Origin of the sequence: uncultured Shewanella sp., from assembly GCF_947501665.1 — a bacterium.
GTDB lineage: Bacteria > Pseudomonadota > Gammaproteobacteria > Enterobacterales > Shewanellaceae > Shewanella.
In genome coordinates, this window is record NZ_CANMWS010000002.1 from 115,344 (window position 1) to 230,686 (window position 115,343).

At 39.1% G+C, this 115,343-nt stretch carries 79 protein-coding genes, 6 tRNA genes and 1 other RNA gene (1 of these 86 only partly in view); 27 read left to right on the plus strand and 59 right to left on the minus strand.

Annotated elements, in window-relative coordinates; translation table 11 throughout:
* Positions 1 to 886, plus strand: partial view of a radical SAM family heme chaperone HemW gene (gene hemW / locus Q0976_RS02005; protein WP_299490406.1) — the 3' portion only. 251 nt of this gene lie to the left of the window's left edge; 886 of the gene's 1,137 nt are visible here — the last part of the coding sequence; its start codon lies off the left edge, out of view; the stop codon is at positions 884 to 886.
* A 93-nt stretch (positions 887 to 979) separates the two neighbouring features.
* A complete protein-coding gene (locus Q0976_RS02010; RefSeq protein WP_299490408.1) occupies positions 980 to 2,851 on the plus strand; it encodes a DUF885 family protein in 1,872 nt (623 codons plus the stop codon).
* 39 nt (positions 2,852 to 2,890) lie between these two features.
* Here the strand turns inward: Q0976_RS02010 and Q0976_RS02015 are convergent, their stop codons facing one another.
* From Q0976_RS02015 to trmB, 4 genes are all read right to left on the minus strand, one after another.
* On the minus strand, positions 2,891 to 3,835 hold the full coding sequence (locus Q0976_RS02015; protein WP_299490409.1) for a LysR family transcriptional regulator: 945 nt from the start codon (positions 3,833 to 3,835) through the stop codon (positions 2,891 to 2,893).
* Positions 3,836 to 4,178: 343 nt separating this feature from the next.
* Positions 4,179 to 5,093 carry a glutaminase B gene (glsB, locus tag Q0976_RS02020; protein ID WP_299490410.1) on the minus strand — a complete coding sequence of 305 codons (915 nt, stop codon included), beginning with the start codon at positions 5,091 to 5,093 and terminating at the stop codon, positions 4,179 to 4,181.
* On the minus strand, positions 5,093 to 5,419 hold the full coding sequence (locus Q0976_RS02025; RefSeq protein WP_299490411.1) for a 50S ribosome-binding protein YggL: 327 nt from the start codon (positions 5,417 to 5,419) through the stop codon (positions 5,093 to 5,095). Before Q0976_RS02025 ends, glsB begins: the two co-directional genes overlap by 1 nt.
* Positions 5,420 to 5,441: 22 nt before the next feature.
* Positions 5,442 to 6,158 (minus strand): tRNA (guanosine(46)-N7)-methyltransferase TrmB, encoded by a 717-nt coding sequence (gene trmB, locus Q0976_RS02030; protein ID WP_299490412.1) that lies wholly within the window; start codon positions 6,156 to 6,158, stop codon positions 5,442 to 5,444.
* A 439-nt stretch (positions 6,159 to 6,597) separates the two neighbouring features.
* Between trmB and mutY the strand changes: the two genes are divergently transcribed.
* The 3 genes from mutY (at position 6,598) to Q0976_RS02045 (ending at position 9,014) form a co-directional block, all read left to right on the plus strand.
* A complete protein-coding gene (gene mutY / locus Q0976_RS02035) occupies positions 6,598 to 7,662 on the plus strand; it encodes an A/G-specific adenine glycosylase (RefSeq protein WP_299490413.1) in 1,065 nt (354 codons plus the stop codon).
* Positions 7,663 to 7,664: 2 nt separating this feature from the next.
* Positions 7,665 to 7,943 carry an oxidative damage protection protein gene (locus tag Q0976_RS02040; protein ID WP_299490414.1) on the plus strand — a complete coding sequence of 93 codons (279 nt, stop codon included), beginning with the start codon at positions 7,665 to 7,667 and terminating at the stop codon, positions 7,941 to 7,943.
* A 237-nt stretch (positions 7,944 to 8,180) separates the two neighbouring features.
* Positions 8,181 to 9,014 (plus strand): phytanoyl-CoA dioxygenase family protein, encoded by an 834-nt coding sequence (locus Q0976_RS02045; RefSeq protein WP_299490415.1) that lies wholly within the window; start codon positions 8,181 to 8,183, stop codon positions 9,012 to 9,014.
* On the opposite strand, the gene Q0976_RS02050 is transcribed toward Q0976_RS02045, so the two are convergent.
* Positions 9,003 to 9,452 carry a GNAT family N-acetyltransferase gene (locus Q0976_RS02050; RefSeq protein WP_299490416.1) on the minus strand — a complete coding sequence of 150 codons (450 nt, stop codon included), beginning with the start codon at positions 9,450 to 9,452 and terminating at the stop codon, positions 9,003 to 9,005. The two genes, Q0976_RS02045 and Q0976_RS02050, sit on opposite strands and share 12 nt — an antisense overlap.
* A 371-nt stretch (positions 9,453 to 9,823) precedes the next feature.
* On the opposite strand from Q0976_RS02050, the gene Q0976_RS02055 reads away from it, so the two are divergent.
* Together Q0976_RS02055 and Q0976_RS02060 are read left to right on the plus strand one after the other, a co-directional pair.
* The gene (locus tag Q0976_RS02055; protein WP_299490417.1) at positions 9,824 to 11,623 is read left to right on the plus strand and encodes a prolyl oligopeptidase family serine peptidase; all 1,800 of its coding nucleotides are present in this window, start codon (positions 9,824 to 9,826) and stop codon (positions 11,621 to 11,623) included.
* A gap of 231 nt (positions 11,624 to 11,854) precedes the next feature.
* Positions 11,855 to 13,144: a DUF1566 domain-containing protein gene (locus tag Q0976_RS02060; protein ID WP_299490428.1), complete on the plus strand. Its 1,290-nt coding sequence runs from the start codon at positions 11,855 to 11,857 to the stop codon at positions 13,142 to 13,144.
* Positions 13,145 to 13,271: 127 nt separating this feature from the next.
* On the opposite strand, the gene Q0976_RS02065 is transcribed toward Q0976_RS02060, so the two are convergent.
* The 6 genes from Q0976_RS02065 to Q0976_RS02090 all read right to left on the minus strand — a co-directional run bounded on the left by Q0976_RS02065 (position 13,272) and on the right by Q0976_RS02090 (position 26,564).
* Positions 13,272 to 17,252: a hypothetical protein gene (locus Q0976_RS02065; protein WP_299490430.1), complete on the minus strand. Its 3,981-nt coding sequence runs from the start codon at positions 17,250 to 17,252 to the stop codon at positions 13,272 to 13,274.
* 920 nt (positions 17,253 to 18,172) lie between these two features.
* A complete protein-coding gene (locus Q0976_RS02070; protein ID WP_299490432.1) occupies positions 18,173 to 19,144 on the minus strand; it encodes an IS1595 family transposase in 972 nt (323 codons plus the stop codon).
* Positions 19,145 to 19,254: 110 nt separating this feature from the next.
* The gene (locus tag Q0976_RS02075; RefSeq protein WP_299490434.1) at positions 19,255 to 20,337 is read right to left on the minus strand and encodes an HlyD family secretion protein; all 1,083 of its coding nucleotides are present in this window, start codon (positions 20,335 to 20,337) and stop codon (positions 19,255 to 19,257) included.
* Between the two features lie 10 nt (positions 20,338 to 20,347).
* Positions 20,348 to 22,579, minus strand: a complete 2,232-nt coding sequence (locus tag Q0976_RS02080) for a hypothetical protein (protein ID WP_299490436.1) — start codon at positions 22,577 to 22,579, stop codon at positions 20,348 to 20,350.
* A 189-nt stretch (positions 22,580 to 22,768) separates the two neighbouring features.
* A complete protein-coding gene (locus Q0976_RS02085; RefSeq protein ID WP_299490438.1) occupies positions 22,769 to 24,739 on the minus strand; it encodes a methyl-accepting chemotaxis protein in 1,971 nt (656 codons plus the stop codon).
* A gap of 724 nt (positions 24,740 to 25,463) precedes the next feature.
* Positions 25,464 to 26,564, minus strand: a complete 1,101-nt coding sequence (locus Q0976_RS02090) for a methyl-accepting chemotaxis protein (protein ID WP_299490440.1) — start codon at positions 26,562 to 26,564, stop codon at positions 25,464 to 25,466.
* 1,305 nt (positions 26,565 to 27,869) lie between these two features.
* Between Q0976_RS02090 and Q0976_RS02095 the strand changes: the two genes are divergently transcribed.
* From Q0976_RS02095 to Q0976_RS02115, 5 genes are read left to right on the plus strand one after another with little or no spacing between them, the layout of a single operon-like run.
* A complete protein-coding gene (locus tag Q0976_RS02095) occupies positions 27,870 to 28,745 on the plus strand; it encodes a helix-turn-helix domain-containing protein (RefSeq protein ID WP_299490442.1) in 876 nt (291 codons plus the stop codon).
* Entirely contained in the window at positions 28,742 to 37,285 is an 8,544-nt protein-coding gene (locus Q0976_RS02100; RefSeq protein ID WP_299490444.1) for a type I polyketide synthase, read from the plus strand. The genes Q0976_RS02095 and Q0976_RS02100 overlap by 4 nt, the downstream gene beginning before the upstream one ends.
* Complete coding sequence (locus tag Q0976_RS02105; protein WP_299490446.1) at positions 37,209 to 39,572, plus strand: PfaB family protein; 2,364 nt, start codon at positions 37,209 to 37,211, stop codon at positions 39,570 to 39,572. Before Q0976_RS02100 ends, Q0976_RS02105 begins: the two co-directional genes overlap by 77 nt.
* Complete coding sequence (locus Q0976_RS02110; protein ID WP_299490448.1) at positions 39,559 to 45,408, plus strand: beta-ketoacyl synthase N-terminal-like domain-containing protein; 5,850 nt, start codon at positions 39,559 to 39,561, stop codon at positions 45,406 to 45,408. Before Q0976_RS02105 ends, Q0976_RS02110 begins: the two co-directional genes overlap by 14 nt.
* A 34-nt stretch (positions 45,409 to 45,442) precedes the next feature.
* The gene (locus Q0976_RS02115; protein ID WP_299490450.1) at positions 45,443 to 47,098 is read left to right on the plus strand and encodes a PfaD family polyunsaturated fatty acid/polyketide biosynthesis protein; all 1,656 of its coding nucleotides are present in this window, start codon (positions 45,443 to 45,445) and stop codon (positions 47,096 to 47,098) included.
* 560 nt (positions 47,099 to 47,658) lie between these two features.
* Here Q0976_RS02115 and Q0976_RS02120 read toward each other — a convergent pair.
* The 3 genes from Q0976_RS02120 to Q0976_RS02130 all read right to left on the minus strand — a co-directional run bounded on the left by Q0976_RS02120 (position 47,659) and on the right by Q0976_RS02130 (position 50,052).
* Positions 47,659 to 48,348 carry a sulfotransferase gene (locus Q0976_RS02120; protein WP_299490452.1) on the minus strand — a complete coding sequence of 230 codons (690 nt, stop codon included), beginning with the start codon at positions 48,346 to 48,348 and terminating at the stop codon, positions 47,659 to 47,661.
* 197 nt (positions 48,349 to 48,545) lie between these two features.
* On the minus strand, positions 48,546 to 49,019 hold the full coding sequence (locus Q0976_RS02125) for a GyrI-like domain-containing protein (RefSeq protein ID WP_299490455.1): 474 nt from the start codon (positions 49,017 to 49,019) through the stop codon (positions 48,546 to 48,548).
* 244 nt (positions 49,020 to 49,263) lie between these two features.
* The gene (locus Q0976_RS02130; RefSeq protein ID WP_299490457.1) at positions 49,264 to 50,052 is read right to left on the minus strand and encodes a sporulation protein; all 789 of its coding nucleotides are present in this window, start codon (positions 50,050 to 50,052) and stop codon (positions 49,264 to 49,266) included.
* 181 nt (positions 50,053 to 50,233) lie between these two features.
* On the opposite strand from Q0976_RS02130, the gene Q0976_RS02135 reads away from it, so the two are divergent.
* Positions 50,234 to 50,467, plus strand: a complete 234-nt coding sequence (locus Q0976_RS02135; RefSeq protein ID WP_299490459.1) for a DUF2789 domain-containing protein — start codon at positions 50,234 to 50,236, stop codon at positions 50,465 to 50,467.
* Between the two features lie 153 nt (positions 50,468 to 50,620).
* Here Q0976_RS02135 and Q0976_RS02140 read toward each other — a convergent pair whose 3' ends face one another.
* From Q0976_RS02140 to Q0976_RS02175, 8 genes are all read right to left on the minus strand, one after another.
* A complete protein-coding gene (locus Q0976_RS02140) occupies positions 50,621 to 52,981 on the minus strand; it encodes a penicillin acylase family protein (RefSeq protein WP_299490462.1) in 2,361 nt (786 codons plus the stop codon).
* Between the two features lie 30 nt (positions 52,982 to 53,011).
* Complete coding sequence (locus Q0976_RS02145; protein ID WP_299490463.1) at positions 53,012 to 54,352, minus strand: amidohydrolase; 1,341 nt, start codon at positions 54,350 to 54,352, stop codon at positions 53,012 to 53,014.
* Between the two features lie 107 nt (positions 54,353 to 54,459).
* A complete protein-coding gene (locus Q0976_RS02150) occupies positions 54,460 to 54,903 on the minus strand; it encodes a hypothetical protein (protein ID WP_299490465.1) in 444 nt (147 codons plus the stop codon).
* Between the two features lie 290 nt (positions 54,904 to 55,193).
* Positions 55,194 to 57,101, minus strand: coding sequence for a tetratricopeptide repeat-containing diguanylate cyclase (locus Q0976_RS02155; RefSeq protein WP_299490468.1), 1,908 nt, complete (start codon positions 57,099 to 57,101; stop codon positions 55,194 to 55,196).
* Between the two features lie 32 nt (positions 57,102 to 57,133).
* Positions 57,134 to 59,104 carry a GGDEF domain-containing protein gene (locus Q0976_RS02160; protein WP_299490470.1) on the minus strand — a complete coding sequence of 657 codons (1,971 nt, stop codon included), beginning with the start codon at positions 59,102 to 59,104 and terminating at the stop codon, positions 57,134 to 57,136.
* Between the two features lie 136 nt (positions 59,105 to 59,240).
* On the minus strand, positions 59,241 to 61,091 hold the full coding sequence (locus Q0976_RS02165) for a GGDEF domain-containing protein (protein ID WP_299490472.1): 1,851 nt from the start codon (positions 61,089 to 61,091) through the stop codon (positions 59,241 to 59,243).
* Between the two features lie 57 nt (positions 61,092 to 61,148).
* The gene (locus Q0976_RS02170) at positions 61,149 to 61,355 is read right to left on the minus strand and encodes a hypothetical protein (RefSeq protein WP_299490475.1); all 207 of its coding nucleotides are present in this window, start codon (positions 61,353 to 61,355) and stop codon (positions 61,149 to 61,151) included.
* 160 nt (positions 61,356 to 61,515) lie between these two features.
* Positions 61,516 to 62,337: an SAM-dependent methyltransferase gene (locus Q0976_RS02175; protein WP_299490650.1), complete on the minus strand. Its 822-nt coding sequence runs from the start codon at positions 62,335 to 62,337 to the stop codon at positions 61,516 to 61,518.
* 774 nt (positions 62,338 to 63,111) lie between these two features.
* Here Q0976_RS02175 and bamE point away from each other — a divergent pair.
* The gene (gene bamE / locus Q0976_RS02180; RefSeq protein WP_299490652.1) at positions 63,112 to 63,564 is read left to right on the plus strand and encodes an outer membrane protein assembly factor BamE; all 453 of its coding nucleotides are present in this window, start codon (positions 63,112 to 63,114) and stop codon (positions 63,562 to 63,564) included.
* Positions 63,565 to 63,634: 70 nt separating this feature from the next.
* Here the strand turns inward: bamE and Q0976_RS02185 are convergent, their stop codons facing one another.
* Together Q0976_RS02185 and Q0976_RS02190 are read right to left on the minus strand one after the other, a co-directional pair.
* Complete coding sequence (locus Q0976_RS02185) at positions 63,635 to 63,982, minus strand: RnfH family protein (RefSeq protein ID WP_299490477.1); 348 nt, start codon at positions 63,980 to 63,982, stop codon at positions 63,635 to 63,637.
* Positions 63,979 to 64,413: a type II toxin-antitoxin system RatA family toxin gene (locus Q0976_RS02190; protein WP_299490479.1), complete on the minus strand. Its 435-nt coding sequence runs from the start codon at positions 64,411 to 64,413 to the stop codon at positions 63,979 to 63,981. The genes Q0976_RS02185 and Q0976_RS02190 overlap by 4 nt, the downstream gene beginning before the upstream one ends.
* A 197-nt stretch (positions 64,414 to 64,610) precedes the next feature.
* Between Q0976_RS02190 and smpB the strand changes: the two genes are divergently transcribed.
* From smpB to Q0976_RS02210, 4 genes are all read left to right on the plus strand, one after another.
* Positions 64,611 to 65,096, plus strand: a complete 486-nt coding sequence (smpB, locus tag Q0976_RS02195; RefSeq protein ID WP_299007332.1) for an SsrA-binding protein SmpB — start codon at positions 64,611 to 64,613, stop codon at positions 65,094 to 65,096.
* Between the two features lie 165 nt (positions 65,097 to 65,261).
* Positions 65,262 to 65,617, plus strand: a transfer-messenger RNA (tmRNA) gene (ssrA, locus tag Q0976_RS02200).
* A 728-nt stretch (positions 65,618 to 66,345) separates the two neighbouring features.
* Positions 66,346 to 66,906: a CBS domain-containing protein gene (locus Q0976_RS02205; RefSeq protein ID WP_299490483.1), complete on the plus strand. Its 561-nt coding sequence runs from the start codon at positions 66,346 to 66,348 to the stop codon at positions 66,904 to 66,906.
* A gap of 432 nt (positions 66,907 to 67,338) precedes the next feature.
* Entirely contained in the window at positions 67,339 to 68,019 is a 681-nt protein-coding gene (locus Q0976_RS02210) for a response regulator transcription factor (RefSeq protein ID WP_299490486.1), read from the plus strand.
* 30 nt (positions 68,020 to 68,049) lie between these two features.
* On the opposite strand, the gene Q0976_RS02215 is transcribed toward Q0976_RS02210, so the two are convergent.
* The 3 genes from Q0976_RS02215 to purE form a co-directional block, all read right to left on the minus strand.
* On the minus strand, positions 68,050 to 69,294 hold the full coding sequence (locus tag Q0976_RS02215; protein ID WP_299490489.1) for an MFS transporter: 1,245 nt from the start codon (positions 69,292 to 69,294) through the stop codon (positions 68,050 to 68,052).
* A 153-nt stretch (positions 69,295 to 69,447) separates the two neighbouring features.
* Positions 69,448 to 69,804, minus strand: coding sequence for a ribosome-associated translation inhibitor RaiA (gene raiA / locus Q0976_RS02220; protein ID WP_299490493.1), 357 nt, complete (start codon positions 69,802 to 69,804; stop codon positions 69,448 to 69,450).
* Between the two features lie 480 nt (positions 69,805 to 70,284).
* On the minus strand, positions 70,285 to 70,788 hold the full coding sequence (gene purE, locus Q0976_RS02225; protein WP_299490495.1) for a 5-(carboxyamino)imidazole ribonucleotide mutase: 504 nt from the start codon (positions 70,786 to 70,788) through the stop codon (positions 70,285 to 70,287).
* A 320-nt stretch (positions 70,789 to 71,108) separates the two neighbouring features.
* Between purE and Q0976_RS02230 the strand changes: the two genes are divergently transcribed.
* The gene (locus Q0976_RS02230; RefSeq protein ID WP_299490497.1) at positions 71,109 to 72,326 is read left to right on the plus strand and encodes a diguanylate cyclase; all 1,218 of its coding nucleotides are present in this window, start codon (positions 71,109 to 71,111) and stop codon (positions 72,324 to 72,326) included.
* A 53-nt stretch (positions 72,327 to 72,379) separates the two neighbouring features.
* Here Q0976_RS02230 and Q0976_RS02235 read toward each other — a convergent pair whose 3' ends face one another.
* From Q0976_RS02235 to Q0976_RS02255, 5 genes are all read right to left on the minus strand, one after another.
* Positions 72,380 to 72,997: a hypothetical protein gene (locus Q0976_RS02235; RefSeq protein WP_299490654.1), complete on the minus strand. Its 618-nt coding sequence runs from the start codon at positions 72,995 to 72,997 to the stop codon at positions 72,380 to 72,382.
* Between the two features lie 75 nt (positions 72,998 to 73,072).
* The gene (locus tag Q0976_RS02240) at positions 73,073 to 73,507 is read right to left on the minus strand and encodes a hypothetical protein (RefSeq protein ID WP_299490499.1); all 435 of its coding nucleotides are present in this window, start codon (positions 73,505 to 73,507) and stop codon (positions 73,073 to 73,075) included.
* Positions 73,497 to 75,074, minus strand: coding sequence for a glutamate--cysteine ligase (gene gshA, locus Q0976_RS02245; protein WP_299490502.1), 1,578 nt, complete (start codon positions 75,072 to 75,074; stop codon positions 73,497 to 73,499). Before gshA ends, Q0976_RS02240 begins: the two co-directional genes overlap by 11 nt.
* 272 nt (positions 75,075 to 75,346) lie before the next feature.
* A complete protein-coding gene (locus tag Q0976_RS02250) occupies positions 75,347 to 78,181 on the minus strand; it encodes a pitrilysin family protein (RefSeq protein WP_299490504.1) in 2,835 nt (944 codons plus the stop codon).
* A gap of 88 nt (positions 78,182 to 78,269) precedes the next feature.
* Positions 78,270 to 78,689 carry a YqaA family protein gene (locus Q0976_RS02255; protein ID WP_299490507.1) on the minus strand — a complete coding sequence of 140 codons (420 nt, stop codon included), beginning with the start codon at positions 78,687 to 78,689 and terminating at the stop codon, positions 78,270 to 78,272.
* A gap of 403 nt (positions 78,690 to 79,092) precedes the next feature.
* Between Q0976_RS02255 and Q0976_RS02260 the strand changes: the two genes are divergently transcribed.
* Positions 79,093 to 79,278: a hypothetical protein gene (locus tag Q0976_RS02260; protein ID WP_299490656.1), complete on the plus strand. Its 186-nt coding sequence runs from the start codon at positions 79,093 to 79,095 to the stop codon at positions 79,276 to 79,278.
* Between the two features lie 119 nt (positions 79,279 to 79,397).
* On the opposite strand, the gene Q0976_RS02265 is transcribed toward Q0976_RS02260, so the two are convergent.
* The 10 genes from Q0976_RS02265 to recA all read right to left on the minus strand — a co-directional run bounded on the left by Q0976_RS02265 (position 79,398) and on the right by recA (position 86,470).
* A tRNA-Ser gene (locus Q0976_RS02265) sits at positions 79,398 to 79,489 on the minus strand.
* Positions 79,490 to 79,498: 9 nt separating this feature from the next.
* A tRNA-Arg gene (locus Q0976_RS02270) sits at positions 79,499 to 79,575 on the minus strand.
* A gap of 27 nt (positions 79,576 to 79,602) precedes the next feature.
* Positions 79,603 to 79,679, minus strand: a tRNA-Arg gene (locus Q0976_RS02275).
* Positions 79,680 to 79,699: 20 nt separating this feature from the next.
* A tRNA-Arg gene (locus Q0976_RS02280) sits at positions 79,700 to 79,776 on the minus strand.
* Positions 79,777 to 79,803: 27 nt separating this feature from the next.
* Positions 79,804 to 79,880: transfer RNA gene (locus tag Q0976_RS02285), tRNA-Arg, on the minus strand.
* A 20-nt stretch (positions 79,881 to 79,900) separates the two neighbouring features.
* A tRNA-Ser gene (locus tag Q0976_RS02290) sits at positions 79,901 to 79,992 on the minus strand.
* Positions 79,993 to 81,296: 1,304 nt separating this feature from the next.
* On the minus strand, positions 81,297 to 81,494 hold the full coding sequence (csrA, locus tag Q0976_RS02295; RefSeq protein WP_248939279.1) for a carbon storage regulator CsrA: 198 nt from the start codon (positions 81,492 to 81,494) through the stop codon (positions 81,297 to 81,299).
* Between the two features lie 466 nt (positions 81,495 to 81,960).
* Positions 81,961 to 84,585, minus strand: a complete 2,625-nt coding sequence (gene alaS, locus Q0976_RS02300) for an alanine--tRNA ligase (protein ID WP_299490658.1) — start codon at positions 84,583 to 84,585, stop codon at positions 81,961 to 81,963.
* A gap of 362 nt (positions 84,586 to 84,947) precedes the next feature.
* Positions 84,948 to 85,403, minus strand: coding sequence for a regulatory protein RecX (locus Q0976_RS02305; RefSeq protein WP_366525051.1), 456 nt, complete (start codon positions 85,401 to 85,403; stop codon positions 84,948 to 84,950).
* Entirely contained in the window at positions 85,400 to 86,470 is a 1,071-nt protein-coding gene (gene recA / locus Q0976_RS02310; RefSeq protein WP_299490511.1) for a recombinase RecA, read from the minus strand. The genes Q0976_RS02305 and recA overlap by 4 nt, the downstream gene beginning before the upstream one ends.
* A gap of 441 nt (positions 86,471 to 86,911) precedes the next feature.
* On the opposite strand from recA, the gene mutS reads away from it, so the two are divergent.
* Positions 86,912 to 89,482 (plus strand): DNA mismatch repair protein MutS, encoded by a 2,571-nt coding sequence (gene mutS / locus Q0976_RS02315; protein ID WP_299490514.1) that lies wholly within the window; start codon positions 86,912 to 86,914, stop codon positions 89,480 to 89,482.
* Positions 89,483 to 89,570: 88 nt separating this feature from the next.
* On the opposite strand, the gene rpoS is transcribed toward mutS, so the two are convergent.
* The 13 genes from rpoS to rlmD all read right to left on the minus strand — a co-directional run bounded on the left by rpoS (position 89,571) and on the right by rlmD (position 103,769).
* The gene (rpoS, locus tag Q0976_RS02320) at positions 89,571 to 90,545 is read right to left on the minus strand and encodes an RNA polymerase sigma factor RpoS (RefSeq protein WP_299490517.1); all 975 of its coding nucleotides are present in this window, start codon (positions 90,543 to 90,545) and stop codon (positions 89,571 to 89,573) included.
* A 78-nt stretch (positions 90,546 to 90,623) separates the two neighbouring features.
* The gene (locus tag Q0976_RS02325) at positions 90,624 to 91,508 is read right to left on the minus strand and encodes a peptidoglycan DD-metalloendopeptidase family protein (RefSeq protein ID WP_299490661.1); all 885 of its coding nucleotides are present in this window, start codon (positions 91,506 to 91,508) and stop codon (positions 90,624 to 90,626) included.
* A gap of 373 nt (positions 91,509 to 91,881) precedes the next feature.
* The gene (locus tag Q0976_RS02330; RefSeq protein ID WP_299490519.1) at positions 91,882 to 92,517 is read right to left on the minus strand and encodes a protein-L-isoaspartate(D-aspartate) O-methyltransferase; all 636 of its coding nucleotides are present in this window, start codon (positions 92,515 to 92,517) and stop codon (positions 91,882 to 91,884) included.
* Positions 92,514 to 93,260, minus strand: a complete 747-nt coding sequence (gene surE / locus Q0976_RS02335; RefSeq protein WP_299490521.1) for a 5'/3'-nucleotidase SurE — start codon at positions 93,258 to 93,260, stop codon at positions 92,514 to 92,516. Before surE ends, Q0976_RS02330 begins: the two co-directional genes overlap by 4 nt.
* Before the next feature lies 1 nt (position 93,261).
* Complete coding sequence (locus tag Q0976_RS02340; protein WP_299490523.1) at positions 93,262 to 94,338, minus strand: tRNA pseudouridine(13) synthase TruD; 1,077 nt, start codon at positions 94,336 to 94,338, stop codon at positions 93,262 to 93,264.
* 4 nt (positions 94,339 to 94,342) lie between these two features.
* Positions 94,343 to 94,834, minus strand: a complete 492-nt coding sequence (ispF, locus tag Q0976_RS02345) for a 2-C-methyl-D-erythritol 2,4-cyclodiphosphate synthase (RefSeq protein ID WP_299490526.1) — start codon at positions 94,832 to 94,834, stop codon at positions 94,343 to 94,345.
* 55 nt (positions 94,835 to 94,889) lie between these two features.
* On the minus strand, positions 94,890 to 95,579 hold the full coding sequence (gene ispD / locus Q0976_RS02350; RefSeq protein ID WP_299490529.1) for a 2-C-methyl-D-erythritol 4-phosphate cytidylyltransferase: 690 nt from the start codon (positions 95,577 to 95,579) through the stop codon (positions 94,890 to 94,892).
* A gap of 38 nt (positions 95,580 to 95,617) precedes the next feature.
* Positions 95,618 to 95,893, minus strand: a complete 276-nt coding sequence (ftsB, locus tag Q0976_RS02355; RefSeq protein ID WP_299490531.1) for a cell division protein FtsB — start codon at positions 95,891 to 95,893, stop codon at positions 95,618 to 95,620.
* Positions 95,894 to 95,982: 89 nt separating this feature from the next.
* Positions 95,983 to 97,278 (minus strand): phosphopyruvate hydratase, encoded by a 1,296-nt coding sequence (gene eno, locus Q0976_RS02360; protein ID WP_299490533.1) that lies wholly within the window; start codon positions 97,276 to 97,278, stop codon positions 95,983 to 95,985.
* Positions 97,279 to 97,429: 151 nt separating this feature from the next.
* Positions 97,430 to 99,067, minus strand: a complete 1,638-nt coding sequence (locus Q0976_RS02365) for a CTP synthase (RefSeq protein ID WP_299490535.1) — start codon at positions 99,065 to 99,067, stop codon at positions 97,430 to 97,432.
* Between the two features lie 149 nt (positions 99,068 to 99,216).
* Positions 99,217 to 100,017, minus strand: coding sequence for a nucleoside triphosphate pyrophosphohydrolase (gene mazG / locus Q0976_RS02370; RefSeq protein ID WP_299490663.1), 801 nt, complete (start codon positions 100,015 to 100,017; stop codon positions 99,217 to 99,219).
* A 56-nt stretch (positions 100,018 to 100,073) separates the two neighbouring features.
* Entirely contained in the window at positions 100,074 to 102,290 is a 2,217-nt protein-coding gene (gene relA, locus Q0976_RS02375; RefSeq protein ID WP_299490538.1) for a GTP diphosphokinase, read from the minus strand.
* 117 nt (positions 102,291 to 102,407) lie between these two features.
* Entirely contained in the window at positions 102,408 to 103,769 is a 1,362-nt protein-coding gene (gene rlmD / locus Q0976_RS02380; protein ID WP_299490540.1) for a 23S rRNA (uracil(1939)-C(5))-methyltransferase RlmD, read from the minus strand.
* Positions 103,770 to 103,863: 94 nt separating this feature from the next.
* Here rlmD and barA point away from each other — a divergent pair, with 94 nt between their 5' ends.
* The 6 genes from barA (at position 103,864) to Q0976_RS02410 (ending at position 112,741) form a co-directional block, all read left to right on the plus strand.
* On the plus strand, positions 103,864 to 106,653 hold the full coding sequence (gene barA, locus Q0976_RS02385; RefSeq protein ID WP_299490542.1) for a two-component sensor histidine kinase BarA: 2,790 nt from the start codon (positions 103,864 to 103,866) through the stop codon (positions 106,651 to 106,653).
* Between the two features lies 1 nt (position 106,654).
* Positions 106,655 to 107,257: a YjaG family protein gene (locus Q0976_RS02390; RefSeq protein WP_299490544.1), complete on the plus strand. Its 603-nt coding sequence runs from the start codon at positions 106,655 to 106,657 to the stop codon at positions 107,255 to 107,257.
* 163 nt (positions 107,258 to 107,420) lie between these two features.
* Positions 107,421 to 108,377, plus strand: a complete 957-nt coding sequence (locus Q0976_RS02395) for an AEC family transporter (protein WP_299490547.1) — start codon at positions 107,421 to 107,423, stop codon at positions 108,375 to 108,377.
* A 186-nt stretch (positions 108,378 to 108,563) separates the two neighbouring features.
* The gene (gene recN / locus Q0976_RS02400; protein ID WP_299490549.1) at positions 108,564 to 110,222 is read left to right on the plus strand and encodes a DNA repair protein RecN; all 1,659 of its coding nucleotides are present in this window, start codon (positions 108,564 to 108,566) and stop codon (positions 110,220 to 110,222) included.
* Between the two features lie 442 nt (positions 110,223 to 110,664).
* Complete coding sequence (locus Q0976_RS02405) at positions 110,665 to 112,170, plus strand: catalase (RefSeq protein ID WP_299490551.1); 1,506 nt, start codon at positions 110,665 to 110,667, stop codon at positions 112,168 to 112,170.
* 79 nt (positions 112,171 to 112,249) lie between these two features.
* Complete coding sequence (locus Q0976_RS02410) at positions 112,250 to 112,741, plus strand: ankyrin repeat domain-containing protein (protein ID WP_299490553.1); 492 nt, start codon at positions 112,250 to 112,252, stop codon at positions 112,739 to 112,741.
* A gap of 88 nt (positions 112,742 to 112,829) precedes the next feature.
* On the opposite strand, the gene Q0976_RS02415 is transcribed toward Q0976_RS02410, so the two are convergent.
* From Q0976_RS02415 to ribE, 4 genes are all read right to left on the minus strand, one after another.
* Positions 112,830 to 113,324 carry a phosphatidylglycerophosphatase A gene (locus Q0976_RS02415; protein ID WP_299490555.1) on the minus strand — a complete coding sequence of 165 codons (495 nt, stop codon included), beginning with the start codon at positions 113,322 to 113,324 and terminating at the stop codon, positions 112,830 to 112,832.
* A complete protein-coding gene (gene thiL, locus Q0976_RS02420) occupies positions 113,325 to 114,281 on the minus strand; it encodes a thiamine-phosphate kinase (protein WP_299490557.1) in 957 nt (318 codons plus the stop codon).
* A gap of 64 nt (positions 114,282 to 114,345) precedes the next feature.
* A complete protein-coding gene (gene nusB / locus Q0976_RS02425) occupies positions 114,346 to 114,753 on the minus strand; it encodes a transcription antitermination factor NusB (RefSeq protein ID WP_299490559.1) in 408 nt (135 codons plus the stop codon).
* Positions 114,754 to 114,768: 15 nt separating this feature from the next.
* Positions 114,769 to 115,245 carry a 6,7-dimethyl-8-ribityllumazine synthase gene (gene ribE, locus Q0976_RS02430; RefSeq protein ID WP_299006414.1) on the minus strand — a complete coding sequence of 159 codons (477 nt, stop codon included), beginning with the start codon at positions 115,243 to 115,245 and terminating at the stop codon, positions 114,769 to 114,771.
* Positions 115,246 to 115,343 lie beyond the last annotated feature (98 nt).

Genomic DNA, 115,343 nt, shown 5'->3' on the forward strand with positions numbered 1-115,343 from the left:
CAATCAACTCATTCCTTTTAAACAGAATATTGAAATCACCATGGAAGCCAATCCTGGCACATTAGAACATGACGATTTTACTGCTTATCAGCAAGCAGGTATTACACGTTTATCCATTGGAGTTCAAAGCTTTGCTAAAGAAAAGCTCAACCTTTTAGGACGGATCCATGGTGAAGAAGAGGCCAGAAATGCCGCCAGTAAAGCGGCACAAGCAGGATATAAGAGTTTTAATATTGATTTGATGCACGGTCTACCCAATCAAAGCTTTGATGAAGCTATGTCAGATATTGATACTGCAGCAAAACTGAACCCGCCTCACTTATCTTGGTATCAGTTAACCATAGAACCGAATACCTTATTCCATTCCAAGCCACCACAACTGCCCGATGACGAGGCTCTGTGGACAATTTACGAGCAAGGACAAAAGAAATTAGCGGCATTAGGATATGAGCAATATGAAATATCCGCCTACGCAAAACCAGGATTTCAATGCCAACATAATATTAATTATTGGCAATTTGGTGATTATCTTGGAATAGGCTGTGGCGCACACGGTAAAATAACTGATCTCACGAATAATACCTTACTACGCACTGTAAAAATTAAGCACCCCAAAGGCTATCTTGCCGCTGAAGATTATACTTTTAACACCCATATTATTGAAGAAGAAGACAGAGCACTGGAATATTTAATGAATCGCCTCAGGCTGATGCACCCTATTCCTAAAGATGAGTTTGAGCAACGAACGGGCCTTTGTCGAAACAGCATTCAAACCGGTATTGAAAAAGCCGCCACCAAAGGTTTATTAATCGATGAGCCAACACAATGGACCTTAACCCCAAAAGGCCATATGTTTGTTAATGAGTTACTGGCACAATTCTGTTAAAAGTAACATTTAGAAACATTTAATAACAAATAAAGCTCAACATTAAGCTTGAGCTTTATTATCATGTGGTCATTAAACATTACAAGGTCCATCATGAAGACATCGACTAATTTAAGCATTCTAGCTCTGTCTATTTCGCTTACCTTTATGGCCGCTGGGGTTTCCAGTCAAGATAGCGTTACTCCTCCCCATAAACAAAGTGTTACCAATAACGCGCTGAATAACAGTGCTGTTAATGAGATGACAAACGAAACAGAAAAAGCCAACGCGCTTTTTGAAACTATTTTCATGGAAGAATTGATGACCGATCCCATGGAACAAACTCGATTAGGAATGAAAACCCATTACGGAGAATGGGGGAATGTGGGAGAGGCAGCAGATAACGAAAAATTAAAACGAGCTAAACAATATCAGCTGCAATTAAATAAAATAGAGACTCAACAGCTCGATAGTCAAACTCTACTCAGCTACCAATTATTAAGCCAAAAGCTAAAACAGCAAATTGCCAATGATAAGTGGCGTTATCATAACTATCCCGTTAGCCAAATGCGTGGCTCTCATGCAGGTATGGTCTCTTTCCTTATCAATCATCATGCCATAGATAACCTTGATGATGCTAAAGCCTATATTAGCCGTTTAAATGCCATGCCAAAACGGTTAAATCAAGTTGAAAGTCAACTGAGAGTAAGAGCAAATAAAGGGATTATTGCACCCAGATTCATTTTCCCTTATGTCATTTCTGATAGTCAAAATATCATCACAGGCTTTCCATATGATAAAAAGGAGCCCAATGTTCTGTGGCAAGATTTTAATAAAAAAGTCAAAGCACTAAAGCTACCCCATAGAACAGAACAAGCCTTACTTGATTCGGCAAAAAAAGCATTGATAGAAAAAGTACAACCCGCTTATAGCCAATTTATTAACTATATCAATCAACTCAGTAAACGCAGTAATAATGAAGCGGGTGTATGGAAGTTTCCACAAGGGAATAACTTTTATGATGCCGCACTGAACAAAACGACGACAACGCAATTAAGCGCTGATGAGATCTACCGTATTGGCTTAGCTGAAGTTGAACGTATTCATGATGAAATGCGCGTCATAATGAAAAAAGTTGGCTTTAAAGGTACATTACAAGACTTCTTTGTTCACATGCGAAACAGTAAAGAATTTTACTACCCAGATACAGAACAAGGTAAAAATGATTATTTAAATGATGCAACTGCCCTCATCGATAATATGGCATTAAGACTTGATGATAGCTTTAAAATTAAGCCCAAGGCACCATTAACGGTAAAAAGAGTCGAAGCCTTTAGAGAAAAATCAGCAGGTAAAGCATTTTATAATGCACCTTCAGCCGATGGCACCCGCCCAGGTATTTATTACGCTAATTTGTATAAAATGGAAGCCATGCCGAAATATCAAATGGAAGCCTTGGCCTACCATGAAGGTATTCCAGGTCATCACATGCAACTTGCGATATCCCAAGAATTGGAAGGCATTCCAAAATTTAGAAAATTTGGTGGCTATACCGCATATATTGAAGGCTGGGGGCTCTACAGTGAGTATTTCCCAAAAGAAATGGGGCTTTATGCCGATCCCTACTCTGATTTTGGCCGTTTATCCATGGAATTATGGCGAGCTTGTCGACTGGTTGTTGACACTGGGATCCATCAAAAGAAGTGGACTCGAGAACAAGGTATTCAATATTATGTCACCAATACACCTAATGCAGAATCCGATGCAATAAAGATGGTTGAACGCCATATCGTCATGCCTTCACAAGCCACAGCTTATAAAATAGGCATGTTGAAAATTCTTGAATTACGCCAAAAAGCAAAACAAGCCTTAGGTGATCAATTTGATATTCGCGACTTCCATACTTTAATATTATCTAATGGTGCACTGCCATTGAATATATTGGAAGACCAAGTGAATAATTGGATTCAGGCAAGCAAAAGTTAAAAGCTAAAAAAGGGGGCTTTAAAAAGCCCCTTTTTCATTTTATGGTTTTCTTCTTGCGTACAGCTCTTTATATTTTTCATCCCAATAAGGCGGGCTACCGATATGGCCTTTAATAAACTCAATAAAAGCACTGACCTTAGGCGCTAAATGCTTACGCCTAGGATACACCGCTTGAAGCGGTAAGTGTTGAGTCAATTGCCAATCGGTCAACAAAGGGACTAAAGTCCCTTTCTCAATCTCATCTTCAAGTAAATAACTGGCTAAATAAACCACGCCTAAACCATTTATGGCGGCAGACTTTAACGCAGGAGCATTATCAATTCTAAAGTTGCCTGATACCCCTATTTCACAATAATCATCACCTTGTTTAAACTGCCATGTACTATGCTCATGCCATTCACCTTGATAAACAAGACAATTATGATCAACTAACTGTTCAGGCCTTGCTGGTCGACCATGTTTAGCAAGATACTCAGGCGATGCCACTAATAAGAATTGACACTTCATTAATGGACGCGCCACCATACCTAAAGGCAATTGCTCAGATAGAGTCAATAATAAATCAAGCCCCTCACTGACAATATCAACTTTATGATCTAATAGGCTCACTTGTAATTCTAACTCAGGATGCATTTCCATAAATTTAGGAATAGCGGGAATGATATGCATAGAGCCAAAAGATTGTGAAATACCCACCTTTAATAAACCGCGTGTTGCGTCATTTAAATTATGAACACTTGCGATTGCTTGATCTGCATCCCTTAATAATTCTTCTCCTTGAGAATATAACAGCTCACCCGCTTCTGTTAGACTTAAACTCCGAGTCGTACGCTGAATAAGCTGAACACCAAGTTTATGCTCAAGATCGGCAACTTGTGTACTCACTTTAGATTTAGATATACCCAACTTTCTTGCCGCAGCACTAAAACTGCCAGCTCGGGCTACATGGGTAAAAATAGCGATAGGTTCCAACAGTTCTAACATGTAAATTGCCTTAAAGTATTTACAGCACTAAAGATGCATTAATTCTTATGTATACTCATACCATATTATGATAACCCATTGACGTATCGTCAAAGTGACAGCTTGCTTTAAAAATCCTCTTTCTAAAAGTAAACTCAATATGAATAAGCAGTGACAACAATTTTTAGTATACCAAACTATTTCATTAACACATAAATAAGTGTAAAAACAAACTAATATACTCTACTATATGTAAACATTACATGATTATTAAGTGGGGATAAAGTCAAAACAAAGTAATAATAAAGGAGAGGTAAAGCCCAAAATAATTGAGCTTTACACGGTATGACCGTTTACAATCAGTTTAAAAAATAGAGCGACCTAATGCTTGGCACAAGGCTTCTAACGCTGCAGTCCCAGCCAACGAATTACCATTTTTATCGAGCTCAGGAGACCAAACACAAACTGATAGATCACCAGGAATAACAGCAATAATCCCGCCCCCAACACCACTTTTACCTGGCATTCCAACACGGTAGGCGAACTCTCCAGCCCCGTCATAGAGTCCCGAAGTTGCCAGTAATGCATTAAGTTGACGAGTTTGTACTTTCGTAATTAACTGCTCACCTGAAGCACTCTTACCACCATTAGCAAGATATAACATGGCTCGAGATAAATCAGCGCAGCTCATTCGCAATGAACAATAATGAAAATAACTTTGTAAAACAGTATCAACATCATTATTAAAATTACCAAAAGACTTCATTAAATAAGCAATTGCCGCATTTCGAGCACTATGTTGATATTCAGAAGTCGCCACTTTTTTATCGTAACTAATGCTAGAATTGCCACATAAACCTCTGACCACCTCTAACATTCTATGTTTTGGTGCGCCAAGACGAGATTGCAATAAATCCGCAATGACTAACGCACCTGCATTAATAAAAGGATTACGTGGTAACCCTCTTTCTAGTTCGACTTGCACTAAAGAGTTAAAGGATTGACCAGAAGGTTCTTTACCCACTCTAGACCAAATTTCATCTTCACTATAGTGACATAATGCTAAGGTTAAACTAAATACTTTGGAAATACTTTGTATAGAAAAAGGCTCAAGGTAATCACCTGCACCTACTGTCGTACCATCGATTGATGTGACAGCAATACCTAACTTATTGGCATTCACATTTGCTAAAGCCGGAATATAATCAGCAACTTTTCCTTGTCCAAGTAGCGGCCGAACAGTATCCATAACCTGCTCTAACAAGGCCAACTCAGGCATTAACTCCACCAAATATCATAAAGCGGACTCACTTCAACGTTCTTCACCGCCTTATCATCCCAAAAAGCTGCCACCGCAGCTCTATCATCTTCAGTACATTTACCAATAGTTTGCGTGGCAATAATGCCTTCCCACTCCTTATGACCGCCGCCATGAAATCCTAAATTCCTAGGTTCAATAACATCATCAACAAATTGATCCACAATAATGTCTATTTGTTCTTCAGGCACTGAATCATTAAAGGTCCAAGTGATATCAAACCCAAATTCTTGAAACTCATCAACACGCAATTTCTTGCGTAACCGACGACTGCGATTTGCGGCCATATTCTGACTCCTTATAAAAATTTTAGTTTATACGCTCAAACATTAAATCCCATACACCATGCCCTAAACGATGACCTCTAGCCTCAAATTTAGTCAGTGGTCTATGTTCAGGTCTAACAACACAATCACCTGTCGTAGACTGATTTTTATACCCAGGTGCATTATTCATGACTTCTAACATATGCTCGCTGTAATTTTCCCAATCAGTGGCAAGATGAAAAACACCACCAATTTTTAATTTACGCCGAATAAGTTCCGCAAATTCAGCTTGAACAATACGGCGCTTATGATGACGCTTCTTATGCCAAGGGTCGGGAAAGAAAAGTTGGACACCAGCCAGTGAGCCATCTTCAATGCTATGTTCTAATACTTCAATGGCATCATGATGATATACGCGTAAATTAGAGACTTCAGCAGTTGCCGCATCGGCTAAACAAGCACCCACTCCAGGTTTATGTACTTCAATACCAATAAAGTTCTTATGGGGCGAAGCGTTCGCCATTTCAACCAAAGACGCTCCCATACCAAAACCTATTTCAAGTATGGTATCAGCCTCTCTTTTAAAAACATCAACGAGTGAAATGGGCTTAGGCGTATAACTTAATCCCATAATAGGCCATTGCTGCTCCATCGCTTGAGCTTGACCTTTTGTCAGCCTACCCTCACGTAAAACAAAACTTCTCACTTTTCGAAGGTATTTACCTTCTTCATTAAACTCAGCGGTAGTCACATCGCTCATTAGCGTCCTCGGCCTAAATAACAATAGGATTAAAAAAGGGCATTATCCAAAGTTAATCGAACAGTGCAAGTAATATATCCCCGTGATCTTGAAGATGCAGGGTTCAGCTGGAATTAAAAGGCTTTCCTCTTTACTAATAAAAGTCAGCCCCTTGGGAGTCTGTAAAATCACCCGCATCTAAGAAGTATCAGATTAAAAGGCAATAAGCATTTCTGCAGCTTTTCTTTTACGATAGAGTACGCCTTGAATTAGAACCTTTTACAGACTCTGAAAACACGCATCTTCAAGTATCACTTATCGACAGACGGATCCCCAGCGTTTTAAACGGGCCATTATAAATGAAACATGATAAAAATTATACTCAATAACCTGCGTCAGAATTAATCTGTCCTATCATTTGCCCCTTGTTAAAGCCAACAGTGAAAGTTACACTGCGCGGATGAAAACAACTCCCCTTTTCTCCCAGCGAATTATCGACTGGTATGACTTACATGGCCGAAAACAATTGCCATGGCAATCCAATAAAACCCCGTATAAAGTCTGGATCTCAGAAATAATGCTACAACAAACCCAAGTAGCCACTGTTATTCCATATTTTAATCAATTCTTAACCCGCTTTCCTGACGTGCTTAGTCTAGCGAATGCAGAGCAAGATGAAGTGTTACATTTTTGGACCGGTTTAGGATATTACGCCAGAGCCAGAAACCTACACAAAGCAGCGCAACAGATCAGAGACAAATTCAACGGTCATTTTCCAACACAATATCCACAAGTACTGGATTTACCAGGAATCGGTCCTTCAACTGCCGGCGCTATCTTATCGTTATCACTCGGTCAACATCACGCTATTCTCGATGGTAACGTCAAAAGAGTATTGGCGCGTCATGGTATTATTGAAGGTTGGCCAGGGAAAAAGCCCGTAGAACAAGCATTATGGTCTCTCAGCCATCAATATACTCCTTCCATAGGTGTGCAAAAGTACAACCAAGCTATGATGGATATCGGTGCTACAATTTGCACTCGCTCTAAACCTAACTGTCCAGCTTGCCCTGTTGCTATAGACTGTAAAGCACAATTAAGTGGCAGGCAAAATGAGTTTCCAGGTAAAAAACCCAAAAAAACGATCCCTGAGAAAGCCGCATGGCTATTGGTAATGGTCGACCATGATAAAGTACTGCTTCATAAAAGACCACCAGCGGGTATTTGGGGCGGACTCTGGTGTTTTCCTGAATTTAAAACTCAAAAAGCGCTCGATGAGTACCTAATACAAGAAGGCATTAGCCTCACAACTAAAACTGAATTACCCGGATTTAGACATACATTTAGTCATTTTCATCTCGATATTCAACCCATTTTCGCCTCGATTTCAATGCAAAAAGATCATCGAGTAATGGAACAAAGCACCTCACTCTGGTATAACTTACCCAATCCACAAAAAGTTGGTTTGGCTCAAGCTACTGAAAGAGTTTTAGCCAGCTTACGTTCTATTTTAAATAAGGAATAATCATGGCTCGCACTGTCAATTGCGTCTATTTGAAAAAAGAAGCTGAAGGTCTTGGTTTTCAGCTTTATCCCGGTGAGCTGGGTAAACGTATCTTCGATAATGTGAGTAAAGAAGCTTGGGCCTTATGGCAGGCAAAGCAAACTATGCTTATCAATGAAAAAAAGCTAAACATGATGAACGTAGATGATAGAAAACTACTTGAAGAGCAAATGATCCGCTTTTTATTTGAAGGAAAAGATGTCGAAATAGAAGGCTTTGTACCTGAAGATAAAAAAGACTAATCTTACTTTTCTTTTAAAACAGCGTCGTTAGGCGCTGTTTTAAAAGAAAAATTAAACCTTAAATATTATTTCAACTTCCGTTTAACCATACTACAAGCAACTTAATCAATAATAATTCGTTACACTTTTATACAATTTTTTACTATACCAACGCTTTAGTATAATAACGAAAATCGCTATATTACCCTTTTAATTAGTAAGGACTTTGACTTCACTCTATCTTCAAAGAGATTTAAAATGGTTGCAAAAAATCACATTCGAATTGATGATAAATATTACATTAGCCCATGTGATATTCAGTTTTTTCATGAGTTTGGTTATCTAGTACTCCCCCAGATACTACTCACAAATGAAGTGAATGAACTTGAATACTGGTTTGATCATTTCATATCGGGTAACGAAAGCCATCAAATGGGGCGTGATTTTGCTGGTTTATCACAACCCTTTAATACTCCAATATCTCAGCTAGAGCTCATTACTGCTCTTTTTCCATCTCAATACCGGCCAGAATTAAAAAACAATATCTTTTTTAAAGTTGCTCAATGTATTGCCGATCAACTCTACTCTTCAGGCAAAACAGATCTCGACCTTGAATATTTCTCTGCCAAAAAACCCAATAAGATGCAAACCAAATATGCCATGCATCAAGACTTAACATCATGGCCTAAAACCGAAAAGCCTTGGACTGCTACCTTTTCTTTAGCTATCACTGATTCCACATTAGAAAATGGTTGCTTGGAAGTTATCTCTAATTCAAATTACGAATCGAGATTACGTAAATACCAATTGAAACAAAAGCATAATGAGTGTTGCCAAGCCCAAGAATCTCGTAGTCTTCCCCATGACAAAGTTATCCATTTACCCATTAAAAAAGGCGACGTGACAATCCATAATGAGCGTATTGTTCATGGCTCACAAGCCAATACAAGCCCTCACTGGCGTAAAATGTACTTCATGAGCTTTAGAGATAAAGAAACAATCAAACAACAGCAAGGAATGGGCTTTTCCCACTCAAGAAATAACCATAATAGTCAACATATTAAAAACAAAACACAACAATTAAAGCTGTAATTTAAATCCTTCATGGCTCGCTTCAAAACCTAAATTTTGATAAAAACGTAATGCATCGACTCGCTCTTTATTTGAAGTAAGTTGCACCATATGACATTGCCTTTGCTTCGCTCGAGCAATCGCCCACTTAAAAAACTGCGTTCCAAGTCCTTTTCCTCGATGCGCTTTATGTACTCTCACTCCTTCAATTAAACAGCGCCAACTACCAATATGGGTTAAATAAGGAATAAAAGTCAGTTGTAACATCCCCAAAATATCGCCTTTATCCTCAACAATAATTAATTCATTATTTTTATCTTCTAAAATTGCTTCAAAAGCCAATAAATAGGCAGGATTTATTGGAACATGGCCATCTTCCCGTAATTGACCCAAAGGATCATCAAATAACATCTGAACTAAGTCACTTAAATCTTCGTATTCTGCTTCTCTAAATAACACCCACCCCCTCCAAAAAATCGTTTAAAATACCATATAAAAATAATTAAAACAAAACCTTATAATTAACACCTTACTATTAAATCAATCATCAATACATAAAAAATAACACCATCATTACACAAACTAATAACGATACCATGATTAAGTCAAAATAGTCTGTTCTGGATCAAACACAAAAAAAATCCAATTATTCACCTTAACAATACACTAAATAGACCACCCCGTTGCATAAATAACCATATACAAAATTTACAAAACATCATTAACATTAAGTATTCAAAAGTAATTTTATTAACAATCTATTTTACATAAGATTCATTGAAATAGGATCTTTGTTTTATCAGTCACCCGTCATACTGAATGGAGAAAAAATGAATTTTTTAATTAATTACCCAAAGACCAGTTTAAAACTGCCAGTAATAATGTTGTGCACGACTTTCGCCAGCTCTATTATGGCTGAAGATATTGATACAAGTATCACAATCATATCTCCCACCCAAGATCAGTTTGTTGAACAAGGAACCATTACCGTGGTTGGCTCATACCTAAACGCAACGTCTGTAACGGTATCGGTGGATAATACCAATACTGTTACAGCCAATTTAATTGGTCAAAACTGGAACTCAATAATTGAAACCAGTGCATTAACAATAGGCGAACATACCATCACAGCTAATGCGACAGGTAATAATAGTGATGCAAGTAGCAGTGTAACCATTAATGTTATCGAACCTGCTGATAAAAAAACCACGGATATTACCTACTATTCCTCTATCGATGCTGAGCCAATAGAGGCTGTGCTATATGTCCCCGAGAGTATAAGCTCAAGTGAAACCACTGAAGATAAAATCCCCTTAGTTGTCCATTTACACGGTGGTGGAGGTTTTGGTGAACTAGATGATACTTTAGTCAGTGAATTAGAAAATCGAAATTGGATTGGAATTTCCCCAGATGGACGCCATTGGGGCTTAGCTAAACAAGGGTGTTTTCCAGGAGCCCCATCTTGGGCCTACGTCGACAGTAACGATCCTAATGTCGGCCCTGGAGAACAAGATATTCTTGATGCTATTATCTGGGCCCAAGAAAACTATAATATAGATGCAGATCGTATCTACCTAACTGGGTTTTCTATGGGAGGTAGAGGCACTTACAGTATCGGCCTAAAAAACCCTGATAAATTTGCCGCAATTGCCCCAATGTCTGGTCCCATGGACATGTTTGATGGCTATGCCACTCGTCCAGAGCCCGCAGCATGTAAAGAAGGGATCACGGGTGGTATTCCAGGTGACAGTCCACTTGTTGATACCATGTATAGGATCACCAGCGGCCGATTCTTAATCGAGAATGCTTACAATCTTCCCATTTTTATCGGCCATGGATTAGCAGATCCTATTGCACTTAACATTCAAGATACACCTAACGCATTATTACAAGGCTGGCATATCACAGTCGATAATACTTGGGCAGATTGCTCGGGTGCTCCTAGTTTAGGGCTTTGCTTTGGCCATACTCCGACCTTAACCGAACTAGCAGAAGAATACCCAAATGCCTATCAATGGGGTTACCATTTTGCTGCAAATGTTGCTCATGCTCAAGACGCCAGTTTACTCATAGGCAATAGCATAGACTCAGGCAGTGTTGGTACTATTGATCCAAACAATCCTCAACACATTTTAGGTGTCATGGACTTTTTTGCTCAACATGAAAGAGAAGCGTCCCCCAAGAGTGTTTTCTTTAAAACCTATACCGATACTCATAAGAAAAACCATTGGATAGAACTAACGTCTAGTACACCTTGGACCGATACACCCGCAGCCATTGAGGCAGAAAAAACAACAATATTGAATGCCATCAATGTTAATGCCTCTAGAGCCGCTAATATTGGAATTGATCTTGATGCAGCTAAACTTCAGGCTCATTTACCTATCACAATCAATCTGAATAAATTAGAGAATGATGTACTCGATCCCGCATTAAGAATGAATGAAGAAGAAATATTAAATCCTTCTTTGACACTCACAAGCAGTAACATATCCTTCAATGATGATGTAACCGTCATGGTACAAGGTAAGTTTTTAGCAGAAGATCAAATCACTATCAGTGAAGAGGAAATTCATATTAATAATATTGAAGTCCATTCCAACACCATGATTGGAATAAGAATTAAATAAATCGTTTTCTAAAGCTCAAGCGTATTGTAACAAGCAAATCGCCACCCACTTTTAAGAGATATAAAAAGTGGGTGAACAACCCCCGTTTATATTCAATAACCCCAATGATCACCAATTGATAATAATATTCTCATAGCTTTACACTCATCATACACAAATTTAATTGTATACGTTTTATCATAATGGGTAGACCACAGTTCTTCTTCTTTTCAAAAAGGCCTATTTATGCAAATGACTTTTATAAGATCTGTTATTTATTCCAGTATCGTCATCTTAACGAGCACTCGGCTTGCTCATGCAAGGCCTCAGCCGCCCAAGCAACCTAAATTTGACTTTATTACCATCCCAATGGAAGCATCAAATACAGATTCTGTTAATCAATTTCCTCTGGTTGATACAGGACAAATCACAACCTTTAATAATTTTAATGCCATTAAAGCCCCCCAGAAAGAGGAGAGTTTTTATGGTCAAGACGCACAACACTTAAAAAATATCCCCTCTTATACCAATAATCATGATGGAACAGTTACCGATAATGTCACTGGCCTGCAGTGGCAACAATCTTTTGAAGTAATGAGCTATCAGCAAGCCATCGATAAATTAAAGCACTTTAAGTTTGCTAATCACACAGACTGGCGCTTACCTTCAATTAAAGAGGCCTACTCATTAATGCTCTTTAATGGCATTGATATAAGTGCTAGAAATATGTCTCGCTCTGGTCAACACCGTAAACCTTTTATTGATATTAATTATTTTGATTTTGAATATGGCGCAAATGGTAGACGCCCTATCGATGTACAAATGCTCACTTCAACTGCTTATCAAGGTACAACAATGGGAGGTAATCAAACACTATTTGGCGTCAACCTTGCCGATGGACGGATCAAAGGTTACCCCTTGATGGATCCTCGCACTCGTTCAGGAAAAATGTATAGCGTACGTTTTGTTCGCGGCAGCACAGAATACGGTAAAAACCATTTTAAAAATAACCAAGATGGGACAGTTTCAGACTTAGCCACCCAACTCATGTGGCAACAAGATGACAATCAACAAGCTATTTCTTGGCAAAATGCATTACTACTGGCTCAAACACGTAATAAAGAAAACTATTTAGGCCATAACGATTGGCGTCTACCCAACGCAAAAGAATTACAAAGTATTGTCGATTATAACCGCTCACCCAGTGCAACACATTCAGCAGCAATTAACCCACTTTTTAATGTCACCTCCATTATAGATGAAGGTGGTCAGATAAATTATCCCTTTTATTGGACATCGACTACCCATAAAAATCAACAAGGCGGCGGTTCAGCTGTATATGTTTGTTTTGGAGAAGCATTGGGATTCTTTAAACCTCCAATGTCAAAAGGAGTGGCAAAACTCGAAGATGTACATGGTGCGGGTGCCCAGCGCAGCGATCCCAAAGTCGGAAAGGCCAGTGATTTCCCCCAAGGCTTTGGCCCTCAAGGCGATGTGAGACGTATGAAACACTATGTTCGCTTAGTTCGAGATATCAATTAAACACTAAAAAAACAAAAGGGCTTTTTTAAGGCCCTTTGTCATTTATAGTCATGATGAGTTAAAAACAATCAAGAAGATAGAGAAGCCACCCAAAAATGGGTGGCTGTAAACTCAAGGTTTCAATCCATTAATGGCATTGCAAATTGGCTGAAAACGCGTAACTGGCTATTGCCTCATTATTCGGTGAACCAACACGAACAGTCAATGCATTTTGCCCACACTCTTTCAAAGTGAAAGGAATATTGACATTTTTATGTTTGTATATTCGACCTACCCGCTGAAAACCAACAATGTTATCTTTATCATCTGTGATATAAACTAATTGTGATTGCGTGTTATGTGGCGTGCTGAGTCCAATATTCACACTCCTTTCATCTTGGTCATTCAATGATATTGTCATTGGATTTAACAACATTCCCTCTACAGCAGGAAGATCACCATCATTAATAAACGATGTATGATTTAATGCTGATGTTGCCATCAATGCAGGGCTATTTTTAGGTACCACAGTGAACTCTTGAGGGTGCATGCCCACATTATTGGTAAATGTCATCTCTATCTGGCCTAAAGTGGGCGAATTCAATGTTGCATATTGCAATGGCACATCACTGATGTCCCTAAATAAAGGGGAAGTATGACTACTGGCTAATCCCTTGCCGGGTAACTCTTCTAACATATTACCTTGCTTATCTTCAGCCCAAGCCACCACCCAAAAATGATATTGCCCTGCTAGGCCTGCAGTATTCCAGTCCACACTAGCCACTGACCAGTTATCCTGTCCAGCAGAAGTATAATTTGCACCACGCAAGGCAGGTATCCAAGTTTCACCAATCAATACTGCACTATTTGGTGCTAAATTCCCATTTTCAACCAAAGACTGACGATAAAATTGCACATGCACTTCACTGTTCACTGGCATATCAGTCAAACTGTAATTATAAATACGCGCACTTAAGGTCAATGTTTCACCCTCTTTTGCTTCATGGCGAGTTGTACTGCTCCCTTTTGGCGTCACAAATAACCCTCTCATATTATAAAAAGCGTTAAAGTGTTCATGCCCGGCGATTGTTGGCTGAAACGGTACCGCGCAGACAAAACGGTTTAAACAATTGGAGCCCGCTTCGTCTAAGTGCGTACTTTCATCTTTATTCCATCGGGTGGGGTTATTGAGTCCAATATCGATTTTTGATAACCCTTTTTTACCCCGCCACCAATTACCAGCCCAAGAGAGATCAGTAAAATTAACATAATGACCCAGTTTTAAGAACCCTGCGGATAAAGCCCCTGTCTCACTGTTATTTATGGTTTGTTTTACTGCCTCTGGCAAAAAAGGATCGTCCATGTCTATCTCAGCTAGATTGAACTTATCACCAAAAACGAGTGGCGTAAAACCGTAACTATATTCAATAGTTGAAGCAAAGGTATTAGGCTTGTCTATAGTGACTGTAGTACCGGCTGCATACTCACTGACGTTTGTCACCACCCCGGTTTTTGTTACTGATCCTTCATAGTTAACTTCAAATGAATTTTCATAACTTATTCCGGTTAATTTACTGAATAAATCATTGGTGCCATAAGTTGCACTAAAGCCTGCATTCCACATCCCCTTATTGATAATCGTATTGGTATCAGACAAAGTAGTACCATTCTTCCAGGACAATTTTAAAAATTGAGATCCTGTTCCCGTATAGAACATATTTTCGTGAGAAAATGCTGTTATCGGGTTACCATAATTTGCCTCTAATTGTGCAAAAGAGCGGGGGTAAGACAACACATTATTCACTTCATGAACTGGCTGATACCAGGCAACCTGCCCACCATCAATATAACTTTGCTGAGGTTGTGTCGCCTGAGAATACATCACATATTGCTGCCCTTTTTCACTATCAGTACAGTCATCAGATTCAGGGCAAACCCTGCCGCCTAATACCGGATAAATGAAATGTTCAGTGTATTGACTATTAATCCCAAGTCTGTCCTGAAAGCCAGTTTCAAACCCAACCACAACAGAATGAGATTCCGTTTCGGCGTTCACAGTATCAGCCGTTTTTTCATTTAAATACCCGCCACCGGCAGTGGCTTTAAAAGTGGCTTTAGCAGGTGACAACACTCCCCCCGTGCTTCCCCCTTCAGCTGAGGCTTGTGTTGTCACAGAGTTTTGTAAAGAAGTGATATTTTGCTCGGTATAACCATGAGAAACCGTTGCGCTTTTCTCAAATCTAGCCATATAGCTATCTGGATCCATACTCAGGTTAACCACCCGATTATCCTCAATATTCGGCGATGGATTCGTATTATCAAAAGGCAACATAAAATCCACATGAGCAGGCGGTGCCCCTATCACCACAAAAGGCTGTTGCATCACAGGTGTTTTATAGTAAAGCGGCGCCCCTAACCTCACAGACTGCCCGGTAAAATCACTGGTAGTGAGCATATTTTTAGCGAGGTAGAGCCTAGGTGCTCTTTGTGTATCCCTTAATGAAAAATAAGGGCGAAATGGCACACCAATTTCATGATTATCTTTACTTGTATCTAAATCATATCGTGTTATCTGTTCATTGGTATTTGCCTGAGGAAAAATATGTGCTCTTTTATCGCCATCAGTAGACTGATTAGATTGCAGCAGTACGATTTTATAGCGATTTGAATCGGTATCGACATTACTGCTGAGTAACAGCGCCAGGGAGTTAATGAGATCTGCGTCTTCTAATTTCCTGTCGGTAGGAAAGGTCATAGGATAATAAGGCGTCATACCTCTTAAGCGCCAATGATCGACACCAAAAGGCGTGGATGTTGACAAAACATTAAATCGCCCCCTATCCTGCTCATCTTTATAAAACTCCAGCTGTAACAGTGTCACTCTCGAGCCATTATTGCTATTGACCCCATCAGTCTCTGACTGGCAAGCCAGCCAAAGCTCATCTCTTGTTTGATTAACGAATTTTTTTCCTGCTTGAGCAAAACAATAGCCACCGTTATTTCTATACCCACCCACTATGTGAGGAAGAAAATCATTATCGAACGATTCACGAATTACCTCTAAACCTGATGAAGAAGAATTCAAGCTAAAAAGATCAAGACGCGCATACCAAGTTCTTTTAATAGAATCTCGTTCACTGGCAGTTATGGCAATCACATTCCCATTACCATAAAAATTACCAATACTGAGATCATAAGCAGCCTCATTACGTGGAGTATGATTACCAATCTGATCTAATCGAAAATTATTAGTATCATGTTTTATTACTTTAAATGCAGGTTTACTGGTTCCGTCATTATTATTACAAACAGAGTAAGTTCTATTTGAATACTTACCCGAACAAATTGTATAAACCCTAACATGTTTCGAAACGGCAAAGGCAATTTCCTGATTACCGTCCCCAGTTAGATCTCCTACAACAGGTTGACCGTACTGTATTGTTTCATTTATTGCCGCACCTAAAGGAGCAGGCTTGTATATTTCTGATACACTAATACCTTCGGATGGCTTTGTGTTATCCTTAGCCTGGATTAAAACAAAATGACTATAAAAATCATTAATTGATGTGACGCCAAATGACTCTGTATCACCAATCGCAATCACTTGATCAGTTCCCGCACCAACAAAGTCTGCTTTAACAGCATAATAATGATTTACAGATTTATTATTTTTAACCTTCAAATCTGGTAACACCTCCTTGATCAAAGGAGCGTGATTGCTATTTCTTTCAAATCTTTGATTATATACTTCAACTGAAAAAGAACTTCCATTAGCATCAGGAGTAAAGGAAACTGTCGAATCAGTTCCAATAGCAAACAATCTCGCGGACAACACTTCTGAATTACGTAACCCATTAATAGGAGTGGATTTAATATCAAACCCCTGCTCTACACCAACTCCTTCTTTGCTCAAGACTTCATGTTGAGCGATTCTTGGATGTAGGGTATTTTCTGTAAAATTAAAAAAAGTGGTATTGGACAATAAATCATCATGAGGAGAGATATGATGAAGTCCTTTTAAGGGATCTTCAATGGCCATGGCTCCCATAGATAAAAAAAATGATGATAATATGGCAATTTTATTTTTACACTTATTAACTGTTCCTTCCCCTATAAATCTATCCCTCATATTCTTTTCTCCTATAATGAATAACAAAAAACCCAAAATATTTAAAAGTGTTATTTATTATTAAGAGTCATTTCAATTTTATGAAATAACACACTAATAAATTGATAAGAATGCTAATGGGTAGACATGACTGGAAATACTCGAAAAAATCGACAATTAACAACGGAAAAAATATTAACTAAATAAAAAACAATGGATTAACACAAAACAATAAAGCAAGAAGGCTGGTTAATAATAATTAACATAACCTATTTCAAACTTTAAACCCCTACATTATTTCACTTAATTAACATTTACACTAATTTACAAATTATTATTTATCATTAGATTTTTAAATACGATACCTTGTTATTAAACATAGTAATAAGTAAATATAAGTAAACATGAATTTTCTATAAATAGATATTTATTGAAAATAAAATACGATATCAAATACACCTTTACCTTAAAATCATAGTATTAAATACCAATATAAACAAAATCCAAGTAAATCACCAAGAATAAAATAAAAAACACAATAATTCATAAATAATAAAAATAAAACAATATTACGTCACATTACGTCACATCATATCAAGTGTAACTACCTAACTTATCTGGCAACAAGATGACGACTCATCAGTGTTTTTTTAGGAAAACTTTAGGCTCCTTTAACCCTCCATTGTCAAAAGAGTTACAAAAACTCAAAAATATTGAGCAGTACCTGCACAACGCTTCCAAAGTTGAAAAGGCCAGTGATTGCCGCAAGGTTTTTATTCTCAAATAATATAAGGCGTATTAAGCACAAGCCATATTCGGCTCTTTATAGCGTTGGATAGGGGTTTTATTAGAAACACACCAAGGTCTATTGCCTGCTTGGGGTCCATCCTCAACCGGTAGCCATCGCCTTCATTCACGAACTTTATAGTGTTAAGTAAAGGCTATGTTCCAGAATACTGTTGTCTACCATAAGCCAATTGTAATATTTGTCGACTATCTCGCTTTTGACTGTTTTCTTTAAACCAACCAAGATAATTGGGCAAATACTTAGTCGCGATGCCTTTCATTTTTCCATTTACCCAAGCCTTGAAGTTCGCTATCTCACCATTGACTGTTTGGATATGGTAGATACCATCTATGACTCTTTGTGTATTATTTATTAGCCGCTTATGATCACATTGTCTCTCTTTGGCTATACCTGTATATACCCATGAACCATCACTACAAAGCACTGAATTAACTTCAATATTCTTGGATAAATTTGTCGCTATTTCTGATGCGGTATCCGCTAATAGTATAGGTGCTATCATATGTTTGCTTCGGTCTATTGATAGTAATATTGCCACTTGTCCTTCTTTCGTTCTTTTATCAATATCACTTCCTCGTTTTCTACTTACACGTGGCTGACTAATGGTTCTAGAGCCTTTTTCTGAATAAGCGAGAAAGAATTCATCTGCTTCAATAATCCCAGATAGCTTGTCATCATTTCTACCAGCTTGAGCACTGAGAAATCGATGTCGCCACAAAAATGCCGTTTTAAGGTTAATGCCGCATATTTTAGCAGCCTCTCTTAACGTTAACTTCAACTCCATACAGTGGGCGTATTTCTCCCATAGATGACTTTTATGAAGTTTCGCAAGTGGAGTATTTGTTTTATTATTAAAGGTCTTATGACATTTGTTACAACGATATCTTTGTATCATCCTTGCTTTTCCCCACTTCTTGAACTTAGCAGAGTGACAATGTGGGCATTGTGCTGAGACATCAAAAAGGGGTTGAATGAGCTCATCGATAGGAATTTCAGTGTCTAATGCTTGAATTGACTGGTGAACCACTTCTCTTTGGCCTGGCGTCATAGAGATAAGTGATTTTGTTATCTGGTTAAGTTTACTCACCAATAATTTTGTTTTCATTGCTATTATCTTCAATCAGTTAGCTCCACCTATTAAGTATAGACAACATTTTTATACAACAGCGCCTAAGTAAAACAATACTAACAATTCTAGATTTGGGTTTGTTTTGGTTAATAAATGTAATCAAAAAAACTCACCACCTTCAAATAGAAATTCCCAATTCCTCCCATAATACCCGCTTGTTCGGGTACAATGAGCACTCTTGCTGATGCACCAACCCGTTGAATTTTACCATTCAGATTTTGCTCAATTTTAATGCGTACTTGAAAACGTTTTGAGCGTGTTATCCAAGTCATTGGATTCTTAATTTCAGGCAGCAGCCCCGATGGATAGCCTTGCCCAATAACATTCCCTAATCCTAGATTATCAACACGGCTATAAAATACCTGATTAGGATACATAAAAAGACTAAATGAGACTGGCTGCTCTTCTTTAATTATCGATAGCGCATTTTCTTTAAAATTAGCAACTAGCCACCAATTAGCTGTATCGATTACAGTCATAACCTTATCATCCGCTTCAATATAACTACCAATACTTAACTGGAGGTTATCAATAACGCCATCAAACGGCACAATAAAAGTTGTTTTATCAAGTTCATATTGAGCACTAGCAAGCTCAGCTTCAGCCAATTTAACACTTGCATTTTCATCACCGATCATCGCACTTAACTGACTATTCAGTATTTGTATTTCATCAGTAGTGGAAAGGACCTGAGCTTGCGCTTGCTGGTAATTATTATACGCCTGATCTCTATCATCTTTAGAAGAGAGTTGTTGTTCAGCAAGTTTCTCATATCTCAAGTACTCTTTCTTTGTATAAACTAATTCAGCTTCTTGCCCAGCTAATATATGTTGCTGTTGTTCTAATTGATCTTGTAATTGTTGAATGTTAGCTTTAATCAGCACTAAATTTGCAGTATAACGATCAACTTGATATTGATAAGGTTCTGGATCCAGTTGAAATATTTTATCACCTTTTTTAACTTTACTGCCATTTTTCACAAAAACTGAAATGACTCTCCCATCCACTTGAGGTGAAACTTGTAATACAGTAGCTTGAATATAAGCATCAGATGTATATGGCGTATATCTATCAGCTAAAACAAAAAATATAACCAAAAAAACGAATAATAATAGTAATAATGCCAACCAAGCATTAATCGAATAAAAAAGTAATCGAAACCGTTTCATCGTTTATCCTTTAAGTTAAACAATTGTACTTTGTACTTTGTACTTTATCAACAACCTCACCAAACTCATCATAGTCTATTGTTTTTAAAATAGTATCAATAATGATGCTCAATTCACTCACAACCCCCAATAACACAAAACCTCCATAATAAACCTTACTATGATGGTGTTCCTCTTTAATATCATTCAACATCATTGAAGAACTAGTTTCTATATTAGAAAGTAAAACATTTATTACCAATTGCAAGTCTACTACGTGTTCCCTTACTCTTTTATTAATATCAAAAACCACTTCAGAGACTGATCCCATAACACTACTTAATTCTTTTTCATATTTAACAAAAAGTTTTATATAATATTTTTTTTCCTGAAAACTATCAAAACGATTAAAAACATCATAAGCAGTAATAAGTTGTAAAGATAATCGACTACATGACAAATTAATCTCATGCATGTATTCTTCAATCATGTTACTTTTATGAAATGTATAACTGTAATCATTAATCAGAATAAAATTAGATTGCAAACTATGACTTACTTGATAAAATTGATCATTCAATTTTATCATATTTTTATTATTAACGTTTATTAAAGTAAGTAATAAATATTTTGCTTCATCTAAAATATTAGCAGAAGAACGCCTAAATTGTTGACGGGGATGTTCAGGCCAAAGAAAATGAGCCACTAAAAATGAAATAGAAAAGCCAATTAATGCTCCAGTGAGTTTACCTAATATTTCGTCTGAAGAACTTAATGGAAAAGCTTGACTACCAAAAGTCATCGTCATCCCAATACAAAATTGCACACCTGCATAGGCTATTTTAGCTGAGCCAGCGGCTAAATAAGTACCAAACAAAAATCCTGTAGCCATCCACACAATCAGCAGAATTAGATGATCTTGTGCATCGATAACCAGTATACCAACACTACTATAAATAACCCCTGAAATAATCCCAAATATCCACAAGGGTAACCGTAAATGGATCCCTCCAAGATTCACTTGGGCCAACATCACAACAATGCAAATAACAAGATAATCACTCGCAGGCACATTAGGTAAAGCAATATGAATAAGCAGCGCTATCGTTAAAGCTAACATCATCTTAATCGCACTTTTCGCACTATCTAAATGCAGCGTATTGTAATCTCTTTTCAAGCCAGATTTTATTATGTTTTTACTCTTCATAATCTCAATATCTTTGGTATTGAGATTATTAAAACTATTCATCAAGGCGGATATACTTTTATTTGCAGTATAAATGTGTACATAAATACCACTTAATATATGTGAGTTATATTTTTTACTCACGATTTCATTCTGAAAATAATCAATAATACTTTGCGATGATTCATGTCCTGAAAAGTACAATACTAAAATATCTAACCGACGTATTAAAGACATAATTTCACATTCAATATAACGGCGTGAATCAGTATCAATATCTTTATCATTCACTTGGATCAGTACAGACTCAATTAACCTAAAAGTGACAAATAAATGTAATAAAGCATCCAGTTGAACGAGTAATACTTGAAAATGAGGTGTATCATTACTCAATGGGGTTTTACGTGTTTTAATTAACTTTTCAATATTATAAAGCTCATTTAAGCTTATATTCAAATCAATACGATCAAATTTTTCTTTTTTTATAAAAGAATCTGAACTACTTTTTAATAAAAAAATATATTCCTCAATTATTCCATGATACACTTTTAATACATCTTTACTTTTTGGCAATGGCCAAACTAATTGCGTTATAAAACTCAATATCACTAAACCAATGACAAACTGCATAAACCATTGAATAACAAGTATTTCAGTTGTTTCAGAGGCTGAGCTAGCAGTAAAAGCTATCGTTACTGTCACAATAATAGAAAAAATAGCTGTAATTTGATAAGGCCAACGATTGCGCATTGTCTCGGCAACCCAATATGCTTGAGCAAATGAAACAATGACAGAAAAAAGAAGGAATAGATAAGGTTGTTGTGAGAAAAAATGAATACAAATACTCATTAATAAAGCACTCAATACCACCCCACAAATAAGTGATATTCCAGCAGTATAAGATTCATCTTTAGAGTAAAACATCAAAAATAAAGCTGGATAAATTGCAAATAACGTCAAAGGAAGTTGAAAAAAAGTAGCAAATACAATGATAAGTATAAAAATGAATGTAGCTCTGAAAGCATTAAACAACCTCATTTTTAACATATAAAGATGTAGGCTTCGAAATTTATCCAATGGGTAATCCATCAATTCATATCACTACTTAAACAATAACATAATTTTCAAATAGCACATGTGCTTCTACTTAGTATTCATTGCAATTGCTTTGAAGCTAAGTATTTTCTAAAGGTTTAGAAAATACTTAACTAACATTAAATTCAAAAATCAACCTATTGATATATTATTACATGTTGAAGTTGTAATTTACTCTGTTTTAAAATTCGACACTCTATCAGCCAAAGTTCCTCCAAGTGTAGCCTGCTCCTTGGCAGTAACTTCAACCTCTTTAGACAGCCGCGACATTTCAGATGCGGCGTCACTAATAGACGCAATATTACTACCAATATCCTCGGTCACTAAATGTTGCTCTTCTGCAGCACTGGCAATTTGTGTTGTCATGTCACGAATTTTTTCAACCGATATTTCGATATTATCAAACACAGTACTCACTAGCTCTGATAACTCAAGCGCCTGATTTGATTGAGTTAAGTTAACATCCATATTCTTTGACACTAACTTTGTTCGCTCTGTTAGCATGCCAAGTATATGATTAATTTCACCCGTTGAATCTTGAGTACGTTTTGCAAGATTCCGCACCTCATCAGCAACAACAGCAAACCCTCTTCCCTGCTCTCCCGCACGAGCAGCCTCAATAGCAGCATTAAGTGCTAATAAATTTGTTTGCTCAGCAATCCCCTGAATCGTTAACAAAATATTATTAATATTCTCTGTTTCCTGTTCCAGCTCCTGAATAACTTGATTAGATGTTTGAATACTGATCCCTAATTCTTGCACGCTCTTGATACTGGTCTTAATGACATCCTTACCATTTTGAGAAGCCTTTAAGCCTTCTTGAGAAACATCAGCAGTATCAGCACAATTTTTAGCCACATCATTCGCAGTAGCAGCCATTTGAGTCACAGCAGTGACAACCTGCTCAATGGCGATAAGCTGCTGATTTGAAGATTCAGCAACCTGCATAGCACTGTCACTTGCACGACTAGAAACACGATGAATACTTCCAGCATTATTTTTTATCCCCTGAATCATTGCCTGTGTCGTAGAAATAAATTGATTAAACCAATTAGCCAATTCACTGGTTTCATCTTTACTCTTAATATTTAATCGAGCAGTCAAATCACCTTCACCTTCAGCTAAGGTTTTGAGCTCACTTTTAACTTCATTAATAGGATCCACAATATGCTTAGCAAAAATAATCCCTAAAAAGACAAAAAGTGTAATCAATAAACCACTCACAATCACAGTAACCCAAATTAATTGAGTAGCAGAAGAAAATATTTCATCACTTTGCTTAAAACCGATGATTTTCCAGCCTAACGCTGTCGAGTCGACAATATTGGCCAAGTAACGAGTACCATTAATATCTAAATCTACTAAGCCAGAATCTGTCTCTGCAATTGTTTTAAAATAAGGTGCTTCAAGTGTTTTCAAAGCTTTAAAGTTATTATCGGGGTTGTTGGCATCGACCAGAATATTACCGTTACCTTCAACGATCATTAAGAAGCCTGTATGACCAAATTTAATTTTTTGTACCATTTCAGTCAGCGCCTTTACCGACACGTCTATGGCAACAACGCCTTCAAATTCATCTTGTTTATTCTTAAATGCTTTTAAGACAGAAACATAAACAGCATCATCAGGTTCCCAATAATAACCATCGATACGTTGTACTTGATAATTACCCTTTTCTCCTAAAGCAAACCAAGGTTCGTTGCGAGGATCCCAATTTTCATAATCTGCAGTACCGGGCCATTCCAGATACTGGCCCTCTTTATTACCCATATAGACAAAGCCTAAAGTAGGATTATTCTTTCCCACAGCACTGAATAATTCAAAGATTTCTTGTTCACGACCACCGTTAGCCATAGCCACTTGAGCTGGTTGACGTTTCTCACTGAAATAAGTACTGATCTCTCCTTTAGCAGTATCACGCACGATATTACTGTCGGCTAAAAAAGATACATTGTAGCTCAGTGAATCAAAGAAATGACTAAAAGATTGATCAACAATCGCAATGTCAACACTACTGGTTTGAATAAAATTAGTTTTAGCTTGTTCAATCACATTCTGTGATGTGATCACTGAAACAATGAATACAGGTAATAGTGCAATTGTTAAAAAGGCAAATATAAGTTTACTACGGATCGTTAGCATTCAGCTCTCCTGCAATAGCTAAGTAAATGACACACCAAACTTTAACATATCCTTATACAGTAAAACTCAATATCGCTAAAGTATTAAACAACTTAATCTTATAAAACATTAAAATAATGCCAAAGTGATCAGGCGTATTTACTATAACGTCAAAATATTTCATAAACTGCAATTTTGCCCACAATAAATAAAGCCCTAACGATCTAGGGCTGATTAACGGAGAGATGATGAAAAACGAGGCTTAACTTTCTTTTTTGTTTTCTATGTTTTCTTTATTTTCAGCATTTGCAGCCACTTTTTCTCATCCTCTTCAGCACGCTTGAGATCCCTCACGCCAAAAATGGCAAACCAGATAAAAAGGAGTCCAAAAACTCATTTTTTACCTAAAAATGAAAAATAACCAAAGTACTCCCCTTGAGCGAACACATATACAGATTTCCACCTAGATCTAAGCAATAAGCACTTCCCGCTGCTTATGACGCCTATGGTGTCATAAAAAAGGTGGTTGATAAACCAATAACATAATAACCCTAAAGGCTAAAATATAGCGTTTAGGTGAATAAAATCTTGCGGGCGTGGTTTTTTTCATTATTTAACGCTTCCTTGGATCGACCAATTAACGCAATATTGAGCAGTCACTCAACATTATTAAACCCGTGATCCTTCAAAAGTGGCCAGCAAAACTGACCACTTTTATTAAAGCAACTTTTAGTGCTCGTTCATCCTACGCCTCTGTATCCATCGCACCGCCTAAAGCCGATAAATGGCTTAATACATCAGCACTGGCTTTTTCCATTAAGTCTAAATATTGTACCGCTTTTGATTCATCACCTTGTTCAAGTGCATCTAAGGCAGAAATACCATTTTGATGTACGGCCACATGGGGTTTTTCTAACGCTCTGAAATAAGATAACGAAGCATATTTTTCAGCTCCTTCGCCTTGATAGTACCACTTACCTAAACGGCACATCGTATGATCGGCAAAATCACTCATGGTTTTATTCGACATGCCTAACATGACTTTATAGACTTCTAGCTTCCAAACAATATGATCCATCTTTACCGTTTGAATAAAACTTTTTGCCGTGGTGTTACTGATCACTGCATACATTTGCTGAGAAACTGATACGACTTCTTGGGTCGTACTTTGAATTGACTCAGAATTTTCTCTCACACTTAAACTATTGATACCCACATGCCCTATACCTTCTACGACACTATCCATCCCTTGATTGATTTGAGTTATCAAAGAAGCAATTTCGTTTGTCGCATCTGCCGAACGTTTTGCCAGCGCACGGACTTCATCAGCAACCACAGCAAATCCCCGCCCTTGTTCACCCGCTCTAGCGGCTTCAATGGCAGCATTTAATGCAAGTAAATTAGTTTGCTCTGTGATCCCCTGAATTAAGGTAATAAACCCATTTATCCCTTCTGTCACCGTTTTTAAATCAGCAATAGAACCAGAGACTTTATCTGTATCCGTATTAATCACTGATGTCGCATCGACAGTGGTATGCAGCAAGTCTATTATATTATCAAATAATGAGATTGAACCTTTAAAATCATCACGGTTCACCACTAAAGAGTTTGCAGAGTCTGCAATTTCTTCACGAATGCCAATAATCATATCTGCAGAATTCAACCAAAGCTCATTTAACCCTTGTTGATGAGTTAAAGCTTGTTTACCTTCTGATATTTTTTGAGCAAGCACATCGCTATTATCAGCTCTATTGGCTAGCTCTTCTTTTAAGAATGCAATCTCTTTGACTTGCTCTTTATTGATACGCTCAAGATCTGCAATTTTTTTTGTACTTCTGAAAAACATTTCAATATTATCTCTATAGGGTTAAAGCCATCCATCAAACTCAGCAGCCCCAGTTAAACAATAACATACCGTATAGTTTGATGACGTTGAGTGCTAAAAAAGTAAAGCCCTATTACCAAATAAGCTCCTTTTTGCCACTCCCAACCAAGTCAGGTTGAAAATCTAATGTTATTTAAGTGCAACAAGGGTTTGTTGACCTTTCGTGGTTAAATGATGTTCGAACTAAAAGTGTTTAAATCGCGGTGTAGTAGAGCGCACCTTAGTCTTCTAAGCCCCCTTTCCTTTTAATTAAAAGGTCTACAACAAAGAGTAAAACACCTTTAAACGGCTCCTCTTGACAGCATTTGTGGTATCTTTTTACTGCGTTATCGCTTACTTAGTCACGACTCCAAGAATGAAGGAGGTAGCACGACGTTTGAACCCAAGCCGACGACTCCAAAGATGGAGAAGATAGAGCGACATCTGGAATCAAAGCCGAAAATAACGACACAGCATAAACTCTTACTTGCTTAAAGCCCAATAAACTGCTGCAGAAATCATCACCAAAGATCTGCAGCCCCTAGCACTTAATATTTTTCATAGCATATAATCCTTTAAAATATTCGCCCAATGGCCAGTAATAAGCGGATAAAACACACTCAAAACGGTATCATGATTTAAAGCAAAAAATAGAAATCTCGACTTTAGTCCAACTCCATAAGAAGTATAAGCGACCCAAAAAAACCAGAACTCGAACAAAAAAGTATCAAATTTGACAATAAAATCTTTGTTGATACGAAAAATCAGCTTATTTTAAATCTAGCCTATTATTATTTAAGATATTTTTTCATAAAAAACAAAAATAATTAAGGCAAATATATTGATATTAGAATCAAAGTCACACAATTATCGATTCAACTTTAGTTTACCAACCTTCACCCCCTTATGACATCCAAACTGGAAAATACAACGAGACTGCAACAAAGTCTCCCCTAAAGTTAAAAAACTCACATTAGCCTCTTTAAATCTAAGTAAAAAATAACACTCAATTTAATGATAAACACAAGCAATTTAAAAGATAAAAAACTTCTAGTCCCAGATCATTGTATTGCTCTCAAAGCTATTGTACTCTTCGCACCACAAAAACAAATAAAGAGTAAAAAATAGCTGAAACGGGAACTTAATACTTTTGTATATTCGATAATTTGAAATCCACTACAGCAGTCCCAGTAGATTGTTAACTCTATTTATAGAAGTATTTGCTATCGTTTTCTAAAACAACTATAAGCCATAAAAAATCAAAAACGGTCCATGATATGATCTCCAATGAAAGCTAAGCACCCTAACGCCACGACAACGCCAGAAATGAGAGCCTTCATTCAAGTTTCTCAATTAAGCGTAAAACAACTCGCTAAAGTACTGAACATCAGTGAAGCCACTGTTCGTAAATGGCGTAAACGAGATTCAACTGATGATGGCTCAGCAACGCCTCATCACCTCAATACAACACTGACGCCGCTACAAGAATTTGTTGTGGTGGGGCTGCGTGGACAATTAAAAATACCGCTAGACAAGTTACTCAATGCCACACAGACCTTTATTAACCCCAATGTGTCACGTTCAGGGCTCGCTCGTTGCCTTAAACGTCATGGCGTTTCCCAACTAAAAACAGTCTCTAAAAGTGCATTACCTGACGATTACTTCAATCAACTTCCTTTGATGAAAAACAGTCATTTAACCACTTATATCCTTAACTCTGAAACCTTGGCTCAAACGTTAGATTTACCCAGTGCCAGTGCCAAAGATGTGGTTCAAATTGTATCTATCACAATCCCAGCTCAATTAGGTCATATTCCCTCTCTAAATGAGCAAGCTAATGGCACCACAAAAGGTGCCACAATAAACACTCAAAATATAATTGATACCGATAAACCCAGTAACGTTTTTGTCAGTACAGATCCTAAAAGTGACTGGTTATATTTAGATATTTATCAAGGTTGTCATAAGCAAGCAGCGGAACGTTATATGGCCTACGTACTTAAATACGGCCCTTTTTCTTTACGACGTTTATTATCACGAAATTATCGTATTTTTTTAAAGCATTTTCCTGATATGGCCAATGCACGACAAACGCAACTCTCTCACACGCCTTATATTAACATCGACGCAGACACCTCTGCGATCACTGGAGACTCAGTATGAGCTCAATCAAAAATAACACATCTAATGAGAAGCACATGGATCCCCGTTTAAACAAACGATTAAAAGATACACCCATTGCGATTGTCGGCATGGCCAGCCTATTTGCTCATTCACGTTATTTAGATCAATTTTGGGATCTTATCAGTGATCAAATTGATGGCATCACGGATGTCCCTGCAAGCCACTGGCAAGCACAAGACTATTTCGATGCTAACAAATCGACGCCAGATAAAACCTATTGCAAACGTGGAGGTTTTTTACCTGAAGTCGATTTCAACCCTATGGAGTTTGGTCTGCCGCCCAATCTGTTAGAACTCACAGATACTTCGCAATTACTCTCTTTATTAGTAGCAAAAGATGTATTAGCCGATGCAGGGATCACCGATAATACAGATAAAAATAACATTGGTATCACCTTAGGTGTGGGCGGAGGGCAAAAAATCAGCCATAGCTTAGCAACCCGCTTGCAATATCCAGTATTAAAGAAAGTCTTTAAAGAAAGTGGCATCACTGACAACGACAGTGAAATGCTGATCAAGAAGTTTCAAGATCAATATGTTCACTGGGAAGAAAACTCCTTTCCAGGTTCACTCGGCAATGTCATTGCAGGTAGAATTGCTAATCGATTTGACTTAGGTGGCATGAATTGTGTCGTAGATGCCGCTTGTGCAGGTTCTTTAGCTGCTATGCGCATGGCCATTAGCGAACTGGTTGATGGCCGCAGTGATATGATGATCACTGGAGGAGTCTGTACAGATAACTCACCTTACATGTACATGAGTTTTTCTAAAACACCAGCATTTACTACTCAAGAAGTCATCCAACCTTTTGATATTGACTCCAAAGGCATGATGATTGGTGAAGGAATAGGTATGGTGGCCCTCAAGCGTTTAGAAGATGCTGAACGCGATGGCGATAGAATATATTCTGTTATCAAAGGCGTCGGCTCTTCATCTGATGGTAAATTTAAAAGTATTTATGCACCAAGACCTGAAGGTCAAGCAAAAGCACTGAAACGCGCCTATGATGATGCAGGCTTTGCGCCACACACATTAGGTTTAATCGAAGCACATGGCACTGGCACGGCTGCGGGTGATGTAGCTGAATTTAATGGCCTAAAAAGTGTCTTCAGTGAAGGTTGTGATAAAAAACAACATATTGCCTTAGGCTCCGTTAAATCACAAATTGGCCACACTAAATCTACGGCAGGCACTGCTGGGCTCATAAAAGCCGCATTAGCACTGCACCATAAAGTCCTGCCTGCCACCATTAATGTATCCCAGCCTAATCCAAAACTGAATATTGAAGACTCACCCTTTTATCTCAATACTCAAACCCGCCCTTGGTTACCCAGAATCGATGGTACGCCAAGGCGTGCAGGTATTAGCTCTTTTGGATTTGGGGGAACAAACTTCCACTTTGTACTTGAAGAATATCAACCAGAACATCAACGACCACAGCAAACAGAAGCATCTAACGCCAGTCCTATTCCCAATGGATATCGTCAGCGTCAAGTTGCACAAACATTTTTATTCAGTCAAACCACTCTCGCAGCGCTATTATCTCAATTAACACAAGTATTGACTGAGGCTAAACGCACTGATGAGCCTATCAACCTGATTGCACAAACCTACCCCCTAAGGGCATTGGTCCCTACCGCACCACGAATAGGCTTTGTGGCAAATAACACCCAAGAATTGATTGTAAAATTAAACTTCGCAATTAATGAGTTAAACCAAAATAAAGCCGCACATTGGACATTAGCAAATGGCACGAGTTTTCGCGCTGAAGCGTTAATTCACAGCAACAATAACGCCACAGGCCCTGATGCCAAGGTTGCTGCACTTTTTGCAGGACAAGGCAGCCAATATGTCAACATGGGAATAGAGTTAGGCTGCCATTTCCCTGAAATCCGCACACAATTTTCCTTAGCGGATCAGGTTTTTGCCCGTCATCTGGGTGAAACAGTCTCTGAGCAAGTGTATCCTCAACCCGTTTTTAATAAACACGATGAAAAAGCCCAAGCGGTAAATCTGACTCAAACACGCTATGCCCAGAGCGCCATAGGCGCACTCTCAATGGGGCAATATGAATTATTCACTCAAGCAGGCTTTCACGCAGACATGGTCGCAGGCCATAGTTTTGGTGAGCTCACAGCCTTATGCGCTGCAGGCGTGATTAAACAAGAAGATTATTATCAGTTAGCTTTTGCTCGAGGCCAAGCCATGTCTCAAGTACCTGACGGAACGGATGCCGGTGGTATGGCAGCAGTAATGACTTCGCAAGCCGATGATTTAGAAAAAATACAACATTGCCTAGACAATATCAAAGGCGTCAAGATTGCTAATTATAACTCTCCAACTCAATTTGTGATTGCCGGAGAAAATCAAGCATTAACACTCGCCAGTAATGAGCTTAAAAGCCTAGGCTTAAAAGTCATTTCTTTGCCTGTGTCAGGGGCATTTCATACCTCTTTGGTTGCCCACGCACAAACACCTTTTGCTAAAGCCATTGATAAAGTGAGTTTCACAAAACCTAAACGCACACTTTATAGCAATAGTACAGCAAAAGCCTATGCCAATAACGCCAATAGTATAAAAGCTGGCTTTAAACAACATATGCTGCAATCAGTCCATTTTAGCCAACAAATTGAAGCCATGTATCATGCTGGCGCCCGTATATTTGTTGAATTTGGCCCCAAAAGTACCCTACAAAAACTCATATTAGACACTTTAAATGATAAACAAGATGAGCTCTGTGTCGTCAGCATTAATCCCAAAGCAAGCTTTAATCATCAGCAAAACAGTGATCAACAATTGCGTCAAGCGGCGCTTGAAATCGCTGTCGCAGGCGTTACTTTAACGACACTCGATCCTTACCAAGCTGCGACTCGCTTACCTGAAAAACTCACTCCCATGACGATTAAGCTCTCGGCGACCAATCACATCAGTCAAGTCACGAAAAATAAAATGGTAAGCTCCTTGGCTTCGGGTAAAATTTCTCCCGTTATTCAAGATAAGATCATTGAAAAAGAAAAAATCGTTGAAGTTGAAAAGGTCATTGAAAAAGTTGTTGAAGTTGAAAAAGCCGTTGAAAGCATAGCCCAAAACAGTATTGAAACAAAAACAGCTATTCACTCTCCTGTACACACAAGTACAGTGACGCAAACTGTCACACCGCAAATCAATATCACTCCTCAACCAGAGAACCCAAGTGCCGTGTCTAATGATAATTCCGCATTAAGCCAATTTTTTGCAGCCCAACAACAAACAGCCCAATTACACCAAGAGTTTTTGAATATTCCACAGCAATATAATGACACTGTGACCCACATGATGGTTGAGCAAACTAAAATAGTCAATGCTGGTATCACTATCCCCACAGCACTTGAAAAATCGATGTCACAATTCCATCAACATCAAGCCGATACATTAAAAAGTCATGCTCAATATTTGACATTACAAAATCAAAGTAACCATGCTGTGCTGGCACTGCTTGAGCAAACTAAAAGTGAACACAGCACACAAATACCAACGGTTCTTCAGCCTATAGAAGCAGGGCAGCTTGAGTCTAAACATCATCAAGCAGCAGCAACTGACTTGACCCATGCCGCTCAAGCACAAACAAGCACAGTGACTATCCCTCAAGAGTCGATACCAAGTACAAAACACACACCACGGCAAACACAAACGACGCCTGTCTCTACTCCAAACAAATCAGCTAAAAGCTTAGCAACACAGTCTCGCCCACAACAGGCATTACAATCAAATAACATTGAGATAAACCTGATAAAAACGAGCATGCTCAGCGTTGTCAGTGAGAAGACGGGTTACCCCACAGATATGCTTAATCTTGATATGGACATGGAAGCAGATTTGGGTATCGACTCCATCAAGCGAGTGGAAATTCTTGCCTCTGTGCAAGATAAGCTGCCCAACCTGCCTGAATTAAGCCCAGATGATTTAAGTGAATGCCGCACCTTAGGTGACATTGTCACTTACTTAAATAGTCAAAGCTCAGACAATCAAAATCCTGAGCCCCAACATCTAGGCAGCCAAGATTTAGGTCACCAAAACTTAAATACTCATTACACAAACAATCAAAGCTCATCCATTGACAGTCGTCAAGCAGTGGCACCTCATGCTAGCAATACAATCAGTGCTAACAACCAAAACATTCAAACGTGTATGCTCAGCGTTGTCAGTGAGAAGACGGGTTACCCCACTGATATGCTTAATCTTGACATGGACATGGAAGCAGATTTGGGTATCGACTCCATTAAACGGGTGGAAATTCTTGCCTCTGTGCAAGATAAGCTGCCTAATCTGCCTGAATTGAACCCTGATGATTTAAGTGAATGCCGCACCTTAGGTGACATTGTCACTTACTTGAACAGTCAAAGCTTATCCATTGACAGTCATCAAGCAGTGGCACCTCATGCTAGCAATACAATCAGTGCTAACAACCAAAACATTCAAACGTGTATGCTCAGTGTTGTCAGTGAGAAGACGGGTTACCCCACTGATATGCTCAACCTTGACATGGACATGGAAGCGGATTTGGGTATTGACTCCATTAAACGGGTGGAAATTCTTGCTTCTGTGCAAGATAAGCTGCCTAATCTGCCTGAATTGAACCCTGATGATTTAAGTGAATGCCGCACCTTAGGTGACATTGTCACTTACTTAAACTGTCAGAGCATAAACGGTCAAAATCCATCGACAGATAATGGCCTTCAAGTCATTAAAGATGTGGCCGTCAGCAATTCGAATATTCAAACCTGTATGCTCAGCGTTGTCAGTGAGAAGACGGGTTACCCCACTGATATGCTTAATCTTGACATGGACATGGAAGCGGATCTGGGTATCGACTCCATCAAACGGGTGGAAATTTTAGCTTCTGTGCAAGATAAGCTGCCTAATCTGCCTGAATTGAACCCCGATGATTTAAGTGAATGTCGCACCTTAGGTGACATTGTCACTTACTTAAACAGCCAAAACCCTGATGTCCAAGACTCAGATAACCAAGGATTAAATAACCAAAGCCCAGACAACCTAAGCTTAAACGGTCAAAGTCCATCAACAGATCACGGCCTTCAAGTGACTCAAAGTGTGACCGTCAGCAATTTGAATATTCAAGTGTGTATGCTTAGCGTCGTCAGTGAGAAGACGGGTTACCCTGTTGATATGCTTAATCTTGACATGGACATGGAAGCGGATTTGGGTATCGACTCCATTAAACGGGTGGAAATTTTAGCTTCTGTGCAAGATCAATTACCAAATCTGCCAGAATTGAATCCAGATGATTTAAGTGAATGCCGCACCTTAGGTGACATTGTTAATTACTTAAACAGCCAAAGCTCTGATCCCCAAGACTTAGATAACCAGAGCTTAAATAGCCAAAGCCCAGACAACCTAAGCTTAAATGGTCAAAGTCCATCGACAGATAACGGCCTTCAAGTCATTAAAAGTGTGACCGTCAGCAATTCGGACATTCAAACGTGTATGCTCAGCGTCGTCAGTGAGAAGACGGGTTACCCTGTTGATATGCTCAACCTTGAAATGGACATGGAAGCAGATCTGGGTATCGACTCCATCAAACGGGTGGAAATTTTAGCTTCTGTGCAAGATCAATTACCAAATCTGCCTGAATTGAATCCAGATGAATTAAATGAATGCCGTTCATTAGGTGAAATCACGGCGTATTTAAACACGAGCACAAAAAACAGTAATATTGACACCCACACAGCAAAATCCGCTGCCATCAATGTCACCCAACTTCCTCCACACAGCGAGATCAGTCTAAAAAAGCAACCTGCGGCAGCTAAGCCTACAGCATTAAGTCATGCTGCCGCATACGGTAACAAGGCTTGCATGATCATTGTAGATGATGGCCATAATGCAGGCGTACTGGCTGAAAAAATGACACAAGCGGGATTGGATGTAGCTGTAATGTTACTGCCCGAAGGGTATGCTCAATCCCCATTGAATGCAGCAACAAAATCCATTCAAGTGGCAGAATTAGATGAAACAAGCATCACATCAGCTTTGAAGCACCTGCTTGAGCAAGTTGACGCAATTGCAGGCATTATTCATTTACAACCACAATCCCTTTCAGTTCAAGAAGTCATCCATAATCCCCTCAATTTAGATGATACAAGTTTACTGCATATTAAACATGCTTTCTTATGGGCTAAGGTACTTCAACCTCACCTCGATATTGCAAAACACAATGCTAACAAAAACAATGCTGACAAACACAATTCAACGGCATTAAGACGAAGCTTCATTAGCGTTAGTCGCATCGATGGTGGTTTTGGCTACATGAACGCAAAACACATACAAGACGCCGAGTTAAATCAGGGAGCATTAGCCGGTCTGACTAAAACCTTGAGTCATGAGTGGCCCATGACAAGGTGTAAAGCACTGGATATTTGCCCTCAATTAGACGCCAGTGCAATGAGTACAGCCATTCTCAATGAACTGTTTAACCCTAATGAACATGAAATTGAAATAGGGATCAATGCACAAGCACGATACCAACTGATCCCAGAGTCTCCCCTTAAAACATCGACTCAGGACATTAGTCAGGCAAGTATAAGTCCTTCAAAAGTCACTCGTACCGACAAAATATTGGTCACAGGTGGCGCAAAGGGGGTCACGCTGGAATGTGCCTTAAGGTTAGCAAAATCTACCCAAGCTCACTTTATTCTTGCAGGCCGTAGCGAACACTTAAGCCTTAATCAAAGACCTGAATGGGCAAAAAACCAACCATTAAGTGGATTGAAAACCGCAGCGATTAACTATGAGTTGTCTCAAGGCAAGACTCCCACGCCTAAGCAAATAGAGACCTTAATCTGGCCTATCCAAAGCAGTTTAATGATAGATGAAGCATTAGCCGCATTTGAGCAAGTTGGTGCCAGTGCCGAATACCTCAGCATGGACGTAAGCGATAAGACTTCTGTCATATCGAGCCTAGAAAATATTGTTTCAATCACTGAGATCACAGGATTAATCCACGGTGCAGGTGTGCTTGCTGATCAACATATTCAACATAAAACACTGGATGAGTTTAGTCGTGTTTACCACACTAAAGTGGCTGGATTGCAATCACTGCTAACGATACTGGATGTAAGCAAACTTAAATTAGTGGCGCTTTTTTCTTCTGCGGCAGGATTTTACGGTAACGAAGGCCAAAGCGATTACGCTATGGCTAATGAGATTTTAAATAAAGCTGCATTGCAATTGCACTACAAACATTCACACACTAAGGTCATGAGCTTTAACTGGGGTCCATGGGACGGGGGAATGGTCAGCCCCGCACTAAAGAAAATGTTTACAGAGCGAGGAGTGTATGTCATCCCCGTTGAGGCTGGTGCCAAGCTTTTCACTCAAGTACTCACCCATGAGCACAACATAGCCCCGCATTCAGTTCAATTATTGATTGGAAACTCTATGCAAGGACGCAATCAAGAAAACCAAGCCACATCATCACAAACTCAAGGTACAGCCTCAAAAAAGCGTAATGCGAGTGATGTGAGTTTATCACAGCACTCGCGCACCCTTGAAACACCTGCAATGTTAGATATTCAAGCACTTTTTAGTCATAGTGAAAAGCTCACCTTTACCCAAGAATTTAAGCTGGCTGACATGCCTTTTATTGAAGATCATTGCATTGCCGGTCACCCTGTTTTGCCCACTGTATGCGCAATCCAGTGGATGAAGCAAACCGCAATCGATATACTCAATAAACACGCTGGAAGCAAAGCAATCCTTACCAATATGCAGGTTATTGTTAAGGATTATAAACTCCTTAAAGGGGTGATTTTTGATCGCGTGGACTGCAAGACATTAACCTTGTCCTTCAGCACAGACGCAGACAATGCGCTCATGGCTGTCATCCATTGCGACGCTATTCCTCAGTACAGTGCCCGCTTAATGGTACAAACTTTTGCGACTGTCAATCAAACGGACCCCTGTATCAATGCACTCACAGATACATTATCCACTGAAATAGCTAATTTTACAGCAATTTCAGGCAATACCTTATATCGTAATGCCAGCCTGTTTCACGGACCTAGATTGCAAGGTATTGACAGAATTATATATTTTAATGATACCTGCTTACTGGCAAGCTGTCTTTTACCGACAGTGCTCAAAGAGGACTGCGGCCTATTTGCACCAAGTACAAAGCAAGGTGAAAGCCAGCCCTTTGCAGAAGATTGCTTACTGCAAGCCATGCTCATATGGGCAAGGCTGAAATATGATGCAGCAAGTCTTCCCTCAAGTATTGGTGAATTGACAACTTATTCCCCTTTAATGGCAGGCGAGCAGGGTACGATAAAACTTGACGTCATCAAGAGCACTAAACGCACGTTACTGGCTAATGTTGTGCTTTATCATCAAGATGGACAAATAAGCGCCGTGATGAAATCCGCTAAAATCACCATAAGCAAAAATTTGAATGCCGCTTTTAGTGCCCATTCAAATACCGCTCATGTACTCACAACAAAAGAGCCAAGCCGTGATCTTAGCCAATAGCCCCACAAATATTGCTAACAATCAGGCTCAAACAAGCAAGAGTGATATGCCATTGCGCATAGCACTCTTTGCTTTACCTAATGCCCAATCACTCCAACACGCATTGGCTAAGGTGAGCCTGTCCTATCTTAGCCTAGTTGAAGCCCAATGTAATATTGTCGACATTACACTCAATCGCTTTGAAACTGACTTACATTCAGCGGTCCATCAATTAATCAATGATGGATCAACTGAGGCTAATTCGAGTGCAGTGCTGATCAGCAATGAGCAGCACTGCTTATTGATGCTACCCGCATTACAAGCTGCAAAACTAAAATGGCCGTCCCATGCCATTTTATCGAGCATGCAGTTAGCCCCTTTGAACACACAATCAAACACAATACAAACACTGCAAAACAAAGCGGTATTACAGGCAAAACTCACTCATCGCCAAACAGACATAAAACACCATACTTATTATGGACAAAACCAAGATAAGAAATTTGCCAAGCTCATAGCAATAATCAATCAGCTTACTACCCGCACATATCAAAATAACCATCACACGGCCTTTTGGTTTTCCGCTCCCTTTAAAGGCAGAATTGCAACGCTAACTTGTGTTACTTCACATGACAAGTCACTGCCTGACTCGGCTACATGCCCCTTAGAAGCTGAAAAACCAGTATCAAGTATGCTTTTATCTCAAGGCAGTCACCTCGCTGATCCCAAACCGCTACTCGATAACAGTAGGCTGTTTTTTATTATTACTGGGGAAAATCATACTGAACTCAATCACAAATTAGTTCAGCTGCAAACAGCAATAAATGGCTCAAACAGTGATATTGTTCAGCTAATGAAACACAATTTAGTGAATTTTACCCAACAGCAACACGCATCTAAAGTGGGTATGGATGCCGCTCCAACTCCCCCGATATTGACACTGGTGCTACAAGCCAAATCATCGTCTGCGCTCATACAAGAAATCACAGGGATGTTAACAGCATTACCTAACGCTTTAGCGCAGCAGAAACACTACCACACGCCCGCTGGCAGCGTATTCATCCCCGCTCCTCTCGGTGAGAAAGGGCTCACTTTTGTTTATCCTGGTGTGGGCAGTATTTACTCAAATATGTTCAATGATCTGCATGTCTATTTTCCAACGCTATTTGCCCAGCTCGAACAAGAAGGCCCATTGAGTGCCATGTTACAAGCTGAAAAGGTGTATTGCGCGCATAGGCACTCAGCTGAAAATCAGACAGTTCCGACTAAAACGAGTGCAAAACTAAATGATATGTCACTGGCGGAGCTGGCTATTGCAGGTGTTGGTTCTAGTTATCTATTCACTCAATTGCTCATTCAAGAATTTAAATTAACACCTCACTTTGCATTAGGTTACTCAATGGGAGAGGCCGCAATGTGGGCCAGTTTAGGCGTGTGGAAAGCACCTCATCAATTCATTAATCAAACCTTAAATAGCCCATTATTCACGACTATGATGTCCGGACCACTCACCACAGTTCAGCAAGCTTGGCAAAATATAACGCCCCTTCAACCGGCATTAAACTGCAAAGACAACCCCATTCAGTGGAATAGCTTTTTGGTCAGAGCCAATGCAGATGAAATAAACGCTCTCTTACCGCAATATCCACGAGCATACCTCGCCATCATTCAAGGGGATACTTGTATTATTTCAGGTTGTGAGTACCAATGTTCAGCCTTACTCAGCACATTAAAAAAGCGGGGGATTGCAACCAATAGAGTGACAGCAATGCACACACCACCCGCTATGCTGGTGCACAGTGAGCTGGCCAAATTTTACCATCAAGAGGTTCAATCTCAGTCCAATAAACAGGCAATAAACACACAATTTATTGTGACATCACAAGCACAAGCTTTCAGCAAGCAGCAAAGGGACGATACCATCGCCATTACCGCAGACAACATCGCTCACTCTTTAGCAGATAACTATTGTCAGCTCCTAGACTTTCCCACACTCGTTCAAAAAGCCCAACGAAAGGGAGCCAAATTGTTTTTAGAAGTGGGTGCAGACAGGCAAAACACGACTTTAATGGATAAAATATTCAAACAAAACCTTAAACAACAAAATCCGTCTCATGCAATGGCTATCAACGCCAAAGGTGGCGAGAGTATTACCGATATACTCAAAGTCTTAGCTCAGCTCATTAGCCATAATGTGCCTGTGTCTATAGCGCCTTTATTAATGAGTTTTAAAGAAGATAACCCCCACTCTATCTCGCCATTATCCCATGACTTATTTGACAAAGGAGAAGTCAGTGTCTTCTCATAAGCCTTTAATAAAAAATCCTTCAATACAAAATAAAGTTGCTATTGTCGGCCTAGCCGCGCTCTACCCTAATGCCGACAGTCCTCATGCTTTTTGGCAAAATTTACAGCAAAAAAAAGATGCTAGAAGTCAATTAACTACCGACAAGCTCAATGCCAATATCAGTGACTTTCAAGGCCAGCAAGGACAAGCCGATCGCTTTTACTGTGATAAAGGCGGCTACATTCAAAATTTTCATTTTAACCCAAGCGGTTATCACATTGCTGAAGCGGATTTACAGCATTTAGATAGCAGTCTGCAGTGGGCGCTACACACTTGCTCTGAAGCATTACACGATGCCAATATCAGTCTAAATGAGACAATTTTGTCAAAAACAGGGATTGTCATGGGTACCCTATCTTTCCCTACACAGCAATCTAATCAGCAATTTTTACCCCTTTACCATAAGATCGTTGAAAAAGCATTACAGACCACGCTCTCCATTGGCGATAAAACAGACTTTACGCTATGCTCTTTTTCTTTAATCGACAAGCCCGCTCTTTATTCACCACAAGACAATATCGATTCCCCAGTGAACCTCACCGGACACGATGGTAATATTGCCCATAATGCATCAAAAATTATCAGTGATGCACTGGCACTAAAAGGCCCTCAGTTAAGTCTAGATGCAGCTTGTGCAAGCTCCGTTTATTCTCTCAAACTTGCTTGTGACTATTTACATACTCGCAAGGCTGATGTCATGCTTGCTGGGGCCGTTTCAGGCGCTGATCCCTTCTTCATTAATATGGGATTTTCTATTTTTCATGCTTACCCTGAGCACGCTTCACCCAAAAATGAAATATCGGCCCCTTTTGATGCGAAAAGTAAAGGACTGTTTGCCGGAGAAGGGGCTGGTGTTTTAGTCCTCAAAAGGCTAGATGATGCCCTACGAGACGGCGATCACATCCATGCTGTCATCGACAGTATCGGTTTATCCAATGACGGCAAAGGCAAATTCGTTCTTAGCCCAAATAGCAAAGGACAAGTGAATGCGTTTAAGCGGGCCTACAATGCCAGCAGCATCACGCCTGCACAGGTAGAAGTCATTGAATGCCATGCCACAGGTACCCCCTTAGGCGACAAAGTAGAACTCACCTCGATGGAAGATTTTTTCATCGATAAGCTTGATACTAGCCCTGCACCGCTGATTGGCTCTGCCAAATCAAATTTAGGTCACTTATTAACCGCAGCAGGCATGCCGGGGATCATGAAAATGATCTTTGCCATGAAAACCGGTCAGTTGCCTCCTAGTATCAATATCGAATCAACCATTCAATCACCTAACGGCTTATTTGGTGCACATAACATTCCCACACAAGTGACTCAATGGCCAAGTAAACATGAGTCTGGCATTTCTCAGCGCCATGCGGGCGTCTCAGTATTTGGTTTTGGCGGGTGTAACGCACACCTTATTTTAAGCCGCTATGAAACCCTTAACGCCCCCTTGTCCACCAGCACAATGTCTGCGCCTCAATCATTAGCGATTACTGGGATCGCTGCACATTTTGGCCCACTAAAAAATATTCACGCTTTCAATCAGGCCATTGAAGAAGATAAACATGCTTTTATTTCTTTACCAGAACAACGTTGGAAAGGCATAGAAAAACACCCCGATATTTTGACGCAGTTTGGATTAAACGCAGCCCCTAAAGGGGCCTATATTGATCAATTTGAATTGGATTTTTTACGTTTTAAGCTTCCGCCAAATGAAGATGATAGGCTGATCCCTCAACAACTGCTATTAATGAAAGTGGCAGATGAAGCCATTATCGATGCAAAATTACAAGCAGGCCAAAACGTTGCCGTGCTGGTGGCCATGGAAACCGAACTTGAACTGCATCAATTTCGTGGACGCGTTAATTTACACAGCCAACTGGCACACAGCCTTAAAGACCATGGTATTACCTTAACAGCTGATGAGTATCACGCACTCGAGTCCTTAACCATGGACAGTGTGCTTGATGCTGCCAAGCTCAATCAATACACCAGTTTTATCGGCAATATCATGGCCTCGCGCATTGCGGCGCTATGGGATTTTAATGGGCCTGCTTTTACGATTTCAGCCGCTGAGCAATCTGTTAACCGGTGTATTGATGTTGCCCAAAACCTCATGGCCGTCAACTCAATTGACGACCCTCTTAGGCAAGATCCTCTTCAAGCTGTTGTGATAGCCGCAGTTGACTTATCGGGCAGTATTGAGCAAGTCATGGTGAAGAATCAACTACAACAAGTCGAAGCACATCCAGATAGAGCCACTGCTTCCCATAAAAAGTGGGCACTAGGAGAAGGAGCCGGTGCGATTGTACTGATCCCTGAACAGACCGAACCAAGCAATACTCGCAGCTATGCATATATCGATAATGTTGACTTTAATCCATCCCTGCAAGTACACGCTCTCAACGATTACGCACTATTAGAAACCTGCGTTGCACCCAGTCAACATGCTCCAATACTCAGGCAGGCTAAAGTTGATCTCCTTGCGCAAATGCCGCAAGCAAAGCATATTCAAGCCAGTCATCGCATTGGTCACAGTTTTGCCGCTGCGGGCATGGCCAGTTTACTCCATGCCCTATTAAATCTACATAAAAACACGGCGCTAACTGCACAGCCAAAGCACAACAAAAAAGCATTAATTGCCACCTTTATCGACAAACAACACTCACTGTTAACGTTAAGGCAAAATGCCCCCCAGCAGCAAACATTAACTCAAAAGCTGACACTTGAAAAAACACCGTCCAAAGCGCCTCAAGAAGAAGCCAAGATAAAAGTCATTAAACACGTTGTTTTAGGCGGCCGCGATATCTATCAACATATTTCATCAAGCCCTTTGCAACATAAAAACAACATAATAAACAAAGTCACCAATGCATTAATGCAAAAAAAGCCATTAGTAGACAATACATTGATACCGGAATCCTCGCAGATAAACACCATGAAGAAATCACCGACATCCGCATCACCTCTGTCCAATCCAAATCAGCAAGATAAGTTAGCAGCACATGTAACGCAGCTACAAAAAAATCAAACGCTAGCTCAACAGGCGCATAGCGACTTTTTAGCTAGCCGTAGCACAGGGCTCAAAATCGCTGATGCCCTGTTAACGTCTCAATTAAGATCTGAATTAAATACACTGAACACCAGTACTCAAAATACAACCCCTACCGATTTAGACGTCACAAGCGTACCGAGCAGTGCATTTACCCCCTATCAGTCCCCCATTCCTGAGCATAAACCTTGTATTTGGGATTATCATGATTTAGTCGAGTATGCAGAAGGGGACATTGCCAAGGTATTTGGACCTGAATATGCCGTTATCGATCAATACTCACGCCGCGTTCGTCTGCCTACTACAGATTATTTATTGGTATCGCGCGTCACTAAAATCGATGCAGAAATTAATCAATATCGGCCCTCAACCATGACCACTGAATACGATATTCCAATGGATGCGCCTTATTTAGTCGATGGACAAATTCCTTGGGCTGTTGCCGTTGAGTCTGGTCAGTGTGATTTAATGTTAATTAGTTATCTCGGCATCGATTTTGAAAATAAAGGTGAGCGAGTATACCGTTTACTCGACTGTACCTTAACCTTTTTAGGCGACTTACCTCGTGGCGGCGACACCTTAAAATACGACATCAGCATTAATCACTTCGCCCGTAATGGTGACACCTTATTATTCTTTTTCTCTTACCACTGCTATGTTAATGATGTATTAATCCTCAAAATGGATAACGGCTGTGCAGGCTTTTTTACCGATGCAGAGCTCAGCGATGGTAAAGGTGTTATTCGCACAGAGGCCGAAATCAAAGCCAGACTAAAGGCCTTAAATGGCCCTAAACAACACTTTACTCCCTTACTTCAATGCCAGCAGACACAATTTGATCATCAATCGATCCGCCATTTATTAACCGCTGATTTAGTCGGTTGTTTTGGCAGCAGCCATGAGCGAGTAAATGGCCATGGCCAAAGTGCTAAGCAAAAATCCTTATGTTTCGCCTCTGAAAAATTCTTGATGATAGAAACGGTTAGCCATGTTGAGCCAAAAGGCGGTGCATGGGGATTAGGAATACTCGAAGGGCATAAGCAATTAGCGGCAGATCATTGGTATTTTCCCTGTCATTTTAAAGACGATCCTGTAATGGCAGGTTCATTAATGGCGGAAGGCTGCGGCCAATTATTACAATTTTATATGCTGTATCTGGGCATGCATACTCAGACTCAAAACGGTCGTTTCCAACCATTAGAAAATGCCGCTCAGCAAGTCCGTTGTCGTGGTCAAGTACTACCACAATCAGCCATATTAACCTATAAAATGGAAGTCACTGAAATAGGCTTAAGCCCTTACCCTTATGCCAAGGCGAATATCGATATTTTACTGGATGGTAAAGTCGTGGTGGACTTTCAACACTTAGGTGTCATGATAAAAGAAGAAAGTGAATGTACCCTTTATAACCATTCCCCCGTCATTCAACCTACTACTTCACACTCCAATCCGCCCAATCTCAACCCAAATGCACCTTTGATGCAAAAAATACCCAATATGCACGCTAGCCTCAATAAAGGCGTACGGCCATTAACCCATTATCCCGCTCCTATGATGGCAGGTTCACCTAATAGGCAACCCGATACCTTACCCTTTACCCCCTTTCATTTATTTGAATTTGCAACAGGGGATATCGAGCAGTGCTTTGGCCCTGAGTTTGCCATTTATCGCGGTTTGATCCCACCAAGAACCCCTTGTGGAGATTTACAACTCACCACAAGGGTGATAGACATTAAAGGCACTCGAGGCGAATTAAATAAACCTGCTTCTTGTATTGCAGAATATGACGTCCCCGAACAGGCTTGGTATTTTACCAAAAATAACCACCAAGCCAGTATGCCTTACTCTATTTTGATGGAAATAGCCTTACAGCCCAACGGTTTTATTTCAGGATATATGGGCACCACTTTGGGCTTTCCAGGTGAAGAGTTATTTTTTAGGAACCTAGACGGTAAAGGCAAGCTACTGCTAGAAGTTGACTTAAGAGGTAAAACAATAGTTAATCACTCGCATTTATTGTCCACCGTCATTGCCGGAAGCAATATTATTCAAAGTTTCACCTTTGAGCTCAGTTGTGACAATCAAGCCTTTTATAAGGGTGAAGCTGTCTTTGGTTATTTTAAAGCTGCAGCGCTCAAAGATCAGCTTGGACTGGATAAAGGTCAAATCACTCAGCCTTGGCATATTGCCAATAAAGTCAAAGTTGATCATCACATTGATTTACTCGATATGCTAGCGCCCCATTCCAGTTTGAGTGCTAAAAAGCCTTCTTATTTTATCGCGCCAACCGATAAACCCCATTATAAGTTAGCGGGTGGACAGCTCAACTTTATTGACAAAGTCGATATCGTTGAAACGGGAGGGAGCCATCAATTAGGGTATTTATTTGCCCAGCGAACGATTGATGCTAGCGATTGGTTTTTCCAATTTCATTTTCATCAAGATCCTGTCATGCCGGGCTCTTTAGGTGTGCAAGCAATTATTGAACTGATGCAAACCTACGCCATTAATCAAGGTTTAGGCAAAACGTTTACGAACCCGAAATTTGAACAAATACTGTCAAACATCCAATGGAAATATCGTGGACAAATTAATCCCTTAAATAAACAAATGTCACTGGATGTGCATATTACCAAAATTCAAAAAACGCCAGAAAAAGTTATCATTGTAGGTAATGCAAATATCAGTAAAGATGGGCTACGTATTTATGAAGTGACTGACATTGCCATTGGGATCACATCTGAACAATGCTAACCAAGCCAACAAAAAATAACAGGGTGACACCTAAATGAAATCTATGATAAAAAATGAATCGTTAACCCCTTGGCCGTGGCAAGTTAATATTTCAAAACTTGCCTTTGATCTTAATAGCCTAGCCAGTCAACTTAAAGACTTTAGTCAATGTTGTTATCTTGTTGAACACAACGATAAAGGTCTAGGCATAAGTCATGATGCAGAGATTATCAATCCTGAGTCATTAACACCTTCAAGCCCGACAACAGGAAAAACATCAAATGTATTGCCCGTCAGCGCCTTTGCACCAGCTCTGGGTACTCAAAGTTTAGGGGATAGTCATTTCAGACGTGTTCACGGCGTAAAATACGCTTATTATGCTGGCGCAATGGCAAATGGGATCTCATCAGAAGAATTGGTCATCGCATTAGGAAAAGCTGGCATTTTATGCTCTTTTGGTGCTGCAGGGCTCATCCCATCAAGAGTGGAAGCGGCTATTGTTCGTATTCAAGCCGCTCTCCCTCAAGGTCCCTATGCGTTTAATCTCATTCACAGCCCCAGTGAACCCGCATTAGAGCGCGGCTCAGTTGAGTTATTTTTAAAACATCAAGTTCGCACTGTTGAGGCCTCGGCCTTTTTAGGCTTAACGCCACATATTGTTTATTACCGCGCGGCAGGTTTAAGCCTTGATAGCAAAGGACAAATAAACATTGCCAATAAAGTCATCGCCAAAGTAAGTCGCACCGAAGTCGCCACTCATTTTATGCAACCTGCGCCAGTTAAAATACTGCAAAAACTCAAGGATGAGGGACTTATCAGCAGCGAACAAATGGAGCTTGCTCAACAGGTTCCCATGGCTGATGACATCACAGCTGAAGCCGATTCAGGCGGTCACACAGATAATCGTCCCTTAGTCACTTTATTACCCACATTACTCGCCCTAAAAGACAATATACAGAAACAATACCAATACCCCACACCACTTCGAGTCGGTGCAGGTGGCGGTATTGGCACGCCAGATGCGGCACTTGCCGCTTTTAATATGGGCGCAGCGTATATCGTCACAGGCTCTGTAAATCAGGCCTGCATTGAAGCTGGGGCCAGTGAACACACCAGAAAATTGCTTTCAACAACGGAGATGGCTGATGTAACTATGGCGCCTGCAGCCGACATGTTTGAAATGGGCGTTAAACTGCAAGTGATAAAACGTGGCACCCTATTTCCTATGCGCGCCAATAAACTTTATGACATTTACACCCGTTTCGATTCCATCGATGACATTCCAGCTGATGAACGAGAAAAACTTGAACAACAAGTCTTTCGCGCCAGCCTAGATACGATATGGCAAGGCACCGTCAAGCATTTTAATGAGCGCGATCCAAAGCAAATAGAGCGGGCACTTAACCATCCAAAACGTAAAATGGCGCTAATTTTTAGGTGGTATTTGGGCCTTTCAAGTCGCTGGTCAAACACTGGTGAAGTGGGCCGTGAAATGGATTACCAAATCTGGGCAGGGCCTGCATTAGGCGCCTTTAATCAATGGGCGAAAGGCAGCTATTTAGCCCATTACCAACAAAGACAAGCCGTGGATGTCGCCAAACACATTTTATATGGCGCCGCTTACTTAAATCGAATCAATTTTATTACCTCACAAGGAATAAAACTGCCTAACGAATTATTACGCTGGCAAGCTAACCAAAAAATGGGATAGGCGATATAACTTAATATTGATACAGTTAGCCCTAATTTAAGTTAAAAATAAAGGTGGGATAATGTTCTACCTTTGACTTTTACAGATGACATCTTAACTGTTTATCCCGCCTCTCATATATGGCTAAATCAATTTAAAATGATTTAGCTATATATCTTATCCTTAAAAAGGAACGGTTATGACGCATATTAAGGTGATAAAAAAGCAAGAACTCATCATATTTCCCCCCCTCCCATTGCTGTGCTAAATTTAGAAAAATCAAATTTATATCTATGGCAATAAAGCCATTAATGAATTCGCGGGGGAAAATGTTGTGGGTAAAAAAGATTCAGATTAATTTGGGACAGAAATGCTAATATATTAATTGAAACAGATACATACACAATGGACACTGGTGAGCCACAATACCTGCATGAAACAGTTGATAACGCTTTACGGAGTAAAGTCACCTTAAGCATATGTCAATTTCCGGTTGATATTAGGCTTTCACACCTCGCAAGACTTTATCAAAAAAACGCTCACTCTACTCATCAATTAGAGTATGGGTCACATTTAAAAAATTAATAATCAAAAAATTGTCTACGATCTTTTCCCGCACTGTTTGAATTTACTTTATTAGGGTGCTTATACTCTCGCCAGTCAGCGACATGTTTACCTTTATTGAGATGTGGAAAACTCAAATTTGAAAGCCTTTTTTCTTTATTTTCCAAACCAACTAACCTCTCATCTAAGCAGCAGGTTTCAATATCATCAGAGATCACACCAATAAAATGCAATAACTCACCTAAACTACCTTGATGATCGATATTAATAATCAGTAAGTCATCACGATCAGCAAAGTAATCTATCACGGCTTTTTTATGAGTAAGATAGCAAGACTGTAAATGTTCAATACTAAAGGGATCACTTGTCGTTGAAAGTGAAAATACGTCATTAAAGCTGCGTTTCAATACAGGATTAAATACCCCTGTTTTTAAATCAAGATTAGTTCGCATTTTATTCAATAGCATTTGAATTGATGGGATCCATCCAGCAAATTCTCTGTCTAAATAAATAAACTTAGAATCTGGAAATAACTTATCTAACTGCTTATAATCACTAAAACACGGCGCATCTGAAACAACATCTGCCAATTGAAAAGCTTGTTTAGTATAAGCCGTATGCGCAACTTTAAAATCATAATCTAACAAAGCTACGCTGATACTTGTCGTGCCTGTTCTCGGTAAACCAATAATAAAAACTTTATTCATAATCAATCAAAAAAACCAAATAAACCAGCAATACGAAAAACGCTAGTTTATCATTACTTAGCAGTAAATAAACCTTCTATGTAATAAGTGGTGTATGACGTATTTTTATCGGTAAAAGCGTTAAAAACTCGACAGTTAAAGCAAGATGTTTTTCTCAAAATTTATTTGCTAAATACACTATTATTACCGAGTTCTTTCTACTCCACTCCTATAGCAATTTCAACTTCATTATCTGCTTTATAATATTCAAAGTCTGTTTTAAAAAGACGAACATGCTCACAATCATAAGCATTAAAATAACGCCACACTTCCCCCCATAACTGGATAATAGTATGAGGCATTTTTCCTTTTGCTGAAAAGATTAAATATTTTCCAGCTTCAATCGTCACACTTTGTTGTGTGTATTCTGTCTGGCTCAAAACGGGCTCCAACTGCTTCAAGTTAAGTCCATCAGCACAGGCAATCAGATCATACTCTCCACTAGCATCAGACTCATAAGCAGTATAAGCCCCATAGAGTTTAGGACTAGCAGCCAATAATGGCAGACAAATACGACTAAACTCATTCCATAAAGGTGCAACTTTTGCCGTTTTAGGCGTCAACTCAAAAACATTCTTTGTTCTGACGCTCAAGCCTATAAGAGTAAAGGCATCAATATACTCAATTCTCATTATCTAACCTTTTTCTATCAGGTAAAACAATGTATCAATATCAATCACATCAATACTTCTTTATTATTGTAGATGAAAGACAAAAAAAGTCACAATAGCAAAAAAGCACTAAATCTGAACGCCACAAAATAGAAATTCTACGAAGCGATAAAAAATATCGAAATATAGAAATATAGAACATAAAAAAGTATAAGCGCACCTTTAATTTACACTATTACATTCGTAATCAAGAATACTGCACTGATTAACAATGTTGCTGAAGCACTTGATGAAGCTGTTTACGAATAGTTGGCAAATCATTTTGAGTGATATTCAATGCTGTTTGAGCCTGATAACGTCGAATATATTGATTAACCAATCGGGTTAACCCGCTGTTCTTATAATCAAAGTCCAATTGTAATTGAAGACTATCATTATGTTGATGCATCACCAATTCTAACTCATCAAATTGTTCACTAAAATAACCACTTTGTGCTTTACATTCAAATTCTTGAATGAATGGCATAGGAGATTGAGGTGATGAACATGCTTCACAAGCAACTTTTTTTATAACAAAACCTAAATGTTCCAACGCGTTAAAGACATTATTTTGTAATGAATTAGGTTCTATTGTTAATATAGAAGTATTCGACTTTCCTAATAAATAATCAACATCTAAACGAGGACTTACCCATATTTTATTTCGACCAAAACTTAATGGTGTCGATAAAGGCAAAGGAAAAGAAAATGGAATATATTTTACCTGTTTAGAGTCAGTCGAAAAACGAGTATTTAATTCAAAATGAGTAAGTTCATACTGTTTTTCAATTTGGCGTAAACATACTTTATGACCGCAATCATATTCCTCTTCGGCCACATAGTTACTCCATATGGCTAATTCGATTTTATGCACCTGCTGAGGAAACCACCCTCCCATCACTTTAATGACACCCGATACCTCTTGCCCAGGCTGTAATGTATCATTATCAATAATGGCTTCAACGCTTGCTGCTCCAATCCCCAGTTTAGCAAGTGCTTTTATAAAAAATGACATAGGACTCCTTCCTGTTTGTCATAAAAATAAGGCCCGAGGGTAACATGGCACTTTTATTTTTACCATTCAATCAATTAGAAAATTTATTGATAAATTATATTCGATTGTAACCATCAAGCATTTTTGATGAACTAACGTTAAATGGTATAATAAAACAATGTAATCGATATTGGGGAAAGCCATGGATACCACACCAGCAATACTCACTCACTTATTCGATCAACTCGGCCTTATGAGCAGTGAAAAAGAAATTGAGCGCTTTATCGAATCCCACAGCCTAGATGATAATATTCATCTATATCAGGCTGACTTTTGGAGTGTAAGTCAGAGAAATTTTTTGCAAGAAGCACTAGAAGAAGATGCTCAATGGTCTGGTGCGACTGACTGCTTAGACACTTTGCTTCGTAAAAAATAGACGCCAATACCGAAAACCTAAACTTGGAATTATGAGAATTAAAGAATCAAGATAATTCATTTATCATCATTAAACTAATGATATTACAGTTATGCATTATTTTTATTTAGCTCAATCGCGCTATCAAACCATGCTACTTATCCCGAGTTCTGGTTACTGAGAAGATAAAATCAATTTATATTCTAATTGTTGAGGTAATAAGGGAGTATTATCATTATTAATATACGCCTCATAACCCGAACGATAAAATACGGATAATGGATGCCCAGATTGACCTCCAGGTAAAGTCAAAATAGCCCGACTTTCCTGCCCTGGCTGCACAATAAAACGCTCAGATGCACCAAAATGAGCTCTTTGCACAGCAGGCATAAAATCATCGCCAAAACCACTTGCACTCGGCATATCCAACAAAGGGCTTAAAAAAGGGAAAATACGACTAAAAGGATGTTGAATGTTCAATCGGTTGACTTGCCCCCACGTTAAATCAGACAACTGATAACGCTCACTGTGCTTTTTGAGCAAATATTGCTTTGTCTCTTTGTAAACCAATAGACCAATATCATTCCAAGTTTCATCTTTAGGCAACCAAGATAATGGTTTGACTGTCAGTAATTGCCAAGCTCCAGGCTCCAAATAGCGCTTTATGACACTTAAATCTTGCCCATAAGGTATAATTTTATTCTCAATGGGCGAAAAAAGTTGTGTTATAAATGCCTCTCTAAAACGGCTAACTAAAGTGTAACCGACCGAATCTTCACAAGCACAAGCTCGCCAAGCTCGAATAAATTCAATATCAGCTTCAAATTCATTTGAATGCTCACTGAGTAAAGTTAACAAATATCTTTGCCAAGGAAGTAGAAAATGAGCCTGATTATCACGCTGTAATTGATAAAAATCATCTTCACTAAATAACTCAGATGACATTAAACGCTCATATATCTGTACGTTTCGAGCCCCTAAAGCATACCCTCCATCACCTAAAAAATGATCATCATCAACAGAAACAGCCCTTGCATTTGCCGTCCATAATCGTTCAATAGCCGGATTTTTTCGTTGAGGTAAATCCAAATAATCTTGTTGCCATAAGTCCAATTGATAATCTTCTACACGCATTGCAGTATTTTGTGGATTATTTCTTGAAGGAAAAGCGCCTGTAGGTTGCCAAGCTATGCTTCCTTTATCATCAACCACTAACATATTTTGGATAGGTATTCCGATACTCGGCGCCAGCGCCATAGCCTCTTCTACACTTTGGACTTTTTCTAAACCGAGAAGATTAAAATTGACGGCATAATCTTGATGAGCAACCCAAGAAAGTGCATACTTCTTTGACTCATTAATGGCAACATCATTGTCTTCCTTTTCATGTTGCTTTACCAAGTATTCCGTTGAAATAACAGGGCCGTATTGAGATAGTTCAAATTGATAATTAACGGTATCGTCACCTCGCACCTTAATCTGCTCAGTTTCCATTGTCACTGCTGTATTATCTGATAATTCCACCCAATCTGCGGTATCTAAATAAGCATTAGTAAACCCCCAAGCAATATGACCATTACTGCCAACAATCACACCCGGTGTACCTGGTAAAGAAACCCCTGTTATTTGAATCAGCTGTTGAGTCACTTCATCAGGATAATTTAATTGCACTCGATACCAAATAATAGGCACACTCAAAGACAGATGCATGTCATTAGATAGCATTGCTTGCCCTGTCTGGGTTAAGTTTCCACTCACAGCCCAATTATTACTGCCCTTTTGCGGCAATTCAGTCATTCTATTAAAGGATGAACTCGACATATTTTGCACACTATTTGGTGCCAAAATAGGGATATTTTCTGCGATTAAAGGAATACGACTTAAATCAAGCGCTGCTTGAAATTGACTAGGTTGAATTAAAAAGTCCACCACCTCTTGATTAAAATGCTGTTTAATCAAAGTTAAAACTAAGTCTCTTTCTATGGTTTTAGATTGTAAATCAAGATACATACTAAAAATAACCAATAAACTATCGGCCGCTTGCCAAAGTTGTGGCGTTGCTTTTAACAATAAATATTCAAAACTAGGCATAACCTGCTGCTTTAATGCGGCATTTACACCTTGAGCATATTTAAATAGAATGGATTTTTCTTCACTTGATAACCCCGATAAGATAGCCTTAGCTTTTGCCTTAAATTGATGTATTCTATTTCTTTTATCTAATTCAATACTTTTACTGCCAAATAATTCCGATAACTCTCCAGCTGCATTTCTTCTCAATAAATCCATTTGAAAAAAACGGTCTTGGCCATGAGAAAACCCTAATGCATAAGATAAATCCAAACGGTTATTTCCACTGATAACCGCAGTCCCCAACCTATCCCTTTCTATCACTGTATCTTCATTTAATCCCGATATTGCAATAACTCCATCCAGTTGAGGTAAACTTAATCGTAAACAAGCATAGAGGCCCATGAATAAAATAAGCAGTACAAACAAGCCAACAAACACGCTATATTTAAACCGTTTCATCATCACTCCCTATGACAAATTATTTAAAAGAGGTTATTGATTAAAAAGCCCCAACGCACTCGCAGTCATTGCTCTTACTCCCGTGTGAATCGTCACAGGGTAATCCGGTGCAAATTGGCTAGAATGCAAAGAAGGCAGTGCTTCCTCCTCTGTTAAACTATTAGCATATTTTCCCTTATTCACCGCCCCTAACCAAAAAAGAGAAATAGGTCTCTGTTCTGCTGTTTTACCATAAAGACCAAAATCTTCACCCGCCATAACAGCAGGTAGCTTAATTACGTTGTCAGCCCCTAGCTCTGCCACAATGCTCTGTTTAATTTGCGCAGTTAATGCTGGATCATTATAGGTTGAGGGAATTCGTTCCTCTTCATGTACAATCAGTTCTGGCATCAAATGTTGCGGGATACCTGCACTTATCGCAATCCCTTTAACCATACGTTTTAACGCATCAATTTGTTGCAATCGTACTTGAGGGTTATATGAGCGTAAAGTGAGCGCCAGTTGAACTTCGTTAGGAATAATATTATGTTTAGTTCCACCTTGGATAGCACCAACTGTAATCACACTCGGTTCTAACGGTGATATCTCGCGGCTGCCAATAGTCTGCAAAGCCAATACCATTCTTGAAGCCAATACAATGGGATCGATGGTATCGTGTGGGTAAGCGCCATGACCGCCAACACCTTTGATTTTAATATCCACTGAGTCAACATTCGCTAATGCATAACCCGAAGTAATCCCTACTTGCCCTGCAGGGAGCTCGGCATTGACATGTAGCGCCAAAATATAATCAGGTAAAGGGAAATTATTAAAAATCCCATCTGCTAACATAGCCTTCGCCCCACCACCGACTTCTTCAGCGGGTTGGGCAAGTAAAACAAGCGTTCCCTGCCAATCTTGCTTATTCTTAATCAATTGCTCTGCAGTACCCAATAAACTCACCATATGGATATCGTGCCCGCAAGCATGCATCACTCCAACCTCATTATTATCTTTATCTAATTGTATCACTTTGGATGCATAGGGTTTTTGTGTTTGCTCTTTCACTGGCAATGCATCAAGATCGGTACGAATAAGTAATGTGGGACCTTCACCATTTTCATAAACCCCAACAACACCATGGCCACCAATATTGGAAGTAACATTTACACCCAATTCAACTAACGTGTTCGCCATCACTTTTGCCGTCTGTTGCTCTTGATAAGAGAGTTCTGGAAATTGATGAAAATGCAGGTATAACTTCTCCAACCTTGGCATAGCCGTATCAATCGATAAGCTAAGAGGAGTTTCTCCCAATGGGTGATTTGAGGTAGGTTGAGCGGCAATACTAATACTGAATATTGACATATAAGTAAAAATAAAAAAGCCTTTCATAAACACTAGCGTTCCGGCATTAAATCAACATTAATTTAACCTATCACACTCAATATGTTTAATAAATCCTCTTTGTGTATAAATCATAAGCAACAATAAGTAAATGCCTAACTATTATCGGCATAAATAGGGACAGGGAAATGACGGCAAAAGCAGACTAAATGCGAGATGAGTCTGTCATATAAATCCTGATCAGTATACGGGAGCTCATCAGGGTAAACGCGACTATCCAGCTCAGTCGGCATTAAGAAGTTAGTTAATCGAATAAGATCTTCATCAATACTGGCTTGTGTATGACTATCATAAAGGCTTGCTTCAGCAGCCAGGCCTGACAAGAAAAAATGTCGTAGAAATAAAATTAACTCATCAAAACTAGCATTCCAGTTAAGGTTACCATTATTTTGTGCTTCCCAAGCCAATAATTCAATGGCACGCATGGCTTCTCCTTGCAGTGAAGCCGCTTTTCCCTCGCTAGGAACTAAATGCTCCCAAAGCCATAATTCAACATCATACATATTACCAGACACATTAATTGTTAGCGGCTCTGCCATATTATCTTTTACACATTCAATGGATTGACCATATTTAACTTGAGCTCGGGATTATGAGTGTCAAAGAACATTAGTAATCCATTTAAAGTCAACAAGTTAAATTCAATCCAGTTATTATTTATTGTTTAATTTGGCTAAATACCGCTATTTTTGTCTATATCAAGGCGGGATTTCGTGTCTAATAGTGGACTATTAATAGAAAACACAACATAGATAGGGGCAAAAATAGCGCTATTTAGCAGCGCTGCTTATCCCGAGTTCAGGTTATTTAATATTACCACACGACATACTTAACTATAAGATAATGTATCTGCTGATGGTTCAAGATGATTTTTTTGCGAAGATCCCATTAGCTCATCAGCCCGTTTCACTAACATATCTAATTGAAGATCAGGCTCCACTCCTTGAGTGACGCCAAAGCTAGCAGTAATTGAAAATTCATGGCCAGAGTAATGGGTATCTAAGTTTTCAATCATTAAACGGCAGGTCGTGGCCACTTTCCAAGCCTGAGTTTCATTAAGTCCAGGCAGTAAGATCATAAACTCTTCCCCTCCCATTCGAACAAAAACATCGTCTTCTCTTAACTTACCAGTAATCTCATTGACAATTTTCTTTAATACCCAATCTCCAGTTCCATGACCAAAATGATCGTTAATCGCTTTAAAATTATCAATATCGAAACTGACTAAACTAAATGGCTGCTGCACTTTTCGCGCCTGCTCATACAGTATTTTCCCCACATACTCTCCGGCGCTTCGATTGTAAATCCCTGTCAATGGATCGCTTTGAGCCAAAACGCGATAACGACGTTTTTGTTTTACACTCATCACGATCCAAATCATTAAAAACCCAATACTGCCCATTAATAAGGTCATCCATAAACGTATTTGTGTTTGCTTACGTTCAACCATTTCTTTCGCCATCAGATACTGTGCTTTTTCACGCTCTAATACATCTAACTGTCGCTCACTGTTTAATAACTGCAGCTTAGCACTTTCAAAGACAGTTAATTCACCTTGAGTTGTTTGCCATTGAATTAAATAACGCTCCTCATACACTTGGCGATACAATAATGCCTGAGCAGTGTCACCTGACAATTCATATGTTTCGGCTAATAGTAAAGAGGCTTTAGTCATAAGATGATCTATTTTTAATTCAATAGCTAAGTCATATGACTGCGAAGCATATTCTATTGCCGTATCAAATTTATCTTCTCGCTTGGCAATATCGGCAAGATGTGCATAAATAAAAGCAAGCTCACTGGTATTATCCTCTATCAATGCCATTTGATACGCTTTATCTATAGCCGCTGTTGCTAACAGTAAACGATTATCCAAAAGATACACTTCTGTAAGCGAGCGCAAGTTAATAGACATCGCTCCCTTATCTTCAGCTTGTTCACATTCATTAAAAGAATGACGAAACAATGACACTAAATATTCTCGCTGGCTCAAGTCATCAACGAGTAAATGAATTACCGCATTGGCATGAACCGTTGATATATAACAGCGGCGTATCGGTTTTTTCACTTTCTCTAAAGTCGAAAATAATTTATCTGTATATTGCCCAGCAGCCTGATAGCGTGTCATTCGAGTCAGCATTTCTACCATTAACATATACACATAAGCTTCATCATTAGCATCATTGACTTGGGCAAGAAATGGCACAATTTGATTTAACACTTTAAGCGTACTTTCCACGTCGTATGAATCGGAATAAACGCCTGCTAATAACAAAAGTAAATCGACGTGTTGTTCTATAAAAAGTGTAGAGGGCGGAGTCTTTAGATAACGTTGCAACAAGTTTTCTGCCGCCTCCATATTTCCTGCCATAGCCCAAGACTGAGCTTTTAATTGCACAAGGCGATATTGTAACGCTCTAGGCATACGAGAAAGCAGAGGTAATAGAGCATCTGTTTCAACCACTATGCGAGCCTGCTCTGTTAAACGAACGGCTTCCAATTGAGTTATTTGAGCTTCAATGCGCTTAACATCAAGATTGTTAAGTGAAAGCTCATTATTCGTAGCCACTTGCTTGATTTCAACATTTGAATGAGTAGTCAAGTTCTTCTGTTCTATCGGCTCGGCATAGGCCCGCTCCACAGATAAACAAAACATACCACAAATAAAATACGCAAAAAAAGATCCACGGTTCCTAAAGTAATGCCTAACGAATATTGCTATATTTATCTGACCCATTGATCGCCAACTTTATTTACATCCAAGCTAAATTAACAAGAAATAACTGACTGTGATTGAGAAAGAAAACCTGCGCTGTTGTTATGCGTAAAACTCATCGCATCCGTAGCCCGTTTTATAAGGGAATCTAATTTTACGTCCGGCAAAATGGCTTCAGTGATCCCAAAACTCACTGATACAGCGAAGTCATATCCTGAATATTGCGTATTAATTGCGTGTAATTTTGCTTGATATACTTTTGCAAGTTTTCTTGCCTCATCTTCAGTCACATTGGGTAATAAAATCATGAACTCTTCTCCCCCCATTCGAGAAAAAATGGCATCTTTTGGCATGAGGCTGGAAATAACTGTCGCAATTTTTTTAAGTACCCAATCACCAGTAGCATGTCCAAAACAATCATTAATATTTTTAAATTCATCAACATCTAAAGTGATTAAACTAAAAGGTTGTTGCTTTTTTCGAGCTTGTTGATATAAAAGCATCCCTTTCTCTTCACCGGCACTGCGATTATATATTCCAGTTAAAGGATCCTTGATTGCCAGTGCTTGATATCGACGTTTTTGAACAAGACTCGCTCCAATCCACAAGAGCAGAAAAAACACACTCCCGCCAAGGAGTGTCATTAATAGTCGCATATGAGTTTGCTTTCGCTCATTGATTTGCTTGGTGGCAAAGAATAACGCTTGCTGCTTAGCTAAACCTTGTACTTGCCGCTCTTTTTCTAATAATTGCAACTTAGCACTTTCAAAGGCTGTTAACTCACCTTGAATATCCTGCATTTTAGTTTCATTATGCTTTTCGTATAATTTTCGATACGAAAGTGCTTCTTCAAATTGTTGCATAGTGTCATAAACACGCGCCAACCCCAATGTGCTATCAACAAACAATCGATTGCTCTGGGATTTTTTCGCGATACTCAATGCCTTTAAATAACGTTGCGCAGCCAAGTCCCACTTAGCTTCTCCTATGGCAACTTGAGCAAGAGAAACATAGATAAAACCCAGTTCGGTATTACTATCATTACTTGATGTATATTTTAACGCACTATTAAGACTCGACTTTGCCCGTTCAAATTGCCCATTCAATCCATAAAGCTCACTCATTAAGCGTAATTGGGTCGATACCATTTCATTCTCACCTGCAGTATCACACTCCGTTTTCGCTTCAATAAGATAATTAAGCAACTGGCGCCGTTGTGTCTCATCTTGCTTCAGTGCCTGTGATAAGGCTTTAGCATGAGTACCGGCAATATAGCACCGCCTCATATTATTGCTCACTTTATCGAGCGTGGCATATAAGCGATCAGTATATTGTAACGCCGCATCAAAGCGTGTCATACGTGATAGCATTTCGACCATCATCATATACACATACGCTTCATTATCAATGTCATCCACTGAATCTAAAAAAGGCACCACTTGATTAAGTGTTTGCAGGGTTTTGGTCACATCATCCAAGTCAGAATAAATCGCAGCAAGCAGGGCTAAAATTTTTACATATTGAGCTTTCTGTGCTTCTAATGGCGGATTAACCATGGCGGTTTCAATAAAAGCAACTGCTTGGTTTAATTGCCCTGACAACGCAAATGAATGACCTTTTAAAAAAACAAACTCATATTGCAGCGTCAATGGCATGGTTGTATAAACGGGCAGTAATAACTCTGTTTCCTTAGCGACAAATTCAACTTGGCTTCCCCTCAAAGGCTTCAGCTCATCTAACTTTTGCTTAAATTTTGCGGAAGTATACATTGGAGGTTGCTGTCCATCACTGGCTTTTGCATGTTGAGATAATTCTGGTATTAATGCCATTTCATGAGGCTCTGTTATATCAGCAACTTGGCTCTCATCGGCCCGTACAGACACCTGCATACATATGCTCGACAGCAAGACCAAACAGACCCAAAATAAAATATAATGTCGGCGCCTTTGCCCTACCACATATTGACTCTGAATAGACTGACTCTGAATAGACAGTCGAGCCAAAAAAATTAATAAATTAGCCAAATAAATGCATCCTTAGCAGAAAATTTCCATCTAACACCGTATCAAAACGGCTTATATGTCACTCAGCGTCCTTGCTATCTCAATTGTTGTTTTAATCAATAATCTCTTAAACCTATCATATCTAAAATCAGCGCTGTTATGAACGAGCCCTTTGTGTTAACGGCTTAGGCTTGAAAACTTGACTCATGCTTTTATCAGCCACCACCACTTTATTGCCTCCTTGGGCTTTACCGGCATACACCGCATTATCTGCCCGCTGCAACATAGGATCTAAACTTAAATCAGCGTCAGTGTTTTGTGTCACACCGAAACTGGCCGATAAAATAAAATCATGGCCACTGTGATGAGTCTCTATTTTACTTAATGCAAGCCTACATTTTTCCGCAAGTTCAACGGCTTTATTCTCAGAGGTAAAAGGCAGTAACACCACAAACTCCTCTCCTCCCATACGAGCAAAAATATCACCATCACGTATGATTGATTTAATGACTTTCACCACTTTTTTAAGTGCCCAGTCTCCTGTGGCATGACCAAAACTATCATTAATATTTTTAAACAAATCTAAATCAAACGCGATAACACTAAACTCAGCTTGCCTCGCGCACACCTGAATAAAGGTATTCTCGCCGATATTTTGTCCCGCCCCTCGATTATAAATACCCGTCAAGGCATCGGTTTGGGCAAGGCGCTTATAAGTGCGCTTTTGTTTGACACTCACCGCGGCTAAAATCACTAAAAAGAACACGCCCCCTACGAGTAAGGTGACAAAAAGCAGCATATTAGTGCGTTCACGTTCAGCAATTTGCTTGTTAGCTAGATATAAATCTCGCTCACGATTTAAAAAGCTTAACTGACGTTCTTTTTCTAAAAAGTCCAGTTTTGAAGTTTCAAAGGCAATAATTAAGCTCTGAGTCTCTCCCAGTACGGCAAAATAATTCTCTTGATAGAGTTTTCGATAATTAAGCGCCTCAGGGGTTTCGCCGAGTTTTTCACTGAGCACTGAAAGCGGTAAATAGATTCTTGCTAATAACTCTTGATCCTTAAGCACATTGGCCATACTCAAGGCTTTTAACAATCTGGCTTTTGCCGTAATCAATTGCTGCTCTTGCATATCCACTTTGGCTAATAAAATCAGCGCGGAAGCCACATCATATTCATACGATACCGCAAGGGATAACGCTAAGGCGCGCTCCAGTTTATTGCGGGCAACAATAAGCTCATTTTGCTCAATTAAAAGCGCTGCTTGCCCTCGAAGCGCCACCGACATCATCATGGTTTCATCGGCCTGTTGGCATTCATACAGCGCATCGGTATACAGCTTAAACAGCTTTGGCCATTCGGCTTGGTTTTTTCGATTGACATTATCCATGCTTTCGGCATAAATAGAAGACGCAAAGCAACGAAAACGGGGGGTGTGAATATTATCTAGTTTAGCATACAGAGTATGGGCATATTTCAGCGCCTCATCGTGCATTTTCATGAGGCCAAACAACTCTATCACTTGTCGATAGCCTGACACTTCAGTATTAATATCTTGTACTTGCGTTAATTTAGGCAATAACTGATGCAATATTTGCATCGCCTCAAAATAACGATTATCAAAAGAATAAATGCTCGCTAATAACACAAGCATTTTGGCGTGATATGTTAAAGCCCCCGCTGTTACTGAAGTCTCTAATTTTTGTTTCAGTAAGCTTATCGCTTGTTCACTCTTATTGGTTAATGTAAAAGAGTGAGCTTGTAACAACCAATAACGGTATTGAAATTCTAAAGGCATTTTAGATAAGTCAGGCGCCATTTCGACTAGTGCTTTCACCACATGAGCGGGTGAACTCATTGTAACTTTTTCTAATGCTGATAATTCTTGTTCAAATATTTCAATCTGCTTATTATTAGCCCAAAGGGATAATGGGTAAAGTAAAATCAAAAGAGCTGAAACAAACATGACTTTATCAATTATAGCCTTGTTTATATTTACTTCTCCCATAACATCCTCTTTATTCTTTAAGATTAAATTAACTAAAATCAATACTGGCTTTAGAAATTAATTTGGATATATCACATTCTTCCCATACACCTGATTATCCCCTGTTAAATCCGATAATTTATCCGTATCACTGTCACGCATGGCCGCTTTTTCATCATCGGTTAACTCCGCTTCATCCATCACAGATTCAGGATCGGTTAAAAACTGTTCTTTCAATTCGGCATCCGTGCTTAACTTGGCTAATAGGCCGTCTAAATTTGACATGAGTCCATCTCCTTATTGGTTAAAATATAAATACATTATTATTGTTATTGCTACTTGCTACTTGCTACTTGCTACTTGCTACTTGCTACTTGCTACTTGCTACTTGCTACTTGCTACTTGCTACTCAGGATACAATCCCAAAAAATGATTAACTCCGCGGTTAACCAAAATCATCGGCATTGATCTCTAACTTTGCCAACGCTTGTTCATTAAGTTGTAATGCTTCACTGGGCGGTATGCACAAAGTGCTAATATCCGTCAGCCTAGCTTGGGGTAAATCTTTTAACATTAACTTATCGATGCGGGGAGATTGAACAGGCAAAGTGGCCGCCTCATAAAGTATTACTTCATGCTCTAATGGATACCATTGTGCAAGCAACTCAACGAGCACTTGTAATTTATCGCTACAGGTATGAAATTTTGTCAGTGTATGCTCACCCGCAAGGCCGATTTGCCACAAGACCAAATACGCCGCTGGCGAAATAGATTGCCGATAGAACATAAATTGACTGGCTTCAACACTTTGATGACCAGAACTCGCGGGATCGACACCTAAATCGGCCCACAGACACGACTCAGCAGACACACCTGGCTCCATTTGAGCCCTGAAACCTTCACGTTGCAATTGCTCAATGGCCAAGTGCCCCACACAGGCAAAGACCCCCGGATGACCGTATAGAGCACAGACCACTTTTTTACCCAGACGCACTTCAGCCACAATGGCATTTACCATTTGTGCATAGGTGTCACGGCGATTTTTGACTTCGCCTTTTTGTGCATAAAAAGACTGTAAACTGCGAACATTTGAATTTAAACGCCCCACCCAGCGCTCAGCAAAGCCATCTGGCATTAAACTAAATACCGTATCTGCATGCTCAATATAGCTTTGGCTTAATACGGTAATTTGTCCCGCTAAATTTAACCCTGTCCCCACACACACTAGACTGCCACTTTTGTGACTGTCTAAGCTCTTGCTATCCATTTCTGTCATTAACTCTATCCGTTTATTAAACCATTAAGCTCAAATGTTAAGCCTAAAAAATACAACTTCATATTATTATTGAAGTAAAGCTTATTATTTTTGTTCTTTCTGCTTTTTTGTTCTTGTTATTCTTACGACCGTTAAGTTACCCGCAAAACTCATCCATTTGTTATCTAACCAATGTCTTGCACCCTCGTCTCTCAAAAGAAAAAAACAACACACTTTTCATGCTCCATTGAAAAATTCGGGTTTTTAAGGACATATTTGACCTATAAAAGCTGTATTTTATGGCTTAAGGATGTCTTATTAAGTAACTTCTTCATTTGTCATAAGCAATTTACATTAAATACAGCATTTTTTCCAACATTTTTATCACAAAGGTAACTAAAAATACTGGAAATATTTCAATTTATTTTATCTACACTATTTAAAACGAAAAGGAGTGCCTCCCCCTGTAACTATCACTGTAAACATATGAAATAAATATGGTTATACTAAAAAATAAAATGACATTGTATTTTTACTGTCATTGCCGAGACCCCTTCCTTATTAAAAGGGTATTAACCATTTTTTATATCACACAATGGGGTATTTTCCCGTCTCAATATCCAAGTCTGATAAACACATATATTTTACACAATTTAATTGAACTATTAGGAAACGGGTGACTCCATATAAGATCAATGTTATAAACTTGTATGCCTTACAAGTTACACAGGGCCAAGCCACAGGCAGTAAGATACCCCTTGTCAGCAAGGGGAGTGCTTGGGTATGATGAACACAGATTTTTATGAAGTAGCGCATTCAATGACAATTAAAAAACAAAGTCTAACTTTATTGGGCGCCGCTGCGCTCTCTTTATCACTCAGTGCATGCAGTGTATTTGATTGGTTAATCTATAAACCTGATATTGCTCAAGGCAATTATATGGAAAAGCAGCAAGTTGAAAAACTGCGTATGCAAATGACGAAAGAACAAGTGCAATATATTCTTGGTCGTCCCGTGATACACGATAGTTTTGCTGATGATACTTGGTACTATGTATATCATTTTAAAAGTGGCCGCGATGCCAGCATCATCCACAAGGAGCTCATTATTCGCTTTAATGATGACAAACTGATCCAAGCTGAAGGTGATTATGACTTAAGTCCTGACTTTAATACGCCGCTAGAAGAGAGTCGACTACCTGATCTCAATACGCCCACTGCGGACAATGTAGACAACTAAATCAATAATCAATAATCAATAATCAATAATCAATACTTGGTATATCGTATTAGAGCCTAGATTCAAATATCTAAGCTCTACCACCTGTAATTTTATTTGCGCGACCTTCCTCTTTCGCTTTTTCAGCCCTTCTTCGACGCACATCTTTTGGATCGGCAATTAATGGACGATAGATTTCAATACGTTGCCCTTGTTGAATAATCTCATTATTCTTCACTAAACGACTGAATATGCCTAATTTAACCGTATCCAGATCAAGTTCTGGAAAAAAAGCATTAATACCACTCTTTCTCACCACTTCAATACAACTTGTTCCTGGCAACACCTTAACTTGCAGCCTTTTTTGTAGGTGAGGTAACGCGTAGATAACTTCAACATTAAATGCCACTTGCTCATTCACACTGTCATGTTCACTCATGAGTGATACACCACTTTCGCTCGCCCAGTAAAAGCCGAAACCATTGATGACACCAGCTCCTTAAACACTTTACCGAACGCCTTTTCAACTAAAAAATTTGAAAATTCAAAGTTTAATTCAAAGTCAATTTGGCAAGCATCCTCAGCCAGTTCAGTAAATCGCCATTCGCCATGAAGATACTTAAACGGACCGTTTTCTAGTACAAGATGAATTTTTTTCCCTGGTTCAAGTTGATTGCGGGTCGTAAAACTTTTACTGATCCCAGCTTTAGCCACATCCACAGAAGCCAGCATGGTATCACCATCAAAAGTGAGCACTTTTCCCCCCACGCAGCCAGGTAAAAACTCTTGATAAGAATCTACATCGTTAACAAGATCATACATCTGCATAGCACTAAAACGGACTAACACACTGCGAGAAATCTGTGTCATAACGCCTATTACACTCAATTACTAACCTTTAATAGACCGATTTTAACATGATGGAGAGAAAACGTATATTTTCTTCCCCTCTTTCCTTGAATAAAATTGATTAAATAAAGAACAACCTCATTCTATTGAAAATAAATTTACTAAAAAATGCCCTAAGGTAATTCCAAATTGTTTGACTCTGAGTATAATAGCCTGCTATGGCTAAGAAAAAATCAAAAACCCCTAGCGCTTCCATTGCACGCAATAAACGTGCAACCTTCGATTATAAGTTCGAAGAGAAATTAGAAGCTGGTTTGTCCCTCATGGGGTGGGAAGTTAAATCAATTCGTATGGGCAAGGTTAACTTGTCTGAAAGCTATGTATTCCTTAGAGATGGCGAAGCCTATTTGTTTGGTTGTACGATAGCCCCACTCAATACCGCATCTACCCATGTCGTATGCGACCCAATGCGCTCAAGAAAGCTCCTTTTAAAACGTCGAGAATTAGATAAATTACAAGGCCTCGTTGATCGTAAAGGTTATTCTATTGTCCCCATTTCCATGTATTGGCAAAAAGGGGCGTGGGTAAAAATAGAAATAGGGCTAGGTAAAGGTAAAAAAGAACACGATAAACGAGACGATACCAAAGATCGTGAATGGCAAATAGAAAAAGCACGTACCATTAAAAACTCTGTGCGCCAATAAAAAGAAATCACTAAGCAACTTGTCGTATTACAAATAAAAAGTTGCTTGGTATCATCTGATTTTCAAATGACTTAAACATCAGTCGTACATTTAACAAACAAACAGTTGTTAATCTTTATAAACTGCTTGGTGATACGCTATTTAACGGTTAGAATGATTGTACTTGGGGGCGATTCTGGATTCGACAAGATTCTCGAAACCCTGGGAGCATGCCGAGGGGCGGTTGGCCTCGTAAAAAGCCGCACAGTTATAGTTGCAAACGACGATAACTACGCTCTAGCAGCTTAGGCTAGCTAGCCATCTTGCTCACGTTTATCAAATGGGCAGAGTATATAGATGGTCACCTTTACATTTGATAGCGAGGGAACCACGTTCAGGGGTGAACCGCGAAACAGTACTGAACTCGCCAATTGCAATCCTGTCTTTCGGAGTGTACTTGGTTAACCAAAAGAGAGACTAAGCATGTAGCGCCTTGGATGTAGGCTTTTTGGACGCGGGTTCGAGCCCCGCCGCCTCCACCAAATAAAACAAAGGGTTAGCCGAAAGGCTAACCCTTTGTCACATCTGAAGTATCACATATAGAAAAGGGGAAATAATCACTCATTACAGCCTTTCTCAGTCATGTAAACAAGCATATGACTTTCAATATAACATGTTGATTTTAAAAACTTAAATATTTAATCAGTCTCATAGTCCAATTTCTAACTGATGACATTAAACATTTACAAATAAACAAAAAATAGTTGATTATTTGAACAGCATGAGTTAGCCAGTATTAAAACGGCTCAATAAAAGATAAAATCGTGCTTTTGATCAAAAATTTATACATTTATATTTTAATAATTCATTGAAGTTTAATATAATAATGCTGTTTTAGATATTTGTTATTAACTCCTCATTCATTGAAAACTCATGTCATCTTGCCTCAATAAAAAGACGATTCACTCCCAAAAAAATCTAATAAATAACACAAAAAACAAACCATTTTAAACATAAAGAAAACCAAAAACAAAACACCACTCATTTTTATATACATAAATATCAAAAAAACACCTTAAATAATTAATAATACTTAATAGTTCCTACCCTTTATTGACTTAAGCGCACTGACTGTTCTAGTGTTTAGCTATAGGGTTATTTTTTCTTGTCCTTTTACTCTCCCGCCCTTTGAGTGGGACCGTTGAATCGCATTGTTTGAAAAACAGCCTTCCTCTTATGCAAATTAGAATTACCTATGGAGGTAGTTGTTATGAGAAATTTGGATCTTTTTAGTACCGCATCTATCGATCACTTACTTTGGTCATCTGAAGAAGACATCACTGAGCTTAATTCTCCTGCCGTATCGATTTTTACTGATTTTGATCACTCTTTACCTTTAGTCGTTGACGCCCGTGCAACCGCAGTTGAAACTGTGGAAATAATGGAAAAAACCCATGCTTATATGCGCCTCGTGGTTGATAAAAACAATACCTTTTTAGGCATAGTGACAAAAGATGAACTACTAGAGCGAAAAATATTAAAGCAAGCCCAAACTGTGGGTGAGTCACGACATGAATTGTCTATTAGAGATATGATGATCCCTAGAGAATCATTATTGGCTCTTGATTATCATCAAATTAAATCAGCTAAAGTCAGTGATGTCATTAGAGCATTACAAACAAATGGCTTACACCATATCTTGGTCATCGATCAGAAAAGGCACCATATAAGAGGTTTAATTTCTGCAAATGATATTTCTAGAAAACTCAATATTCCTTTAAATATTGCTACTCCCCCTTCTTTCCAACAAATTTTTAACGTTGCTTACTAAGCAGTAAGTCTTACTGGTTTTAATAGTCACTAAAGGGCTATTAAAACCAACCCTATTAATTTATCGCACAATAAATACTGTTCTTGCACCTAGCAATCTAGTACTAGCTGTTAATATAATAACAATAGGTTTAAATTAAAAAATATTAACTTATAGCCATCACAATAAATTAATATTTAACCTATTCTTAAAAAACAAGCATTTTATCACTCGTTCTAGCCATCAAAATGATAATGTACTGAATACTTAAAAATGAATAAATTATATGATATAGCAATCACACTTAATCATGATTATTCAGCTGTACATGATAACAATCAAACTTCACCTGACTCCTATCTGTATTTCTATTACTTTCGTTCATCATAGCCAATTGTCAATCAAAAGAATAAGTTAAACATGACTCTATAATTTGAATAAAAGGGAAATTCAATGTTCGATAAACAGTTTGGCAAATACAATGCTAAAAACTCTACGTCAAAAATTCACGTAGCACTCGTTGATGATCAAGCCATAGAAAGACAACACTTAGCTAGCCTACTTTCAATTTGTGAAAATATTACTCTGACATGGCAAGCAGAAAATGGAGAGGAAGCACTCAAGCTGCTTAAACAAGAAGACATTGATGTTTTACTCTGTGATATACGTATGCCAAAACTTGATGGCATTAATACTGTAAAAAAAATGCGAAACAACAACAATAATGTCCCAGTTATTATGCTAACCACTTTCAGTGATTACCAATTACTTATCAATAGTATATCAGCGGGAGCCAATGGTTTTCTATTAAAAGATGTGACTTATAATCATTTAGTTAATGCCATAAAACGTGTAGCTAATGGCAACTATTTATTTGAAAATGATATTTTAGACCACTTATCAACGCCTCATGAAAACATCTCTAAACGCGCTCAAGAAGATATGCGGATTTCCAAAAGAGAATATGAGATATTGTCTTTAATGGCTGGAGGTTTTTCAAATCAAGATATTGCCAACGCTATATTTCTTGCTGAAGGGACAGTCAAAAACCATATTTCAACTTTGCTCTTAAAACTAAAAAGCCAAGGCCGTACAGAAGCTATATTAAAAGCATTGAAACTCAGCCTCATCTAAGCTTTTGGGTTAAGGTTTCCGTCAACTCATTTAATCAGATAAAACAGCTCTAACAGCTTTGGTATTCCAAGTAAATTTCATTAACAGTACCGCTATAATTGCCGCTGCTGCACATATATAGAAAGGTAAATGAATATTTAACGCCATAAGCCCACCACCAATTAAAGACATCACTCCTGCTGCCAAAGTAAATCCCGCTGTCGTTATTCCCATAGACCAGCCTTGTTCTGCTTCAGAAACACTGTCCGAAAAAAGGCATAATAAAGTCGGATACGCTACACCAAAGCCCAAATAAAATATTGCGATAGAAACATAACAAATAAAGATACTTGAGCTTATTGTAAACAATAGAGAAAAGACAGCCATTATAATTGATATATAAGCAATCGTACGGCGTTTCCCCCAGTAATTTAACACACGTTCAATCAAAAAAAGACTAGAAAATGCAATTGTCGATCCCATGATAAGCATTGCCATGCTAGTGCCTAGTAAACCAATGTCAAACCGACTACTCAAATAATTAGTCAAAAAAATATAAAAAGTGACGTTGGCCGTCATAAAGCTCAAATATACCCCGCATAGTCTCAATACTAACGGTTTATCTTTTAATTTAAAGAGCATAGTAAATAGTTCAAGAGGCTTGAATAACACCTTTTTATTCGGTTTTTTCACATCATGATAAAAAAATACGACTAAAAAAATAGTGATGAGAACAAGCAAGCTTGCCCCATAAAAAGGAAGTTGAATACTTGCCATGCTTCCCAATAAATCTTTGTCTGACAACAAACCACCGATTAAGGGGCCTCCCATTAATCCCGTACTGATCCCTGCCACTATAAAGCCCATATTACGTGATTTCTCAGTCTCACTTCGACTTGCATCCATCATTGCAGCCTGCGCGATAGGTTGATTGCCGGCAGTAAAGCCTGTTATTGAACGTCCTAAAATTAATAACCAGAAACTATTTAACAATATTGAAAGTATGGTTATTAAATAACCGGCTAATGCACCAAAGAGACAGATAAGAATTGCCTTCTTTCGACCAATACTATCCGAAAGTTTTGCTATATAGACCGCACCAAGAAACCAAGTAATAAAAAAAACGCCTATCACTAGACCATAAAAAAAGTGTCTCGTGTCGTCCCCCAACCCAATTGGTAAGAAGTTAATTGACTTGGACATCATTAATTCATTAATAATAGGAAATACTAATCCTTGCCCCATAAGGTCAACAAATACAACTGCAACGAGAGCAAAGCGGCACAAGACAGTCATAGTCAACACCTTCAAGAGTATATTTATTCAGTATAGTCTTAAAGAGTAATAAATTGAGGAAGTCATAAATAAAAGCAAAATAAAGAGGGATATAACAAACTGTTTTTTAGCCACTCACACAATGCTAAAAGAGTGGCTAACATTCATTAACGACTAATTTAAGTCCATCTCTTGTATCTTTTCATGGGCAATAACAGGCGTAGTACAAATCGGTTTTTGATGCTTATCTGCTTTCAATTGTCCCTTACGATGTTTCAAAGCTGCATCTAATTTTTTACCCGCTGATGCAATTGCTGGATACATTACATCATGAGTCGCTGAGACTGACACCCTAGAACCTTCGTAATTGGTTCTAATTTCAACTTGAAACTCTCCATGAACTTTTGAAATAGTGGTATCGAGTGATATTAAGGTGGGAAAATGACTTTCTATTTTTGAGAACTTTTCGGTAATATGCGCTTTAACGCTCTCGGTAACATCAACATGGTGACCTGAAAGATTTAGTTTCATAGCGATTCCTACTTAAAAGTGTCTTCTTATACTAGATTGCTCACTTTTGTTAAGCGTCGTAAAAGAAGAATTAATACTACAGACACAGGCTCAATAAGAAAAACTCCTATGAACACAGTGCTAATGCTATTAAATATTGCGACAACAATGCTCTGACAGAGTAACCTAACTGTATCCATTTCGTATTTATCGAACGATATACACTCAGTAACAATGCCATACAAGCATCATCCCACATAGTCTATTTTAGCTCATAACCCGCATATTTGCTGGGGTTAATTAAACAGATATACACTATTTATTAAGGAAAAAGAATAAGAAGTTTGAGGATCAGTGAGTTAAAGCTAAATATCTTTTTAAGCAATAATAGCACTAACAAGAAATAAACCAAAAGAGATCTACCTAAAAACAAACAAGAAGCAAATGAGAAATATATTATCAGTGGGTGATGAGAGTTTTCATCACCCATCATGCCAATGCCTACTTAAGTGCAGCTTGCAATGCTTTATCTTTTTCACTCACCGCCAGAGCAGATTGTGCTCGTTCTTCAAAAACAGCTTTAGCAAGCGCCTCATCAGCAACCGCCAACATTTGAGCCGCTAAGTATCCTGCATTTTTAGCCCCTGCTTTACCAATAGCCACTGTCGCAACTGGGACTCCCCCAGGCATCATCACTGTCGACAACAAAGCATCCTGCCCATGTAATGGACCACAATCAATCGGCACACCAATCACTGGGCGTGTCGTTATCCCTGCTACAGCGCCAGCTAAGTGTGCAGCTAAACCTGCCGCACAAATAAAAACTTTACAACCACGTGATTCCGCATCAGCAACATAACTGTGCGTAGCAGCAGGCGTTCTATGAGCCGATGTTACTTTTGCTTCAAATTTAATATCGAACTTTTTCAATATATCCAATGTGGCTTGCATTGTAGGTAAATCAGAGTCAGATCCCATTAGTACCGCAACAAATGCTTGAGTCATCTTAAATCCTTAGTCAGCCTGAGTTTGGGCGCATTATAAAGAAAGTCAATTAAAAGCGTAACCCAAGCTACCCCCTCTGAATTTATACACTGAATTCTAATTTAAAAACAATGAATCAAGGTTTTGAAATTATTGTAATAATTTACAAATTAGAAAATAACTGCAGTTTTTTTTATTCCTTAAAATCCCTGTTATAACTAAGGGTTTAGATTCATAATCTAGCTTATTAAAATCGCTTAGGTATAATGGCATTATGAATGAATAGTAAATAAAATTATTCGCTTACGCGCAATAGCTAAACCTACAGAAAGGATTTTCTGGTGCTCACTAATAATAAACAAATAACTGACCAATTTGATCTGAAATTTCATATTGCTTTACTTGGCACACCTCTGTTATTGCTTATTGTGTACTGGAGTATTTTTTTCAATGGCATTTCTCAATACCAATCAATTCTAACCCTTACGCTTGTTTGTATCATTTACATTTTAGGATATAGCTTAAGTTACTACCTTCACCAAGGAAGGCTTAGCCGCGCAAATGAACATTTACATCAAATGCATCATATTAATGCCATTAGTCTTGAATTAGTGCATTTTGCTAATCAATATGAAAATGAAGCTTCATTCCTTAATGCATTACTTAAAAAAGCCGTCAGTTGTATCAATGGAGCTGAAATGGGGACAATTATTAGAATCGACCCCAACACAAAAAACTTATTTTTTGAGTCATCTGTTGGTATTGATCTCAATAAATTAAGGAGAATAAATTTTAATTTAGAACAATCTTTTGAACACCGCTTCACTCATGGAAAATGTGACCGAGTCGTTATTATTGATGATATGACGCACATCAATGATGAAAGTACACTCAATAAAAATGAACAAATGCTGCTTAGTAGTGCCCCCATTATGCCTATTTGCTCTACTTTATCGAGTCCTATCCACATAGATGGTGAACTTTACGGCTTACTTAATTTAGACAGTGGCTCTCTAAATGCATTCAACCAATATGACTGTCATCTCGTTGAACTTCTCACACATGAAGCGGCAAATGTGATAAATATATACCACAAATCAAAAGCGATTCAAAAACTCACCTTTAGAAATCAGCTCACTCAACTATACAATCAACAAGGATTTGAAAAAAAATCGAGACAATGGAAACTCAAACCTCACTTTGGTAGCTATTTATTGTTAATAAAAATAAAAAATTTAAATGCATACAACAAACACGAAGGCTACCAAGCAGGCGATAAAGTGATTCAATTATTAAGCCACCATTTACAAGCACTATGGCTCAATGAAGCCATTGTTGCTTACTTTGGTGGTAATGAGTTTATCATTCTGTGTCATGGACCAGAACAGCAATTAGAATATCAATTGAAGCAGTTAGGAGCAGACATCCATAATGCTTCAATCGATGCCAACATTGAACCCATAACAATCAAGTATGGCATCGGTGGCTACCAAAAAAACTGGAAAACAAGCTATCAAGATGCAAGGAAAATGCTAAAGCAAGACACACTTAATGAATAAAATGACTCAATCAAGTCCAATTATTGTGAAAGTATACCCATAAAAGCATTGCATCAACCGAAAAATAAGCGCCATAACCAAGATGAGTCTAAATCTTCTTGGCATCCGCGATATTGTTTCGCGTAACGTTTAGCTCTCGCATCGACTTTATTTGACACCTTCATTAACCAAGCTTTTGAGCGATAAGTTTTTCGTTTATAGCCCCCCCAACCTTCATGGTAATTAAGGTACTGCTTCTTTGCATCCCATTTTGAAACACCATTGATTTTTTGAGTTTTATAAATAAACCAACCCATAAAATCCATCGCATCATCGAAATTACTTCGACTTGACCAAGAGTTCCCTGTTTCCCTTACATAATCATCCCAAGTCATGGTTTTCGCTTGAGCATAACCATAGGCACTGCTCACCCGCCCAATAGGAATAAAACCTAAGAAATATTCCATAGGAGGAGCTGCATTGTGCTTAAATGAGCTTTCTTGGTACATAATGGCAATAGGGACATGAACGGGCACCCCCCATTTTTCACGAGTCTCTTTTGCCGCATCATACCAACTTCTATTCTCTTTAAAAATAGCACAGATATTCTCAGCATTTTTAGGGGGAGAGCTCGCACAAGCACTCAAAAAACAAGAAATAAAAACAAGCTGAAGTATCAATCGCCACGTCATAAAAATGCTACCAATGTAAAAGTGAGACGCCATAGTTTCACATTGATAGCCCCATGATGCAATGACACTATTGATTTACTCCTGAGGTGGTATTGGAAGCTCACAACTTAATGTATTCGTTTTCCAAACGACAGGCTCCCAATAACCACTATTATTACCAGTGTACTGTCTATCTGTATTGAATTTTGCTGCAAGGTGATATTGCTCATTTTTCACAACATCAATCGTTAACGTTTTTGTTTTTCTTGCTGACAATGAAACCTTTAACTTTGTATTATCAATCAGTTCAGCTACGGTAAATTGATAATGACCCGGCGCTAACCAATAATTGGGTTTTGAAATCACAGGCTGACTATTAAGGTGAGTCACCACAACACGGTATAAATTGTCATGACTATCAGGCTCTAAATAACCTGATACGGTTCCACACTGCCGCAAATTAACAGGCTTTGATGAGCAAGCAAACAATCCACTTGTCATCAATAACACGATAATAAACTTACACTTCATAAGAATGCTCAAAATATGTCTTCAAGTACTCATCGAAGGTCAATTCATCACAGTCCTCTAACTGCGCTTGTTTTGTCAAAGAATCATCAGCAGCTATTTGATATTGTTTATTAATCTGTTCTGATAAAGAGTAATTCATTAATGTAGTTTGATATTCATGTGCTAAATTAGCGACCCATTGACCATGATCCACGCCTTGTTGCAATAACTGTTTCATGATTTTTCCAGACAAGGTTTTACTAGGATCATTAACCGCCTCGGCGCATTGAGATAAGGTCTCTTGATAAGATTTATCCTTATCAGTATCGATCAAATCAGCTAACTGACCAAGATCATCCAATAACGCTGTCATCCACTGAGAAAGTGCGACAGGCTTTCCATCTCTTAACAAGGTTAAATCTGGTTTACGCCCTTCCAATACAACGGACTTTAAATTTGCGGCAATTTCTTGTTCTTCAACATTATCGGTATTTGGAGACTCTTGTAATAAACAATAAAGTAAAAATAAATCTAAAAAGCGAACTTGTTCTTCAGAAATACCAATTTCACTAAATGGATTCACATCTAACGCTCTAACCTCAATATATTCAACTCCTCCTCTGGCTAAAGCCTCTGAAGGCTTCTCTCCTGATAACGCCACTCTTTTAGCACGAATAGGGGAATAAAATTCATTTTCTATCTGTAAAATATTCGCATTAAGTTGTCGATAATCCCCATCGACTTTAACACCAATTTTCTCAAAATGGATTGATGGCATATTAATTGCCGATTGCATCCCTTCTAAATACTCAGGCAAGCTATTGTAACTGATATTTAAACATTCTTGTTCTTGATTCGTATACCCTAAATCACTCATTCTCAATGAGGTTGCATAGGGTAAATATAATGTCCCTCGTCCTAATTTTTCAAATGCTAAATCGGTAGATTGGTTTTTTACAAAAGACTCACAAATGGCTGGAGAGGCTCCAAATAAATAAGGAAGGACCCAAACCAGACGTCGATAATTACGAATTAAGCCAAAATAAGCATTAGATGTAAAATCATTCAGATCCATTGTTTTATCAGAAACTGAATACATTGTTTCAAATAAAGATCCCGATGCTGAAAAGTTAAAATGAACCCCTGAAATAATTTGCATCAATGCACCATAACGGTGTGTGAGGCCTTTTCGGTATAAACGCTTCATTTTTCCGACATTAGACGTACCGTAATTTGCAATCGGAATATCAGTCGTCTTACCCACATAACATGGCATACTGACGGGCCACAATTTCTGGCCTTGAATATGCTGCAGCGTATAAGCATGAGTTTGCTTCAAATCCTTAAGGAGTTCATTTATATCACTGTGCACAGGCGTGATGAACTCAAGTAAAGACTCACTATAATCTGTTGTGATCCGTGAATGTGTTAATGCTGAGCCTAGTACTTTTGGGTGGGGATCCATTGCTAAATGCCCAGTTCCGTCAATACGTAACGCTTCTCGTTCAATACCTCGATACATTGTTCTCAATGCTTCTCTTCCAGGCTGATCCGACAAAACTGCAACTAACTCATTGAATGATTTCAATTTTATATTCTCTGGTAAATGAACAGTATCAATGTAACTTATTGACTACACATAAAAATAGTATGAAGCCTAAATGCTAATCGACAATTTAATGCACTTCTTACTACTATTATTCATTAAAAAATGACTCTAAATAAGAGCCATTTTTTTGCCTTCTCAAGGATGATAACAATACTCAATCAAGTGGCTTGGGGCAAGCTAAACAAGGCTTTCCTTATAACAGAGAGTATATTGGGACTCATTATAGTTTTTACAACAAAAACATCATTTTTTTACAATTTGATTATTTTTATTGGGTAGCCCAATTGCGCAACCTGTGACTCTATCGTCGCTTTATCCCCTACAATTAAAATAATCATATCATTTAACGTCAACTCTTGGGCTGCCAATTCGTTTAACTGCGCCTTTGAAATAGATTGAATAATGTCACTCTGCTTTACGGTAAAATCTTCACTTAAATGGTACCTTTGTATTAAACGCAAAAAGCTGGCTTTTTGATAGGGTGTTTCATAATCTAAAGCTTCACTTTGCGAAATAGAATTACGCATAAAACTCAGCTCTTCATCAGTCATACCAGACTGCTGATAACGAGTGATTTCTGTCATTAACTCTTTTACTGAAGCAGCTGTCACATCCGCTCTAACGCTCGTTGTTGCTTCAAAATAACCTTTTTCCATACCACCATCAAAATAACTTCTGGCACCATAGGTATAACCTTTATCTTCTCTTAAATTTAAATTAATTCGGCTATTAAATGCTCCGCCTAGTGGATAATTCATCAAGTTAGATTTAAAAAATAGGCCCGTTGCATCATAAGGTAATGCACGCTTACCAATTTTAATGACAGACTGCGCTGCACCAGGTTTATCCACAATATAAACAGTCCCTCCTTTGAGCACGGGCAATGGACCTAATGGTGGCAATACACTGGCACTCCCAGTCCACTTTGAAAAACCTGCTAATTTAGGTATTAATGCTTTCTGTGCTAAATCTCCCACAGCAACAAATTGAGCATTATCGGCAGTATATTGTTCTTGATAAAAAGCTTTAACATCTTTTAATGTCAAATGGTTAATCGTTGATAAAGTACCAGTTGCATTGACTCCCAGCGCATTTTTATCACCAAACAATAAATGATTAAATGCCGTTTTAGCAAGGTAACTGGGTTCAGATTGCATATGTTGCAAACTTTTCAACAGTTGCTCTTTGACGCGAAGAAAATCCGCTTCTTTGAACGCAGGATAAAACAACTTTTCTTCTACGATTGCTAGCGTCTCATCCAAACGAGAGGTTAAACAAGAAATTTGAATATAACTTTGGTAATCACTCGCCCCAAAACTCACCTGACTACCTAACATTTCAAGAGCTTGAGTCAACTCTTCAGTACTTCTATAGCGACTAGACTCATTCATCATTGACGCAGTAATATTGGCTAGGCCCGCTTTATTGACATCAACAAGTCGATGTCCACCATTCAGATAAATCATCAGCTCCGTTGTCGGCGTTTCATTACTTTGTGTGCCAATTACCTCAATACCATTTTTAAGGTTTTGCTTCCAAATAACGGGAGTTTTTAATACAAGTGCTGGGCCTGCTGGAGGCATTTTTGTTCGATCAAAGCTAGAAACAGTCTGTTGGACGGATACTTGTCCTTTAATTACGTCCTCGGCCACACTTTCCGGCTCTGGCACAAAAGTATCAGGTTTCGCAATTAACGCTTTTTGTCCCATAGGAACAACACTCATAACAACCATAGGTTTATTTTTGATATAAGTATCGAAGACTCTCATCACATCTTCACGAGTCACGCTCGCATAACGTTTCAAATCCAAAGCAATCATATCTGGATTGCCCGAAAAAGTTTGATTATAAGCTAAAGTAGAGACTTTTCCTGATACGCTTTGAAGGCCAAAAATAGTAGAAGCTTCAAACTGTACTTTTACTTTATCCAAATCTTCTTGTGTGACTCCCCGCTGTTCAAACTCCTTAATTGAATCTAAAATGCGTTGTTCTAAATTGGCTAAATTGGCTTCTTTATCGGGGTTGGCTACTGCATATAAAGTAAATTGGCACGCTAATTCCTGACAGGGATGATTCACACCTGCTTGAACAGCATAGCCACTCTTAACTAAATTTTTATATAATAAAGACGTTTTCCCCCCCCCTAAAATATTGGCCAATAAATCTAATGCAGCTTCATCTGGGTGTCTTGCATAAACTGTGGGAAATGCAATACGTAATAAGGGCAAATAAACCCTATCTTCCATTGATAAATAACGTGTCTTATCTAGCTTAACTAAGGTCTTTTTATCTGATTTAACTTCAGGTCCTCTTGGGATCTCGCCAAAGTATTTATTCACCCACTGTAATGTTTGTGCTTCATCAAAATCACCACCTATGGTGAGCGTTGCATTATTAGGGCTATACCAACGCTGAAAAAACTGTTTCACATCCTCTAAATCGGCTCGATTTAAATCTTCTGGCCAACCGATAACGGGCCAAGAATAAGGATGCCCCTTTGGGTAAAATGCTTGATTAAACTTTTCCCCCATTTGACCGTAAGGTTGATTATCAATCCGTTGAGCACGTTCATTCTTCACCGTTTCTCTTTGTACTTCAAATTTCTTCTCCGTCAAAGCGGGAAGGAAGAACCCCATACGATCCGATTCTAACCAAAGCATTTTTTCAAGCTGATTACTGGGTACCGTTTCAAAATAATTCGTCCTATCTGTATTAGTCGTACCATTTAATGTCCCTCCCGCTTCAGTTACTGTTTTAAAATGCTGCTCATCAGCAACATGCTCAGATCCTTGAAACATCATGTGTTCAAATAAATGAGCAAAACCTGAACGACCCGTTAACTCCCTAGCAGAACCCACATGATAGGTAACATCCACAGTCACAAGAGGATCAGAGTGATCTTGATGTAGAATGACAATTAATCCATTAGCCAACTGATACTTACGAAAGGAGATCCCAACCTGCGATCCTGTCTGTTTACTGGTTTCCAATAACACCACTCCCTTGGGTAAAGTTGGTTGTGCCTTTTTATCTGCACAAGCCACTAAGACTGCAGCCATCCCCACTGCCAAAAACCATGCTTTCAATGTCTTTCCTCTCATCAGTGCTCACTTTTATGTTGTTCTATTCTATGATTAAAATGTCAAATGAATGATTCACAGTATATTTTAATCATTACCAATACCAAACCAAGATTACGATAGCAAAATAGCGAACTAATTTACCAATAAAAATCATTATTGCAGCTTGAAAAAAAGCCACTCGCATCCAACCTGCAAACAAACAAAGTATATCGCCAATAATCGGTACCCAAGCTAATAGTAATGCCCAATAACCATACCCTTGAATCAAATTTATTCCGTATTTATATTTTCCTTTAGACATTTCTTCTGGTGTTATTGCAAAACGTCCCAAATAACCTAGATAATAACTGGTAATTGCTCCTAAAGTGTTACCTATAGTCGCCACAGCAACCAATGCTTCCCATGAAACCTGATGCTCATTTAACATAGCAATCAGCAAAATCTCTGATCCACCAGGTAACAAAGTGGCTGCTAAAAATGCTGCACTGAACATCAACCATAGCTCAGCCATATTATCTACTCCACTTAAAAACCACTTTTATTTCAGTTCAACACAAAAGTATCAAATTAAACATCTAAGTTAAAATAAACACAAGAAAAAAAAATCTGCAGAAACAATAAAATACTAATAAAAAAAAGCAAAAATAACGATCATAACGATTTAAACATAAAAATGAACAAATGTTTGCACGATCCACTGATCACCCACAGTCATCACAACACAATAAACACAGCAGTCTTCTTATGGCAACAAACAATCAAAAAACACTCCTTAAGAAGCCATGTAAAAAATCTTAACCACAACAATTGCGTACACCTATTTTGAATAAAATATAAAGTCATTGAAAAAAACCAACAAAATAGTTTTTTTTATTTTATACTTTTCAATAGTCTATCTCTTTAACGGTGAAATGATGGCAAAATTATTTATTCTTCCGGCGCTCTTATCCTTAGGTTGGATACTGTTTTTAAGCTACCACGGGATCCCTCTAAAACAAGGAAAAACAGGGTTCATCTATATTATATCAATTAGTGCAACCGTCATTATTGCATTGACATTACTGCTTTGGTTAACTTCAGGACAAAATATTCGCGGTTAATAGAGAAGTGAAATAACAAAAAATGAAATGATGATGTTTTTAAAAGCCTTATATTGTAGATACAAAAAAACCGCATTATAAGCGGTTTTTTTGTATCACAAATTCGATAATCAATGTGATGGCGGAGAGGGAGGGATTCGAACCCTCGATGGGAGTTAAAGCCCATACTCCCTTAGCAGGGGAGCGCCTTCGGCCACTCGGCCACCTCTCCGTTCAAACATGGTGCGCGTGGGAGGATTCGAACCTCCGACCGCCTGGTTCGTAGCCAGGTACTCTATCCAGCTGAGCTACACGCGCGAAATCTTGTTATCATTATTATTTATATGGTGCGCGTGGGAGGATTCGAACCTCCGACCGCCTGGTTCGTAGCCAGGTACTCTATCCAGCTGAGCTACACGCGCATTATTTAATTTTTTAAAAGTGGTGCGCGTGGGAGGATTCGAACCTCCGACCGCCTGGTTCGTAGCCAGGTACTCTATCCAGCTGAGCTACACGCGCATTACTTTAATCGACAATTTTAATAGATGGTGCGCGTGGGAGGATTCGAACCTCCGACCGCCTGGTTCGTAGCCAGGTACTCTATCCAGCTGAGCTACACGCGCATTGTATCTATTATAAGAAATGGCGGAGAGGGAGGGATTCGAACCCTCGATGGGAGTTAAAGCCCATACTCCCTTAGCAGGGGAGCGCCTTCGGCCACTCGGCCACCTCTCCGTTTCTTGGCGCACATATTACTGTTTGCCGAAAATAAGTCAAACCCTTTTTAATAAACCTTTGCTGTTTGAACTGTTTTTAAGCATATTGATGCTATATAAAGCGAGTCTGTTTAATCTTTCCTTCATATCCATGCGGCCAATACTATAAGTACCGTAGCCTCCCTAAAAATATAGCAACAGATATTTTAATTAAATGACAAAAATTAAATCGTTGAGCATAAAAATATGCATTTATTTATTACCTATCCCTTCTATATTTAAGCTGTTGGCACTCGTCGACGCCAGAAACACATATGCAGGCTCAGAAAACATAATGAGTACAAACCAATGATAGTGCTGACACAGCTTCCCACTACCCTTTCCATCTGTTCACATAATTATAAAGACACTATATAACCCGAACTCGGGATAAGCAACGCCGCACAATAGCACTATTTTTGCCCTTATTTGTGTTGTATTTTCTACTAATAGCAAATTGATTAAACAATGGATCAATTCAGAACCTCTCAGGCGTTTCAATTCAAGACGCATGAATGAAAGAATGGCTATTACCCTTGTAAAGTTATGCAACACAGAAGTGGAATGCCAGAGAGGCTCACCTATGTGAATTTCAAAACTCGCCACACTACATTAGTGACTTTTAATGTACGACCCTAAGATCGTTCATTCACATCCATATGAACACGGCATTTGTTCATCCGTAAACATCAGATGGTGGGAATGCCTGTTAAAGCAGGCGCAATTAACGACCTTGCCTATCGTATTTTGATTTCCCGCTGAATGAACACCTTGATATAGACAAAAATAGTGATACTCGGCCAAGTTTAAAAATATAGAATCACTGGAAAACCATTAATTTAATGATTTTAAATAAATTATTAAGATTTTTGGGCGCCCATTATTCCAAGTTCAGACTATATAAAATACCTAATTCCCTTTATTCTTTCTATAGCCCCAACCCCATGCAGCATAAGTTAACGTTTACGGAAGAAAATGAATAACAAAGACTATATACAATCAATACACCATGCTTAAAAGTCAAAGAGATAATGAATTTAATTATTCTTATGTGCTTATTTTTAATGTTTTTCAATATTAAAAAAGAATTGGGCCGTAAAATGTCATGAGAAATAAAAGTGCAACACAAATATGAACGACAATAGCATTACTATACAGCACTGTTAAACTCGATTTCAGCTTTCATCGATAACCAAGCTATGAATAACCGTATATTCATAAAAAAACCAGCAAAATGCTGGTTCTTATAAAACGGTCACAATGAAAGAATTAGGCCGAATACGATCAGAAATTACCACCTTCTGATGGCGTACCCGCTTTCTCTGACTGGATCCGTTGGTAAATTTCTTCACGATGCACAGAAACTTCTTTCGGCGCATTAACACCGATGCGTACTTGATTACCTTTAACGCCTAATACAGTAACTGTTACTTCGTCACCAATCATCAGTGTTTCACCAACACGACGAGTCAATATCAGCATTATCTTGCTCCTTTAATTCCTAATTCAGTTTCGTACGGCATTATTTCCGCTATTATGTGCTTATTATAAGGTTAGCTTAGTACAAATTAATAGTACTCTATTCGAAAAGCTTCATTTAATTATAACTTAACCCTAAACACTCCTAGCTAAATTGCAAATTAAAGTTCTCGATAAAACACAGCTTCTCACTCAAGCACTTTAACAAAGTACAATTTAAACACAAAAGAAACAATAAGTTAAATTATTTCCTGTAAATTTCATTGATTTTAATATTCAATATGTTTAAGCCTTAATGAATAAAATCATCTTTGCACAGGTAAAATTCATTCCTTGGCTAAATGTCGCTTTAATTCAATAATAACAACACTCAACACAACAACCAAATCTTAATAAGCAAAAAGTGCGTCACATTTACACGCACTTTATTACCAAATTAACAACTTGATACACTTTAAGCGTAAATCACTTATGCTAAGCGCTCTTCAAGCCAAGGATGTACTTGTGCTAATGCACTGTCAAGATTCTCAGGTTGACTCCCGCCAGCTTGTGCCATATCAGGACGTCCTCCTCCCTTCCCACCCACTTGCGCTGCTATCGAAGAAACAAGTTCCCCCGCTTTCACTTTAGCGGTTAAATCTTTTGTCACACCCACTATCAGGCTTACTTTTTTATCACCTGCTATGGCTAATACCACAATACCCGACTTTAATTTTTGCTTAAGCTCATCCTGTAAGCCACGTAATGCGCCTGGATCGACATTATCCAATTTCTTAATGAGCACTTTAACGCCATTAATCTCTTGCGCCTCCCCCACTAAATCAGCACTGGTTGCAGCAGCCAATTTATCCTTTAACTGCCCCAATTCTTTTTCTAGTGACTTACTGCGATCAAGCTGTGCTTTCAACTTACTGACAACGGACAAGGGATCGGCTTTCAATAACTCAGCCGTTGTTATCAATGCCAGTTGTTGTTTAGCGACAAAATCCATTGCTGCCGCGCCAGTGACAGCTTCGATACGCCTAACACCTGCAGCAATTCCTCCTTCAGAGGTAATTTTAAATAAACCAATATCCCCTGTTCTACCAACATGTGTACCACCACACAATTCAATCGAAAAATCGCCCATAGTGACAACACGTACTTCAGCATCATACTTTTCACCAAACAGCGCCATTGCTCCTTTTTCTTTCGCTGCATCTATGTCCATTACTTCAGAATGTAACGGATGATTCAAGCGAATTTGTTCATTGACAACTTGCTCTACTTGTTGCAATTCCGTTGCCGTAACAGCTTCAAAATGCGAAAAATCAAAACGCAGTTTTTCAGGTTCAACTAATGAGCCTTTTTGCGTCACATGGGAGCCTAATATTTGTCTTAATGCGGCATGCAGTAGATGTGTCACAGAGTGATTTAGCTCTGTACGTTGACGAATGGTTTTATCGACACTGGCATTGATATTCTGACCTTTAGTGATATGGCCTACCGTTACCTTTCCTAAATGACCAATGGCCTGACCATATTTTTGAGTATCAGAAACACTAAATGCACACTCTTGTGCGCTTAATCGTCCTTTATCACCACATTGTCCACCTGATTCAGCATAAAACGGCGTTTGTTGAAGAATAATAACCGCTTCATCACCGACATGAACACTATCAACCTCTTGGCCATTTTGGTAGATAGCAATCACTATGGATTCTAAAGACAAATCCGTATAACCGCAAAAATCAGTATCCGCTTCAATGACTAAAGCATCGTTATAATCAGTATTAAATTGGCCTGCCGCTTGAGCGCGACTGCGTTGCTTCGCCATAGCAACTTCAAAACCCGGCTCATCAACATTGATATCTCGTTCTCGACACACATCAGCCGTTAAATCAACAGGAAAGCCATAGGTATCATAAAGTTTAAAGGCTGTTTCCCCATCAAGCACATCGCCTTTAAGCTTATTAAGAGCCGTATCTAAAATCCCTAATCCACGCTCTAATGTGCGAGCAAACTGCTCCTCTTCTGCCTTTAATGATTTCTCAACAATAGCTTGCATCTCGACTAAGCCTTTAGCAGCATCGCCCATAACATCAATTAATGTCGGCACCAATTTGTAGAAAAAAGCTTCCGTAGCCCCTAACTTATTACCATGACGCACCGCTCGACGAATAATCCGTCTTAAGACATAACCCCGTCCCTCATTTGATGGCATTACACCATCAGCAATAAGGAAAGAACATGAGCGAATATGATCTGCAATAACTCTTAATGATTTACTTTCTAGATCCGATACACCAATAATCTCTGCAGCTTTTGCTATAAGCTGCTTAAAAATATCAATTTCATAGTTTGAATGAACCCCTTGCATAATGGCTGCAATACGTTCAATTCCCATACCGGTATCAACAGAAGGCTTTGGCAAAGGTAACATCTCACCATTGGCTTGGCGATTATACTGCATAAAGACAATGTTCCAGATCTCTATAAAGCGATCCCCATCCTCCTCTGGCGTACCAGGGCGTCCTCCCCAAATATGCTCACCATGATCATAAAAAATTTCAGTACAAGGCCCACAAGGACCGGTATCACCCATTTGCCAAAAATTATCAGACGCGAAAGCAGCGCCTTTGTTATCACCAATTCGAATCAAATTTTCTTCTGCTACACCAATTTTTTGGGTCCAAATGTCAAAAGCTTCATCATCAGTTTCATAAATAGTGACACACAGTCTTGATTTAGGTAGCTTCAAAGTCTCAGTTAAAAAAGACCAAGCAAAACGAATGGCTTCCTCTTTAAAGTAATCACCAAAACTAAAATTTCCTAACATCTCAAAAAATGTATGGTGACGAGCCGTATACCCCACATTATCTAAATCATTGTGTTTACCGCCCGCACGAACACAACGCTGTGAACTCGTCGCACGGCTGTAATTACGCTTATCGGCGCCTAAAAACACATCTTTAAATTGATTCATACCCGCATTAGTGAAAAGTAGGGTCGGATCATTAACTGGGACAAGAGAACTGCTATCGACAACTTCGTGGCCGTGAGTACCGAAATACTCCAGGAAAGCATTTCTTAACTCTTTAGTGGTTTGATACATGACATCGTCCTGAATTGAATAAGGCTCACAGCGGCTACAATCAATGCCGCAAGGTATAATTTTGTGGTGCATTATATACCCAAGCAACCTTAATATGCCAGTTTCAGCGACGCTGCCAAACCGGGTTTTAAGGGAAAAAGAGCTCACATGAAATTATATAATTAAGCATAGATGAACGGATAAGCCAAAAAAGCTTACCCGTTCATTTTATACGCTGAAAAAAACAAATAAAATAACTGACGATATATTAATAATATATTTATAAAACAGAAGATTAATAGATTTTAAATAGAAATGATGATACACAGATAAGGGATACTCAATTTGATGAGTTATCACATAAGAGGGATAAAGCTGACATCTTATTGACAATCACTCCACTCATTTTCATTAAGAGCATACTGTACTTCATCATAACGAAAGCCTTGCCCTAACAAATAACGAATGCGTTTTGCCTTCTCTTTGAAATCAGCGGCTGGACTTCCACCATATTTTTTCAATGCTTTTTGTTTAGCAATTGCAAACCAATCATAGTCGGTATCATATAAAACTTGCTGACAAATCGACTGAGTAATACCTTTTTGCGTTAATACTTGTTGAATTCGATTGACACCATGACCTTTAGTGATTTGGCTTTTTACAACCAGAAAAGCGAAACGTTCATCATTTAAATACCCGTTTTCGAGACAAAACTGGAGACAAGCCTGAATATCATCACAAGAAAAGTCTCTTTGTGCTAATTTAGTCGCTATTTCTGATTGAGAGTGATCACGGCGCGCAAGTAACGCGACCGCGATTTGTTTGGCATTTTGGCTCAGAAGACTTCACCGGTTTCTAAATCAACATTATCACCTGTTGGCTCAGCTGCTTTGGCCGCATCAACAGGATCAGCTTTACTCAATAACATTTCACGCAAACTGGTTTCTATTTCAGCTGCAATACTTGGATTTTCAATCAAGTGTTTGCCCGCATTTGCACGACCCTGCCCAATTTTACTGCCTTTATAGCTATACCAAGCTCCTGATTTTTCCACAAGCTTATGTGCTACCCCTAAATCAACTAACTCACCAGTACTATTAATCCCTTCACCATACAAAATTTGAAATTCAGCTTGCTTAAAAGGCGCTGCAATTTTATTTTTTACCACCTTCACTCGCGTTTCATTCCCAACCACTTCATCCCTATCTTTAATTGCCCCAGTACGACGAATGTCTAGACGAACAGAAGCATAAAATTTAAGTGCATTACCACCTGTTGTCGTTTCTGGATTACCAAACATAACACCGATTTTCATACGAATTTGGTTAATAAAAATAAGTAAAGTATTTGACTGTTTTAGGTTACCGGCTAATTTTCTCATAGCTTGGCTCATCATACGTGCAGCAAGCCCCATGTGTGAATCACCAATTTCACCTTCAATTTCCGCTTTAGGTGTTAACGCTGCAACCGAGTCAACGATGATCACATCCACGGCTCCAGATCGTGTTAAGGCATCACAAATCTCCAATGCTTGCTCACCTGTATCAGGCTGTGAACACAGCAAATTATCAATATCCACACCTAATTTTTGTGCATAAACCGGATCAAGAGCATGCTCAGCATCAATAAAAGCACAGGTTTTACCCATTTTTTGTGCAGAAGCGATAACTTCTAATGTTAAAGTCGTTTTACCTGAAGATTCCGGACCATAAATCTCCACAATACGCCCCATAGGCAAACCGCCAGCACCTAAAGCAACATCTAATGACAATGAACCTGTAGAAATCGTTTCAACATCCATTGAACGATCTTCACCCAGTTTCATGATAGAACCTTTACCGAACTGTTTTTCTATCTGTCCTAAAACGGCATTAAGTGCTTTTTCTTTATTCGGATCTATCTTCATGCTTATCATCCTTACCATCTAGCTATGCGAGTTAAATTCATTCATGAGCGCTCAACACAGTAATGCGGGGCTCAACATGTGATCTAGTATACTGTACAATCATACAGTATCAAGTCCTGTTGATTAATTTTTCTATTTCATTTTAAAAACCGCTTTCGTAAGAATGACTAAGAAAGTCCATTTCGCTCATTTGATTATTTCTTCAAATAAATCCATCGCAAAGCATAAAAATATTGGTAATATAAACAATAAACGTCAAAGGTAGAGTTAGGTGCTCACCTAAAACAACAATTTGATATCATTCAACAAAACAAAATAACAACATGACTATCTTTCATTCTTGTTCTTTAGCGAACACGAAATAATAACCTATCTCAACATCATGTTTTAATTTGTAAAATGATCCAGCAACCCCTTTCGATATTCTCATAAGTGATTAAAATGACTGCGATAAACCTTCAAAATTTAGAAAAACACACGCCAATGATGCGCCAATATCTCACCTTAAAGGCGCAGCACCCTGACATGCTACTTTTCTATCGAATGGGTGATTTTTATGAGCTTTTCTACGATGATGCTAAAAATGCATCGCAACTACTGGGTATATCCTTAACCGCTCGAGGCAAAAGCGGAGGCGATCCAATACCTATGGCAGGTATTCCATACCACGCTGTTGAAGGGTACCTAGCAAAACTGGTTCAACAAGGTATATCGGTTGCGATTTGTGAGCAAGTAGGCGATCCAGCGACCTCAAAAGGGCCGGTAGAGAGGAAGGTTGTTCGTATTGTCACACCAGGAACATTAACCGATGAAGCGTTATTGCAAGAGAAACAAGATAATTTACTTGCAGCGCTTTACCAAGGTAAAACGGGTTACGGTTATGCGACACTCGACGTAGCATCTGGACGATTTGTTATTGCTGAACTAGCAGATAAAGCATCTCTTGAAACCGAATTGCAACGTACTCATCCAGCGGAAATTCTTTATAGTGAGGATTTCAATGAGCTTTATCTTATAGAGAATTATAAAGGCACACGCAGACGGCCTGAATGGGAGTTTGACTTAGATACCAGTTATCGATTATTGCTTGAACAATTTAAAACAAAAGATCTTCACGGCTTTGGCTTAGGCGATGCCAGATTATCACTGCAAGCTGCTGGCTGTTTAATGCAATATGTTAAAGATACTCAGCGAACAGCAATGCCACATATCAATGCCATCATTCGTTTTAATCAAGATGACAGTATCATTCTCGATGCTGCGACCCGCCGCAATTTAGAATTAACTCAAAATTTACAAGGCGGTCAGGACAACACTCTTGCTTCCATCATAGATAATACAGCCACAGCAATGGGAAGCCGCATGCTACAACGCTGGATTCATCAACCATTACGCCATCACAGTGCAATAAAATCGAGACAAAATGCCGTCGCAGAATTGATTGAAGCACAACTCTATGACAATTTGTTCATGCAATTAAAAACATTGGGTGATATAGAGCGTATTACTGCACGTTTAGCATTACGTAATGCCAGACCCCGTGACTTTGCTCGTTTAAGGGATGCTTTAAGACTACTGCCTGACATTCAACAAACTCTCAATAATGTCAATGCATCACACCTGCAATATTTAAGTTGTACCATTGGCGAATTTCCACACGAATTAGCGTTATTGGAGAAAGCGATTGTTGATAACCCTCCCATGCTTATTCGAGATGGTGGTGTCATACGTGCAGGTTATAATGCAGAATTAGACGAATGGCGAAATTTAAGTGCCGGCGCCACAGATTATTTAGCACAACTTGAAGCCAGAGAAAAAGAACACACAGGCTGCACGACACTCAAAGTCGGTTATAACCGAGTACATGGTTATTATATTGAAGTCAGCCGCCGCGAATCGGATTTAGTCCCTCTGAGTTACCAACGTAGACAGACACTAAAAAACACTGAACGATACATTATTCCTGAATTAAAACAGCATGAAGACAAAGTGCTTTCAAGCCAAGGAAAAGCCTTAGCGATAGAAAAACAACTGTGGGAAGAATTATTCGATAAGCTCCAACCCAAAATTCATGAACTGCAAGCCTTTGCGACAGCAGCTGCTGAATTGGATGTCTTAAATAATTTTGCAGAGCGAGCACAAACCCTCGATTATGCCTGCCCAGAATTAATCGAACACACCAGTATTAATATTGAAGCAGGTCGTCACCCGGTCGTCGAGCAAGTCAGTCAAGCTCCCTTCATCGCTAACCCTGTAACACTCAATAACCAGCGTAAAATGTTAATCGTTACAGGCCCCAATATGGGGGGAAAGTCTACCTATATGCGTCAAATAGCCTTAATCACTTTACTCGCCCATATTGGATCTTATGTGCCTGCAAGATTGGCACAAATTGGGCCTATCGATCGAATATTTACTCGAATTGGAGCATCTGATGATTTAGCTTCAGGCCGATCAACATTTATGGTAGAAATGACAGAGACTGCCAATATTTTACATAATGCAACACCACAAAGCTTAGTGCTAATGGATGAAATAGGCAGAGGCACATCCACTTATGACGGCCTATCTTTAGCATGGTCAGCGGCAGAATATTTAGCCAATACTATACAAGCAATGAGCCTATTCGCCACTCACTACTTTGAATTAACACAACTACCTGAACAGTTAGAAAGTGTAGAAAACGTACATTTAGACGCTGTCGAACATGGAGATACTATTGCTTTCATGCATGCTGTTCAAGAAGGTCCTGCCAGCCGCAGTTATGGCTTACAAGTCGCGGCACTTGCAGGTGTACCAGCAAGTGTGATTCACACTGCAAAAAGTAAATTACACCAATTAGAAAGCCGACAACAAACCGGAGAGATGAGTACTCAAGCGGCGCTTGCACCATTGCCGGAAATTATTCCATCCATCTTGTCTGACACTTTAAATAACATTAATCCCGATGACTTTAGTCCAAAACAAGCATTAGAATGCTTATACCAGCTGAAACAATTACAACATTCTTAAAAAACCTAAACCAAGATCAATTCAGCCCGTAAAAACGGGCTGAATTGATCTATACCCGTGATACTTGAAGAACGGGTATAACACAAAATTAAACTTTAAAAATCGCTTCCACAGATAAGCCTTGAGCGCCTAACAAATCTTTTAGCCGCTTTAAGGCCTCAACTTGAATTTGTCTCACACGTTCTCTTGTCAATCCAATTTCTTTACCAACATTTTCCAATGTTGAAGGCTCATATCCCAGCAAACCAAACCGTCTGGCAAGTACTTCTCTTTGCTTTGTGTTGAGTTCATTCAACCATTTGACGACTGATTTAGACATATCTTCATCTTGCACTTTATAATCAGGTCCGACATTGTCATCATCAGCTAGAACATCCAGTAGCGCCTTATCGCTTTCACCACCCAAAGGCGTATCAACGGAGGTTATCCTTTCATTCAATTTCAGCATGCGACTGACATCGCTACTGGATAAATCTAATTTCTCAGCAATTTCTTCCGCCGTTGGCTCATGATCAAGTTTATGGGCCAACTCTCTTGCCGTTCTAAGATACACATTGAGTTCTTTAACAACATGAATGGGTAGTCGAATAGTGCGAGTTTGATTCATAATCGCACGCTCAATCGTTTGGCGAATCCACCAAGTCGCATAAGTCGAGAAACGAAAGCCTCTTTCTGGGTCAAACTTTTCAACAGCACGAATAAGCCCAAGATTACCTTCCTCAATTAAATCAAGTAAAGCTAACCCTCTATTATTATAACGACGAGCAATTTTAACGACGAGTCTCAGATTACTTTCAATCATACGATTGCGAGACTTTTCACAGCCTTTGAGGGATTTACGAGAAAAATACACTTCTTCTTCTGCACTCAGCAGGGGGGAAAAACCTATCTCACCTAGATACAGCTGGGTCGCATCTAAGTTCTTCTGGATATCATCTTGAACTTGTTGATCAAGGTCGACATCTTTTCTTTCATCATCCTTCTGACTTAGTGCTAAATCAGATTCATCTTTTGATAAATCTACAAGTGGCTGCGTCTGTGCTACGGTTTTAGTTCGGCCCATAATGGATCTCCCATGATTTCACGATTTTAAACTACTTCAATGTGCTATCCTCCGATCGCCAAAACGGCACCCAAATCACTAGTATTTGGGTAAATATTTAAGTGGATTCACTGATTTGCCAAGATAACGGATCTCAAAATGTAACATGACCCTATCAGTACCTGTACTGCCCATCTTAGCAACGTTTTGACCCGCCTTAACAAACTGTTTTTCTTTGACTAATATTTTTTCAGTATGAGCATAAGCACTTAGATAGTTATCACTATGTTTAATAATCACTAAATTGCCATAACCACGTAATGCATTACCTGCATACACCACTCGTCCTGCTGCTGCGGCTTTAATTAACTGGCCTCTAACACCAGCAATTTTTATTCCCTTATTGCCTTGCTCATTAGCAGAAAATGTCCCTATCAACTTACCTTTAACTGGCCACTGCCACAAACTGACCTTACTAGGTAAAGACGTTTTGGGTTTGTGGATAACCTCGTTGATAGTTTGTTGACTACCTGTTAAAGGGTACGCCGACTTGCTCTGTTGATCAAGTGATTTTTCAACCACCTTAACAGGCTGTTTTTTAACCGTCAAATTATTGTTAACCGATTGATTTTTTTTATTAACACTAGGTTTTATCGGTTTGTTAGCCGTAGTGGTTACTGACACCGAACTGGTATGACCATTGTCTTTTTTGTCAATTTTAACGAGTTTTAAGACCTGTCCAGGGTAAATTGTATAGGGCGTCGCTAATGAATTGTACTGAGCTATCGCTTTGAAATCACGATTTGCTCCCCATGCAATAGAGTAAAGGGTGTCACCCTTTTTTACTCGGTAAAAGTGTGTTTTGATCGATCCCTTGGCATAACTAGGTTGACGATCATTAGACAAGCTAACCACTGGAGCAGGACGTTGTGCTTGAAAGCTACAAGCCGTTAATAAAGCTAGGAAGCTAACAACTCCCCCCATCTTGCTATATGCCCTCAATATCTTAATCAAAACCACTCCCATCAGGAAAACAAATATGGACATTAAAAAGGATTATAGTGAAATTCTCTAATTTGTTGTATTTATGATACTTTAAATCTAACGAATGCAAAAAATGAAAGGATTTATCATAACAGCAAAAATTGAACCTAAGCTGAAACAAAGAGTTATAACGGAAAATTTCGACTATATCTCAAAAATACTATGATTGAAGGCGACGAAAAAAAACACTGATGTAATAAAATATTAGTATTTTGTTACTTTTATGGAATATTTCGCCGATAATACATATAACACTTGTTCTTATTCTCCCAACAAACCAAATCAGTACTTCCTTGTACCTACCATAAAAATCTCAAGCTAGATCGCCATGAACCAAAGGTACAAATTTAACAATTTCAATAACTTCAGAGGTAAACTTATCATCAATTCGAACAACCTTTAATAGCTGCTGTGATTGCTCTCCAACGGGTAATACAAGCACACCACCATTAGCAAGTTGCTTCAGCAAAGCCTCCGGTACACTACTCGCAGCAGCTGTGACCATAATCGCATCAAATGGCCCCCTATTCTCCCAGCCTAACCATCCATCACCATACTTAAATGCCACATTATGCAAATCTAAACGCTTTAATCTTTGCCTTGCTTGGATCTGCAAACTTTTTATACGCTCTACAGTATAAAGCTCTGGCACAAGCTGCGCTAAAATAGCCGCTTGATATCCCGATCCAGTGCCTATTTCCAACACTTTTTTAGGTGAATGACTTAACAACAACTCAGTCATTCTTGCAACGATATAAGGCTGTGAAATCGTTTGACCTTGACCAATAGGCAATGCCGTATTCTCGTAAGCCTTATGTCCTAACGCTGGATCGAGAAACCGTTCTCTTGGAGTGTTAGCCACGGCTAATAATACTTTTTCATCTCGGATCCCTGCGTCAAATAGCCCTTTTGAGAGATTTTGTGCTAATTTAGGACCCACCCTTTTCATACTCGTGTTATCCATTGTTCCAATTCAGCTAATTGTGAAAATGCTGTTAAATCAACAGTCAGAGGAGTAACAGACACATAGCCTTGTTCAATAGCATCAAAATCTGTTCCATCCGTTGCATCTAGCTCCTCGCCTTGAGGCCCAAGCCAGTATATTTCTCGACCAGCAGGATCACAGGTTTTAACCATGCCTTCTGCTCGATGCCTTGCACCTAATCGAGTCACTTTAATCCCTTTCACTGACTCAATAGGAAGATCGGGAACATTGATATTCAAAATTTGATTCTTTGCGATAGGGTGTTCTTTAAGTGCACTCACAATACGATATGCAAATTCTGCAGCGGTTTCATAATGAGTTAATGTTGGCCCAACCAGCGAAATCGCAATAGCAGGTAAACCTAAAAAACGGCCTTCCATTGCAGCTGCTACAGTACCTGAATATAAGGTATCATCCCCCATATTCTCCCCAGCATTAATGCCCGCAACAACCATATCTGGCTCATCATCATAAAGTTCTCTGATGGCTAAATGAACACAGTCGGTAGGCGTACCATTGACCGATATAAACCCATTATCTAATGTTTGGATCCGCAGCGGATTTGTTAACGTTAAAGAATTACTCGCTCCCGAGCAATTTCTATCAGGACCCACAGTCATCACTTCAGCTAAGCGTGATAAAGCTGTCGTTAACGTCTCTATACCTTGTGCATGCACACCATCATCATTACTAACTAAAATCTTCATATCATGATTGACCTGTCAATTGAACCTGGCTTTGCTGATCAGCAAAGTGCGTTTGTCGCTGCTTTTCTATGACATCTTCATAATCAAATAGTTCTCTAAGTACTGATGTAGCAAAGCATCCCGCAGGCAGTGCAAATTTTAACACTAATACATCGCCATCAATTTCATGAGTAATATGTTGAGGCTCCAATAACAGCATTCTTCTCTCTTGTGTTAAACCTGCATGCTCTAAACCATCGCAATCAGCCTTCAACGGCAGTAAAACTTGCTGTTCAAAATCAGCGGCATCATGTTGAGACAAAGCCGTCCCTCGCCCCCATAAAGGTGCAGATAATTGAATATCTTTTTGCGTTAAACGCTGCTGTAAACTCACATCCCATTCATTTGCAACAAAATAACTTTTACTGCCAGCAAGCATCACGCAATCACCACGTAAGGGCGTTAATCCATGCTCCATTAAACGTGTGGAGACCACCTGATTAAATAAATTTGAACGCACAGCTGACAGGTACATCCCTCGCTTATTACGATCTTTCACTTTGCGACCAGTAAACATTTGTCGACCAAAAATAAGATTTTTTCCATCATGACCAAAGCGTTGTTCGCCAAAGTAATTAGGAACCCCTGTTTCTTTAATCCGCTCTAAACGAAATAGCACATCATCCATATTGGTAATGTTACGCAAGGTCAAAGTGAAACGGTTTCCAGCTAAAGCACCCACTCTTAGTTTTTTCGTGTGACAACTTGAAGACAATACTGTTAATTGTTCATTATCTAGACTCGCCCATTCAGGTGTTTCTTTACCTGGAATACGCACACCAAACCATTGCTCAGTAATAGCATGCTTATCTTTTTGGCCAGCGTAGGTCACTTCTTTAGGGTGAACATGAGCAAAACCTGACAATATTTTTGCCACGTCCGCTGTATTTAATCCATTTTTGCGAATATGCAATAAATGGTGTTCACCTTCCCCAGTGGGCACAAAAGGTAAAATCTCCTGTACGATAAAGTCGCTATTATGTGTTCTCAGATCTGCTTGAGATAGGGGTTTACCGTATAAATAATGTAATTCACTCATGAAATTAATCTTGTCTCTTGTGTTGGCTCATCAATACCACAGCTTCAACCGCAATACCTTCTTTTCGTCCTGTAAAACCTAATTTTTCTGTTGTGGTTGCTTTCACATTTATATTGGTCAGCTCAGTATCTAAATCCTTAACTAGCACTTGCCTCATCGCATCAATATAAGGCAACATTTTTGGTGCTTGAGCGATAATAGTGACATCTAGATTACCTATTTCATAACCCTTAGCAAGCGCCAGCCCATAACAATGCTCCAATAAAACACGACTGTCGGCTCCTTTAAATTCAGCATCTGTATCGGGGAAATGTTTACCGATATCCCCCATCGCCATCGCCCCTAAAATCGCATCAGATATTGCATGCAAAACAACATCACCATCAGAATGAGCAATTAATCCCATTTCATAGGGAACTTTAACACCACAAAGCATAAGAGGTGATGTTCCACCAAATTTATGCACATCAAAACCGTGCCCGATCCTTATCTTCACTTCTATTCACCCAAATTAAATGCTATGTCAATTGACTCACACCTGCCCAACGGTATTATTGGCGCAAGTTGTTTAAAAACAATGAAGCTAACGCTAAATCATCCGGATGAGTCACTTTGATGTTATCCGCTCGTCCCTCAATAATACCGGGGGAAATCCCAGCCCATTCCATCGCTGAAGCTTCATCGGTAATCGCAATATGGTTTGATAACGCCAACGCAATATTATCCTTTAATCCCTTAGCTATAAAACATTGAGGCGTTAAAGCATGCCACAAGTTTTCACGAGAGACGGTACTCGCGATATTCTGCTCACTATTCACTCGTTTCATTGTATCCCTCACAGGCGAGCCTAAAATGACGCCTTGGGGAAAAATATCCCTTGCGAACAAAAGCTTATCAATATCACTATGACTCAAACACGGCCTTGCTGCATCATGCACTAACACCCAAGCCTTTTCATTCACCGTTTCCAACGCTGCCAAGACTGAATCGGCTCGCTCTCCACCACCAAGTACTTGACACAACTTAGGATGTGTAGATTGAGGTAAGTGTTGAAAGTGTTGATCATCAGGATGTAACGCCACGACAACTTGTTTGATCTTAGGATGGGATAATAAACAATCTAACGTATGCGATAAAATACTTTGCTCATTTAACATTAAATATTGCTTTGGTATTTGAGATCCCATTCGACGTCCCACACCAGCAGCTGGCACTACAGCAATGACAGTTTCATCTTGCATACCTAAGCTCACTTTTTACTTCCTTGAGAAATATAATTTTATTCACCTTCCACCACACGGTAAAACGTTTCACCTTGTTTAACCATACCTAACTCATTGCGGGCTCTTTCTTCTATTGCTTCGGTTCCACTGCGCAAATCATTAATTTCTTCTCTTAGAATTTGATTACGGGCGATCAATTTAGCATTGCTTTCTTGCTGTACCTGAATTTGATCTTGTAATTGATAGGATTCAGATAAGCTATTTCCTCCAAACCAAAGACGATATTGGAGAATAACCAATAATAGTGTTAAAACAAAACATAAGCGTTTCATGATAGTTTAAACAGAACTTAGCCTAAGATTAATGAGATAGTACAACAAAAAAGGCCACCTAGTGGCGGCCTTTTACAAGTTTTGTGAAATTAACCTTGTCCTTTAATTTCACTCAACCCATTATAAGGCGCGTTTTGACCCAATTGCTCTTCAATACGTAACAATTGATTATACTTAGCGACGCGATCAGAACGGCATAAAGAACCTGTTTTAATTTGTCCCGCTGCAGTAGCAACCGCCAGATCAGCAATCGTCGCATCTTCAGTTTCACCACTGCGATGTGAAATCACGACAGTATAACCCGCCTCTTTTGCCATGCGAATAGCAGCAAGCGTTTCGGTCAATGAACCAATTTGATTAAACTTAATTAAAATAGAGTTAGCGATATTATTATCAATACCACGTTTTAGAATTTCAGTGTTAGTCACAAATAAATCATCACCAACCAATTGAATTTTATCACCTAATATTTGAGTTTGGTAAGCCCAGCCATCCCAATCTGACTCATCTAAGCCATCTTCGATAGAGGCAATAGGGTATTGTTCAGTCAATGATTTCAAATAATCAGAGAAGCCATTTGCACTAAAGATTTGCCCTTCACCTGCAAGGTTATATTGGCCTTCTTTATAAAACTCAGATGCTGCGCAATCAAGGGCTAAAGTCACATCAGTACCTAAAGTGTAACCTGCTTTCTCAACAGCAACTTTAATCACAGCAAGTGCATCTGCATTCGACGCTAAATCAGGAGCAAACCCTCCTTCATCACCAACAGCAGTATTTAACCCTTTATCTTGTAATACTTTTTTCAAGTTATGAAAAATTTCAGCGCCCATACGTAATGCTTCGCGGAAATTTTTAGCGCCAACAGGCTGAACCATAAACTCCTGAATATCAACATTATTATCAGCATGCTCGCCACCATTAATGATATTCATCATAGGCACCGGCATAGAGTACACACCCGGTGTACCATTTAATTCTGCAATATGCGCATATAATGGTATGGCTTTCGATGCTGCAGCGGCTTTGGCCGCTGCTAAAGATACAGCAAGAATGGCGTTAGCGCCTAACTTGTCTTTATTCGCAGTGCCATCTAAATCAATCATGATTTGATCAAGTTCAGCTTGTAAACTCGCATCTTGTCCAACTAATGCGCCGCGGATCAGACCATTGATATTGGCCACTGCCGTTAATACGCCTTTACCCATGTAGCGTGCTTTATCACCATCACGCAACTCAAGTGCTTCACGGCTACCCGTTGATGCGCCAGAAGGCGCTGCAGCCATTCCAATGAAGCCACCTTCTAAATGCACTTCAGCTTCTACTGTTGGATTACCACGAGAGTCCATGATCTCGCGACCCACTACATTAATAATCTTAGCCATAACATCCTCGATTTAAGTTTAAAATTTAATTTTTAAAATAAAAATGGTTCTCAATTTTAAGCTGTCACCCAGTGATCCCACTCAAAATCTATCTGCAACAAAAAATAAAGGCCAGCCCTGTAGATGAGAAGCCGGCTCTGGTATATCACTTTTACGCTAAATCACGTTTTTGATGTGCATCAGCAGCAGCAATAAAACCTTCAAATAATGGCTGTCCATCACGAGGAGTCGATGTAAATTCAGGATGGAATTGACCCGCGACAAACCAAGGATGATTAGGTAACTCAATCATTTCAACCAGTTGGCGATCAGATGATAGCCCACTGAAAATAAGCCCTGCTTTTTCTAAGCGCTCACGATAATGATTATTCACTTCATAACGATGGCGATGACGCTCAACACACGTCACTCCTTGATATGCCGCCGCTGCTTTTGTGCCTTCAAGTAAATGACATAACTGTGCGCCCAATCGCATTGTTCCACCTAAATCAGACCCAGCATCACGTTGCTCGATATCACCTTCTTCGTTTATCCATTCGGTGATAAGACCAACAACAGGATGCGGTGTTTGAAGATTAAACTCTGTTGAATGAGCATCGCTCAGCCCTGCAACATGGCGAGCAAAATCAATCAGTGCTACCTGCATACCTAAACAAATACCAAAATAAGGTAAGTTATTTTCACGAGCATATTTTGCCGCTTGAATTTTACCTTCCACACCACGCTCACCAAAGCCGCCTGGTACCAAAATGCCGTCTAAACCTTCAAAAACTTCATCACCTTTTGCTTCAACGGTTTGCGAATCAATATATTTGATATTGACCGATACGCGCTTTTTAAGGCCTGCATGCTTTAACGCTTCATTGACAGATTTATAGGCATCAGGTAACTCGATATACTTACCGACCATGCCAATGGTCACTTCTCCATTGGGATTGGCTTCTTGGTAAATCACATTTTCCCATTCATGTAAGTCAGCCTCTCCACATTCTAAATGGAAACGTTTAATGACTAACTCATCCAAACCTTGAGAGCGAAGTAATGCAGGGATTTTATAAATACTATCAACATCTTTTAACGAAATGACAGCACGTTCTTCTACATTACAGAACAGGGATATTTTCGCTTTTTCATTCGCAGGTATCGCTCTGTCACCACGGCATACTAGCACATCCGGTGCAATACCAATTGAGCGCAACTCTTTAACAGAATGCTGAGTCGGCTTGGTTTTCACTTCGCCTGCTGCACCTAAGAAAGGTACTAGAGTCAAATGCATAAACAAAGTACGCTCACGGCCCAGTTCAACGCCAAGCTGGCGAATTGACTCTAAGAAAGGCAATGATTCGATATCACCAACCGTACCACCAATTTCAACGATGGCCACATCATGACCTTCACCGCCCGCAAGGACTTTTTCTTTAATCGCATTAGTAATATGTGGAATAACCTGAATCGTCGCACCTAAATAATCACCACGACGTTCTTTACGTAATACTTCTTCATAAATACGCCCTGTAGTGAAGTTATTACGACGGTTCATTTTAGTGCGAATAAAACGCTCATAATGACCTAAATCTAAATCGGTTTCAGCACCATCCTCTGTGACAAAAACTTCACCATGCTGCGTTGGGCTCATGGTGCCTGGATCGACATTAATGTAAGGATCCAGCTTCATAATGGTTACATTTAGGCCTCTGGCCTCTAAAATCGCAGCTAACGATGCCGCTGCAATGCCTTTACCTAGCGATGAAACCACGCCACCAGTAACGAAGATATACCTTGTAGTCATGCTGAACCTGAGAGTTAAAAAGTTGGAATATAGGTGCTTGTAAAAAAGCACTAGGACGGGACGACATTGTAGCAAAGTTACCCCGACTCGACAAATGAGAATTCACTTAAAATCGGGGATATTGCCATTTTTATTAAACAAAGATGCCTTTACTTATCTTTTTCTTCCTGCTTTACCGCATTCCAATGTGCGTCCAACTGAGATAAAGTATGTTCAGTCATAGGCCTTCCTGACGCCGCCACTTTTTCTTCGACGCCCCTAAAACGCCTTTCAAACTTTCGATTTGCCAGTCTGAGCGCTTGTTCAGGATCCACCTTTAAATGCCGAGCCATATTCACCACAGCAAACAGCAAATCCCCCATTTCATCAGTGACATTATCTTGTGACACTTGAGCTTGATTAACCTCATCAAGGACTTCAATTATTTCTTCCTGTACCTTAGCCACAACAGGTTCAAGCGTATCCCAATCAAATCCAACTCGAGCCACTCTTTTTTGTATTTTAACCGAGCGGCTCAACGCCGGTAAGGCTAATGGAATATCATCAAGCGCTGAGTTCAATTGCCTTTCATGACGCTCTTTCTCTTTTAAAGACTCCCAATTTTGTTTCATCACATCACAGCTTTGAAAATCTTGCTCAGTAAACACATGAGGATGCCGATTAATCAGTTTATGACAAATTTTATCCACCACCACACCGAAATCAAATAGACCTTGCTCTTGACCTAGTTGGCAATAAAACACCACTTGAAATAATAAATCCCCTAATTCACTGGGCAATTCATCTAACGCCACTCGCTCTATGGTATCGGCCACTTCATAGGCTTCTTCCAATGTAAAAGGTACAATGGAGTCAAATGTTTGTGCGAGATCCCACGAACATCCCGTTTCAGGATCCCTTAACTTGGTCATAATATCTAACAAAGGTTGAATATTCTGCTCAACGTTCATGTCAATCTGTTGTGTCTCAACTCGGTCACTCTTTTGCCCCTGCTGGTTTTTTTGCATTATGCTCTTCTCGCTTCACTCACGCCTTCTACCTGACTTAATTTAGCGATCACTCTTGATAGAGCATCCAAATTATAAAGCTCCAATTGTAGCTCTATCATTGCGGTTTGTGTTTTTACATCCGATGATGAACTCATTGATAGTACATTAGATTTTTCAGCCGCTAATACAGATGTTAAATCTCGAAGCAAACCAGAACGATCATTTGCAATCACCTTTAAACTGATCTTATAACCACCAGAATAATTCTCACCCCAAACCACATCCACGCTACGTTCAGGCTGTTCTTTCATCAACTCTTTGAGTTGTTCACAATCAGAGCGATGGACTGAAATCCCACGTCCTTTAGTAATAAAACCAAAAATTTCATCTCCAGGTACAGGCTGACAACAACCCGCAATATGGCTCATCAAGTTACCCACACCATTCACTTCTACTTGACCTTTGCCCTTAGTGCTCGCCGTGCTGGGTTTATGCTGACTCTTTTTAACCAATTCCTCAACCACAGCGTCATCGGACATAGCCTGTGGTTTTAGCTGACTTTGTACAAAGTTCACCACTTGGTTTAATCGAACATCTCCCCCACCTATCCCTGCTAGCAAATCATCCATGCCTACCATATTAAAACGCTCTACAGCGGGTTGTGCATCTTTGACTTTTAAATTAATCCGCGCAAGTTCAGTTTCTAGGATCTCTCTGCCCGCAACAATATTCTTATCTCTGTCTTGCTGCTTAAACCAATGCTGAATTTTAGAACGTGTACGAGAAGTTCGAATATAACCTAAATTAGGGTTAAGCCAATCACGTTTGGGATTAGGTTGGTTAGAAGTGATAATTTCAACACGTTGTCCAGTTTCTACTTGATAGGTAAAAGGCACGATACGACCGTCTACTTTAGCTCCAATACATTTATGCCCCACTTGCGAATGAATATAATAAGCAAAATCAAGTACCGTTGCCCCTTGAGGTAAATCAATCACCTCACCACTGGGAGTAAAAACATACACCCGATCTTCAAAAACTTGACTGCGGACTTCTTCAACAAGATTACCACTTTCAGCCACGTCTTCTTGCCATTGTAAAATCTTGCGCAGCCAATTAATTTTTTGCTCATAACCACTTTGCTTACTGGTATTAGCACCTTCTTTATATTTCCAGTGAGCCGCAACCCCTAACTCCGCATCTTCATGCATTTGCTCAGTACGAATTTGAATTTCAACGGTTTTGCCTTCAGGACCAACCACAATAGTATGGATTGATTGATAACCATTGGGTTTAGGATTGGCAACATAGTCATCAAATTCTTTTGGGATATGATGCCATAGCGTGTGAACGACACCTAGCGCCGCATAACAATCTTGCAATCTGTCAGTGACAATACGCACCGCACGAACATCAAACAACTCATCAAATTTAAGTTGCTTGCCTTTCATTTTTTTCCAAATACTATAAATATGCTTAGGACGGCCATACACTTTAGCGCGAATATGATCGCTATCTAACCGCGTTTGCAATTGATGAACAAAATCATCAATAAACGTTTCTCTATCTAAACGTTTACCATCTAATTGTTTGGCAATATCTTTATAGGTTTGTGGATGTAAATAACGAAAAGAGATATCTTCTAATTCCCACTTTAATTGTCCAATACCCAATCTGTTGGCCAACGGGGCATAAATATCAGCAATTTCTCTCGCTATCAGTACCCGTGTTTCTTCATCTGCAGTTTTGATTTCCCTGAGTAAACAAATACGTTCAGCCAGCTTTATCACAACCGCACGCACATCTTCCACCATCGCCAGTAACATACGACGAATATTATCTATTTGTGGGGCATTGCCTCGAGATTGCTCAGTCACTTTCAACGCGCCAATGGCATTCATTATTTCCACGCTACAGACAAATTTTGCCAGTGGCGCACCAAAGACTTCTTCTAAATCTGTTTTTTCAATTAAATGCTCATCGAACGCCACAAAAATAATGGCCGCTTGTAAGGTTTCAATATCCATATTCAGCGGAGCTAAGATTTCTATCATCTCTCGACTGCGCTTAAGCACATCACCTGTTGGCGCTTTTTTCTTTGAAAGTAGCTGCTCTACTTTATTCAGCAAAGTCAGTAACATTTGCGCTTCATCGCTATCACTAATATACCGATTTACCCACTCTTCGAGTTGAAATTGAGGATCGCTAAAATGTGCTTCACGAACAGATACCATCAGAGATTCCTTTGTTGTACTTAGAAAAATGACACAGATTGTTATGTCAACGAGAGGTTCTCTCTCATTAGCCATCAGTTTTTAACAGACACTCAGCATTATTCATTAATAAGAGCATCATTTCTTTAATTCAAATAACACCATAGACTCAAGATGATGAGTTTGAGGAAACATATCGATCATTCCCATTTTTTTCAATTGGTAACCTTGCTGTAGGATTAATTCAGCATCTCTTGCTAAACTGGCAGGGTTACAAGAAACATACACTATTGCACTGGGTTTAAGCTTTTTGAGCCTCTTGAGTGTTTCATAAGCGCCCGCTCTAGCAGGATCTAATAATATTTTATCCACTTTGCCAAGCCAAGGCTCTTTTGATAAGTCACTGCTTAAATCGGCATGGTAAAACGACACATTGTTAACACCATTTTGCTGCGCATTCATTTGCGCTTGCTTGACCATAGCAGGTACACCTTCCACTCCAATAACCTCTGCACCCGTTCGCGCTAATGGCAAACTAAAGTTACCAACACCACAAAACAAATCTAACACTCGTTCTTCTTTTTTCGGTGCTAGCCATTGTATCGCCTGTGACACCATCAAGGTGTTAACTTGACCATTTACCTGAATAAAGTTGCCCGCAGAAAAATGTAATTTATCATCATGTAACGCATAAAACGGCTGTAACACTCCCGTTAAAGACTCACTTTCTCCTTCATTATTTAATAACAAGAGGTTAATGGCTTGTGTTTGTCCAAAATCAATCAGTTTCTGCTTATCTTTATTCGATAAATGTGTGGTTATTCGAATGACAGCAAAAATACCATTATCAGCTTGCGTTAATTCAAGGTGACCTAAAGATTTTTTCGCATTTAATTGATTAAATAACTTAGCAAATAAAGGAATTAAAATCGATAAGTCTTTAGCCAAGACTGGGCAAGATTGCACCTCAACCACTTCACTGGTATTTTTGGCTCTAAACCCCAGACTAATATGCTTTGTTTTTGGGTTATACAAAGTGGCTAACCGAGCTCTGCGCCTGTAATGCCACTCTTTATTGAATAGAGATTTCGCCAATAGCGTACCGGCTAAGTCTTTGGGTTCGCCAAGCTCTTGCCCGTTTTTAGCCAAAAAACGCTGAAATAAGTCCACCAAAGTATGTTCTTTATGCTCCCTTTGCGCTTCAGTGGATAAATGTTGTAAATCACATCCACCACACTGCTGATAATGTTCGCATAAAGGCTCAACCCTTTGAAGTGAATGTTGCTCAACATGAAGTAATTTGGCTCGAGAAAAAGTCTTTTTTTGCTCTGTTAATTGCACTGTCACTTTTTCACCCGGTAGGCTGTTTGGAACAAACACGACCTTGCCTTGATAGTGAGCAATACCGGCCCCTAAGTGATCCAATTGACTGACATCAAGCATAAGCTTACTCGATAAGGGTTTCTTTTTATGGGTTGTCGCTTTAAAAAACTGTGCCATTTAGGCCTCTAAATAGATAAAAAACTGGCCAACATGGCCCAACTTCTGGCAATATATGAAATAATTTCACTAAGTTACGGTCAATGACGACTCAATGAACAATGCCAATAACATGGCCAAATACAGCCTGCGCTCTTGGGTTCTGGTACTGGCATTAGCGCCGACTATTTTAGTCGGTATACTATTAGGAAGCTATTTTACCATAAATCGGTTCTATGAGCTTGAAGAAACGCTCACAGAACAAGCGAGCAATATTATTGAGCCTTTAGCGATTGCCGCAGAAGCGGGATTAGAAAATAACGATTTTGAAACAACCAAACGCCTCATTACTTCAGCGCAACTTAATAAACCCTCATTGGTTCAGTTCATTGCCATTTTCGATAATGATAATCGCGTCATAGTTACCTCTCATCATTACAAAAATCATGAGTTTATGCGATTTGAACAGGCTGCAGACCGTTTAAAGGAAACGGAAATAGAACATTTAGGTGACAGTTTAATTTTACGTAGTCCCATTTTCTCCACCAAAAATCATTTAATCCAATCCTATAATAACCCATCAATGCAACCACAATATAAAGAAAAAAAATTAGGTTACATTGCCATTTTGATTAATAAAGAAAATGCACTCTTAGAGCAGCACCGTGCTGCGGTGGCCGCATTTATTATTGTCCTTATAGGTGTCCAACTCAATTTATTGTTTACCTTTAGATTGGTGAAAAATGTCACTCAACCCATTACCGAAATGGTCAGGGTTGTCGCAAAAATTCGAGAAGGAAAACTCGACACCCGCTTAACGGGTAATTTAATCGGTGAACTCGACTTACTCAAACGTGGTATTAATGCCATGGCGGGGTCCTTATCCGAATATCATGAAGAAATGCAACAAAATATCGATCAAGCCACGCTGGACTTACGAGAAACTTTGGAGCAAATCGAAATTCAAAATGTGGAACTCGATTTAGCCAAAAAACGAGCCCAAGAAGCCAGTCGCATTAAATCCGAATTCTTAGCTAATATGTCTCATGAGCTGCGCACTCCATTAAATGGCGTTATCGGCTTTGCCAAGCAACTGCTAAAAACACCATTGCATTCTAGCCAACAAGATTACATCACAACCATTGAACGTAGCGCCACAAATTTATTAGGGATCATTAATGATATTCTGGACTTCTCTAAATTAGAAGCGGGCAAAATGACATTAGAAAACATGCCTTTTTCCTTTCGAGAGACAATCGATGAAACAATTATCTTATTAGCGAATAGCGCTTATGAAAAAAATCTCGAGCTCGTCATTGATATCGATCCGAATATTCCTGAAGATGTCTCGGGCGATGCAATGCGATTTGGACAAATCATTACTAACTTAATCGGTAATGCCATTAAATTTACTGATAAAGGGAGCATTCTTCTCAAAATTCAGCTTACGACTCTTATCGATAATCAAATATGTTTAAAATGTGAGGTCAGCGATACGGGAATAGGTATCGCTCCTGACCAACAAGCTGAGCTTTTTCAGGCCTTTGGCCAAGCTGATTCATCCATTTCCCGTCGCTTTGGTGGCACAGGATTAGGCTTAGTGATCACAAAACGCCTAGTCAACCGAATGGGAGGAGAGATAGGCTGTGAATCCTCCGTTCATTCAGGCTCTACTTTTTGGTTTACCTTTAATCTGCAACAAAGCCAATACCCAATAAATATTCCCTATAATATTAAGGCATTAAAAAATAAAAGCTTGCTCTTATTTGAACCAAGAGCTTTATCTCATTCAGCCACAGACAGGCTATTACAACTTTGGGGATTACAGGTTAGGCTTGTCCGCACACAAGAAGAACTCGAAAGCTTACTCATACACACCGATAGACATTTTGATTTTGCACTCATGAGTAGTATCGGATTATTAGCGCCCGAGCTTTCAGCCAAACAATTTAAACAAGTAAACAATAAGTGTGACTATGTATTAGTCATCGCTCACGGGTTGGATCAGCAAGAAAGCCTAACACAACTCTATCCTTCAATGGATAAACTCCTTCCTGGCCCATTAAGTGAAAGAAGTTTAGCAAAAAATTTACTCCACCCCAATAGCCATTCACAGGAGTACTTACCCGCTCAGCCTCACATAACACCGACCATCACCCAAGAAAAACTCAGTGTATTTGCAGTAGATGATAATCCAGCTAATTTAAAATTAATCGATACTTTATTAAAAGAACTTGTGACTAATGTCACTGTTACCGACAGCGGTGAAAAAGCAGTCATGCTAGCAAAACAAAGACGTTTCGATCTTATTTTCATGGATATTCAAATGCCAGGTACCGATGGACTTAGTGCAACAAAACAAATACGTCATGAATCATTAAATCGTAATACCCCCATCATTGCCGTTACCGCTCATGCCATTGCAGAAGAGAGAGAACACATTAATGCTTGCGGTATGAATGACTATTTACCTAAACCTATCGATGAATCCGCGCTTAAAGATATCATCCAAAAGTGGAAAACACGTCCAACGTTTACCCATTTTGATCCTAATACCCTAAATTGGGAGCTCTGTTTATCTCAAGCCAATAATAAACCCGACTTAGCAATCGATATGTTAAAAATGCTAATCGACTCATTACCAGGCACCCAAGATAACATTCAACAAGCACTTGATACTTCAAATAGTTCAACGATGCTAACCCATGTTCATAAATTGCATGGTGCCAGTTGTTACTGCGGTGTTCCCAGAACACAAAAGCTGTGCCACGAAATAGAATCTGCTTTGAAAAAAGAAGTAGCGCTTGATGACATCGAACCAGAAATCCTTGAGTTACTTGACGAGCTAACTAAGGTAGAATCAGCAGTCGCTCAACTTATCTCACAGCTATCTTCGGACCGATAAAATGACAAAAAAAATGGGATTTTTCAAACGCCTCAAAGCGTTAGAACTACCACAAAAAAAATTATTTGCCATTGCGCTTTGCCAGCGCATGCTGCCTAACTACCAATTATTCTCAGATGTCGCTGAGTTTGGTGATCCCCAAGTACTCGATACCTCACTCAATCTTCTTTGGCAGTCCATGTATGACGCTAAATTGAAACTCAATATTGATCTTCATTTAGAACGACTTGAACTGAATACTCCTGAACCTGAAGATTTTGATATGTATGGCGTTTACCCAGCAATGGATGCCGCTGTAGCATTAACATCTTTACTGAGTGCCATGCAAAGTAAAGTCGAAGATGATATCGTCAATGTCAGTAAACTGTCTTCTAGTACTGTCGCGAACTATATTGAAGCAACCTGTGACATTGAATTTGATAAAGCATCAGCATTAGACGATTACATCTTTGAACATGAAGTCATGCAAGAAGAAAAAGATATGCAAAATACATTATTAGATATTATTGAAGCACAAGTAAAAATCACACCCAACTTCATCAAAGATTTACGCCGTGATATTGTCGCAGTAGGGATCTCTAATATCGGCATTAGCGCGCCATAACAAGAATAATCTCTTCGCCAAGAGTGTACTCAGTGATAGCCCCTTCAAGGCTATCACAAATCTTAGCTGCCTTATTATGATAAAAAGCTCGCCTAATACTAAATTTATTTTAAAAGGAGGAGGCCACATTGAAAAAATCAAAACACTGCAATAGGTTAACGTTATGCCGCTTATTTTAACCCCACTCATGGCCATTGTCTTCATCATGTTACTGGGGGCCATCATTCAAAAAATTAAAGTTCTGCCTAATAATGCCGATCAAAGTCTTAATTTATATGTCTATTATGTCGCTCTTCCTGCAATTATTATCGCCGCGCTATCAAACACTCCCATAGATGAAATTCTACAATGGGGCTTTATTATCAGCCTCACCTTGGCAATGTTACTTTCTTACGGTTTATGCATTATTGTCTCGTTAATTTTCAATCCTAAAAACCACTCCCTAGCCGCTATCAGAGCACTCAACGCCACCTTTGGTAATACCGCTTTCATTGGTATTCCAATAATGATGTTGCTATTCCCTCAACAGCATAACGCGCTCACCGCAGCCGCTGTTGCCAGTTTAATTTCTATCTTAATGTTTGCTATCACCTTAGTAACAATTGAGCTTCAGCTTAATAAACAACACGGTTCAGGCTTGACCATCATTATGCGCGCTTTAGGCACTAACCCTATTGTTATTGCTGGTATTATAGGTATCACTTTATCAAGCCTGTCTTTCACATTATTTGCACCTCTAAACTTAATGCTTAATCAAATTGGCGCAACCTCAAGCCCCTGTGCACTCTTTGCTATTGGAATGGCCCTAGCCAAAGCTCCAAGACAAGTGGGCACAGCAAATACTGAAAAAATAAAGGTGACTGAATTATGTGCAATCAACTTCGTCAAACTACTCCTTCAGCCCGTATTGGCTTACTGTTTACTTTTCGCTTTAAACGTGGAACATCAGCTGCTTATTATGGGGGTGATTTTATCGGCTTTACCTACAGCAGCAAGTGTTTACTTACTGGCACAGCGCTATCAAATACGCACATTAAGCAGCGCCTTAATAGTACTGCTCGGAACGCTGCTCAGCTTCTTAAGTTTGCCCTTAATTGAAACACTGTTAACCAAGGGCTAAAATCCCTCCTATCTGACATACGCCTGCAAACACTTTTGGCGCCACATTAAGCAAATTTTTTTCAGTGGATGAAAAAAACGGCATTTGATATAGACAAACTATTTACTGTATAAAAAAACAGTCTATACTGTATAAAAAAACAGTCCACTGTCTATCAATACAGTATTTAGAGAAAGGGACATCGTTATGCTTTGCCAACTGAGTATCAATAATTTTGCTATTGTGCGTTTCCTCGAGTTAGATTTCAAAGCGGGAATGACCAGCATTACTGGAGAAACGGGTGCAGGAAAGTCAATTGCGATTGATGCATTGGGTCTTTGCTTAGGTAATCGCTCTGATGCCAATGCTGTGCGCAGTGGCGCCAATAAAACCGAAGTAAGTGCTCGATTTACCCTCATTGACGTACCACTTGCTAAACGTTGGTTAGAAGATAACGATCTTGAACTCGACAATGAATGCATTCTCAGACGCACTATTGGTAATGACGGTCGCTCTCGCGCCTATATTAATGGTAATCCAGTTCCCTTAGCTCAATTAAAATCGCTTGGACAATTACTGGTTGGGATCCATGGCCAACACGCTCACCACGCCATGCTTAAAAGTGAACACCAACTGACCCTATTAGATAATTATGCCAATCATAAGTTGTTACTTGAAAGTGTGAATCAAAGCTATCAACGTTGTAAAACAGTGGAAAAAGAGCTCAAGCAATTAGAGAAAACTCAACAACAAAGACTCGCTAGAAAACAACTGCTGCAATACCAAGTTGAGGAACTTAATGAATTCGCAATAGAAGAAAATGAATTTGAGCAAGTTGAAGCAGAACATAAAAAATTAGCTAATGGCACAGAATTAATTCAAGCCTGCCAAAATCAATTATTTTTATTACAAGATAACGATCAAGCCAGCATTGAATCTTTATTAAATAATGCCATTACTCAAGCTCAAACGCTTGAAGGTTTCGATCCCAAACTTGAAAATATTTCCAATATGCTCAATGATGCATTTATTCAAGTTCAAGAAAGCAGCAATGAATTAACACACTACCTCAATGGATTAGAGCTTGATCCAGAACATTTTGCGCATCTAGAACAACGCTTGTCTAAGATAATGCAGCTTTCAAGAAAACACCAAGTGCAACCTAATGAGCTCTATGTGCGTCATCAGGCTTTGTTAAATGAACTGAATGATCTTGACTCAGATGAAGATAAACTTGAAGACATTCAGATGCAACTTCTTCAATCAAAGACCTATTATTTAGAGCATGCCAATAAGCTTCACCAAAGCAGGTGTCGTTATGCCAAAGAGCTCGATAAAAAAGTGACTCGCTCAATACATGAATTAAATATGCCTAAAGGCAAATTTACCATCGATATACAATTTAATGAAGACAATATGTCTCCCCTTGGTTGCGATAGTATTGAGTTTCTTGTTTCCACCAATCCAGGGCTGTCACTTCAACCCTTGGCCAAAGTCGCTTCAGGTGGTGAACTCTCACGTATTGGTCTCGGGATCCAAGTGATCACAGCAAAAAAAGTGGCTACACCCACCTTAATTTTTGATGAAGTCGATGTGGGAATTTCAGGTCCTACTGCGGCTGTTGTCGGTCGTATGCTTCGTACTTTAGGAGACTCTACCCAAGTATTTTGTGTGACACATTTACCTCAAGTCGCTGGAAATGGACATCAACATATGTTTGTCAATAAGCATACAAAAGCAGGGAATACTGAAACCAGTATGGTGCCGTTAAATAAACCTAAACGCATTGAAGAGTTAGCACGTTTACTGGGTGGGGATATGATCACTAATAATACCTTAGCCAATGCTAAAGAGTTACTTCAATAAATATGGCTATGTTCCTCGTGCAACTCACTCATGCACGAGGATACTGAGATAGCAGCCAATCAGCTGCTCTAAAATAAACAAGAAAACACCATAATAAAAACAAAAAATAAACAAAATAGACATATAAAAACCAGACAAAAAAGTCAATTTGCTGTCAATATCATTATATCCCTTGTTTCCTTTCCCCCGATATTCTCCATCGCCTTATCAAAAAAATCATTTTATTCATCCAAAATATATTAGTAAGCAACTGATATAAATATTATTAATAAAAACCTCCATCATAGAAAATTGCCGACGTATTGATGACTATCTCTATTTAATCTGCGCACTAATCGATTTTTCACATTTAAATAATCGATAAAAGTCGCTGCAATTAATTGGTTATTTCGATAATACTTGTCTGCATAACTAGTACAGATGATTTACTTGGAGAATAACGATGAAATTAACCAAAAGTATTACTTGTCTTTGTATAGGACTCACATTTAGTGTGCAAGCTGATGTTATCACACGTGACAATGGCGCCCCCATCGGTGATAACCAAAACTCCACAACCGCAGGCAGTAATGGCCCAGTGCTTCTACAAGATGTCAATCTTATACAAAAGCTTCAACGTTTTGCTCGTGAACGCATTCCTGAAAGAGTTGTCCATGCTCGCGGTACTGGCGCTTATGGTGAATTCGTCTCAGATGGCAATTTTAGCCAATTAACCCGCTCCGCTCCCTTTGCTGAAAAAGGTAAAATTACACCTGTCTTTGTTCGTTTTTCAACTGTCATTCATTCCAAAGGATCACCTGAAACATTAAGAGATCCTAGAGGCTTTGCGACAAAATTTTACACTGACGAAGGTAATTGGGATTTAGTCGGTAATAACCTACCGGTTTTCTTTATTCGTGACGCCATCAAATTCCCAGATATGGTTCACTCATTAAAGCCTTCCCCAGTAACTAATTTACAAGATCCTAATCGTTTTTTTGATTTTTTTAGTTATGAACCCGGTGCCACTCATATGCTCACTTGGGTTTATACAAACTTAGGCACCCCCGCAAGCTACAGAAAAATGGATGGTTGGGGAGTTCATGCCTACAAATGGATAAATAAAGACAATCAAGTCAATTATGTTAAATTTCATTGGAAAAGTCAGCAAGGGGTTAAAGGTTTAAATAGTGAGGAAGTCACGAAAATACAAGGGAAAAATTTTAACCATCTGACAGATGATCTTTATACTGAAATTAATAAAGGCAATAACCCTAAATGGGATCTATACGTCAAGATATTGAAACCTGAAGACTTAAATAATTTTGACTATAACCCATTAGATGCGACCAAAATGTGGCTTAATATTCCTGAAATGAAAGTGGGTACTATGACCCTTAACCGAGTACCAGATAACTTTTTTCAAGAAACAGAACAAGCCGCATTTGCACCATCAAATTTAATACCTGGTATTGAGCCTTCAGAAGATCGCTTATTGCAAGGCCGTATTTTTTCTTATGCCGATACTCAGTTATACCGCTTAGGGGCTAATTTGTCACAAATTCCAGTGAATCAAACACTAGTGCCAGTCAAAAATTATAATCAAGATGGACAAAGTAATAACGGTTACACGCAATCCAATATCAATTATCAACCTAGCCGCCAAGTTGCTCTAAGCGATGATGCAACCTATAAAAGTGTTAACACACCAGTGAGTGGCAATATTGAACAGTTAGCAATAAAAAAACAAGATAACTTCTCTCAAGCCGGTATCTTGTATAGAAGCTTATCAAAACAAGACAAAGCAGATTTAATTTCGAATTTAGCAGGTGATCTGGGTCAAGTAAGCAACCCAACAATAAAATACACCATGCTAAGTTATTTCTACAAAGCTGATAGTGACTTTGGCAGTCGCCTAACTCAAGCTGTCAATGAAGACATTTCAAAAGTCAAAGCAATGAGCAAGTAAATCCGGCCAATGAAAAGAGCTAATAAGTTTGATGGCTCTTTTCATTTTCTTTTTACTCAACACCATAAGGCCAACGACTATGAGACGCTTTTTTTTTATACTTATCATCATTAATGTCATATTATTTGGCTTAAGCAACACCGTACAAGCTAAACCTACCAATAGTCCTGTAGATAATACAATCGATAATAGTGCGGATATTAACGAGCTTATTAACTATTTTTTTGCCGCTGCAAGAACCGGTAATAATGAAGTTATTAATCGATTTTTAGAGGCAGGTTTTCCAATTAACCAAGTCAATAATCAAAGCTATACACCCCTAATGGTTGCAGCATATAACGGCCAATACGATACAACACAATTATTACTACAACATGGCGCGAATGCATGTCTACAAGATAAGCGAGGCAATACCGCCATTATGGGTGCACTTATTAAAGCCGAAGTGAAAATAGCACGTTTACTGTACACTCAACAATGTGACGAAAACTTAACGAATAAATCGGGTTTAACAGTGAATGAATTTGCACAATATTGGGGGCAATCTGAAACACTTAATATTACTCAATAAGCGTCATTTTATGAATATGAACATCATTGATTTTCAACAGCTAACAATAGGGTTTAATAAACCCTATTGTCGATTTATACCTTGATACTTATGAAAAATTAAACGCCAGTACTTGTAAGCAAAATAAAGCAAGGATCCCAGCCAGCACATCATCGATCATGATGCCAAAACCCCCATGGACGTGTTTATCTAACCAACGTATTGGCCAAGGCTTAATAATGTCAAAAAAGCGAAATAATACAAAACCAATCCCGAGCCATAATAGACCCGCCGGCGCAGCAATCATGGTGATCAATAACCCAATAACCTCATCCCATACAATCGCTCCGTGATCATGCACCTGCATATCTTTTGCCGCTTTACCGCAAATATAAATACCCAAAATGGCACCTACAGCCACACACAAGATATAAACAGGAAAGCTTAACTGCATCATCAATAAATAAAGAGGAATGGCCGCAATGGTACCAAAGGTTCCTGGCGCCTTCGCCGCTAACCCTGAACCAAATCCTAACGCCAAGAAATGAATAGGGTTGCGTAAGGATAAACGTAATAACGCTTTATCTTTAGAAAGTAAATTCATTTAAAAATGCTCAAATCCACAATGAGTAACGTCAACATCCTCTCCGTTACACTGTAATTTTAATTGCTCACCGGTTGTGATTTGGCCAATTTTAGCAAATGTCACCCCCGCATGAGCTAACGAGGTTTCTAGTGCCCCTTTTTGGGATTCAGGCACAGTAAAGAGTAACTCATAATCTTCCCCTCCTGTTAAAGCATAGCTTAAAGCTTGATCATGAGAAATCACACTTTGTAGAGAGGCGGATAAAGGAACAGTATCAACATCAATTACCGCACCAACATGAGATGCTTTAATGATATGATTGAGATCAGAGACTAAACCATCTGATAAATCAATCGCACTGGTCGCCAGTTGACGTAAAGATTGACCCGCTAATACGCGAGGAGTGGGGTAATAGTGTCTGTTAATTAAATACGCTTTATCAGCCGCATTCACTTCATGTTTTCCACGTAAAATATCCAAACCTAGTGCTGAATCCCCTAAAGTTCCAGTCACATAGATCCAATCTCCATTACGTGCTCCACTGCGGGTTAATGCTTGATCTTTGCTGACTTTTCCATTAATGGTAATACAAACACTTCTAGGACCGCGCGTTGTATCCCCACCAATCAAAGACACCCCATAATATTGGGCTGCTTCAAATAAACCATCACTGAATTCACTCAGCCATGACTCATCAACATCTGGCAAAGTTAATGCCAGCGTCATCCATGCAGGTTCCGCCCCCATTGCCGCTAAATCAGATAAGTTAACCGCTAATGACTTATAACCCAATGCATGAGCGGGGATATCTTTATAAAAATGCACCCCTTCAACTAAAATATCACAGGATATTGCAATCGACTTATTCTCGGTTGCTTCGACTAAAGCACAGTCATCACCAATTCCCAAACTCACATCTCGACGCACAGATGAGCGACTGGTAAAAAAACGTTCAATTAATTGGAATTCTTTCACAATAGCAATCACATTTATAAAATCATAGCTAAAAAAAACGGTATCCTTAAGATACCGTTTCCGTTTATTTTTTACGTCCCACTAATTTATCAAGTATTCCATTGACAAATTTATGACCGTCTTCAGCACCAAAAGCTTTCGTTAGCTCTATTGCCTCATTTATCGCCACTTTATAGGGGACATCTTTACGATAAGTTAACTCGAAAGTCGTTAATCGTAAAATGGCTTTTTCAACCGGATCCACTTCTTCAAGTGGACGTTCCAAATGAGGAGCAATCAGCTCATCCAATTGGCTTTTCTTCGTCGCAACTCCAGTGAACAACTCACGGAAATAAGCGACATCAACGCCCTCTACAACATGTTCAGTTAAAAATTCATGTTCAACATCGGCAACATTATTACCGCTTAATTGCCAAGAATAAATAGCCTGAACGGCTAAACGGCGGGCCTTACGGCGCTCAGAAGGCTTCATTACTGGTTCCTAATCTTACAACTGTGCTTCAAGTTCTTGCAGAACGTTAACCATTTCAAGCAAACTCAATGCAGCTTCGCCACCTTTATTGCCTGCTTTTGTACCAGAACGCTCAATGGCTTGTTCTATGGTATCGGTCGTTAATACGCCAAATGCAACAGGAAGATCATATTCAAGTGCCACTTGAGCTAATCCTTTATTACATTCACCTGCAACGAAATCAAAATGGGGAGTACCGCCACGGATCACTGCACCCAATGCAATAATACCATCAAATTTAGCACTTGCCGCAACACGACGAGCCGCTAAAGGCAGTTCAACAGCACCAGGAACTCGCACTACAGTGATATTCTCATCTGCAACTTGTCCAAAGCGCTTAAGTGTATCCACCGCCCCTTCAAGTAAACTTTCAACAAGAAAGCTGTTGAAACGCGATATTACAATCGCAACCTTGGCATTTTTTGCTTCGATATTACCTTGCACTACGTTCATCATTCTACCTAAATTTAGCTTAAATTACCCAGCATAAGGGCGGAGAAGGCGGTATCATACCACAGCCACCTTCAGTGATCCTTATGCAATTGATATGA

What these genes read in the sequence shown, in the direction of transcription:
- relA (WP_299490538.1), bottom strand. Translation starts at nt 102,290, where the DNA reads ATGGTATCTGTTCGTGAAGCACATTTTAGCGATCCTCAATTTCAACTC.
- Q0976_RS02120 (WP_299490452.1), bottom strand. Translation starts at nt 48,348, where the DNA reads ATGAATAAAGTTTTTATTATTGGTTTACCGAGAACAGGCACGACAAGT.
- nusB (WP_299490559.1), bottom strand. Translation starts at nt 114,753, where the DNA reads ATGAAGCCTTCTGAGCGCCGTAAGGCCCGCCGTTTAGCCGTTCAGGCT.
- Q0976_RS02395 (WP_299490547.1), top strand. Translation starts at nt 107,421, where the DNA reads ATGCCGCTTATTTTAACCCCACTCATGGCCATTGTCTTCATCATGTTA.
- Q0976_RS02090 (WP_299490440.1), bottom strand. Translation starts at nt 26,564, where the DNA reads ATGTTTTTCAGAAGTACAAAAAAAATTGCAGATCTTGAGCGTATCAAT.
- mazG (WP_299490663.1), bottom strand. Translation starts at nt 100,017, where the DNA reads ATGAACGTTGAGCAGAATATTCAACCTTTGTTAGATATTATGACCAAG.
- Q0976_RS02410 (WP_299490553.1), top strand. Translation starts at nt 112,250, where the DNA reads ATGAGACGCTTTTTTTTTATACTTATCATCATTAATGTCATATTATTT.
- Q0976_RS02040 (WP_299490414.1), top strand. Translation starts at nt 7,665, where the DNA reads ATGGCTCGCACTGTCAATTGCGTCTATTTGAAAAAAGAAGCTGAAGGT.
- Q0976_RS02105 (WP_299490446.1), top strand. Translation starts at nt 37,209, where the DNA reads ATGCCGCTTTTAGTGCCCATTCAAATACCGCTCATGTACTCACAACAA.
- Q0976_RS02130 (WP_299490457.1), bottom strand. Translation starts at nt 50,052, where the DNA reads ATGTCATTTTTTATAAAAGCACTTGCTAAACTGGGGATTGGAGCAGCA.
- rpoS (WP_299490517.1), bottom strand. Translation starts at nt 90,545, where the DNA reads ATGGGCCGAACTAAAACCGTAGCACAGACGCAGCCACTTGTAGATTTA.
- Q0976_RS02060 (WP_299490428.1), top strand. Translation starts at nt 11,855, where the DNA reads ATGACTTTTATAAGATCTGTTATTTATTCCAGTATCGTCATCTTAACG.
- Q0976_RS02205 (WP_299490483.1), top strand. Translation starts at nt 66,346, where the DNA reads ATGAGAAATTTGGATCTTTTTAGTACCGCATCTATCGATCACTTACTT.
- Q0976_RS02045 (WP_299490415.1), top strand. Translation starts at nt 8,181, where the DNA reads ATGGTTGCAAAAAATCACATTCGAATTGATGATAAATATTACATTAGC.
- Q0976_RS02260 (WP_299490656.1), top strand. Translation starts at nt 79,093, where the DNA reads ATGGCAAAATTATTTATTCTTCCGGCGCTCTTATCCTTAGGTTGGATA.
- Q0976_RS02330 (WP_299490519.1), bottom strand. Translation starts at nt 92,517, where the DNA reads ATGAAAAGGGTGGGTCCTAAATTAGCACAAAATCTCTCAAAAGGGCTA.
- purE (WP_299490495.1), bottom strand. Translation starts at nt 70,788, where the DNA reads ATGACTCAAGCATTTGTTGCGGTACTAATGGGATCTGACTCTGATTTA.
- Q0976_RS02135 (WP_299490459.1), top strand. Translation starts at nt 50,234, where the DNA reads ATGGATACCACACCAGCAATACTCACTCACTTATTCGATCAACTCGGC.
- Q0976_RS02125 (WP_299490455.1), bottom strand. Translation starts at nt 49,019, where the DNA reads ATGAGAATTGAGTATATTGATGCCTTTACTCTTATAGGCTTGAGCGTC.
- Q0976_RS02025 (WP_299490411.1), bottom strand. Translation starts at nt 5,419, where the DNA reads ATGGCCGCAAATCGCAGTCGTCGGTTACGCAAGAAATTGCGTGTTGAT.
- Q0976_RS02415 (WP_299490555.1), bottom strand. Translation starts at nt 113,324, where the DNA reads ATGAATTTACTTTCTAAAGATAAAGCGTTATTACGTTTATCCTTACGC.
- mutS (WP_299490514.1), top strand. Translation starts at nt 86,912, where the DNA reads ATGACTGCGATAAACCTTCAAAATTTAGAAAAACACACGCCAATGATG.
- Q0976_RS02070 (WP_299490432.1), bottom strand. Translation starts at nt 19,144, where the DNA reads ATGAAAACAAAATTATTGGTGAGTAAACTTAACCAGATAACAAAATCA.
- Q0976_RS02175 (WP_299490650.1), bottom strand. Translation starts at nt 62,337, where the DNA reads ATGGATAGCAAGAGCTTAGACAGTCACAAAAGTGGCAGTCTAGTGTGT.
- rlmD (WP_299490540.1), bottom strand. Translation starts at nt 103,769, where the DNA reads ATGGCACAGTTTTTTAAAGCGACAACCCATAAAAAGAAACCCTTATCG.
- Q0976_RS02340 (WP_299490523.1), bottom strand. Translation starts at nt 94,338, where the DNA reads ATGAGTGAATTACATTATTTATACGGTAAACCCCTATCTCAAGCAGAT.
- eno (WP_299490533.1), bottom strand. Translation starts at nt 97,278, where the DNA reads ATGGCTAAGATTATTAATGTAGTGGGTCGCGAGATCATGGACTCTCGT.
- mutY (WP_299490413.1), top strand. Translation starts at nt 6,598, where the DNA reads ATGAAAACAACTCCCCTTTTCTCCCAGCGAATTATCGACTGGTATGAC.
- Q0976_RS02075 (WP_299490434.1), bottom strand. Translation starts at nt 20,337, where the DNA reads ATGAAACGGTTTCGATTACTTTTTTATTCGATTAATGCTTGGTTGGCA.
- ftsB (WP_299490531.1), bottom strand. Translation starts at nt 95,893, where the DNA reads ATGAAACGCTTATGTTTTGTTTTAACACTATTATTGGTTATTCTCCAA.
- Q0976_RS02365 (WP_299490535.1), bottom strand. Translation starts at nt 99,067, where the DNA reads ATGACTACAAGGTATATCTTCGTTACTGGTGGCGTGGTTTCATCGCTA.
- surE (WP_299490521.1), bottom strand. Translation starts at nt 93,260, where the DNA reads ATGAAGATTTTAGTTAGTAATGATGATGGTGTGCATGCACAAGGTATA.
- Q0976_RS02325 (WP_299490661.1), bottom strand. Translation starts at nt 91,508, where the DNA reads ATGGGGGGAGTTGTTAGCTTCCTAGCTTTATTAACGGCTTGTAGCTTT.
- ribE (WP_299006414.1), bottom strand. Translation starts at nt 115,245, where the DNA reads ATGAACGTAGTGCAAGGTAATATCGAAGCAAAAAATGCCAAGGTTGCG.
- Q0976_RS02095 (WP_299490442.1), top strand. Translation starts at nt 27,870, where the DNA reads ATGAAAGCTAAGCACCCTAACGCCACGACAACGCCAGAAATGAGAGCC.
- barA (WP_299490542.1), top strand. Translation starts at nt 103,864, where the DNA reads ATGAACAATGCCAATAACATGGCCAAATACAGCCTGCGCTCTTGGGTT.
- Q0976_RS02145 (WP_299490463.1), bottom strand. Translation starts at nt 54,352, where the DNA reads ATGAAAGGCTTTTTTATTTTTACTTATATGTCAATATTCAGTATTAGT.
- Q0976_RS02150 (WP_299490465.1), bottom strand. Translation starts at nt 54,903, where the DNA reads ATGGCAGAGCCGCTAACAATTAATGTGTCTGGTAATATGTATGATGTT.
- bamE (WP_299490652.1), top strand. Translation starts at nt 63,112, where the DNA reads ATGAACACAGATTTTTATGAAGTAGCGCATTCAATGACAATTAAAAAA.
- Q0976_RS02085 (WP_299490438.1), bottom strand. Translation starts at nt 24,739, where the DNA reads ATGCTAACGATCCGTAGTAAACTTATATTTGCCTTTTTAACAATTGCA.
- raiA (WP_299490493.1), bottom strand. Translation starts at nt 69,804, where the DNA reads ATGAAACTAAATCTTTCAGGTCACCATGTTGATGTTACCGAGAGCGTT.
- Q0976_RS02065 (WP_299490430.1), bottom strand. Translation starts at nt 17,252, where the DNA reads ATGAGGGATAGATTTATAGGGGAAGGAACAGTTAATAAGTGTAAAAAT.
- csrA (WP_248939279.1), bottom strand. Translation starts at nt 81,494, where the DNA reads ATGCTGATATTGACTCGTCGTGTTGGTGAAACACTGATGATTGGTGAC.
- Q0976_RS02240 (WP_299490499.1), bottom strand. Translation starts at nt 73,507, where the DNA reads ATGAAGTGTAAGTTTATTATCGTGTTATTGATGACAAGTGGATTGTTT.
- trmB (WP_299490412.1), bottom strand. Translation starts at nt 6,158, where the DNA reads ATGAGCGATGTGACTACCGCTGAGTTTAATGAAGAAGGTAAATACCTT.
- Q0976_RS02405 (WP_299490551.1), top strand. Translation starts at nt 110,665, where the DNA reads ATGAAATTAACCAAAAGTATTACTTGTCTTTGTATAGGACTCACATTT.
- Q0976_RS02140 (WP_299490462.1), bottom strand. Translation starts at nt 52,981, where the DNA reads ATGATGAAACGGTTTAAATATAGCGTGTTTGTTGGCTTGTTTGTACTG.
- Q0976_RS02255 (WP_299490507.1), bottom strand. Translation starts at nt 78,689, where the DNA reads ATGGCTGAGCTATGGTTGATGTTCAGTGCAGCATTTTTAGCAGCCACT.
- Q0976_RS02190 (WP_299490479.1), bottom strand. Translation starts at nt 64,413, where the DNA reads ATGACACAGATTTCTCGCAGTGTGTTAGTCCGTTTTAGTGCTATGCAG.
- recN (WP_299490549.1), top strand. Translation starts at nt 108,564, where the DNA reads ATGCTTTGCCAACTGAGTATCAATAATTTTGCTATTGTGCGTTTCCTC.
- Q0976_RS02235 (WP_299490654.1), bottom strand. Translation starts at nt 72,997, where the DNA reads ATGACGTGGCGATTGATACTTCAGCTTGTTTTTATTTCTTGTTTTTTG.
- Q0976_RS02185 (WP_299490477.1), bottom strand. Translation starts at nt 63,982, where the DNA reads ATGAGTGAACATGACAGTGTGAATGAGCAAGTGGCATTTAATGTTGAA.
- Q0976_RS02015 (WP_299490409.1), bottom strand. Translation starts at nt 3,835, where the DNA reads ATGTTAGAACTGTTGGAACCTATCGCTATTTTTACCCATGTAGCCCGA.
- Q0976_RS02390 (WP_299490544.1), top strand. Translation starts at nt 106,655, where the DNA reads ATGACAAAAAAAATGGGATTTTTCAAACGCCTCAAAGCGTTAGAACTA.
- ispD (WP_299490529.1), bottom strand. Translation starts at nt 95,579, where the DNA reads ATGCAAGATGAAACTGTCATTGCTGTAGTGCCAGCTGCTGGTGTGGGA.
- Q0976_RS02215 (WP_299490489.1), bottom strand. Translation starts at nt 69,294, where the DNA reads ATGACTGTCTTGTGCCGCTTTGCTCTCGTTGCAGTTGTATTTGTTGAC.
- Q0976_RS02155 (WP_299490468.1), bottom strand. Translation starts at nt 57,101, where the DNA reads ATGGGTCAGATAAATATAGCAATATTCGTTAGGCATTACTTTAGGAAC.
- Q0976_RS02115 (WP_299490450.1), top strand. Translation starts at nt 45,443, where the DNA reads ATGAAATCTATGATAAAAAATGAATCGTTAACCCCTTGGCCGTGGCAA.
- glsB (WP_299490410.1), bottom strand. Translation starts at nt 5,093, where the DNA reads ATGCCTGAGTTGGCCTTGTTAGAGCAGGTTATGGATACTGTTCGGCCG.
- Q0976_RS02165 (WP_299490472.1), bottom strand. Translation starts at nt 61,091, where the DNA reads ATGGGAGAAGTAAATATAAACAAGGCTATAATTGATAAAGTCATGTTT.
- Q0976_RS02100 (WP_299490444.1), top strand. Translation starts at nt 28,742, where the DNA reads ATGAGCTCAATCAAAAATAACACATCTAATGAGAAGCACATGGATCCC.
- smpB (WP_299007332.1), top strand. Translation starts at nt 64,611, where the DNA reads ATGGCTAAGAAAAAATCAAAAACCCCTAGCGCTTCCATTGCACGCAAT.
- Q0976_RS02170 (WP_299490475.1), bottom strand. Translation starts at nt 61,355, where the DNA reads ATGTCAAATTTAGACGGCCTATTAGCCAAGTTAAGCACGGATGCCGAA.
- alaS (WP_299490658.1), bottom strand. Translation starts at nt 84,585, where the DNA reads ATGTATCAAACCACTAAAGAGTTAAGAAATGCTTTCCTGGAGTATTTC.
- Q0976_RS02210 (WP_299490486.1), top strand. Translation starts at nt 67,339, where the DNA reads ATGTTCGATAAACAGTTTGGCAAATACAATGCTAAAAACTCTACGTCA.
- Q0976_RS02010 (WP_299490408.1), top strand. Translation starts at nt 980, where the DNA reads ATGAAGACATCGACTAATTTAAGCATTCTAGCTCTGTCTATTTCGCTT.
- recA (WP_299490511.1), bottom strand. Translation starts at nt 86,470, where the DNA reads ATGAAGATAGATCCGAATAAAGAAAAAGCACTTAATGCCGTTTTAGGA.
- Q0976_RS02055 (WP_299490417.1), top strand. Translation starts at nt 9,824, where the DNA reads ATGAATTTTTTAATTAATTACCCAAAGACCAGTTTAAAACTGCCAGTA.